104 protein-coding genes and 1 tRNA gene (1 of these 105 cut by a window edge) are annotated in these 115,343 nt (G+C 62.0%); 49 read left to right on the top strand and 56 right to left on the bottom strand.

What is annotated here, in order from left to right:
- From BLW08_RS14225 to BLW08_RS14215, 3 genes are all read left to right on the top strand, one after another.
- Positions 1-2,326 carry the 3' portion of a DUF7927 domain-containing protein gene (locus BLW08_RS14225; protein WP_091325860.1) on the top strand. It extends 398 nt beyond the left edge of the window, so only the last 2,326 of its 2,724 coding nucleotides appear in the window; its start codon lies off the left edge, out of view; it ends in the stop codon at positions 2,324-2,326.
- Between the two features lie 91 nt (positions 2,327-2,417).
- Positions 2,418-3,905 (top strand): SpaH/EbpB family LPXTG-anchored major pilin, encoded by a 1,488-nt coding sequence (locus BLW08_RS14220; protein WP_175538709.1) that lies wholly within the window; start codon positions 2,418-2,420, stop codon positions 3,903-3,905.
- 105 nt (positions 3,906-4,010) lie between these two features.
- Positions 4,011-4,919, top strand: a complete 909-nt coding sequence (locus BLW08_RS14215) for a class C sortase (protein ID WP_091325858.1) — start codon at positions 4,011-4,013, stop codon at positions 4,917-4,919.
- 56 nt (positions 4,920-4,975) lie between these two features.
- On the opposite strand, the gene BLW08_RS14210 is transcribed toward BLW08_RS14215, so the two are convergent.
- The 3 genes from BLW08_RS14210 to BLW08_RS14200 all read right to left on the bottom strand — a co-directional run bounded on the left by BLW08_RS14210 (position 4,976) and on the right by BLW08_RS14200 (position 7,326).
- Positions 4,976-5,323 carry a hypothetical protein gene (locus tag BLW08_RS14210; protein WP_091325856.1) on the bottom strand — a complete coding sequence of 116 codons (348 nt, stop codon included), beginning with the start codon at positions 5,321-5,323 and terminating at the stop codon, positions 4,976-4,978.
- A 68-nt stretch (positions 5,324-5,391) separates the two neighbouring features.
- Positions 5,392-5,976, bottom strand: a complete 585-nt coding sequence (locus tag BLW08_RS14205; protein ID WP_254779870.1) for a hypothetical protein — start codon at positions 5,974-5,976, stop codon at positions 5,392-5,394.
- A gap of 9 nt (positions 5,977-5,985) precedes the next feature.
- Positions 5,986-7,326 (bottom strand): MATE family efflux transporter, encoded by a 1,341-nt coding sequence (locus BLW08_RS14200; protein WP_091325853.1) that lies wholly within the window; start codon positions 7,324-7,326, stop codon positions 5,986-5,988.
- 42 nt (positions 7,327-7,368) lie between these two features.
- Between BLW08_RS14200 and BLW08_RS14195 the strand changes: the two genes are divergently transcribed.
- Complete coding sequence (locus tag BLW08_RS14195) at positions 7,369-7,935, top strand: antibiotic biosynthesis monooxygenase (RefSeq protein WP_090821973.1); 567 nt, start codon at positions 7,369-7,371, stop codon at positions 7,933-7,935.
- A gap of 68 nt (positions 7,936-8,003) precedes the next feature.
- Complete coding sequence (locus tag BLW08_RS14190; RefSeq protein WP_090821975.1) at positions 8,004-8,438, top strand: DoxX family protein; 435 nt, start codon at positions 8,004-8,006, stop codon at positions 8,436-8,438.
- Positions 8,439-8,537: 99 nt separating this feature from the next.
- On the opposite strand, the gene aztD is transcribed toward BLW08_RS14190, so the two are convergent.
- Positions 8,538-9,851 (bottom strand): zinc metallochaperone AztD, encoded by a 1,314-nt coding sequence (aztD, locus tag BLW08_RS14185; RefSeq protein WP_254779869.1) that lies wholly within the window; start codon positions 9,849-9,851, stop codon positions 8,538-8,540.
- A 296-nt stretch (positions 9,852-10,147) separates the two neighbouring features.
- On the opposite strand from aztD, the gene BLW08_RS24280 reads away from it, so the two are divergent.
- The 5 genes from BLW08_RS24280 to BLW08_RS14160 all read left to right on the top strand — a co-directional run bounded on the left by BLW08_RS24280 (position 10,148) and on the right by BLW08_RS14160 (position 16,982).
- Positions 10,148-14,509 carry a rhamnogalacturonan lyase family protein gene (locus tag BLW08_RS24280; protein ID WP_302846908.1) on the top strand — a complete coding sequence of 1,454 codons (4,362 nt, stop codon included), beginning with the start codon at positions 10,148-10,150 and terminating at the stop codon, positions 14,507-14,509.
- Positions 14,510-14,638: 129 nt separating this feature from the next.
- Positions 14,639-15,037 carry a hypothetical protein gene (locus BLW08_RS14175; RefSeq protein WP_254779868.1) on the top strand — a complete coding sequence of 133 codons (399 nt, stop codon included), beginning with the start codon at positions 14,639-14,641 and terminating at the stop codon, positions 15,035-15,037.
- Positions 15,038-15,039: 2 nt separating this feature from the next.
- A complete protein-coding gene (locus BLW08_RS14170) occupies positions 15,040-15,372 on the top strand; it encodes a PEP-utilizing enzyme (protein WP_091325849.1) in 333 nt (110 codons plus the stop codon).
- Positions 15,369-15,935, top strand: a complete 567-nt coding sequence (locus tag BLW08_RS14165; RefSeq protein WP_091325847.1) for a hypothetical protein — start codon at positions 15,369-15,371, stop codon at positions 15,933-15,935. The genes BLW08_RS14170 and BLW08_RS14165 overlap by 4 nt, the downstream gene beginning before the upstream one ends.
- 72 nt (positions 15,936-16,007) lie before the next feature.
- Complete coding sequence (locus tag BLW08_RS14160; protein WP_091325846.1) at positions 16,008-16,982, top strand: acyl-CoA thioesterase; 975 nt, start codon at positions 16,008-16,010, stop codon at positions 16,980-16,982.
- A gap of 9 nt (positions 16,983-16,991) precedes the next feature.
- Here BLW08_RS14160 and BLW08_RS14155 read toward each other — a convergent pair whose 3' ends face one another.
- Positions 16,992-17,600, bottom strand: a complete 609-nt coding sequence (locus BLW08_RS14155) for an arsenate reductase/protein-tyrosine-phosphatase family protein (RefSeq protein WP_254779867.1) — start codon at positions 17,598-17,600, stop codon at positions 16,992-16,994.
- Between the two features lie 387 nt (positions 17,601-17,987).
- Between BLW08_RS14155 and BLW08_RS14150 the strand changes: the two genes are divergently transcribed.
- Positions 17,988-20,555, top strand: a complete 2,568-nt coding sequence (locus BLW08_RS14150; protein WP_254779866.1) for a LuxR C-terminal-related transcriptional regulator — start codon at positions 17,988-17,990, stop codon at positions 20,553-20,555.
- Between the two features lie 97 nt (positions 20,556-20,652).
- The gene (locus BLW08_RS14145; protein WP_139244905.1) at positions 20,653-21,207 is read left to right on the top strand and encodes a helix-turn-helix domain-containing protein; all 555 of its coding nucleotides are present in this window, start codon (positions 20,653-20,655) and stop codon (positions 21,205-21,207) included.
- Here BLW08_RS14145 and BLW08_RS14140 read toward each other — a convergent pair.
- From BLW08_RS14140 to BLW08_RS14120, 5 genes are all read right to left on the bottom strand, one after another.
- On the bottom strand, positions 21,204-22,589 hold the full coding sequence (locus BLW08_RS14140; RefSeq protein ID WP_090821988.1) for a UDP-glucose dehydrogenase family protein: 1,386 nt from the start codon (positions 22,587-22,589) through the stop codon (positions 21,204-21,206). The genes BLW08_RS14145 and BLW08_RS14140 overlap by 4 nt on opposite strands.
- Before the next feature lie 69 nt (positions 22,590-22,658).
- Positions 22,659-23,579, bottom strand: coding sequence for a nucleotidyltransferase family protein (locus BLW08_RS14135; protein ID WP_090821990.1), 921 nt, complete (start codon positions 23,577-23,579; stop codon positions 22,659-22,661).
- Positions 23,580-23,671: 92 nt separating this feature from the next.
- A complete protein-coding gene (locus tag BLW08_RS14130; protein ID WP_090821992.1) occupies positions 23,672-24,637 on the bottom strand; it encodes a GDP-L-fucose synthase family protein in 966 nt (321 codons plus the stop codon).
- Positions 24,634-25,671: a GDP-mannose 4,6-dehydratase gene (gene gmd / locus BLW08_RS14125; RefSeq protein ID WP_217639246.1), complete on the bottom strand. Its 1,038-nt coding sequence runs from the start codon at positions 25,669-25,671 to the stop codon at positions 24,634-24,636. Before gmd ends, BLW08_RS14130 begins: the two co-directional genes overlap by 4 nt.
- Positions 25,672-25,716: 45 nt before the next feature.
- The gene (locus BLW08_RS14120) at positions 25,717-26,943 is read right to left on the bottom strand and encodes a glycosyltransferase family 4 protein (RefSeq protein WP_091325839.1); all 1,227 of its coding nucleotides are present in this window, start codon (positions 26,941-26,943) and stop codon (positions 25,717-25,719) included.
- A gap of 124 nt (positions 26,944-27,067) precedes the next feature.
- Here BLW08_RS14120 and BLW08_RS23895 point away from each other — a divergent pair, with 124 nt between their 5' ends.
- The 10 genes from BLW08_RS23895 to BLW08_RS14070 all read left to right on the top strand — a co-directional run bounded on the left by BLW08_RS23895 (position 27,068) and on the right by BLW08_RS14070 (position 37,911).
- On the top strand, positions 27,068-27,220 hold the full coding sequence (locus BLW08_RS23895) for a hypothetical protein (protein ID WP_175538708.1): 153 nt from the start codon (positions 27,068-27,070) through the stop codon (positions 27,218-27,220).
- A gap of 643 nt (positions 27,221-27,863) precedes the next feature.
- The gene (locus BLW08_RS14110) at positions 27,864-28,436 is read left to right on the top strand and encodes a DapH/DapD/GlmU-related protein (protein ID WP_091325835.1); all 573 of its coding nucleotides are present in this window, start codon (positions 27,864-27,866) and stop codon (positions 28,434-28,436) included.
- Positions 28,433-29,761 carry an O-antigen ligase family protein gene (locus BLW08_RS14105; protein WP_091325833.1) on the top strand — a complete coding sequence of 443 codons (1,329 nt, stop codon included), beginning with the start codon at positions 28,433-28,435 and terminating at the stop codon, positions 29,759-29,761. The genes BLW08_RS14110 and BLW08_RS14105 overlap by 4 nt, the downstream gene beginning before the upstream one ends.
- Positions 29,758-31,104: a lipopolysaccharide biosynthesis protein gene (locus BLW08_RS14100; protein WP_091325832.1), complete on the top strand. Its 1,347-nt coding sequence runs from the start codon at positions 29,758-29,760 to the stop codon at positions 31,102-31,104. The genes BLW08_RS14105 and BLW08_RS14100 overlap by 4 nt, the downstream gene beginning before the upstream one ends.
- Before the next feature lie 240 nt (positions 31,105-31,344).
- A complete protein-coding gene (locus BLW08_RS14095) occupies positions 31,345-32,019 on the top strand; it encodes a hypothetical protein (RefSeq protein ID WP_139244904.1) in 675 nt (224 codons plus the stop codon).
- Positions 32,016-33,299, top strand: coding sequence for a glycosyltransferase family 4 protein (locus BLW08_RS14090; protein ID WP_091325829.1), 1,284 nt, complete (start codon positions 32,016-32,018; stop codon positions 33,297-33,299). The genes BLW08_RS14095 and BLW08_RS14090 overlap by 4 nt, the downstream gene beginning before the upstream one ends.
- Positions 33,289-34,377: a glycosyltransferase family 4 protein gene (locus BLW08_RS14085; RefSeq protein ID WP_139244903.1), complete on the top strand. Its 1,089-nt coding sequence runs from the start codon at positions 33,289-33,291 to the stop codon at positions 34,375-34,377. Before BLW08_RS14090 ends, BLW08_RS14085 begins: the two co-directional genes overlap by 11 nt.
- Complete coding sequence (locus BLW08_RS14080) at positions 34,361-35,578, top strand: glycosyltransferase (RefSeq protein WP_175538706.1); 1,218 nt, start codon at positions 34,361-34,363, stop codon at positions 35,576-35,578. The genes BLW08_RS14085 and BLW08_RS14080 overlap by 17 nt, the downstream gene beginning before the upstream one ends.
- A 187-nt stretch (positions 35,579-35,765) precedes the next feature.
- Positions 35,766-36,104 (top strand): PqqD family protein, encoded by a 339-nt coding sequence (locus BLW08_RS14075; protein ID WP_091325824.1) that lies wholly within the window; start codon positions 35,766-35,768, stop codon positions 36,102-36,104.
- A 130-nt stretch (positions 36,105-36,234) separates the two neighbouring features.
- Positions 36,235-37,911: a tyrosine-protein kinase domain-containing protein gene (locus tag BLW08_RS14070; protein WP_091325823.1), complete on the top strand. Its 1,677-nt coding sequence runs from the start codon at positions 36,235-36,237 to the stop codon at positions 37,909-37,911.
- Between the two features lie 332 nt (positions 37,912-38,243).
- Here the strand turns inward: BLW08_RS14070 and BLW08_RS14065 are convergent, their stop codons facing one another.
- The gene (locus BLW08_RS14065; RefSeq protein WP_254779864.1) at positions 38,244-39,701 is read right to left on the bottom strand and encodes a sugar transferase; all 1,458 of its coding nucleotides are present in this window, start codon (positions 39,699-39,701) and stop codon (positions 38,244-38,246) included.
- A gap of 387 nt (positions 39,702-40,088) precedes the next feature.
- On the opposite strand from BLW08_RS14065, the gene BLW08_RS14060 reads away from it, so the two are divergent.
- Positions 40,089-40,817, top strand: coding sequence for a helix-turn-helix domain-containing protein (locus BLW08_RS14060; protein WP_090822019.1), 729 nt, complete (start codon positions 40,089-40,091; stop codon positions 40,815-40,817).
- A 228-nt stretch (positions 40,818-41,045) separates the two neighbouring features.
- On the opposite strand, the gene BLW08_RS14055 is transcribed toward BLW08_RS14060, so the two are convergent.
- From BLW08_RS14055 to BLW08_RS14030, 6 genes are all read right to left on the bottom strand, one after another.
- Positions 41,046-41,597: a transcriptional initiation protein Tat gene (locus BLW08_RS14055; protein ID WP_091325819.1), complete on the bottom strand. Its 552-nt coding sequence runs from the start codon at positions 41,595-41,597 to the stop codon at positions 41,046-41,048.
- A 170-nt stretch (positions 41,598-41,767) separates the two neighbouring features.
- On the bottom strand, positions 41,768-43,021 hold the full coding sequence (locus BLW08_RS14050) for a hypothetical protein (protein WP_091325818.1): 1,254 nt from the start codon (positions 43,019-43,021) through the stop codon (positions 41,768-41,770).
- A 312-nt stretch (positions 43,022-43,333) separates the two neighbouring features.
- Entirely contained in the window at positions 43,334-43,990 is a 657-nt protein-coding gene (locus BLW08_RS14045; protein WP_090822025.1) for a GntR family transcriptional regulator, read from the bottom strand.
- Between the two features lie 112 nt (positions 43,991-44,102).
- Entirely contained in the window at positions 44,103-45,140 is a 1,038-nt protein-coding gene (locus tag BLW08_RS14040) for a transketolase family protein (RefSeq protein WP_090822027.1), read from the bottom strand.
- Positions 45,137-46,030: a transketolase gene (locus BLW08_RS14035; protein WP_091325816.1), complete on the bottom strand. Its 894-nt coding sequence runs from the start codon at positions 46,028-46,030 to the stop codon at positions 45,137-45,139. Before BLW08_RS14035 ends, BLW08_RS14040 begins: the two co-directional genes overlap by 4 nt.
- Before the next feature lie 64 nt (positions 46,031-46,094).
- A complete protein-coding gene (locus tag BLW08_RS14030; RefSeq protein ID WP_091325814.1) occupies positions 46,095-47,432 on the bottom strand; it encodes an MFS transporter in 1,338 nt (445 codons plus the stop codon).
- Between the two features lie 204 nt (positions 47,433-47,636).
- Here BLW08_RS14030 and BLW08_RS14025 point away from each other — a divergent pair, with 204 nt between their 5' ends.
- The 5 genes from BLW08_RS14025 (at position 47,637) to BLW08_RS14005 (ending at position 52,066) form a co-directional block, all read left to right on the top strand.
- A complete protein-coding gene (locus BLW08_RS14025) occupies positions 47,637-48,479 on the top strand; it encodes a sugar phosphate isomerase/epimerase family protein (protein ID WP_091325813.1) in 843 nt (280 codons plus the stop codon).
- A 30-nt stretch (positions 48,480-48,509) separates the two neighbouring features.
- Positions 48,510-49,283 (top strand): SDR family NAD(P)-dependent oxidoreductase, encoded by a 774-nt coding sequence (locus BLW08_RS14020; RefSeq protein WP_091325811.1) that lies wholly within the window; start codon positions 48,510-48,512, stop codon positions 49,281-49,283.
- Positions 49,284-49,323: 40 nt separating this feature from the next.
- The gene (locus BLW08_RS14015) at positions 49,324-51,063 is read left to right on the top strand and encodes a dihydroxyacetone kinase family protein (protein ID WP_091325809.1); all 1,740 of its coding nucleotides are present in this window, start codon (positions 49,324-49,326) and stop codon (positions 51,061-51,063) included.
- Between the two features lie 10 nt (positions 51,064-51,073).
- Entirely contained in the window at positions 51,074-51,532 is a 459-nt protein-coding gene (locus BLW08_RS14010) for a ribose-5-phosphate isomerase (RefSeq protein ID WP_090822039.1), read from the top strand.
- A gap of 72 nt (positions 51,533-51,604) precedes the next feature.
- Entirely contained in the window at positions 51,605-52,066 is a 462-nt protein-coding gene (locus BLW08_RS14005; protein ID WP_090822041.1) for a phage tail protein, read from the top strand.
- 4 nt (positions 52,067-52,070) lie between these two features.
- Here BLW08_RS14005 and dnaB read toward each other — a convergent pair whose 3' ends face one another.
- On the bottom strand, positions 52,071-53,459 hold the full coding sequence (gene dnaB / locus BLW08_RS14000; RefSeq protein ID WP_089597011.1) for a replicative DNA helicase: 1,389 nt from the start codon (positions 53,457-53,459) through the stop codon (positions 52,071-52,073).
- A gap of 596 nt (positions 53,460-54,055) precedes the next feature.
- Between dnaB and BLW08_RS13995 the strand changes: the two genes are divergently transcribed.
- On the top strand, positions 54,056-54,529 hold the full coding sequence (locus BLW08_RS13995) for a hypothetical protein (protein WP_090822043.1): 474 nt from the start codon (positions 54,056-54,058) through the stop codon (positions 54,527-54,529).
- A 7-nt stretch (positions 54,530-54,536) separates the two neighbouring features.
- Entirely contained in the window at positions 54,537-55,112 is a 576-nt protein-coding gene (locus tag BLW08_RS13990) for a hypothetical protein (RefSeq protein WP_090822045.1), read from the top strand.
- Between the two features lie 6 nt (positions 55,113-55,118).
- Here BLW08_RS13990 and BLW08_RS13985 read toward each other — a convergent pair whose 3' ends face one another.
- Positions 55,119-55,502, bottom strand: a complete 384-nt coding sequence (locus BLW08_RS13985) for a TFIIB-type zinc ribbon-containing protein (protein WP_091325806.1) — start codon at positions 55,500-55,502, stop codon at positions 55,119-55,121.
- A gap of 90 nt (positions 55,503-55,592) precedes the next feature.
- Between BLW08_RS13985 and BLW08_RS13980 the strand changes: the two genes are divergently transcribed.
- Positions 55,593-56,075, top strand: coding sequence for a MepB family protein (locus tag BLW08_RS13980; protein ID WP_090822050.1), 483 nt, complete (start codon positions 55,593-55,595; stop codon positions 56,073-56,075).
- Here the strand turns inward: BLW08_RS13980 and BLW08_RS13975 are convergent.
- The 4 genes from BLW08_RS13975 to BLW08_RS13960 all read right to left on the bottom strand — a co-directional run bounded on the left by BLW08_RS13975 (position 56,061) and on the right by BLW08_RS13960 (position 59,491).
- Entirely contained in the window at positions 56,061-56,687 is a 627-nt protein-coding gene (locus BLW08_RS13975) for an FMN reductase (protein WP_090822605.1), read from the bottom strand. The two genes, BLW08_RS13980 and BLW08_RS13975, sit on opposite strands and share 15 nt — an antisense overlap.
- A 91-nt stretch (positions 56,688-56,778) precedes the next feature.
- Entirely contained in the window at positions 56,779-57,738 is a 960-nt protein-coding gene (locus tag BLW08_RS13970; RefSeq protein WP_091325803.1) for an alpha/beta hydrolase, read from the bottom strand.
- A gap of 72 nt (positions 57,739-57,810) precedes the next feature.
- Positions 57,811-58,764, bottom strand: coding sequence for an alpha/beta hydrolase (locus BLW08_RS13965; protein WP_254779883.1), 954 nt, complete (start codon positions 58,762-58,764; stop codon positions 57,811-57,813).
- A gap of 199 nt (positions 58,765-58,963) precedes the next feature.
- Positions 58,964-59,491, bottom strand: coding sequence for a GNAT family N-acetyltransferase (locus BLW08_RS13960; RefSeq protein ID WP_091325799.1), 528 nt, complete (start codon positions 59,489-59,491; stop codon positions 58,964-58,966).
- 157 nt (positions 59,492-59,648) lie between these two features.
- Here BLW08_RS13960 and BLW08_RS13955 point away from each other — a divergent pair, with 157 nt between their 5' ends.
- Together BLW08_RS13955 and BLW08_RS13950 are read left to right on the top strand one after the other, a co-directional pair.
- Positions 59,649-60,899, top strand: coding sequence for a CaiB/BaiF CoA transferase family protein (locus BLW08_RS13955; RefSeq protein ID WP_091325797.1), 1,251 nt, complete (start codon positions 59,649-59,651; stop codon positions 60,897-60,899).
- A complete protein-coding gene (locus BLW08_RS13950; RefSeq protein WP_090822059.1) occupies positions 60,896-61,873 on the top strand; it encodes a beta/alpha barrel domain-containing protein in 978 nt (325 codons plus the stop codon). The genes BLW08_RS13955 and BLW08_RS13950 overlap by 4 nt, the downstream gene beginning before the upstream one ends.
- Before the next feature lie 21 nt (positions 61,874-61,894).
- On the opposite strand, the gene BLW08_RS13945 is transcribed toward BLW08_RS13950, so the two are convergent.
- Positions 61,895-62,344 (bottom strand): SRPBCC family protein, encoded by a 450-nt coding sequence (locus BLW08_RS13945; RefSeq protein WP_091325795.1) that lies wholly within the window; start codon positions 62,342-62,344, stop codon positions 61,895-61,897.
- An 81-nt stretch (positions 62,345-62,425) separates the two neighbouring features.
- The gene (locus BLW08_RS13940; protein ID WP_090822063.1) at positions 62,426-62,719 is read right to left on the bottom strand and encodes a DUF4287 domain-containing protein; all 294 of its coding nucleotides are present in this window, start codon (positions 62,717-62,719) and stop codon (positions 62,426-62,428) included.
- A 105-nt stretch (positions 62,720-62,824) separates the two neighbouring features.
- Here BLW08_RS13940 and BLW08_RS13935 point away from each other — a divergent pair, with 105 nt between their 5' ends.
- Complete coding sequence (locus BLW08_RS13935) at positions 62,825-63,730, top strand: hypothetical protein (RefSeq protein WP_091326008.1); 906 nt, start codon at positions 62,825-62,827, stop codon at positions 63,728-63,730.
- A gap of 4 nt (positions 63,731-63,734) precedes the next feature.
- Here BLW08_RS13935 and BLW08_RS13930 read toward each other — a convergent pair whose 3' ends face one another.
- The 4 genes from BLW08_RS13930 to BLW08_RS13915 form a co-directional block, all read right to left on the bottom strand.
- A complete protein-coding gene (locus tag BLW08_RS13930) occupies positions 63,735-64,472 on the bottom strand; it encodes a GAF and ANTAR domain-containing protein (protein WP_091325793.1) in 738 nt (245 codons plus the stop codon).
- Positions 64,473-64,508: 36 nt separating this feature from the next.
- Positions 64,509-65,408 carry a diacylglycerol/lipid kinase family protein gene (locus BLW08_RS13925; protein WP_091325791.1) on the bottom strand — a complete coding sequence of 300 codons (900 nt, stop codon included), beginning with the start codon at positions 65,406-65,408 and terminating at the stop codon, positions 64,509-64,511.
- A gap of 119 nt (positions 65,409-65,527) precedes the next feature.
- Positions 65,528-66,274 carry a class I SAM-dependent methyltransferase gene (locus BLW08_RS13920; RefSeq protein ID WP_091326006.1) on the bottom strand — a complete coding sequence of 249 codons (747 nt, stop codon included), beginning with the start codon at positions 66,272-66,274 and terminating at the stop codon, positions 65,528-65,530.
- A 16-nt stretch (positions 66,275-66,290) separates the two neighbouring features.
- A complete protein-coding gene (locus BLW08_RS13915) occupies positions 66,291-66,692 on the bottom strand; it encodes an IclR family transcriptional regulator (RefSeq protein WP_254779863.1) in 402 nt (133 codons plus the stop codon).
- 58 nt (positions 66,693-66,750) lie between these two features.
- Between BLW08_RS13915 and BLW08_RS13910 the strand changes: the two genes are divergently transcribed.
- Entirely contained in the window at positions 66,751-67,428 is a 678-nt protein-coding gene (locus tag BLW08_RS13910; RefSeq protein WP_091325789.1) for an ABC transporter ATP-binding protein, read from the top strand.
- 1 nt (position 67,429) lies between these two features.
- Positions 67,430-68,962 (top strand): DUF6297 family protein, encoded by a 1,533-nt coding sequence (locus BLW08_RS13905; protein ID WP_091326004.1) that lies wholly within the window; start codon positions 67,430-67,432, stop codon positions 68,960-68,962.
- A 16-nt stretch (positions 68,963-68,978) separates the two neighbouring features.
- Here BLW08_RS13905 and BLW08_RS13900 read toward each other — a convergent pair whose 3' ends face one another.
- Positions 68,979-69,830 (bottom strand): PhzF family phenazine biosynthesis protein, encoded by an 852-nt coding sequence (locus tag BLW08_RS13900; protein WP_091325787.1) that lies wholly within the window; start codon positions 69,828-69,830, stop codon positions 68,979-68,981.
- Positions 69,831-69,888: 58 nt separating this feature from the next.
- Here BLW08_RS13900 and BLW08_RS13895 point away from each other — a divergent pair, with 58 nt between their 5' ends.
- Positions 69,889-70,311, top strand: coding sequence for a DUF1801 domain-containing protein (locus BLW08_RS13895; RefSeq protein WP_091325785.1), 423 nt, complete (start codon positions 69,889-69,891; stop codon positions 70,309-70,311).
- An 83-nt stretch (positions 70,312-70,394) separates the two neighbouring features.
- On the opposite strand, the gene rplI is transcribed toward BLW08_RS13895, so the two are convergent.
- The 4 genes from rplI to rpsF form a co-directional block, all read right to left on the bottom strand.
- Complete coding sequence (rplI, locus tag BLW08_RS13890) at positions 70,395-70,847, bottom strand: 50S ribosomal protein L9 (RefSeq protein WP_090822075.1); 453 nt, start codon at positions 70,845-70,847, stop codon at positions 70,395-70,397.
- An 18-nt stretch (positions 70,848-70,865) separates the two neighbouring features.
- Positions 70,866-71,105, bottom strand: coding sequence for a 30S ribosomal protein S18 (gene rpsR / locus BLW08_RS13885; RefSeq protein WP_003800144.1), 240 nt, complete (start codon positions 71,103-71,105; stop codon positions 70,866-70,868).
- 128 nt (positions 71,106-71,233) lie between these two features.
- Positions 71,234-71,815 (bottom strand): single-stranded DNA-binding protein, encoded by a 582-nt coding sequence (locus tag BLW08_RS13880; protein WP_011776754.1) that lies wholly within the window; start codon positions 71,813-71,815, stop codon positions 71,234-71,236.
- Between the two features lie 50 nt (positions 71,816-71,865).
- Positions 71,866-72,171 (bottom strand): 30S ribosomal protein S6, encoded by a 306-nt coding sequence (gene rpsF, locus BLW08_RS13875; RefSeq protein WP_011776755.1) that lies wholly within the window; start codon positions 72,169-72,171, stop codon positions 71,866-71,868.
- A 231-nt stretch (positions 72,172-72,402) separates the two neighbouring features.
- Between rpsF and BLW08_RS13870 the strand changes: the two genes are divergently transcribed.
- A complete protein-coding gene (locus BLW08_RS13870; RefSeq protein ID WP_090822079.1) occupies positions 72,403-72,741 on the top strand; it encodes a YnfA family protein in 339 nt (112 codons plus the stop codon).
- Positions 72,742-72,822: 81 nt separating this feature from the next.
- Here BLW08_RS13870 and BLW08_RS13865 read toward each other — a convergent pair.
- Positions 72,823-72,905, bottom strand: a tRNA-Leu gene (locus BLW08_RS13865).
- A gap of 119 nt (positions 72,906-73,024) precedes the next feature.
- Here BLW08_RS13865 and BLW08_RS23890 point away from each other — a divergent pair.
- A complete protein-coding gene (locus BLW08_RS23890) occupies positions 73,025-73,189 on the top strand; it encodes a hypothetical protein (protein WP_175538704.1) in 165 nt (54 codons plus the stop codon).
- Between the two features lie 9 nt (positions 73,190-73,198).
- The gene (locus BLW08_RS13860) at positions 73,199-73,858 is read left to right on the top strand and encodes a DUF1345 domain-containing protein (protein ID WP_254779862.1); all 660 of its coding nucleotides are present in this window, start codon (positions 73,199-73,201) and stop codon (positions 73,856-73,858) included.
- An 82-nt stretch (positions 73,859-73,940) separates the two neighbouring features.
- On the opposite strand, the gene BLW08_RS13855 is transcribed toward BLW08_RS13860, so the two are convergent.
- From BLW08_RS13855 to BLW08_RS13820, 8 genes are all read right to left on the bottom strand, one after another.
- Positions 73,941-75,356 (bottom strand): amino acid permease, encoded by a 1,416-nt coding sequence (locus BLW08_RS13855; RefSeq protein WP_091325783.1) that lies wholly within the window; start codon positions 75,354-75,356, stop codon positions 73,941-73,943.
- Between the two features lie 222 nt (positions 75,357-75,578).
- Positions 75,579-76,886, bottom strand: a complete 1,308-nt coding sequence (locus tag BLW08_RS13850; RefSeq protein ID WP_091325782.1) for a M18 family aminopeptidase — start codon at positions 76,884-76,886, stop codon at positions 75,579-75,581.
- Positions 76,887-76,923: 37 nt separating this feature from the next.
- Entirely contained in the window at positions 76,924-77,853 is a 930-nt protein-coding gene (locus tag BLW08_RS13845; protein ID WP_091325780.1) for an intradiol ring-cleavage dioxygenase, read from the bottom strand.
- 88 nt (positions 77,854-77,941) lie between these two features.
- Positions 77,942-78,634, bottom strand: coding sequence for a response regulator (locus BLW08_RS13840; RefSeq protein ID WP_090822087.1), 693 nt, complete (start codon positions 78,632-78,634; stop codon positions 77,942-77,944).
- Positions 78,631-79,920, bottom strand: coding sequence for a sensor histidine kinase (locus tag BLW08_RS13835; protein ID WP_091325778.1), 1,290 nt, complete (start codon positions 79,918-79,920; stop codon positions 78,631-78,633). Before BLW08_RS13835 ends, BLW08_RS13840 begins: the two co-directional genes overlap by 4 nt.
- Positions 79,921-79,946: 26 nt before the next feature.
- On the bottom strand, positions 79,947-80,846 hold the full coding sequence (locus BLW08_RS13830) for an ABC transporter permease (protein WP_090822091.1): 900 nt from the start codon (positions 80,844-80,846) through the stop codon (positions 79,947-79,949).
- Between the two features lie 5 nt (positions 80,847-80,851).
- Complete coding sequence (locus BLW08_RS13825; RefSeq protein ID WP_091325776.1) at positions 80,852-81,793, bottom strand: ABC transporter ATP-binding protein; 942 nt, start codon at positions 81,791-81,793, stop codon at positions 80,852-80,854.
- A gap of 159 nt (positions 81,794-81,952) precedes the next feature.
- Positions 81,953-83,455 (bottom strand): bifunctional phosphatase PAP2/diacylglycerol kinase family protein, encoded by a 1,503-nt coding sequence (locus BLW08_RS13820; protein ID WP_091325775.1) that lies wholly within the window; start codon positions 83,453-83,455, stop codon positions 81,953-81,955.
- Positions 83,456-83,549: 94 nt separating this feature from the next.
- Here BLW08_RS13820 and BLW08_RS13815 point away from each other — a divergent pair, with 94 nt between their 5' ends.
- Positions 83,550-84,248, top strand: coding sequence for a phosphatase PAP2 family protein (locus BLW08_RS13815; RefSeq protein WP_091325773.1), 699 nt, complete (start codon positions 83,550-83,552; stop codon positions 84,246-84,248).
- On the opposite strand, the gene BLW08_RS13810 is transcribed toward BLW08_RS13815, so the two are convergent.
- The 7 genes from BLW08_RS13810 to BLW08_RS13780 form a co-directional block, all read right to left on the bottom strand.
- Positions 84,169-85,380, bottom strand: a complete 1,212-nt coding sequence (locus tag BLW08_RS13810) for an MFS transporter (RefSeq protein WP_091325771.1) — start codon at positions 85,378-85,380, stop codon at positions 84,169-84,171. The two genes, BLW08_RS13815 and BLW08_RS13810, sit on opposite strands and share 80 nt — an antisense overlap.
- Positions 85,377-86,144: a DeoR/GlpR family DNA-binding transcription regulator gene (locus BLW08_RS13805; RefSeq protein ID WP_091325770.1), complete on the bottom strand. Its 768-nt coding sequence runs from the start codon at positions 86,142-86,144 to the stop codon at positions 85,377-85,379. Before BLW08_RS13805 ends, BLW08_RS13810 begins: the two co-directional genes overlap by 4 nt.
- A gap of 253 nt (positions 86,145-86,397) precedes the next feature.
- Positions 86,398-88,080: an ABC-F family ATP-binding cassette domain-containing protein gene (locus BLW08_RS13800; RefSeq protein WP_062072182.1), complete on the bottom strand. Its 1,683-nt coding sequence runs from the start codon at positions 88,078-88,080 to the stop codon at positions 86,398-86,400.
- A gap of 67 nt (positions 88,081-88,147) precedes the next feature.
- The gene (locus BLW08_RS13795; protein WP_175538703.1) at positions 88,148-90,127 is read right to left on the bottom strand and encodes a penicillin-binding transpeptidase domain-containing protein; all 1,980 of its coding nucleotides are present in this window, start codon (positions 90,125-90,127) and stop codon (positions 88,148-88,150) included.
- Between the two features lie 114 nt (positions 90,128-90,241).
- The gene (locus BLW08_RS13790; RefSeq protein WP_254779861.1) at positions 90,242-94,117 is read right to left on the bottom strand and encodes an NPCBM/NEW2 domain-containing protein; all 3,876 of its coding nucleotides are present in this window, start codon (positions 94,115-94,117) and stop codon (positions 90,242-90,244) included.
- Between the two features lie 156 nt (positions 94,118-94,273).
- Positions 94,274-94,930, bottom strand: a complete 657-nt coding sequence (locus BLW08_RS13785; protein WP_090822101.1) for a response regulator — start codon at positions 94,928-94,930, stop codon at positions 94,274-94,276.
- Entirely contained in the window at positions 94,927-96,207 is a 1,281-nt protein-coding gene (locus BLW08_RS13780; protein ID WP_091325768.1) for a sensor histidine kinase, read from the bottom strand. Before BLW08_RS13780 ends, BLW08_RS13785 begins: the two co-directional genes overlap by 4 nt.
- A 195-nt stretch (positions 96,208-96,402) precedes the next feature.
- On the opposite strand from BLW08_RS13780, the gene BLW08_RS13775 reads away from it, so the two are divergent.
- Positions 96,403-97,482, top strand: coding sequence for an ABC transporter permease (locus BLW08_RS13775; protein ID WP_091325767.1), 1,080 nt, complete (start codon positions 96,403-96,405; stop codon positions 97,480-97,482).
- A gap of 31 nt (positions 97,483-97,513) precedes the next feature.
- Positions 97,514-98,212 carry an ABC transporter ATP-binding protein gene (locus BLW08_RS13770; protein WP_091325996.1) on the top strand — a complete coding sequence of 233 codons (699 nt, stop codon included), beginning with the start codon at positions 97,514-97,516 and terminating at the stop codon, positions 98,210-98,212.
- Between the two features lie 79 nt (positions 98,213-98,291).
- Here the strand turns inward: BLW08_RS13770 and BLW08_RS13765 are convergent, their stop codons facing one another.
- Positions 98,292-98,690, bottom strand: coding sequence for a winged helix-turn-helix transcriptional regulator (locus tag BLW08_RS13765; protein ID WP_091325765.1), 399 nt, complete (start codon positions 98,688-98,690; stop codon positions 98,292-98,294).
- Between the two features lie 83 nt (positions 98,691-98,773).
- Here BLW08_RS13765 and BLW08_RS13760 point away from each other — a divergent pair, with 83 nt between their 5' ends.
- Positions 98,774-99,379 (top strand): NAD(P)-dependent oxidoreductase, encoded by a 606-nt coding sequence (locus BLW08_RS13760; protein ID WP_091325764.1) that lies wholly within the window; start codon positions 98,774-98,776, stop codon positions 99,377-99,379.
- A gap of 7 nt (positions 99,380-99,386) precedes the next feature.
- On the opposite strand, the gene BLW08_RS13755 is transcribed toward BLW08_RS13760, so the two are convergent.
- The 5 genes from BLW08_RS13755 to BLW08_RS13740 form a co-directional block, all read right to left on the bottom strand.
- Complete coding sequence (locus BLW08_RS13755) at positions 99,387-100,832, bottom strand: phytoene desaturase family protein (RefSeq protein ID WP_091325762.1); 1,446 nt, start codon at positions 100,830-100,832, stop codon at positions 99,387-99,389.
- Positions 100,825-102,342: a glycosyltransferase family 87 protein gene (locus BLW08_RS13750; RefSeq protein ID WP_175538702.1), complete on the bottom strand. Its 1,518-nt coding sequence runs from the start codon at positions 102,340-102,342 to the stop codon at positions 100,825-100,827. The genes BLW08_RS13755 and BLW08_RS13750 overlap by 8 nt, the downstream gene beginning before the upstream one ends.
- A gap of 173 nt (positions 102,343-102,515) precedes the next feature.
- Entirely contained in the window at positions 102,516-102,656 is a 141-nt protein-coding gene (locus BLW08_RS23885; RefSeq protein WP_167510425.1) for a hypothetical protein, read from the bottom strand.
- 609 nt (positions 102,657-103,265) lie between these two features.
- On the bottom strand, positions 103,266-103,847 hold the full coding sequence (locus tag BLW08_RS13745) for a histidine phosphatase family protein (RefSeq protein WP_090822115.1): 582 nt from the start codon (positions 103,845-103,847) through the stop codon (positions 103,266-103,268).
- On the bottom strand, positions 103,844-105,313 hold the full coding sequence (locus tag BLW08_RS13740) for a CCA tRNA nucleotidyltransferase (protein ID WP_091325760.1): 1,470 nt from the start codon (positions 105,311-105,313) through the stop codon (positions 103,844-103,846). Before BLW08_RS13740 ends, BLW08_RS13745 begins: the two co-directional genes overlap by 4 nt.
- A 196-nt stretch (positions 105,314-105,509) precedes the next feature.
- Here BLW08_RS13740 and BLW08_RS13735 point away from each other — a divergent pair, with 196 nt between their 5' ends.
- The 5 genes from BLW08_RS13735 to trxA all read left to right on the top strand — a co-directional run bounded on the left by BLW08_RS13735 (position 105,510) and on the right by trxA (position 111,370).
- Positions 105,510-106,013: an NUDIX hydrolase gene (locus BLW08_RS13735; RefSeq protein ID WP_090822121.1), complete on the top strand. Its 504-nt coding sequence runs from the start codon at positions 105,510-105,512 to the stop codon at positions 106,011-106,013.
- A gap of 26 nt (positions 106,014-106,039) precedes the next feature.
- Positions 106,040-108,046, top strand: a complete 2,007-nt coding sequence (gene murJ, locus BLW08_RS13730) for a murein biosynthesis integral membrane protein MurJ (RefSeq protein WP_091325759.1) — start codon at positions 106,040-106,042, stop codon at positions 108,044-108,046.
- Between the two features lie 140 nt (positions 108,047-108,186).
- On the top strand, positions 108,187-109,848 hold the full coding sequence (locus tag BLW08_RS13725; RefSeq protein ID WP_091325757.1) for an ABC transporter substrate-binding protein: 1,662 nt from the start codon (positions 108,187-108,189) through the stop codon (positions 109,846-109,848).
- A 204-nt stretch (positions 109,849-110,052) separates the two neighbouring features.
- Positions 110,053-111,009: a thioredoxin-disulfide reductase gene (gene trxB / locus BLW08_RS13720; RefSeq protein ID WP_091325755.1), complete on the top strand. Its 957-nt coding sequence runs from the start codon at positions 110,053-110,055 to the stop codon at positions 111,007-111,009.
- A 34-nt stretch (positions 111,010-111,043) separates the two neighbouring features.
- Positions 111,044-111,370 (top strand): thioredoxin, encoded by a 327-nt coding sequence (gene trxA / locus BLW08_RS13715; RefSeq protein WP_014923339.1) that lies wholly within the window; start codon positions 111,044-111,046, stop codon positions 111,368-111,370.
- Positions 111,371-115,343: the final 3,973 nt, after the last annotated feature.

Here is a 115,343-nt window from a genome sequence, read left to right as displayed (position 1 = left end):
CAACGGAGCCATCGGGTTCCTGGGTGACATGGCGTACGTGATGGGCAAATACCAAGGCATGTCCGATGCTCAGGCAGCCCAGAACCAGATCCTCAGCGAGTACACCAACACCACCAACGGAACCCAAGCCGCAGGACTGCAGCTGCAGACCACCAAAAACAGCATTCCCACCATCGCCGGCCACTATTACGCCATCTCGGGAATCTTCGCGGAGACGAACTGCTTCTCCAACCACGCCAGCCAGGAATTCTCCATTCTGATCAACGGGGTACCCACAGTAGTGGGTTCAAGCCTGGACCCCTGCTCCGATCCCAGCAGGCAAGTCATTTCGTATAACAACGTCAACTACAGCGTGGCAAAACTGCAGTCCGGCGCCATCCAGGTCCCCCTCACCGGCACGGCACCCACATTGGGTGTCAGGGTACGGAACCTGCAGGCGACAGGCACGGGCAACGACGTCGGCTTTGACCTCCCCCAGCTGGTGGACGTAACTCCGCAACTGGATAAGGCCTTCTCTCCTACCAGCATGTACCAAGGCCAAAACACGGTCCTGAGCTACACGGTGACCAACACCAGCGACCTGATGGCCAAGAATGGATGGCGCTTCGTTGACACGCTGCCCGCTGGGCTAACCGCCGTGGGCCCCCTCGGTGGCACGTGCGTCCGAACTGCCGGCACGGTCTCCGGTGGAACCGTGGATGTTACCGGCAACCTGGCCCAGGGCACTGCCTCGTGCACCATCACGGTCACCGTTACCAGCAACACCCCGGGTGTTTACAACAACTCCGGCTGCGTGGCCAATAACGCTACGACGATCACCAACTGCACCAACAACTTCCCCACGATTACCGGCCTCTACCCGCCCGGCACGGCCCCGCTGACCGTTCGTCCGTTGACGGATCTATCCATCACAAAGAAGGCCAATATCACGGCCTACATCCCGGGGCAGCCCATCACTTACACGGTGATTGCGCACAACAACGGTCCCAGCGACGCCATCAATGCCATCTTTACCGACCCACTGCCGGGTAGCCTCGCAGGCTCTGCCTGGACCTGCGTTGTCACGGCGGCAGGTACATCCAACCTGCCCCCTGCCGGGCCAACGTCCTGCAATGCCCCGAGTGGATCAGGCAGCATTTCCGGCACAGTCCGGATCAACACTGGCGGAACACTGACCTACACGGTCACCGGAACAGTGGCGGCGGGTACTACTGGAGACATCGTCAACACAGCCACCATCGTGCCCGCTGCTCAAACGGCTGTTCCCAACATGCCTGGCGGCGGCCCCAACCCAGTGCCAGGTTCCACCACCCAGGTCCCCACCGTGGACCCAGCCTGCCCGCCGCTCCCCGGAGTCGGATGTTCGGCAACTGTGACAACCCCCGAGGATCCGCAGTGGACCATCGCCAAGAGTGCAAAAGTAAACGGCACACCTGGCACCACATCGGTCAAACCCGGCGACACGATCACCTACACCGTGACCGCCACCAGCACCAGGGGCCAGATCAACAACGTCGTCCTCACCGACAACCTGTCCGATGTCCTGGATCAGGCAACCTTCGCGCCAGGGTCCGCCACCCTCACCATTGGCACCGCAGCCCCCGTAGCTGTGGCGAATCCCGTGGCACCGTCCACCATCCTGACAACGCAGCCCTTCACTCTGCCTGCCGGCCAGACCGCAACACTCAGCTACAACGTGACGGTCAAGCAGGATGCTTGGAGTTCCCAGTTGGTCAACGTCGCAACCGGCACGGGCAGCGTCATACCCGTCCGGTGCGCCACGGGAAGCACGCCATTGGCACCCGAGTGCTCCACCATGCACCACACGCCGGCCAAGATCCTCATCGAAAAGGTTGGGGAGTCCTCCGCTGAGGTGTGGGTTCCCATGGCGGGTTCCACATGGGCCATCCATAACGACGCCGCAGGAACTCCGGGGCCGGTCAACACGAGCTACACCGTGGTGCCCATGGCTTCCCACACCGGGCAGTTCCAGCTCGAAGGCATCGAACCAGGCGTTTACTGGCTCGAAGAAACCCGGGCTCCGGAAGGGTTCAACCTGCTGGCCGAGGCTGTGCAGTTCACGGTTGCTTCCAATGGTGCCGTAACACTCGGCCAAGGCAGCGGCTCCGGCGTGGTCACAGCCAGCGACAGTGACGCCAACGGCATTTTCCTGGTCACCGTTCGCGACGTCCCGGCTCTGAAGCTGCCGGAGTCAGGCGGTGCCGGCTGGTGGCCCTTGACGGCAGGTGGGGCATCACTGCTCCTGGTCGCCTTGGTCCTTGCCTCCAATAACTTCAGGCGCACGCGCATCCGCGCATCTGCCTGACCCACAAGTGGTCCCACCGCCCGGTAGGGCCACGTCTCCCCAACAATGTTCGCTCCGAGCATCGCTACACAACATTAGAAAGAGGATAGAAGTGAGTATTTCAAGCTCCCGGGGTCTCTGGAAGACCGCCGCCGCCACTATTGCCGGGGCGGTGCTGGCTGTGTCGTTCTCCGTAGCTCCGGCATCGGCCGCTCCCCTGGTTGATGGCGACCAGACCGGTTCCATCACCGTCCACAAGTTCGAACGCCCCACCACCCCCACGGGGCTGCCCAACAACGGCACCGAGGTGGACACAAGTACCTTAACGGCCTTGGCGGGCATCGAGTTCACCGTCCAGCAGGTCAATGCCATCGATTTGTCCACCAACGCAGGGTGGGACGCAGCGCATAACCTGAGCAGCGTCTTCACCCCGGCGAACCCGGAAGGTTCCATCGCGGGTGCCGGGTTCACCCTGGGTACCGGTCAGGCTCAGACCACCGATGCAGCGGGGACCGCCGCCTTCGCCAATCTCCCGGTCGGCCTCTACCTGGTGAGTGAAACGGGCTACCCGGCCGGGGTAACCCCATCGGCTCCGTTCCTGGTTTCCGTACCGTTGACGGACCCGGACAACAAGGACAACTGGATCTACGACGTCCACGTCTACCCCAAGAACTCCATCACGGGTGCGGAGAAGACCGTCACTGATGCTCCCGACGTCAAGCTCGGCGACCAGATCGACTTCACCATCACGGGTGACATTCCGAACGAAGCCGTCATTGACGGCTACAAGATCGTGGATGCTTTGGACACCAAACTGACCTACCTGGATGCCTCCGCCACCCTAGTTGATGGCACGGTTATCACCGAAGGTACGCACTACACGGTTGAATTCGATGCCAACACCAACACAGTCACTATCATCTTTACCCCGGCCGGCCGAGCAGTGCTCGCCGCACACAACGGCACCCGCGTTCAGGTTGTGGTGAATACAAGCGTCAACACCATCGGCGAGATCGAGAACGAAGCGCTGGTCTACCCGAACCTCGGCAGCTTCACCGGCACCCCGGGCCAGCCCGGCGGTCCGATTGTTACTCCCCCGGTTGTTACCAAGTGGGGCGAAATGACTCTTCAGAAGGTCAACGAGAACGGCGCGGCACTGGCCGGTGCTTCCTTCTCCGTCTACGCCAACCAGGCTGACGCACAGGCCGGCACCAACCCGATCGCGCTCAATGGCCAGACCATCTTCACCGTGGCCGCTGATGGAACCCTCACCATCTCCGGTTTGCGCTACTCTGACTGGGCCAACGGCGCTGCTGTAGCACCCGGCTCCGCGGATTACCGCACCTACTACCTGGTGGAGACCACCGCTCCGGCAGGCTACGAGCTCCTTGCTGAGCCGGTCTCCTTCCTGATCAACTCCACAAGCACCACGGTGGGCGTCGACGTGCAGGTCAAGAACATTCCTTCCAACGGCGGCTTCGAACTGCCGCTGACCGGTGGCGCCGGAACCGGCCTGCTCTACGCAGCCGGAGCACTCCTAGTGGTTGGCGCCGGGCTACTGCTGGTTCGCTCACGCCGGAGCACCACCAACAACCAGTAACTGAGGGCCCACCCAAGGTCCGCAGCTTGAACACCGGAGTGGGGAAGAACGCCCTAAGGCGCGCTTCCCCACTCCGCTTGCCGCAAGCACACTTCCAGGATTCTGATGACACAGCCTCGAGCTTCATTGCAGAAAAGACTCCGCGCCGCATGGAACCTGCAGCGCATTCTCATCGTCGTGGCCGCAGCCATGGGCGTGGGTGTTTTGCTGTATCCCACTGCTGCCGCATGGTTCTCCGACCGGGTCCACGCCACTGAGATCAGCGGTTATGCGGACACTGTGGAGAATCTGGCCCCCTCCACCCAGGAGGCGCTTCTGGATGAAGCGCGGCGATTCAACCAAGCACTGCCTTCGGGCCCTCTCCGTGACCCTTACTCCCTAAACGAAAAGGGCGAGCAGACCGTGGTGGGAGCCGGTTCCGAGGCTTACAGGAAACTGCTGGACGTGGGTCCGGGCGGCATGATGGGACGCATCAGTATCCCCTCCATCCACGCTGACCTGCCCATCTTCCATGACACCGACGAAGAGACTCTTTCCAAGGGCGCCGGACACCTCTTTGGCTCGGGACTTCCGGTTGGTGGGAAGGACACGCACAGCGTTATCACGGCACATTCAGGCTTCGTCAATGCCACTCTCTTCGACAACCTGGACAAGGTGGTCACCGGGGACGTCTTCTCAGTCGCCGTGCTCGGAGAGACGCTCTATTACAAGGTGGATCAGGTCCTTACGGTGCCACCCGAAGATACCGACGATCTCCGAAAGGTTCCGGGTGCAGACCTCATCACCCTGGTCACCTGCACCCCCAAGGGCATCAACAGCCACAGGCTTCTGGTCCGCGGAGAACGAACCGTTCCACCGTCCGGAGAGTCAGCACAGTCGTTTCCCAGCCAGGCACTGGACCCCGGGTTCCCTTGGTGGGCCTTGGCACTGATCGGCACCACGGTCCTGATCGTCCTGGCTACCCGCCCCCGCAAGCGCGGGCGTCGGGAAGCAGTTGCCAAAGCGGATTCGTGAGGCCCTGGCGCCCACAAAAAAGCGCTCCCCCACCGAGGTGAGGAAGCGCTTGAAGGTTAGCGGCCGGCGTCGGGCGTTTCCGTCTCGTCCGGTGAGTCCGGGGTACCGGGACCGCCGTGGCCGCGCTTGGAACTGAGGTTGACGCCTGAACCCTTGCCGAGGTGGTCGGCGTTTTCTTTGTGGCTCATGGAAAGCATTGCAGCCACCACCAAGCTCACAATGAATGCGATGCCCGCGCCTGTGAAGGCGAGGTCGAACCGCGGTGCTTTTGCGCTGCCACCGGACGCGAAGATCAGCACGGCAACGAAGGCCAGCACTGCAAAGAACGCGGAGAACATGAGGGGTCCCTTGACCGAGGTCCGCATCTTGCGCGGTTCTCCTGGTGTCTGGTCTGCCACGGTCATTCCTCCAATGATGGCGGTTGGTCTCCGCCGGTCAGCAAAAGTTCTACAACGAGTAGAACGTCCAGCTACTAGTTTACGGCCTCGGGCGAAGCACCCGGCGCAGCAGCCTCAGCAGCAAGGCCGGAAGCAATCCGGGCGTCGTGCCGCAGTGTCAGGCCGGAGAGTATCCACAGCACGCCTGAAATGATCGCTCCACCGCCTGCAACACCCAACAGCGCGTGGGCCCCAAGCGAGGTGAAGAACGGCAGCGCCCCAGCTGTGCCCACGGCAATGACGCCCGAAATAAGCCAGTCGCGCGCCAACGCATCCCGCTTGCGGAGGCCATGGACGAACTCAAGGAGGCCCAGCACCAGCAGCGCAAACATGGCCGAGAGCGCAACGCCCTCATCAGATTGCGTGACCAACGCAGCGATACCTCCGAGCGCAACAACCGCCGGAACGGCTACTGGCAATGCGCGGGACATCCACACAGCCGCTGCGGTTGCGAGCAGATACAGGCCCACGGCCCACGCCAGGACGTGCACTGACGGGGACGCCCAAAAAATAGTGACCGCACCAAACACCAGCGCAACCGTGGCGCGGATGAGCACGGGTTTCCAGAGCACGTCCGCGGAGGCAGGAGGGGTCTGGGCAGGAGTCGCTGGGAGAGTCACCCGTCCAGTTTAGTGCGAACCCAGCACCATCCACCGATCGGTCCGTGCTCGCAGCCCCAAAGTCACCCCGCGGGCCAGCATGTAGCCCAGCGCAAACGCGGCCCACAACCACATTAGCCCCGCCACGCCGTCGGGCCTTACTTGGTAGATAACCACCAGCAGCGGCAAATAGACCGCTAAATTCACGACGCCGGCAATCGCCAGATAGCGCGCGTCACCGGCGCCTATGAGGACACCGTCCAGGACGAAGACGTACCCGGCCAGGGGCTGTCCCACGGCAAGGACCCAAAGCGCCACGGTCAAAGCGGAGCGGACGCCCTCGTCCGGGGTGAAGATGTAGCCCGCCCACGGGGCAGCTATGGCCAGCAGCGCGCCGGTGATCACGCCGAACCCCAGGCCCCAGCGGACCATGGTGCGGGTCAGCTCACGGACCCGGTGGGCGTTTCTGGCGCCGAGTTCCTTGCCGATCAGGGCCTGCGCGGCGATGGCCAGGGCATCCAAGGCGAACGCGAGGAAGGAGAAAATGGTCATGGCCAACTGGTGCGCCGCCAGGTTTACGGCACTCTGAGCGGTCACCACCAGGACAGTGGCCAGGATGGCCAGACGAAGGCTGAGGGTGCGGAGCATGAGCCACGAACCAACCTTGGTCATGGCCCGGATGCCATGCCAATCGGGCCGCAGGGACACTCCGTGTTGCCGCGCGTTTCGGCTGACCATCACCAGATAGACGGCGGCCATGGCCCACTGGGCGATGCTGGTGCCGATTGCCGAGCCCGCGACGGAGAGATTCAGGCCGTACACCAGGAACCAGTTCAGCGCGATGTTCAGGGCGAAGCCGGCCGTGGCCACGAGCAGCGGCGTCCGGGTGTCTTGCAGCCCGCGAAGAATACCGGTGCCGGCAAAGATGAGGAGCATTGCGGCCAGGCCGGGCATGGACCATCGCAGGTAATCGACGGCGAACTCGCGTACGTCCCCCGTTGCGCCCATGAACCCAACCAGGGGCTCGGCCGCCACGAAGCCCAAAACCGCGAGCGCCAGCCCCAGCAGCAAAGCCAGCCAGACGCCGTCGCGCCCTGCCGCCAAGGCCTTCCCCAATTTTCCGTCGCCGATCGCACGGGCCACTGCCGGCGTCGTGGAGTACGCCAGGAAGACCATGAGTCCTACCGCGGTGTGCAGGACGGTGGACGCGAGGCCAACTCCAGCCAGTTGGTCCACGCCCAAGTGGCCCACAATTGCGGAGTCGGCCAGCAGGAAAAGCGGCTCGGCGATCAGTGCACCGAAAGCGGGGACGGCCAGGCGCAGGATCTCGCGGGCGTTGGAGCGGGGTGTGGTGGTTGTGGTTTGAGGCACTAAACAAGCCTAGTCCGCCACGGGCCGGGTACATTTGGGGCCGTGTCACACGAGCATCCCGTCACCGTTTCCGTCGCCCGCACCATCCTGCCCGGCTACACCCGGCAGGCGAATGCGTGGGCCCATGCCGGCCAGGAGCTGGCCCGCGAATGGCCCGGCTATCTCGGCTCCGGGTGGGTGCGCAATGGCGTGGATTCCAGTGAATGGCACATGCTTTACCGCTTCGCCGACGCCGATTCGCTGCAGGAGTGGGAGAACTCCGAGGAGCGTCGCTGGTGGATAGATAGTGCCAGGGACATGATGGAGACCACCCGCGTTGAGCGGCACACTGGAATTGAGGGATGGTTCTCGCGGCCCGGCGACGTGTCCGTCGTAGTCCCAGAGACGGTGGTACCGCCGCGCTGGAAGCAGGCCATCAGCATCTTCCTCCCGTTCTTCCCCCTCAGCCTGCTGGCGAATTTCCTGTTGCACCCTCTGACGCAAAGCTGGCCTCTGGTGTTCCAGGTGCTCCTCAACATCGTGATTCTGACGCCGCTGATGACGTACATCTTCCTTCCGGTGACTACCCGGCTCCTGCAGCCTTGGCTTCAGGCAAAGCCCCGCAGGTAGCTGCGGTTTTGGTCATAAAGAGCCACGATTAGTTGACACTTCAACTTATGTCCGCAAGGGTTGAAGATATGAACAAGTCCAGCTTGACCACCACAGCCCTGACCATCCTGCGCGTCATTGCAGGATTTCTCTTCGCCGCGCACGGTTGGCAGAAGTTCAACGAATTCACCATCGCCGGAACGCAGGCGTCCTTCGCCCAGATGGGCGTTCCCGGCGCTTCCGCAGTAGCACCGATCGTCGCAACACTGGAACTCGTGGGCGGCATCGCCCTGATCATCGGCCTTCTGACCCGGGTCTTTGCAGCACTCCTCGCCGTCAACATGCTCGGCGCCCTGTTCCTGGTGCACGCCCCGGCCGGAGTCTTTGTGGGCAATGGCGGGTACGAGCTGGTGCTCCTCTTCGCGGGCGCCGCCCTGGCTCTCGCGCTGGCCGGTGCTGGCAGGATCTCCGCCGACGCCGCACTGTTCGGCCGTTCGGGATCCAAGCTGCGCGTCCTCGCGTAACCCCCACCCCCCCGGACGCTCTCTCACCTAATTGCCCTTTCACCCGGACGCTCTCTCACTTTCTTCAGGAAGGTGAGAGAGCGTCCGGCGTTAGGGGGACTAGCCCGTCACGCCCGTGAGCTCGTTCGGGACATGCTCGAGCTGAGCCGACTTGGAAACCTTGCCGGCCTTCAGGTCCACCGCGTGAATGGTGCTGGTGGCTGGCTCGGTGACGAACGCCGTCGAGCCTTGAACGAACAGCGTGGGGCGCGGGTCCTGCCACGTGGCGGACTCTTCCCACGCCGCAACTACGGGAATGGTGGACGTGATAGCGCCGGAGAGCGGGTCTATGACGCGGAGGCTGCCATCAGTGCCCAACACCAGCGCCTCACCCGAAGGCCCACGGCCCAGGGAACGGAAGGAATAGCTGGTGCCGATGTCCACCAACTGCATGGTGGCGGTCTGGGTATTGACCAGCGAAATGCGTGTAGGGCGCTCCGGCTTGGCGGCCTTGTCCACTTTGTAGTCGCCCAGGATGACAGGCGACTTTTCCGAGCCGGCCTGATTGCCCAAGCGACCATAAGCATCGGGGCTGGCCACCTTGGTGATGGCGCCGTCCTTGTAAATCAGCATCCCATTCTCGCACCCAACCACCACGGCTTCACCCGCAGCAACAGCCTCGCCATGAACGCCAGGGCAGTCTTCGTTGCGCACAACTTCCGTGCGGTCCTGCCCCTTGCCGGCCGAAAGGACCGCAATCCCGGAACGGCTTTCCTCGTTGCCGAGGGTCACCAGCAGCTTGCCGTCCGCCAACTCGACGGCCACGCCGTGGTGCGCTTCCGGTGTCACATACGTGTCCGTGGCGGGCAGTTTGCCGTCCTCGACGGCAGCGGGCAGCGCGGACGTCTTGAAGCTCTCCACCTTGCCCGAACCATCGTTGAACAGCACGGTCTTGTCCGCGTGCAGCACCACATGGCCGGCCTTGCTTGCCTCGAACGCCAACCCAGTCATCTTGGGATCTGTCACGTAGTGATGGCTGTGATCGCCGTGGGGTTCGGTCCAGGCGCCGGCATCGAAGAGACGGAATGCATCGCCGGTGGAAACGAAAACGTGCCTGCCGTCGCCTGCCGGATTCAGGCGGTTGAAACCGGACATTTCCACACTTCCCACGCTCTCGAGAGAAGCGGCATCGAGAACCGCGATGCCGGCGTCGTGCGTGTAAACGAGGCGCGGAGTCGGCGCGCCGGCCTCTGTGGGGCTCGGGTCGGAACTGGCGGAAGGCGACACCTCGGCCGCACTCCCAGCCGGGCCGCCAGGGGCGCCGCACGCCGTCAACAGCAGGGTTGAAAGCACGACGGCGGCAAGTGGCGCGGCGCGCAAGCGGCCTCCGAGCGTGGTCGGGGCAGGGGTCATGGGGGTTGAGTGATGAGGCATGGGTTAAATGATATTGATTCTCATTTAGACTGCAAATCCCGCCAAGATACCCATGTCATATTGCACGGTTACGAACACAAAGAAACAAATTCTCCCGTCAATTCCTTGACGAGTCATTTCACAGACTGGTAAACATATCCCCACCGGGCAAGCGTTTTCCGAGCCCTCCACCCGCATCCCTCAGTCAACGGCCTCCCGCCAAGCAGCAGCGGACGCGTCTTGCCGGTTAATGAAACGATACAAAGTCCGACAGTGTGGTTGGGAAATACCCCCACGCGTCATCAAAGGAGATGTTCGTGAAACACCCCCCTCAACGCGCGGTCAGGACGGGCACTGCGGCCCTGACTGCCGCCGTCGCCTCAGTCGCCCTGGCCTTTACGGGTATGCCCGCAGTGCACGCTGACACATCCCTTCCCGCCGCTGGAAGCGGCTATAAGTTCGATTTCGGCCCGGGTGCCGTGGCCGACGGATACATCCGGGTCAACGCCGACACTGCGTACACAACCACCACCAAGTTTGGTTTCACTGACACTGCCGTCACATCCGGGAGCGACCGCGGAACGGCCGATGCGCTCCGCAGCGACTTCGTCCAAGCCCAGGGCAGCTCTTTCACTGTGGACCTTCCCAATGGCGACTACACCGTCAAGCTCATCGCCGGCGACGCCACTGAGTCCACGAACATCGCCATCACGGCAGAGAAGATGGCCAAGGTCCAAGCCACAGACAAACCCGCCGGCCAGTTCCTTGAGATGGAATTCCCCATCTCCTTGGTGGACGGCCAGCTCAACCTGGACATCACCGGCACCGCTGCCAAGATCAACTCCCTGGTCATCGCAGCCCGCGCTCCACGGTCTGCCACCACGGATCCCGGCGTCTATCTGGCCGGCGACTCCACCGTGCAGACCTACGATCCCGGCTACGCACCCCAAGCGGGCTGGGGACAAATGATCGACCGTTATCTGGATGACAAGGTTGCCGTCTACAACCACGCGATCGGCGGCCGCAGCTCCAAAAACTTCATCAGCCAAGGACGGCTGGACGAGATCCTCCGTGTGATCAACCCCGGCGACTACCTCATGGTCCAGTTTGGCCACAACGATGCAACCATCGGCGTGGACGACCGCTACGCGTCACCTGCCGACTACAAGGAGTACCTCCGTACCTACGTCAACGGTGCCCGCCAACGCGGAGCCACCCCCATCCTGGTCACGCCGGTGGGACGCAGGGACTTCGATGCAGCCACCGGCACGTTCCGCGTCAGCTTTCCCGAGTACGTGGACAAGATGAAGGAGCTTGCCGCTGAGGAGTCCGTTGCGCTGGTGGATCTTTCGGCCCTGAGCCGCGGCTATTACGACGCAATTGGCCTGGAAGAGACCAAATCGGTCTTCCTCCATGTCGACGCGGGCGTGTACCCGGGGCGTCCAAGCGGCACGGCTGATGACACCCATTTTCAGGAGTACGGCGCCATCCAGATCGCCCGCCTCTTGGCTGGCGGCATGAAGCAGCTCAGCGTTCCGCTGGCGTCGCGCGTCCAGGAGGTCACGCCGCCGTCGAACGTTCCTGCCAAGCCGGAGGGCTTGGTGGCAGGCAGCGTCTCCAACGCCGGCGCTCTGCTCAAGTGGCAGCAGGTTGAAGGCGCGGACGTATACAAGATCTACCGGAAACTGGCCACCGAACCGGATTCCGCCTACAAACTGGCCACCACCTCCACGGTTCCCACCACCACCCTGAACGGCCTCGAGGAAGGCACCGCTTATGCGGTGCGTGTGGCCGCCATGAACGGCAAGGGCCTCTCCGAGTACAGCGATGCTTTGGCGCTGACCACCAAACAGGCCACCTACAAGTTCGACTTCGGACCGGTCGGCGCACCTGTTGAACCCGGCTACACGGAGGTCAACCGCACCATGGCTTACTCCGCTGAGCGTGGCTACGGTTTCAAGGACACCACCGTGCTCAGCGACCGCGACCGTGGCGCAACCACCACCAATCTCCTCCGCGACTTCGTGCTGAGCGGCGCCAGCTTCGAGTTCCAGCTGGACGTCCCCAACGGCACCTACGCCCTCAAGACGTACCACAGCGACTGGATCGGCTCCACGCGAACGGACATCGCGGTGGAAGGCAAGGGCTTCGGCACTGTCACCTCGGGCAAAGCTGCTTCCGCCACCAAGGTCATCAATGAGGTCCTGGTGACCGACGGTCAGCTCAATCTCAGCATCAGCGGTTCAGGCCAGCGCCTCAACGGGCTCGAGGTCACCCCGCTCCTGGTGGGCCCCACCAATCTCAAGACCACGTCAGTTGAAGCGTCCGCCCAGCCACCCGCCGTCGGACTCGCCTGGGATGCCGTGGGCGATGCCGCCACTTATCGAGTGTTCCGCCAGGCACCGTTTGAGTCCTCTCCCCAGCGGATTGCCGAAAACGTTTCCGGGCCTTCCTACTCGGACACCACCGCAATCGCCGGCCTCTCTTATAAGTACTACGTCACTGCCGTGGACCGAACCGGCCTGGAGTCCGTTCCATCCAACACCCTGGACGTTCCGCTGATCGATCCCGCCACCGCTGCACCCGTTGCACCGGAAAAGCTGAAAACCAAGAAAGTGGAAAAGACCAGCGTTTCGCTTCAGTGGGGCGAGGTTGCGGGCTCGACGGCGTACCTCGTCTACCGCTCGACGGCACCTGACGGGGCCTTCTCCTACGTTGGCAAGACCGACGATAAGAAGTTCACCGACACCACCGTCCTGACCACCATCAAGTACTACTACCGGGTTACCGCGTTGAATCCGGGCGGCGAATCCGTGCCGTCAGCCACCGTTGGTACCGAAGATGTGGTTGTCCTGGACCGTCAGATGGAAAAGCTTGACCGGGCACCCGTCGCCGTTCCCACGGCAGAGGGCATCCGGATCGGCTGGCGCATGCTGGGCCTGGATGAGGACAAGATCGGCTTCAACGTCTTCCGCGACGGAAAGAAGATCACGGCCCAACCCGTTACCAACAGCACCAGTTACCTGGACGCTACGGGCACTGCCACCTCCAAGTACGTGATCAAGGTAGCCGGAGGTGGAAGCAGCGGCGAGAAGGAGACCAAGGAATTCAGCCCGCTGGCCCAGGATTACCTCGCTATCAAACTGGACAAACCGGCGGACGACTACACCAAGGACGGGCAGCCCTACAGCTACTCGGCCGGTGACGCCACCGTAGCCGACCTGGACGGCGACGGGCGTTACGAGATCATCCAGATGTGGTCGCCGTCCAACTCCAAGGACAACTCGCAGGCCGGCTACACAGGTACGGTCTACGTGGACGCCTACACCATGGAAGGCACCAAGCTCTGGCGCATCAACCTTGGCCCGAACATCCGCGCCGGCGCCCACTACACGCAAGTCCTCGCCTATGACTTCGACGGTGACGGCAAGGCCGAAGTGGCCATGAAAACCGCCGATGGGACCCGGGATGCTGCCGGTACGGTGATCGGCAATGCCAATGCCGACTACCGGAACAGCAGCGGCTACGTCCTCACTGGCGACGAGTTCCTGACCGTCTTCCACGGACAGACCGGCACCATCATGGACACGGTCGCTTACGACCCGCCGCGCGGGGATGTCGGAGCCTGGGGCGATACGTACGGAAATCGCGTGGACCGTTTCCTGGGCGCCGTTGCTTACCTGGACGGCGAGCATCCCTCGATGATGTTCAGCCGCGGCTATTACACGCGTGCCGTGCTGGCTACCTATGACTTGGTGGGCGGCAAGATCGTGAAGCGTTGGGTCTTCGATTCCAACGTTTCCGGTGACCAGTACCGGGGCATGGGCAACCACAACCTGTCAGTTGCTGACGTCGACGCCGATGGCAAGGATGAATTCATCTTCGGTTCGATGACCATCGACGACAATGGGCAGCCGCTCTACACCACTGGCCTGGGCCACGGCGACGCCATCCACACCAGTGACCTGGATCCGTCGCGTCCTGGCTTGGAGACCTTCGCGGTCCACGAGGACATGGGCTCCAGCGGAAACCTCGGTGCAACCTTCCGCGACTCCGCCACCGGCGAAGTCCTCTGGAGCATCCCTGCAGTCAAGGACACGGGGCGCGGCGCTGCCGGCGACATCGATCCCCGCTACCTGGGCGCTGAAGCGTGGGCCATCGGCGGCGACGCTGCGTGGAACTCGCCAGTCGGCGAACTCCGCTCGGCCAAGGGTGAGTTGCTGTCCACCAACATCCCGGCTGCCAATTTCCTGGCATGGTGGGATGGCGACCTGCTCCGGGAGATCGTGGACCACGACTGGGATGCTGCCGCAAACAGCGGCACCCCGAGCATCAGCAAGTGGAACTGGAACACCCAAACCAGTGATCGCCTGCTGACTGCCACCGGTGCAAAGACCAACAACAGCACCAAGGGAACCCCTGCGATCCAGGCCGATCTGCTGGGTGACTGGCGCGAGGAGATCGCGTGGCGCTCAGCTGACAGCACCGAGCTGCGGATCTACACCACCACGTCCGGGACCGATGTTCGTCTCCGCACGTTGATGCACGATCCTGTGTACCGGACATCGGTTGCCCGCGAGAACATCGCGTACAACCAACCACCACATCCGGGCTTCTATATCGGCGTAGGCATGGAAGCCCCATCTATGCCGAAAATTGCATATACGGGAGGAAAGTAGCTTTCGGGATTGACGTTGCGCGCTGCCCCGGGACCTGTTGGTGCCGGGGCAGCGCTTTTCCCTCAGCAACCCTTTAGCCCTAATCAACACTCTGTTGACAACAAACTGTTGATACCCAAAGATATGCGAATGATCGAAACCACAGACGCCCACGATGCCAAGCTGGCCGAACTCCATTCACAGGCAACCCAGCTGCTCCTCGAAAGGGGCGCTTCGGAACTTCCCGCCCGACCCTGGCTTCACGGGAAGCAGCCACCGTCCGCGATGGACCTGATCCAGCACGTTCTATGGCGTTCACGGGGCCAGGACAGGGTTCCCGATGCCTCGGATCTCCGGGCCGCCCTCGCGCTGGTGGCTGCCGCCCGAGACGAGATGGACGCGGTCGAGACCGCACTTTTGTTCCTTGCCCGGGCCGAGGGACTGACCTGGCCGCAGATTGCGGAGAGCTTGGGGCTGCGCTCAGCGCAGGCTGCCCAGCAACGGCTGGACCGACTCGCAGATCGTCCACATTCACCGGCCAGGGGCTGACCATGACTCTGGTGCTGACCGGAACAGCTGCGAGCGCGGGCACAACCCACGGCCCTGCCCGGCCCATTCACGGACCCGACGATTTTGGCCGCTTCCAATCGGGCGACGTCCTTGTATGCCGCACCACGGACCCCGCGTGGACTCCCCTGTTCGGCATGGCATCGGCGGTAATCACGGAGACTGGTGGAACGTTGTCGCACGCCGCAATCGTCGCCCGGGAATTCGGAATCCCTGCCGTGCTGGGCGTTCGTGACGCCCTGGTGCTGCTCGCCGATGGACAGCCCGTGGCCGTGGACGGAGCGCGGGGAACAGTCACCCTGATGGACGCCCCGTGAATCTCCTTACCTTGCATGCTGTTCGTCTTCTTGGGTTCGCTGACACAGCGGCGGTTGCCGAGCGCTTCGCCCAGGACCCCGGTGAGGTGGAGTCCCAACTCATCGACGCCGGGGTGAACGGCCTGGTTCTGCGCAGTACCTTCGCCGGGGAAGGCGGCTGGTCGTTGTCGAGTCTGGGACGGGTTGAGAATGAGCGGCTGCTGGCTGATGAACTGGACCACGCGGGTGCGTGGAGCACGGTGCTGGCCGTGCATGACGATTTCGCGGAGTTCAACACAGGCGTCGTCGGTGCCTGCAGCGCCATCCAGTTGCAGCCTTCCGCCCACAGTGACGCCGTGGATGTTTTGATAGGCGCCTTGGCGGCATGGCGTCCTTTGGAAACCCGGCTGGCCGAACTGTTGCCCAGGTTCGCCGGCTACTCTGAGCGGCTGCTCCGCGCCATCAAACTGGCTGTAGAGGATCCGGCCTGGTTTACCGCCACCGATCGCGATTCCTTCCACCGCGTCTGGTTCGAAGTGCACGAGGACCTTATTGCCACCCTCGGGATCCAGCGAGGACCGTGAGTGTCTGCCGGGGTGGACAGCCGGGACCGACTTACTGGCGTAACAGAAACCCGCCGACAGTAAACTTCCAGCATGAGCGACGCTGCCGGCAATTCCGTGACCCTCCGCTTCCTTGCGGCCCCCACCGACGTCGGGCACAGCGGCTCTGTGGATGCCGGCACCGTCCTTGAATGGGTGGACAAGGCTGCCTATGCGGCTGCGGTGGGTTGGGCCAAGAGCTATTGCGTCACGGCCTATGTGGGCAACATCCACTTCACAGATCCGGTGAACAGCGGGGACATGGTGGAGGTGGCCTCCACCATCGTGTACACGGGACGCTCCTCCATGCACATCCACACCGTGGTCAACTCCCGGGATCCAAAAGGTGGCCCGGAGACCATGCACAGTCAGTGCATGGTGATCTTCGTCGCCGTGGGTCCGGACGGCAAGCCAATTCCGGTTCCCCAATTTGAGCCGTCCACGCCCGCGGAGATCGAGCAGCGTGACCACGCTCTGGCTCGCATCGAAGTTCGTGAACAGATCGTCAACGCGATGAACGCGCAGGAATATACCGACGCCGGGACCGCCGAGCGCGTCGTCCTGCGGTTCATGGCGTCCCCCACTGATGTGAACTGGGGCGGTAAGGTCCACGGCGGCATTGTGATGAAGTGGATCGACGAAGCTGCGTACGTCTGCGCCTCCCGTTACTGCGGCAAGGATACCGTTGCGGTGTTCTCCGGCGGTGTCCGTTTCTACAGGCCCCTGTTGATCGGGCACATCGTCGAGGTGGAGGCTCGCCTGGTCTACACGGGCGCCAAGGGCATGCACATCGCGGTGCATGTCCGCTCGGGGGATCCCAAGACCGGAGAGTTGAACCTGACCACGTACTGCCTCACGGTGATGGTGGCGCGTGACGAAACAGGGACTGCGGTGCCCATCCCTGCGTGGGTACCGGTGTCCGACGAGGATGTGAAGCTGCACGCACACGCCCGCGAACTGCTGGAAATCCGCGGACGGGCTCCAGGGAACAGGCTGCCGGATCATCTGACGAAGCTCGCTGGAAGCTAGGGAACCCACCTACTTGGCGCGCAGGGCCACGGCAGCTTCAATGATGGTGCTGAGGCTAGGCAACATTTCCCGCGTCATCTGATCATAGGCACCGGGGCCGAGCCTGTAAGGATCGGTCACGTCATCATGTTCTGCCACGCTGGCTGCCGCGTGCTGGCGTCCACGGTAGGCCTCGGCCACCAATCCGGGCCAGGTTCCTTCCCGTTGCGGGCGCAATGGCATGTGGTCCAGAATCCGGGCGAATTCCCGCAAGGTGAACGTGCGTTTCAAGGCCGAGGGGGAAAGGGCCAACACCTCTGGCCTATGAGACCGGGCAAGCACCAGCACAAGGTCGGCTCTGGCAATGTGTTCTTCCTCGAGCTGGCGCGCCCGAAAGTCCTCCAGGCCAACTCCCAGCTGTGCTGCGATGGTGAGCGATCCGGGTTGGGCCGGATTGCCTGAATGCGCAAAAGTGCCGGCGCTGGATACCTCGAACGCTCCCGGCGATGCCTCGTCCAGTCCTGCCTGGAGGAGACGTTCAGCCAAGGGCGAGCGGCAGATATTGCCGGTACAAACCACTAATATCCCGAAGGCATCCGTGCGCCCCCGTGCTTCGGGCTGCTGATGGATGTGACTCAAGCGCCCCCCAATGGTGATGGAACAGTCCGGACATGCTGGGGCGATTTCCAGAGTGAAACCGTTCCAAGACGAAAGTGTTCACGAAAGAGTGAGTCGATGCCAAATCGGCTGCTGCATTTCCGTCTTCGCCCGCATTCATCCGGCCGGGTTGGACCAAATCCCTGCGCACGGCACCGCTCCCTCCAGGAAAGAACCCCGGCTATTCCACAACACGAATCGGGGCGACTGGACACTTGAAGTTTGAACAAATACGGCAATGGGGGTGGGCTTCCTCATCTTCGATGCCTCTCGGACGAATCAGGCATCGAACAGCAGCAAGGCTTTTTGGCAACATCACGTGGTCGAACAGCCGCTTCCATAAGGGGTCAGCAGTTGTATAAGCAGAAGATGAACAGTGTCCTGGACTACGTTGCCAAGGGGCTGGGCGTAAGAATCGTCGGTGCGCCCGGGAGTGGCCGTTCCACTCTGCTCAAGAACGTCGTGGCAAAGCTGGAAGAGGACGGGGCCACGGTCTACACCATGTTCGCCGCGCCTGCTCTGGCCGCTGTGCCTTTTGCCGGCATTCTTTCCCTGGGCCTGGACCTCCGTTCCAGGACAATCGGAATCCTCGGCATCGTGGACCTTCTGTCGGTGCAGATGGCCAGGACCGGCGTGCATTTGATAGCGATCGACGATCTCGAGAATCTGGACCGGGAGTCATCGGCAGTGGTTGATGTCCTGCGCAGCAGGAGCAATGTCCCTCTGATCACCACCATGAATGACAGGCCGTTCCAGGCCAAGAGTTCCGGCCACTTGGTGAGCATTCCTGAAGCGACAGTGTCGCTCACGCCGCTGGGATACGAACAGATCAGCAAACTCATCATGAACACCCTGGGTCACCCCGCAGACGTGAACGTGGTGGCGGGCATTCTCAACAAGTCGGGAGGCAATCTGCGGCTGGCCGTCCGAATCATCGAAACGTCCGTCCTCAGTGAACGCCTTATTCTCAAGGATGGCCGTTGGTGCATGAACGGCACCAAACTGATGAACGAACACCTCCACGGCACAGTGGAAGCCCTGCTTCAGGGGTTGCGGCCGGAGGAAGTCCGGGCCCTCAATAAAATGTCGCTCCTTGGTCCCAGTCCCGTTGACCGCCTTGTTGCTGCCGTGGGTGAGGAGGTGCTGGACACTCTCGAATACAACGGGTTGATTTCAGTCATAGAAGGTCCGGACCACAATCTCCTGGCAGCTGTTTTCCCACCGATAGTCGACGATTACCTTCGCGCCCACACGCTGAGCTCGCGCAGGATTCTCCAGAGCGCGGTGACAGATCACGTCGTTGAAGAACCGGGTGATCATCATGTGCAGGCGGCCGATGATTTGCTGTCCGCTTCCATGGTGGTGCTACGCGCTGAAATGGGCAGCAACCACGCGGCGGCCACCCGGTATTTCCAGCAGAGGCTCCACTCTCTTGAAGAACAGCATTATCAGGCGTGGGAACGGGATCGGAGCCTTTCCAACGCTGTCGCGGTCCTGAGTGTCTACTGGGGGGCGCCAACCAACCCCCACAGGATCCAGGAGGTTCTCCGCCGGACTGACTCCGATCGCGGTGAAACAACGGACCTGTTTTTCTTCACCATGTCCTTGGCCTGGTGGCAGTTCTCACGTGAAAAGAACCTCCCCGGCGCGATAGCCACCATGCACGCGCTATCTTCCAGTCAACCGGGATTACGGCACGAGGCGGAAGCGTTCCTGATGTTCCTTGCCACGTCCAACGGCAGGATCTCCAGCCACCAGGACCAGCAACTCCCCGATCCAACAGTGCAGGGTCCGGACGGCAGCATCATCCCAGCCGTCAGGGGACTGCTGGAGCTTTACCGCCTGAACCCCCAAGGAGCACTTGGCGCACTGGATTCAGCGGTAGGTACCGGCAACTGCCGGCGCTTCGACTCTTTCATTCGCGGAATGGCAATGCTCTCCAGCGGACGTGAGGAGGAAGCTCTCGTCATGGCACTCGACTGCCGGGAAAAGGCCCTGCAGGACGTCGATCAGTTCGCCTTTGTAAGCCAAAGTTACATAGCTGCATTGTCCCTGCTCCATCACGGTTTGTTTGACGAGGCGGAATACCTCATGGGCCGCGCCTTCTCGTTGGGAAAACCGGGATTCCTTGTGGACTCGTTGCACAGTGCCATGCTGCGATTGTCATCGTTGCGCGATGCGGTGCCAAGGAGCGCCCTCGGAGCCACGTCAGAGGCACACGGGCGGGATATCGGCCCCGTCCCTGGTATCGGAACGGGTTTGCACGATCTCGCCGCCAGCCGGCCAGCCAGCGCCAAAGCCTTCGATGAGCGCGCCAGCAGGAGCATCGAGAGGTCCCTTCAGCACGGTTTTATCTTCGAAGCCATGCATACGGGGCTCTTCGCCCTGGGACTTCTCCCTGGCCCCCGCATCCGGGGTCTCGTCGGGAAGATCCTGGAAGATCGTGGGATCACAGTCCACCATCAGCTCCTCACCATCGCTGACGCGGCCATCGAGATGGACCTTCCCCGGCTCCGGCACCTGCTGGACACGTACGTGCTGGACGGCGACACGTTCCAGGTGTCCATGGTGCTTAGGGGTGCGGAGCAGCGGTGCCAGCTCAGCGGAGAGCCCGGTGCCGCGGCCGAAATCAGGCGGGCAGCCAAGGACTTCACAGCCCGCTTCCGTATGGCGGGGACCTTATTGAACTTCCGGTCAGAACCACCCGGTTCGTCCCTGACCCTGAGGGAGATTGAAGTTGCCCTCGTCGCCGGGCAGCAGAGCAACCAGGACATCGCCGAGCAATTCGGCATCAGTATCCGGACTGTGGAAAGCCACATATCCAATGCGCTGCGGAAGACGGACACCACCACTCGAAAGCAGCTCGCCGATCTCATTCGAAATGCGCCGAAGCCCATGGCATCGGGTTCCCCGGGGGTCTCCCCAACTTCCGCCTAAGGCGCCTCGACCATGTGCCGGGGCCTTACACATTCCGGACCCTGTTCACAGCCTGCGGGCCCTGAGCAGTAGATCCACCAAGACAGGAGTTACAGAGTTGCCCCAAATACTAGTCGTCAGCCAGCAGCGGCAATTCACTGCACTCATCCAATGGGTCACCAGCTCGTTGCACCCCGCGTCCTCAAGGAACTTGTCCGTGGTGGATGGGACATTGCCCGGGCTTGAAGAGAACGTGGTTGACCTGGTCCGTGACGGCTACCGCGTTCTTGTATACGGTGGCGTTCTCCACAGCTCCCACGTCTTACGTCTGATGGACCTCGGCGTACGGGGCTACGTACCTGAGACGGCTACGCTTCCCAACCTGCTGGCAGCAGTCAGGAGCGTTGCCGACGGCGGTACGCATCTGCCGTTTGATCCTGCCTCCGGCCGGGACTATGTACCCCTGACCACTGCCGAGGAGGTCGCAGCCAACGCCTATTTCCTGGGGGACGAGGAACTCCCCCGGATCGAAGTGGCCAAGCGTTTGGGAATTGCCGACTCAACGCTCCGGAACCAACTGGCATCGGTACGGCGAAAGCTTGGAATCCCCCCGCAGGCCAGCCGAACAGCGGTGAGCCGGCGTTACCGCGCTACCGTGAGGCAATCGGTTTAGCCTCCTGCGGCAGGACCCAAACTCAGCTGGAGTGCCGTACTGGCTGGCCTCCCGGTCTCCTCGCTCACCGGAAAGCGTCGTCCAAGCGATCCAACAGACCATCCAGCGTCTTCCCACCTTGCGGCATCCAGTATGTTCCGCCCGTCGATAATCCTGCGGGTTTCCGTATGTGCTGAAAGAACTTCCGGCGTCAGGGCTTTAAACTCGTCCCACTCGGTGAGAAGAAGGACCAGGTCCGCATTCTTTACGGCGTCCACCATCGATGTCACGTAAGTAAGCTGTGGCGACCGTCTGGAGGCGTTGGCGTTGCCCGCGGGGTCGTACACCAACACCTCCGCCCCTTCGTCGAAGAGCTTGCCGGCAACATCCAGGGCTGGAGAGTCGCGGACATCGTCGCTGTTGGGTTTGAACGCTACGCCAAGGATGGCGATCCTGCTTTGCGATAGTGAACCAAGCATCAATCGGGCCAGATGGACTGCCCGTTCCCGCCGCCTCAAATTGATCTCATCCATCTCATCTAGGAAGCGCATGCTGCGTTCCAAGCCGAGTTCCACAGTGCGGGCTTGAAGGGCCCGGATGTCCTTGGGCAGGCATCCACCACCGAACCCGATGCCAGCGTTCAGGAAGCGGCGGCCAATCCGCGCGTCGAGGCCGATGGCGTCCGCAAGCGTCCGAATGTCGCCACCGATCACCTCCGTGACCTCGGAAAAAGCATTGATGAACGAGATTTTCGTTGCGAGAAACGCGTTTGCAGCCACCTTAACGAGCTCCGCGGTCTCAAAGTCCGTAGCGATCAGCGGTACGCCGGACGCTATGGCGGTCGCATAAACCTCTCGCAGAATTTCCTCGTCCTCACGCGACTCCACACCAATGACCAGCCGGTCAGGGGTCAACGTGTCCACAACGGCAAAGCCCTCCCGGAGGAACTCGGGATTCCAGGCGAGGCTCACCGAAACCCCGGGGCGTTTGTTATCACGGACAAGGGTTTTCAGGCGCCGGGTGGTTCCCACCGGCACCGTCGACTTCCCGACGATGAGGGAATCCTTGGTGATATTCCGGGCGAGAGAAATCGTGGCAGCGTCAACAAACTGCATATCGGCAGCACCCTCGCCGGTGCGCTGGGGCGTTCCAACACCTATGAAGTGCACATCCCCCCAGGCGCCCACCTCCTCGTAGGAAGTAGTAAAGCGAAGACGTCCGCTGTTCACATGCTTTCGGAGAAGTTCGGGCAGGCCTGGCTCATGGAAAGGCAGCAGTCCTTCTGAGAGAGATGCCACCCTCGACGGGTCGATATCGAGTCCGAGCACCTCATAGCCGAGTTCGGCCATACAGGCGGCGTGGGTGGCACCAAGGTAGCCGGTGCCGATGACGGTAATGCGCATGAATCCTCGCTTTTCGGAATGAAAACTTTGATCAGATCTAAGGGGCCGCAGTGCACCCTGCTTATCCGGCTATTTCCGGATTCGGGCACGGATTTCGCGTACTTCCTTCAGGGTTTGGATCCCCTCGGTGAAGCTCCGCCACAGTCGACGGAATCTAAAGGACGATTGCTGCCAGTAACTGGTGTTGCGAAGTTCAAGGTCATGCCAGCTGAGGGAGTCCCGGGACGGGAACAGCGCCTGCCACAGCGCAGCCGGCTTCTTGGTCCACGGGATCTGGATGAGATGAAAGAGACGTAACGTGGCGGACCTTTGCGCCGTCGTCCGCAGAACCCAATCAAGAGGTGGCTCTCCAAGGTCAAGGGCCCGGGTCTCCGGCAAGGCGGCAAACACCGGGCCCAGTGGACCCGATGCGCCCAGCTCCACAGCCCTGTCGTAGTGTTCTCGGGACGATGCTGATATGTGTCCTACGCAAAAGGCGACGTCGCCATGGAGGACTCCCTTGGCTGGACTTCGCAATGCGTGCAGCAGCGTGACCAGAAGTGCGTCGTTGCGGGACAGAGTCCATGCCGGACGGCCGCCTAGCTCAATGCGTTGCCTCGCAAGCCACAGACGTTCGAAAACCACGGACTCATCCTCGTAAAACCCCGGGAACCTCCAGTGAACGTCTATGTCGGAGGGCCACCCTGCGTTGAAAAGAGTGGTCGAATGGTCAGGGAACGCGTCAGAGACTTCCCGAATCCTGGCCTCCCACCCACCTTGCTCAAGCGCGGTCAGCAGGGTCTCCAGATCAGAGCGCAGGAGAAGGACGTCCAGATCGAGCGATTGCCTTTCCGGCCGGGCATCGACCATCGTGGCTGCTGGGCCTTTGATGAGAAGAACCCGGATGTTGCTTTTCTCTGCCACGTGGGACACCAGCGCCGCCGATAGCCTGATGGACTCGTCCATCCTGAGAATTTCTGCCGGAGATGCTGCCTGAACCTGCGATCTCATACCCAGTCGCCGCCCAATGCGGTCATGAACGTCCAAGCAGGGACGTGGCACCGGCCGGCCACCGCCTGTAAAAAGTGAAGCGGTGCCACCGCCTAATCCCTGAAACCGTTCCGGTTCTCCTTGAACCAGGCGTAGGTGGCCTCGATCCCTTCCTGCAGGGAAATGCTGGCTGTCCACCCCAGAGACTCAAGCTTTCCCACATCCATGAGCTTCCGGGGCGTACCATCCGGCTTCGTCTCGTCCCACTCAATGGCGCCTTCATAGCCGACAGTCCGGGCGACCATTCCGGCTAGCTCTTTGATGGTCATGTCAACGCCAACGCCAACGTTCACATGTTCCGCGCCGTCGTAGTTTTCCAGCAGGTGCAAGCAGGCAGCAGCCAAATCGTCCACGTGAAGAAATTCGCGCCGTGGTGCGCCCGTTCCCCAGTTGGTTACCGTGGTTTCTTCGCGAACCCGGGCCTCGTCAAATCGGCGGATAAGGGCCGGCAGCACATGGGATCCGCGTGCAGAGAAGTTGTCCCCAGGGCCGTAGAGATTGGTGGGCATAGCGGAAATCCACGGCAGGCCATACTGCTGCCTGACGGCCTGCACCTGCATGATTCCCGAAATCTTGGCAATCGCGTATGCCTCGTTGGTCTCTTCCAACGGACCCGTCAGGAGATACTCCTCCTTGAGGGGTTGGGGAGCCATCCTGGGGTAAATGCAGGATGAACCCAAAAACAGCAGACGTTCCACTCCATATTTTTGGGCTGCATCCATGACATTCACTTGGATTTGCATATTTTCACTGAGGAAATCCACCGGGTACGTCTTATTGGCGAGAATGCCGCCAACCTTCGCGGCGGCCAGCGCCACGTAGCGGGGCCTCTCCTTCTCGAAGAAATCAAAGACAGCGGTACGATTCCTCAGATCCAGCTCTTTGGATGATTTCCCGATCGTGTTCGTGAAACCTTCGGCATTGAGCTTCCGCCACAGCGCGGAACCAACCAATCCTCCATGCCCGCCGACATAGAAGGGGGCCGCCCGATCAAGCTGTCCTGGCGTGAACATTGTCATCGGGCGAGGGCCTTCCAGGACTTCAGATCAACGGCATCGATCCAGGGATTTCCGCCGTGCTTCAGGGCTTCAATATCGGCATCCACCATGAGGCGGGCCAGCTCCGGCGTCTTCACCGTAGGTTCCCAGCCCAGCTTTGCCTTGGCCTTTGAATAGTCGCCAATGAGGGCCTCCACCTCGGTGGGACGCAGGTAACGCTCATCGAAGCGGACGTAGTCTTCCCAGTTCATGTCAGCGTGTTCAAACGAGTACTGAAGGAAGTCCTTGACGGTGAAGCCCTCGTTGGTGGCAAGCACATAGTCATCAGGCTCATCCACCTGGAGCATGCGCCACATGCCCTCGACGTACTCCGCTGCGTAACCCCAGTCGCGGACCGCTTGCAGGTTCCCCATGTACAGCTCCGACTGCTTGCCGGCCTTTATCGCTGCGACAGCGCGTGTGATCTTGCGGGTCACGAAGGTTTCACCACGTCGCGGCGATTCGTGGTTGAACAAGATGCCGTTAACGGCAAACATGCCGTAGGCCTCCCGATAGTTCTTGGTCATCCAGTAGCTGTAAACCTTGGCGGCCCCGTACGGAGAGCGGGGATAGAAGGGGGTTTCCTCATCCTGCGGCGGTGGAGTGGCGCCGAACATCTCTGACGAGGATGCCTGGTAGAAGCGTGTCTCGATACCAGCCATGCGCACGGCTTCCAGGAGCCTGATGGTGCCAATTCCAGTCGTGTTGCCGGTGTGCTCCGGTTCGTCGAACGAAACCCTGACGTGGGACTGGGCGGCCAGGTTGTAGACCTCATCCGGACGAATTTCTGCCAGCAGCGTCACCAGGCGGGCGCCGTCGGAAAGGTCCCCGTAGTGCAGGAAGATGCGCGCGTCACTGTTGTGCGGGTCCACATAAAGGTGATCGATTCGTGCCGTGTTAAAGGTCGAGGAGCGACGGATCAGGCCATGCACCTCATAGCCTTTTGAGAGCAGTAGTTCGGCGAGGTACGAGCCGTCCTGGCCCGTTATTCCTGTGATAAGCGCTTTCTTGACCAAAGTTCTTTCCTTCTTGTCGTACATCTGAATGTGGCAAATCTCGTATCAGTGAGAGCGTTTCCGCGACGCGAGGTCGCTCAACCAGGCGGCGTAGTTGTCCACGGCCACCTTTTCGGAAAGGACCTTCTCGCTGTACTGTTGGCCCGCGGCGCCGAACTCCCTGGCCGAACCGGGATCCTCGCGGAGGAGTTCAATCGCGGCCACCAAGTCCTCCGGAGTGCCGGGCTCGGCACGGACACCGGCGCCTGCTGCCGACAACTCGTGCGAGGTTGCGCTGCCTGCTTCGGTGGCGGCAACTACCGGCAGACCTGTCACGAAGTAACTAGTCAGCTTGCTCGGCACCGACATTTCCCGGACCCCCGGACGCTCGTTGACTATCAGTACGTCGGCCGAACGCAGCGCCTCCGAGTAGGCGCGGTCCGGAAGAGGCTCGAGGAACTGGAGCCTGTCGACGCCATGTCCCTCGGATTCGAGGAAGCGCCGTTGGTTGCCATTGCCCAGCAGCACAAACCGGACATCGCTTCCGCCCCGCTCTGCTACACCTGCGGCGGCGACGAGATTCTCCAGCCCTTGCTTCACGCCCATATTTCCCGCATGCAGGGCAACAAAGTCCGTTGGCGCCCAGCCCAGCCGGTCCCGGGCCGCCGACCTGTCGAACGAATGGTGGTGGCGGACGTGGGTCCAATTTCGAATCACCCGGACGCGGTCCGCGGGCACTCCCAACTCATCCACAAGGTGGTCACGAAAACGTTCGTGAATTACGCTGACTCCGTCTGCAGCCTTGAGGATCGCGGATTCGATGCGCTTCATGACTGAAGCCAGCGGCGATGGCACACCGCTGGTTTCCTCCATTCCCTTGCTGTACAGATCCTGAACCCAGATGCCAACGGGGACGCGGAAGATCCGTGCTCGAAGAATGGCGAACGCCGCAGAGAACAGGGCGGGACTGACAACCAGGACCACGTCGGGGCGATGCCAGCGCTCAAGCACAGTGCGGGCCCCAAAGGTAACTTCCATGATGAAGCGCCCAATTCCGTTGGGCCGTCGCGGGACCGTTGAACGGAGCCGCTTGACGGGCACGGCTTCCAGATTCTCCTCCATGGAGAGGCCTTTGTATCCGTCGACGATCTTCCATTGCGGATAGTGGGGGTATCCAGTCAGCACGTTGACCGTGACCCCGCGCGCGGCCAGTCCCTGAGCGAGTTTGGTGGTGTAGGGGGCATTACCGCTGGGTTCCGGGGCGTAATTCAGTCCCACGATCAGCGTCTTCATGAGTCCTTGCCGATGCAATGGACGCTCAATGGAGGGTTGGACGCTGGATGCGGTACGGACTCACACGTCACAGGGGGCCTACAGGCCAACGGCCAAGCAACAGCGGCCCAAACAGAGTGACAACATGACCCAGTACGATGCCCGCAATGAGTACGATCCGCCTGCCCTTTTCATGAGACCGCAACTTGGTCTGGTCAGGAATCTCCAGTCCCTCGTAAAGAACTGGGCTTTGAGCCACGATCTGGGGTTCCAGGGCACGGGCATGGCCCGGAATTGATGGTGAACAAGCCACCACCCTCGTCTTGGTGTCCATTTTTCCTCAGCATTCTGTGATTCGGATACCACTAGATTGTTGTTGGAGATCAATGCCCCCTAGACCGGAAATACCCGACTTTCTACGTGGTCGGGTAGGACCCCAAATAGCCCACGCTCCGCCACCTGGGCCTGATGACACTCCTTATCGCCGCACGGGAAGCAGTGGATGCGGCCAGCGCTGAAGTCCATCGGTGTTCCGCCTGCACCTCGGCGGCTCCGTGGCGCTACATCGGGTATTACGTATGGCCGCCAGGGACATCTGCGTGTGGGTGGTGGGTGATGCGAAAACCACGCGGGCAATACGTGGTTTGCGGGGCGGCAGGACCACTCCGGGGCTAGAGCTTGCCCCTCCACGCAGGTGGCCATGGCATCCATACGTAATGCGTGGCGAGCCTCCACGGAGGCATCTGAAAGGGCCTGTCCGGCGGTCAACCCCACCACCTAGAAAGGGAGGCCCATTGGGTCTAGGGGGAGCCAACCCCCAACCACAATCTAGTGGTATCCGAATCACAGAATGCTGAGGACAAAATGGACACCACGACGAGGGCGGTGGCGTGTTCACCACCGATCACAGACGACGCCCAGGCCCTGGAACACCACCGAGGATGAGTCGGTTGGATCTTTCCGGGTTCACCGGCGCCGGCTACCACAAAGGCCGTGGACTACTCTGGCAAGCATCCTGGTTCGCCATTCAACATCTGATCTTCCGCACGTGGTGGTGCCCGGCGTCCCTTCGAGTGCGCCTTCTCAGGGCCTTCGGTGCCTCCATCGGGCAGGGCGTGAAAATCCGCCACGGAGTTACTGTTCATTGGCCGTGGAAACTAACCATCGGCGACAACGTGTGGATCGGCGTCGATGCCTGGATCCTCAACCTGGAGCCCGTCACCATTGGTTCCGATTGCTGCATTTCCCAAGGGGCCCTCCTTTGCACCGGCAGCCACTCCTTCGATTCCCCCACCTTTGAGTTCGACAACGCGCCAATTGTCATTGGTGACGGGAGCTGGATTGGCGCCCGTGCCACGGTGCTGCGTGGCGTGAACATCGGCGACGCGTGCCTGGTAGGGGCCTCGGCTTTGGTGGTCAAGGACTTGCCCAGCGGGACACGACTGCTCGCTTCAACCGGCCACACGCGGAGCGGTGCCGCAAAAACTGCCGGCACGGGTGGAGAGCCGCTGTGAGCACGCTGATCATCTGGATCGGACTCTGCCTGGTCTTCAGCGTCGTCTTTGTTCGCCGTATGCACTTTGTTCTGGCCGCCGTTATTGTGGTGCGAATTCTGGTTCCCGGGGTGGTTCAGAACGAAGTAATGCCCGGGTTGCACCCGTCGATGTACCTGTTTCTCTGCTTTGTCCTGGTCCAGCTGGCATTCGCGCCAAGCATTTTCGGACGCGTCATCCGTTCTGCAGGAGTATGGCCTCAAGCAATTCTCGGTGGCATCGCGGCAGTCATGATGACCGACGTCGGAAATCCGGGCAGCGCAGGACTGCTGGATACAACCATGTTTGTGCTGGGCATCGTATGGGCACCGTACTACGTCTTCGTTTTCATGCGATATTCAATCCGCTCGGCACCAGCAGCAGGAAAAGTCTTCCTGGTGACGTTTGTCCTTTTGGGCCTTGCGGAAGCCGTGCTGTCTCAGATCCAGGTGGCCACAGGACGGCCCCTGGTGTGGGAAAGCGACTTCTCACGAATCTGGCTGAATGGCACTCAATCCGAGCTTGGTGCTGCCATTGGAACGTTTGGTCACGGTATCCAAGTTGGTGTCTTCTTTGCGGCCCTCATGCCTCTTCTCGCCCTGATCCGGTCCATGTTCCTTCGCTTCGCGCTGGCAGCAGTCCTCCTGGTCACGGTGCCGCTTGCCTACGGTCGTATGGGCCTCATCCTCACGATCGTCGGATTCGTTTTTCTGGTGATCATCGGGGGCCGCAGAATTCTTCGGAGCGTCCTTCTTGCAACGGTGGTCGCCGTCGCGCTTTTAGTAAGCATCCAGGGCGTCGCCGGTGAGAAGCTCTTGCATAAATTCGAAGATGACAACGGCTCCGCGGCCCTGAGAGTAGCCGCCTTCGACTGGTTCTGGGAGCACACTTCGGAGTTCTTCACGGGCGGGTATCCGGGCAGCCGGGATCTCAAGGGCATGGGCACTCTGGGCTCCAGTCTTGAGAACGGCTACTTCATGATGGCCCTCATGTTCGGAATTCTGGTTGTGGTGGCGTTCTTCGTCTTCATGGCTTGCCTCCTTTTGGGCCACTTCAAGATCAAGGAACGGGACAGCTGGCCGGGCGTCGCTGCGGCGGCGCTGATCATCGTTTCGATCAACGGCTATAGTTCCATCGGCGGCAACTCCATCGACATCCACCTCTTCTGGTTCGTGCTGGCCATGGCGAGCTACCGTTCCTCCCGGAATCCCCGCTTGGTGGAGAGCGCCCAGAGAGTGTCGTCACGTCGCTTGCCCGGTCAGGGCGGTTCATCGTCTTTTCCTGCGGGGCGGGTACCCGCTTCATGAGACAGCGTTTGGACCGCAGCACTGGCACGGACATCGCTCAAAAAGAAAGCCATGGAAGCCGGATCTTCTATGCCGTAGCCGGATCGGCAATGACTCCGCTCATGTCACTTGCCACCGCTCCAATCCTGGCTCAATCGCTAGGTGTTGTGGGACGCGGGGAGCTAGCTGCCGGCATGGCTCCCATGCTCTTCGCAGTGGCTGTGGGAGCACTTGGCATCCCCGAGGCACTCACGTATTTCATTGCCAGGCAGGCGCGAGGCGCCCGCAGGGCCGTAAGACGGGCTTTTTGGATTCTCACACTGTTGGGGATCGCCGCTGCAGCGCTCGTGACGCTGAGCGCCTCGCTCCTCGCGGATGGAAACGCGGAAATCCGGCAACTCATTCTTGTTACCGCGGCCCTGACCGTTCCGACTTTTTGGGCCTCCGTGCCTAACAGCGTATTGGCCGGAAACCATGCGTGGAAGCAGTCAGCGTTGATTGACTTTGGCCTGTCCGCCCTGCGCCTTCTTGTTCTGGCCGTGATGGCCGCGGCCAATACTCTGACCCCCTTGGCGGCAACTATTGCGATGCTCGGCTTCCCCCTTCTGAAGGGGCTGGTGACGCTGCCGTACCTCATCAGGTACCGACGCGGATCAAGAAACGCCACCGCTGCAAGAGTCAGGTTGTTCAACTACGGAAGCCGCTTGTGGGTGGGTTCCCTGGCGGGAGTTGTCCTCTTGCGTCTCGACCAGCTTCTGATGGTTCCGTTCGCAAACGCGGCACAGCTCGGACTCTACTCTGTTGCCGTCAGCCTGGGAGAGATTCCCGCTTTGCTTTCAAGCGCCGTCCGCAATGTTGTGTTTTCCTCTGACGCGGAGAGCTCCCATCAGCACGAGCACCAACAACGACTCCAACAGACCGCCCGTTTAACCTCGGCTGCGTCAGCCTTGGCGAGCCTTGGAATCGGAGTGTCCCTTCCGTGGGCCATCCCATTGTTTTTCGGTGAGACGTTCGGAGCAGCTGTAGCAGTGTGCTGGGTGATTCTTGCAGGTGTGGCCCTCGGGAGTGCCGGTTCTGTAGCCGGTGCAGGGCTCAGCGCACGTGGCCGTCCGGGGCTCCGCAGCTGCGGCATGGTCATTGGAGCATTGCTCAACACCGCCATCCTCATGGTGACCGTACCAACCATGGGTGCAATGGGGGCGGCTCTGGCCACCCTGGTGGGAAGTGCGGTCGCCGGCACTATGAACATCGTGTGGCTGCGCACGCACTTTGGAATGACAATGCGGGGCTTCTATGGCCTCAGGCGCCACGATCTCCAGCTCGTCCACACAACGATTTCAAAGATGACAGACAGGAAGAAGTAGATGCCCGTTCCAATTAATCCGAGGCGTCAGCTCGCCTTGGACAGTTTACTGCCGAAGATTCCACGGCTTGCGTACAAGATCGGGCTCATCAGCAGCCTAAGAGTTCGTAACTTTTTAAGCCGGCAGAAAGTAACGGGGGCAGCGGACGTCGTAGTGAGCATGACCTCCTACGGGCGTCGATTGGGAATCGTGGCCCATGCCTTGGAGTCTATTGCCGGAGGTTCAGTAAGGCCGGCCCGCATGATCCTTTGGGTCGATGAGCCTGACTTCCAGCCCGAGGCCTACCCTATGCTTCAGCGCCTTCAACGGCGGGGCTTGGAGATCCGCTTTTGTGATGACTTTGGACCACACAAGAAGTACTTCCCCTATTGCCGTGACTTCGCCCGGGATGGACTGGACCTCGCGCTTGCCGACGATGACCTTATGTACCCGCGACGTTGGCTGGAGATCCTCATCCGCGCCTCAGGGCATGTTCATGAGATCCCGGCCTACAGGGCTCATCGCATGAAGACTAATGCCGGAGACGCAACTCTTGCCGATTACAACTCGTGGACACCGGCTCCAGTTGGTTCAAACAGCCACGCCAATTTCCTGACGGGAGGAGCGGGGGTGCTTCTACCTCCCCGGCTGCAGTCCGCGATAAAGGACGCAGGAACGCAATTCCTCGACGTGGCTCCCCGCGCGGACGACATCTGGCTGAATGCGTTGGCGATCCGCAGCGGTTATCGACGCCGGGTGGTCGACGCTGCCGGGCAACACCTCACGATTTACCCCCGATCACAGGAGCAAGCCCTGCACTACGAGAACGTGAGCGAAGGCAAGAACGATACGCAATTGGCTGCGGTCTTCAGTCTTGCCGATGTCACCTCCATAGCCTCCGACAATGCGGCAAACGACATCACCACCAAACCATGACCGGATCCACGCCAAATGCCTCCGCGGGTTCCATGGAAACGGTGCTTGTGCACCCCTTCGGGAACGAAAACGTCCGTCAGACCCTGACCGCGCTGAGTGAACACCGCCAACTGTCCGCCTTTGTCACCTCGATCGGATGGACAGATTCTGAGGCACTGTCCTGGCTCCGGCCCGCAAGGTCACTGGTTGAACGCCGGATGTTTCCCATGATCGGAGACCATCAGCTGCACGTCACGCCGGCGAGTGAACTCGTCCGCAACCTTCTGCTGCGTGCGCAGCCGGCGGGGCTACGACGACTCGGCTCAGCTTCGGGTCCACTCTCGGCCCACTGGGTTGCCAACCAAGTGGAGACGAAGGCCATTAAGACGCTCCATCGGCTACCTCAACCGGGTGCTGTCTACGGATACTCAACCTTCGCCTCAAAGGTGTTCAGGGCGGCCCGGGAACGCGACATGGAAACGATTTTGGAAGTTCCCCACGTTCACTGGGCTACTACCAGGCACTGGGCCGAGCATCTTGAGGGCCTCGCACCTGGATGGGCAGTCACGGCACGCCAGGATTTGTCCCCAAGCCTGGTCCATTCCAAGGAAGACCTTGAGCTCCAACTGGCAACCCGGCTGATCTCGCCGTCGGCTCAGGTCACTGAGAGCCTGCGTGCGGCCGGTGTCGAGAGCCACATCGCAGAGATTCCCTACGGCTGCCCCCACGTCCACCCTGGGCAGGCTCCGCTGAGCTGGGACGGACGCGGCCCGCTCAGGGTGTTGTTCGTAGGCCGCATAGTAGGCATGAAGGGTATTGCCGACGTTGTGTCCGCTGCAAAAGCGCTCTCTTCCGCCGTGCACGTTACGGTTATCGGCCAATTGCCGGGCGAGACGTTTCCTGCCCTCGAGGACATGCTCGGAACTGTCGACTACCGCGGGACCATGCCACGGAGTGACATTCTCCTGGAAATGCGAAAGCATCACGTGCTGTTGCTGCCGAGCCTCGTGGAGGGCCGTTCCCTCGCGGCCTTGGAAGGGCTGAGCCAGGGGCTACCCGCGGTGGTGACGCTGGGAAGTGGAGTCGATGATCTGGTGGTCCAGGGCGCGGGAGCAGTAGTGGATCGTTTTGCGCCCGAACAAATTGTCGCCGAGCTGCAACGATTCCTGGATAATCCTGGACTGGTTGAAGAGCGGAGCGCCAAGGCGTTGGAGATCGCCCGAGCATCAGGCTGGGGTCCCTTTCGTGAAGGAATTGCCCGGTTCCTCCAAGAAATTGGAAGTGGTGCGCGTGGCAAATAGCCCAACACCCGAGCAACGACCGCTGAGGATCGCTGTGGTGGCGCATGTCTTCTATCCGGGCGTTGGCGGTGTGGAAATCACTTCCGACATCCTCGCGCGCGGATTCATGAGGCACGGCGCTGAAGTATCGGTCATCACAAACACCGCAGAACCCGACCAGACAAGAGATTTCCCTTATGAAGTCATCAGGCGACCGTCGCCACGGCGCCTGTTCGCTTTGGTGCGCAGGGCCGACGTCGTCTTCCACAACAACCCGGCAATCTCGCTGTGGTGGCCATTGGCGCTGCTTCGCAAGCCGTGGATGGTCTCCCTCAGGATGTGGGTGACCATGCCGGGGCAGAAGCTCACCCGAATCCAGCGGCTCAAATACGCCGTCAAATACCGCATCATCCAGCGGGCGGACGTCATTGTGGCCAACAGCAAAGTTCTGGCAGATCATGTTGAGGGCGACGTCGAAGTCATTCCGAACAGTTACCGTGATGAATACTTTTCAGTGCTCGACGACGAGGTCCGCGCTCCGCTGGGAATCGCCTATTTGGGGCGCCTCAGCGAGGATAAAGGCGTTGACCTCCTGATCCAGGCAGCAGCGGAACTAGTGGGGGACATAGAAGGCTTCTCACTGACAATTGTGGGTGACGGCCCGGAACGTGAGCGCCTCGAAAATCTTGCTGGGAAAAGCGGTTTGGGCACGGCAGTGACGTTCCTGGGCTCTCAGGGTCCGGAAGAGGCCAACCGGATTCTGAACAGGAATTCCATTGTTGTTATCCCCAGCCGAATGCCAGAGCCGTTTGGCACTGTCGCTCTTGAAGCTGCGGCTGCGGGGTGCGTCGTCATTTACGCAAACCACGGCGGGCTGCCAGACGCCGCCGGCAGTCAGGCAGTGGGTTTCAGCCCACTGGATTCGACGTCGTTGCACAGCCGCCTTCGTGCACTGCTCAGCAATCCGGACGACGTCTTTGCCCGGCGGAGAGACGCCCTGACTCATGCGAACCGGCACAAAGAGAACATCATGGTGGACCGCTACTACGCGGCGATCGAACGCACGCTCAAGGAGGCCGGCCGTGGAAGAAATCGGTAGCGACGCATTGAGGATAGTCCAGGTGGTAACCCTGGTCAGCCCGGACGGCGCCTACGGCGGGCCCGTGCGGGTTGCGCAAAACCAGTCGATGGAACTTGCCAGGCACGGACACCAGGTTCAAGTATTCGCCGGGGTGCGCGGGGAAGTGGACCAACCGTACTTTGGCGACGGTGTGCGGTCGCGCCTCTTCAGGGCGATCCGCATCATCCCCGGCACCGGGTTTGCCGGGCTGGCAGCTCCAGCAATGTTGCCGGCGCTGTGGCAGGCGCTCAAGGGTGCAGATATTGTTCACCTCCACCTTGCGCGGGACTTGGTGATGCTTCCGGCCGCCCTCCTTTGCCTCATGCGGGGCATTCCTTTTGTGGTCCAAACCCACGGGATGATCGACGAATCCGATAAGAAGCTCGCCAGGATTCTGGACACCCTGGTGACACTTCGCGTGCTGCGGGCCAGCAAGCGATGCTTTTGGCTGACGCCCGAAGAACAGAGATCACTCGGAGGGCTTCTGGGTGCCCGTCACGGAACCCTGGAACGGCTGGTTAATGGAGTGCCCCGGGCTGACGCCGCCGAAGACAAAGAGACAACGTCCTTCGAATTCCTCTACCTGGCACGACTGCATAAACGCAAAAGGCCTTCGGTGCTTGTCCAGGCAGCCACTCTTCTCTCCACGACCACCGACAAGCCGATGGAAGTGGCTCTGGTGGGACCGGACGAAGGCGAGGAGCCGGAGGTTCGACGTCAGATTCAGGCCTTGGGATCGTCCGGTTGGATCCGGCTTGAGGGGCCATTGCAACCCAGCAAAACTCTGGACCGAATGAGAAGGGCATCGGTGTATGTGTTGCCGTCAGTTGACGAACCATTTCCCATGAGCGTCCTGGAGGCAATGTCCGTGGGCGTTCCGGTCATTGTGACTGACAGTTGCGGACTTGCCCCTTTCATTGCAGAGTCCGGAGCGGGCATCGTCTGCGACTCATCCGTCCACAGCCTTTCTGCCGCCCTGCGTCGTTTCTTGGAGGAGCCGGGCCTGTTGGCATCTTCGTCGGCTGCCGCCATCAAACTGACCAGGGAACGCTTCTCCATAGACAGTGTTACCAAGCAGCTTGAAGACGTTTACCGCGATCTGACCAAAGCCGGTTCGGACGCCTCGCCTCCCCCAGCGATCAACGAGTCGAGGAATGTGGCGACCCACCATAAGTACTGACAAATCAAGGCGTAAATACGGAGAACCGGCCGATCACGGATACGGAGCTGGACGCGCTGAGGCGCCTTGAAAGCAACCTTTCAAAGCGGGGTCACAAGGCACTCCGCGCAGATTGACCATAAGTGCGGGCCCGGCAGTTGTTAAGACTGCCTCCAAGGGTGCGCCCCGGATTCCAGGAAACAGGTACATGCACGTGACGCAGTTCTGGCATAAGGCAAAAGCCGTCGCTGAAGTCCCCACTCACGGTGAAGAGCGCTGGGCTCTCCTGAATCTGAATCAAGGTTCCCCCCTTGTTCTGCTGGGCTCGGCGGCCGCCATCTGGGAACTCATTGATGGAACGCGGACTGAAGGCGACATTCTCCAGGAGTTGAACAGGGCTTTCCTGGACGTGAACGGAACTTCCATGGCGGAGCAGGTTCGGAGCTTTTTGACCGAACTGTCCGTTCACGGCCTCGCCGAGAGCATCGAGCGTTCATCAGCTGCGCAACCCGATGGGCCATCCAAGGGGGCTGAGCCTAGGTACTGAGGCCAGACGTATATGAGGTTCTCAGTGCCTCATGACAGTACCGAGACTGACATAACAGTCTTGGAATAGTACGCACCTGGCATGCATGGAGAGGACCACACAATTGCTGCAGGACGATAAACCTCAAGGGATGTCAGGCAATGACCTCCTTTCCGTAGTCCGCTCACATTGGCTCGGGATCCTGGTCATCACGGTGTTAATGACGGGAGGATCCCTTGGCTGGTATGCCCTGCAGCCCAAGGTCTACGCAGCTGAATCCAGCGGCATAGTGGTCGCCGCCGGGGCCGAGAACCTCGGTTTGTCCCTCGCTGGGGACAGCCTGGCCAAATCCAAAGCCAAGGGTTATCAATCAGTTGGCGAGTCCATCCTGGTCGCTGAAAGCGTCATCAGGACCTTGGGTTTGAAGGAATCGGCACCGGACATCACAAGATCCATCAGCGTGAGTGTTCCCCTCGATTCGGTTGAGATTCGAATCACCGCACGATCCTCAGATGCCCAGACAGCCCAAAATGTGGCTGATGCGTGGGTTGCCGCTCTGGCGTCACAGGTCTACGAATTGGACAAGGGGAATGCCAGCCCGGGCACAGAGCCTGTCACCAAGATCGTCCCGTTGGCGAAAGCAACCCTGCCCTCGGCACCTGTTTCCCCCCTGCTGACCGCGACCATTGGAATTGGCTTGGCCGGTGGTTTGCTGGTTGGCCTTGGCTATGCCCTGGCCCGCAACCACTTTGACCGCAGGATCCGCGCAGCAAGCGAAATCGAACGGTTGTTCGGCCTCGCGGTTGTTGGAACCTTGCCGTTGGACAAACGGCTCAGTGAAAAATCAAGCGTCCTTGAAAGTACATCGGTGGTTCACCGCGTTCCTGGCGGCCATGCCATGGCTGAGGCCTTGCGGGAACTTCGGACCAACCTGAACTTTATTGACGTGGACAACCCACCCCGTATTCTTCTGATTACCAGTTCTCTGCCTTCCGAGGGCAAGAGCACTGTAACCAGCAATCTTGCTGCGACGATCGCCGCTGCCGGAAGAGACGTCATCGTTGTTGATGCCGACCTTCGCCGGCCCACGGTTCATCAGGTTTTCGATGTCCTGCCGGATGTAGGCGTGACCGATATTCTCTCAGGCCGGGCATCCATCGACGACGTACTTCAGGAATGGGGCCCGAATCCGCGGCTCAGAATCCTCACCGCGGGTCGAATACCACCAAATCCCTCTGAGCTCCTTGGGTCACGGGCGATGGAACACCTGCTGAAAGACCTGGCGCAGCGGGCTATTGTCCTCATTGATGCGCCGCCTCTGCTCCCTGTCACGGACGCAGCTGTCCTTTCCCGCGTCGCAGACGGCACCCTGGTGGTTGCACGCGCCCGTAAGACCACCCGGGACACCCTGTACAGGGCCCTCAGCAACCTGACGCGCGTTCAAGGGCGGGTGCTGGGCGTCATCCTCAACTGCGTGGCTACCAAGGGACAGGGCGATCTCAACTATGGCTATTACGGCGCGTACGTCAGCGCCGACGAGTCACGGGACACCATTCCACCGCGTTCAGGGATGAACCCCACCTCCCAACCCGGACATGCTGGGGTTTCGGTGGACGGCAATGGTTTCGAGGCACATTCACCGTGGCAGGAACCTGCCAAGGCTGCAGAGATCACTTCCCAAGCGATGCTGTCAGGCCTGGGCCATGCCATAGCCGGACCCTCAAATTCCCTGACAAACAGCTCTGACACCCCGTCATTTTTGGCCCCCGAAAGCCAATGGCGTTCCCCCTCTGACGGGAGGGGCCGGCGCTCGGCCCCACCGAGCTAGGGTCTGACAGTCCCCCGCTTACCTCATCTACCCGGTTTCACCCGAAGTGCCGCGACTTGCCCCAAGGGGCAGACGCGGCACTTTCTTGTGCCCGGCTCCCGCGCCGCCAGCCTCAGCGGGCGGGCTGGCCCCCTTGTCGGCGAGGCTTCCCCCCATCGCCTATGCCGGACGCATCGCTGCCGTGGGCGTCGGGGACGGCAGACGCATCCCTCGACTGGCTTCACATTGAAGGTACGAGGATCTCACTCATGGCAAGCAGGCAGAGCAGCACTGTTATCCCACAGCCCGCCTCTGCCCTCAACTGGCAGTCGTTGAGGGCAGGCGCGGGTGTTTCAGTATGCGCCGTCTTTGCCGAATACGGCTCTGACCGTGCGCAGTAGGTAAATCATGTCCTGGAACATGGACCAGTTCTCCACGTAATAGAGATCCAGTCGAATTGAGTCATCCCACGACAGGTCGCTTCGTCCGCTCACCTGCCATGGGCCAGTGAGGCCTGGTTTAACGAGGAGACGACGATGGGCAAAGTCGTCATAGGTTTCCACTTCCACCGGTAGTGGGGGCCGAGGACCTACAAGGCTCATGTCGCCCCAGAGGACATTGAAAAGTTGTGGCAGCTCATCGATGGAGTAACGGCGGATGAAGCGGCCAACCCGGGTGACGCGAGGATCATCCTTTAATTTGAAGAGAACGCCGTTTCCCTGGTTCTTTGCGGCGAGCTGAGCCAATTGCTGCTCGGCATCGACAACCATTGACCGGAACTTCAGCATGCTGAAAACTTCGCCGGATCGGCCTATACGCGTCTGGCGGAACATCGCGGCGCCAGGGCTGTCGAGTTTGACCAGCAGTGCGACGACGCACATAGGAACGGCCAGGATAATGAGGAGGGCCAAGGACGCCAGGATGTCGAATCCGCGCTTGGCCAGCGCCTTGGGGCCCTCGAGGTTGGGCGTGGTGACGTGGATCAGGGGCAGCCCCGCCAACGGCTGCATGTGAATGCGTGGGCCGGCGACGTCGGTCAGAGCTGGTGCCATGAACATGCCGATGTCCCGGGCCGTCAGCGTCCAACCGAGTTGCCTCAGTGTTGGGGGGTCGACGTCGGCGCCGGAGATGGCCACAGAGTCCGCAGCGGTGGCGTCCACAGCCGCCAGTATTCCGGCCAGGTCCCTGCCCTTACCAATGACGGGCAATTCAAGACCTTCCGGCCAGGGCTCCTTTGCGTCCGGAGCGGTCAGGTACGCTGCCACCGGTTGATAGCCCGCCGCTGGATGGGCCACCAGCTGCCGAACAAGGTGGGCGGCACTCTGGGCCCCTCCGATGACCAGAACCCGGCGCAGGTGCTGGCCGGACTTTCGTCGAAGGATCAAGCCTTTTCGCAGGGCCCAACGGCCTATGAGCAGCGTTACGATGCCTAACGGCAAGGCCACTGCCACGTAGCCTCGGGCGGTATCGAGCTGGAACACGTAGGAGAAAATGGCTATCCCCCCGAACAACCAGAGTGAAGCTGTGGTCACTCGTCTGTACTCATCAGTGCCGAAACCCTGTATTCGTGGTTCCCTGGTACCTAATGCGCCCAAGGTAATCCACCACAAAATATCAAGGACCACACTGACCAGGGGATAGGGCGTCTGCACGGACCAAACATCCAAAGAATGGCGTTCCAGGCCGAAGCGAAGGAGCTCGGCGATAGCAACGGCCCAGGTGATGCAGAGAAAATCAACCAGCAGCACCCTGACCCGCCCATCACGCTCAAGCACGTCCAGCTTGTCATTTGCCTGCCGTGAGCTGCTCACACGTTGAGCGGGGTTTCTAATCAAAGTCGACACCACAAATTCCATTTAGGCTAGCTGAAGGTTCCGGTGGAACTGTGGTCGCAGTTCCCGCTTGAAGTGACCGCTGCCGAAGCCTGCCCTGCGGATGCGCACGCCCTAAGCTGCGGCTCTAAGAGGGGCCCGCTGCGGCTTCTCGGGTGCGGTCATTCTTCATTCCTGACAAAACGGAGTTGCTCCGTCTGTCTGATTATGGAAGAGCCCTGCACAGGCAGCGATCTGCCTGCTCTCGAAGTACTAGGGTGGCCCACAAGCAGCGTCTGGCAACGGCGTGATCCCTGGGCGGCGCACCACTGAGCCCGGGCCCGCGACAGCCACTGATGGAGCTGGGGAGCGGGCTAGTTTACTCATGTGTCAGATCACCAACACCTAAGAGCTGGCGCCGAAGAAGCCCGGGCTTATCCATCGATCGGGGGCAAAATGGGAGCAGTTGCCTACACCTTCGATGTCGATTTCATTCACAGGAATCCGGTCCTCTCCAGCGCGATAATGTCCGAGTGGCAAAGCAGTACGGAAGCCACAACGCTGGGGAAGGTCTATACATCGTGGTCTTCATTTTCGCGTGATCATCCACGGGCAGCCCACTGGATAGTGCTGGACGCGTTCTTTGACGATGAAGTGCCCCTTCCGCTGAAGGTGCGCACCATTGCGGCAACCGGCCGGCGCTGCATTGTATTGGGCAGGGTCAGCCAGGCTCAACGGTCCGCCCTGGCTGCGGAGGGCGCCGTGGCAATTCTGGATGACGACTCCACAGCTGCCGAAATTCCTCGTCAGATCGAAGCGGTTGTGGTTGGCTCAGTAGCCCCACTCCCTACGGAGTCGAGCATCGGAACCAGGCTTACAGACCGTGAAATACAAGTCCTGGAGCTCTTCGCGCAACGCCGGGCGTTGACCGCCTCCACAATGGCCGCAGCACTTGGACTCCGCACGACCACGGTGCGCGGCCATCTCTTCCGGGGCCGCAGGAAACTCACGGCCGCTGGCCTCAGGTGTGCCACACGCGGAGAACTGGCAAATGCACTTCAGGAGATTGGGTACAGCCACACGGACGCTCAGTGGCAGGCCGCTGGAAGATGGTGAACAAGAGGGCAGGCAGGCCGCAGGCCGCAGTCCGTTCGGCCCGAGGCCAGTGTCTTGCCCACAGCTGACAAACGCTTGAACCCGTAGGCCCATGATGCGGCCTACGGGTTCAACGAATGGGACGGGGCCTTGAGGGGCACCGTCCCATGTCCAGGGTTAGCTCACTCGCCACCCCGTTACGGCTGGCCGAAAATGAGACCACAACCGCAACAGGGGCGTTTCGACTTTTTAGTCGGATTCCGTCAGAACCACATTGATGACAGAGACGGTGGTGACGCCGTTGCTGGTCACAGTCACGGTCATAGTGGCCGTTGACGGCCTCTCCGAACTGCTCAGGTTCTGTGTGCTCACCGCAAAGAGTGCAACACCATCGGCCCCGGTGGTAACGGTAACGCTGCGGCTTTGGTCCGACTCGGGGCCGCCGTTGTCCGGCGCTGGGTAGGCGTAGATACCAAGCACGTCACCGTCGTCGTTCTGTCCCGCTACGGTGACCGTGACAGTGGCGCCTACAACGGGGTTGCCGTTCGCGTCTTTAACCGTGACGGGGAAGTCGTAGGCCCTTTGGTCCAGGTCCTCTTCGAAGCTTCCGTAGTGGTGGTCGCCCTTCCAGTTGCTGATGACGGTTCCGGTTCCGGGCGTCACAACTACGGGAGGGACTGAGGCGGCGATCGCCGGAGTTGCGGCAGCGACTGCAATGACCGGAATGCTCCACGCAGTGCCGATCATCACTTTACGTCGATCTATTTCCGGATTTTTTATTTTGCCTTTATCCAAGGTCATCGTTTGCTCCTTCAAGCCAGTCAGTGCGCCAGCAGACTGAAGTAAATCTGTAATAGGAAAATTCGGTGCAATCGGAACTTATCACTGCGCTGTTTTGGCGACATTTTCCCGCTTGGAATGTACTACGCGGAACTTCTCCACACTGGATTAGCCGGCATCTGTTTCAGGGGCTATGCCGCCAGCAAAACCCCGTGGGCCTGAAGTTCTTCCACGCTGCTGAGCAAATGGGATTTGTACCCGACCGGAAGTCCTATGTCAGGGGCGATCCGCTCGGCGATGCCGTTGATGTCGCAGGGAGTTGCCAGTGCATGCCAGATCGCCGGACCCACTCCGCTAAGCCGGACCACGCCACGGTCAGTCATGACCAGGAGCTCCGTCCCTTCCCCATTCGGCAGGGGAATCTCAACGGCATCTACCAACTCGGATCTCCTGAGCAGCCCAGCGCGAACGGCATCCCGGGACAGAGGCCCTTCGGGGGACTGCAACCCGTCACCAAGGACTGCCGCCCATGTCTTGGAGATGGCCGGCCGCTCAAGCAGGGCAGGCAAGACGGCGGCCAGATCTCCTGCCTCGCGGTATGTCACACGGACGGCGCCACCGGTGGCGTCCAGAATCTCGCAAAGACGCCGCATTGGCTGGTGGACCTCACCAAGGGACGAGGTGTGGGGTGCAAGTTCGATGATCGCTTCCGCGTGTCCCAGCGGGGTGACCGTGGGAACGGCAGCGTCGGGATCCCGGTCCAGCAGTACAACCGACGCCAGGGCTGGCGCGGCCGGCGCCACGAGCAGGCCGAGGTCGTCGGGGCTGATCTGATGCTTGGGAGAGGCCGGATCCTGGATAATCACGGAGAGTGGCTTCGCGTAGGGAACCATCACGCCCAAGCCATCCACGGCAACGGTCTCATCGGTGACGTAGCCAAGGGCCGCCCCAAGGCGCCTGGTGGCGGTGGTCTTCCCCATGCCCGAACGGCCTACGAGTGCCACCGCGCGGCCGTTTGTCACATCTGCCAGTGCCGCGGCATGCAACATCACCAGGCTTCCCCTGCCCGCGGCGATGCCCGCCAAGGTTATGGCGCTCGTCAGCTCCGACGCGAAGTCCCTGAAGGTGCGGCCGGTAACCACGGCCGTGCCAACAACTGATGAGACTGTCGCCCGGAACGGGCGTTCTTCTGAGTGCTCCGGGCCCGCGACGGAGTGCGTTCCGGGAGTCGGAACCGAGCCGCCGGAATGATCGAGGCACCGTGACCAGGCCCGCCGCAACTCCGCTCGAAGCTCCGCGGTCACTCCTGCAAGCAGCACCACTGAGACAGGGGACCCCAGAACACGGAGTTTCAGTTCGCTATGTTCGGCAATCCTGGCTTGTTCTCCTGCCAGCTCGACCTCTCTGGCTCTTCCTTGATTGCTCGCCGCCGACCCTGTCGTCATGGTGGTGCTCCTGTTCCGTAAATGGTCTCTGCTGAAGGTGCATCAGCGGCAATGGTCGTGACCACGCAGGCGTCAAAGGACCCGTCCACTGATGATTGCCCCGGACCACATATAGTCAGCTTCTAGATTCAACCACACGAACACCAATTCAATAATCCTTTTCCAGGAAAGAAAATTTGCCTGCCGGAATGCCGGGAAGGGTTTTATTGACGACCCCATTGGACGCGCCCTTGAAGGCAAAAGAAAAGCACGCCTTCCAGCGTGCTATCCCTCTGATGATGAGCAGGATTCAATCAAGCAGGTGCCGCAAATCTATCCCACCAAATTCTCGGCCGCGCCATCCATGTGCGCGATGATGGTTTCCCGCGCCTTCGCAGCATTCCCGGTCTCAATGGCGGCCACAATGTCGTGATGCCGGCCAACGCTCATGTTCCGGGTGGCGCGTTCCAGCCCCGCGAACATGATGGACATCCGGATGGAACCCTCCAGGGATTCCCACGAATGCAGCAGGGTTTCGTTTCCCGACAGGCGGCAGAGCGTGCGGTGGAACTCAAGGTCGGATTCGATCCGCTCCTCCAGTGATGACTTCGAAGCCTTTTCCATGGTGTCGACGGCGGCACGCAGCTCCGCGAGTGCAGCTTCCTTGTCCGGCATATCACTGAGCGTCCGGGCCGCCAATGATTCAAGGACACCGCGGACGGAGAAGATGTCGCGGATTTCCTTGACGTCCAGGTGCCGCACGGACATCCGGCCGCGGGCTCCGGCGGAGATCAGCCCTTCCTGTTCCAGCTGACGCAGCGCTTCCCGGAGGGTGCCGCGGCTGATCTGGAGCATCTCGGAGAGCTCGGTTTCAACCAGGTGACGGCCAGGCTCAAGCTCTCCACTGGTGATCGCGGTCCGCAAAGCGGCCAGCGCCTGTTCGCGAAGGCTCTTCTTCTCAAGTCCCAGCAGTGATGCGGTGACGGCCATGGTCTGTCCTCGGTTCTATGGGCGACTGCTAACAGTCCGGTGTTAACAGTCGATACTACGGGCAGGAGTGCGGGACGGGCAGTCATGTCCGTCCCGCACTCCCAAAGAAAACTCAGCCGAGTTCCGCCAGCACCTTCGCCACGATCCGGTCCACGGACAGGCCGTACCGTTCGTGCAGAGTTGGCAGCGCACCGGCGTCGAGGAATTGGTCCGGAAGCGCGATGGGAACCACCCGCTTGCCGAGACCCGCGGTGACGACGGCGGACGCAACAGTCTCGAACAGACCGCCAACAACAGTGTGGTTCTCCAGCGTCACGGCAAGACGATCCGTGCTCAGTTCCGCCAGTACAGTGGCCGAGTCGAAGGGCTTGATGGTGGGCGTGTGCACCACGGCCACGTCCACGTTGTGCTTCGCCAAGGCTTCGGCGGCCTGTAGGGCGCGCATGGTCATCAAGCCGGAGGACACGAACACAACGTCGTTGCCTCCACGCAGGACCTTTGCCTTGCCGAGCTCAAACGTATAGTCGTACTCATCCAAAACCGTGGGTACGTTGCCGCGCAGCAAGCGCAGGTACGTGGGTCCGTCCGACGCCGCGAGCTGGGGAACAGCTTGCTCGATGTCAATGGAGTCGCAGGGATCCACGATGGTCAGGTTGGGCATGCCGCGGAAGATCGCCATGTCCTCGGTGGCCTGATGGCTGGGCCCGTACCCGGTGGTCAGGCCGGGAAGCCCACCCACAATGTTGACGTTCAGGTTCGGCTCGGCGATGTCCAGGCACAGGAAGTCGTAGGCACGCCGTGCCGCGAACACGGAGTAGGTGGACGCGAACGGAATAAGGCCGGTCTCAGCCATGCCCGCTGCAGCGCCGAACAGGAGTTGTTCGGCCATGCCCATCTGGAAGAACCGCTCCGGGAAGGCTTTGGCGAAGATGTGCATGTCCGTGTACTTGCCGAGGTCTGCCGTGAGGCCAACAATCCGGGTATCGGCCTCGGCGGCCTTGACCAACGCGTGGCCAAACGGAGCCGGCGTGGTCTTCTGTCCCGGATCAGCGAACGACGCGATCATGGCGGAGGTTTTCAACTTCGGCTTGGCCGCCTGAACGGGGGCGGAAGAACCAGCGGCGCCGGCCGCCGTCGTAAGTGTGCTCATGCTGAAGCCGTCCCTTCGTATCCAGCGGTCAGCTGTTCGCGGCAGATCTGCCATTCGTGTTCTTCGATGCGCATGAAGTGCGCCTTTTCGCGGGTTTCCAACAGTGGCACGCCGCGCCCAACCTTGGTGTCGCAGAGGATCACGGAAGGCTGACCGGTAGCAGCGGAGCGCGTGGCGATGTTGTCGAACGCCGCCAGCAACGCACCGACGTCGTTCCCGTCCACGCGCTGGGTGTACCAGCCGAACGATTCCCACTTTTCAGTGACCGGTTCGGTGCGGAGCACGGTGTCCGTGGCTCCGTCGGCCTGGAGGGCGTTGATGTCCACCATGGCCGTCAGGTTCCCCAACTGGTGGTGGTGCGCGCCCATGGCGGCCTCCCAGGTGGAGCCTTCGTCCAGTTCGCCGTCGGAGAGGAAGTTGATCACGCGGGATGCGGAGCCCTGAAGTCGCAGGCCAAGAGCCATGCCGACGGCGATGGTCAGGCCGTGGCCCAGGGAACCGCCGGAGATCTCCATTCCCGGGGTGTAGGTGGACATACCGGACATCGGCAGGCGGGAATCGTCCGAACCGTAGGTTTCGAGTTCGGCCACGGGCACTATCCCGGCTTCGGCCAACGCTGCGTAGTGCCCGATTGCGTAGTGGCCCGTGGAGAGGAGGAACCGGTCGCGCCCCTCCCAATGCGGGTCCTCGGCGCGGTACGTCAGCTGGTCCGCATAGACGGAGGCGAGCATGTCCGCGGCGCCGAGGGCCTGGCCAACGTACCCCTGGCCCTGGACCTCGCCCATGGTGAGGGCGTGATGACGGATTCGGTAGGCGGCTGCGCGGATGCGGTCAACGCGCCCGGGTTCAGGGGCTGCCGTGGGCGCCGCTTCAACTGATGAGAGAGTCACTGGTTTCCTTCCGTGCATCGGGCGCGCACCGATGGGGAGAACGCGCCCGACGTCGAGGGGTTGCTTAGGCGTTTACCGTCTGGGGAGTTTTGCTGGCGGCTTCTTCAGCGAGCTGACGCTCACGCTTGCCCCAGGTTTCCCGCGTGATCAGTGCTGCCCACAGGCCGATGGCTGCGTAGACGCTGAACAGGAGGGCCGGGCCCATCCAACCCATGCTGACGAACAGGAGGGTGGTGATGAAGGGGGTGAAGCCGGAGACCATGGCCGAGATCTGGTAGGACAACGATGCGCCGGAGGAGCGGGTCTTGGGCTGGAAGAGCTCCGGGAACCATGCACCTTGGGCGCCGGCGAGGGAGTTCTGGCAGACAGCGTAGGCGATGACGATGGTCGCGATGATCAAGAAGAACAATCCGGTGTTGACCAGCATGAACATCGGGATGCCGAAGAGGACAGCAAAGGCCGTGGACCAGATGTAGACGGGCCGGCGACCAACGCGGTCCGTCAGTTTGCCCCAGAAGTACGTGGCGAAGATGCCAATACCGGCAGCGATGCAGAGAGCCACCAGGGTCTCGGTCTTGTCCGCCAGCTTGTTGGTGTGCAGGTAGGAAATCATGTAGGTCACGGACACGGCGTAGCCGGCAGTTTCAGCGATGCGGAGGCCGATGCCGCGCACAATGTTGCGCCAGTCGGTCTTGATGACCTCAACGATGGGGGACTTCACAATGTCGCCCTTGGCCTTCACGTCCTCAAACACGGGGGACTCGGGAACCTTGGAGCGGATGATCAAGCCAACAGCCACAAGGACGATGCTGGCCAGGAACGGCACACGCCAGGCCCATTCACTTCCGAGGCCCACGCTGCCGAGGAAGACGAGGTTGGCGAGCAGGAGGCCCACGGGGAAGCCGGCCTGCACGATGCCCGTGAACTGACCCTTCTTCCGCCAGGGAGCGTGCTCGTAGCTCATCAGGATGGCGCCACCCCATTCGGCGCCAAAGGCCAGGCCTTGGATGATGCGGACCAGAACCAGGAGCGCGGGAGCCAGAAGCCCCACCTGCGAGTACGTGGGGAGAAGGCCGATTGCGAAGGTTGCCAGGCCCATCAGGATGAGCGATGCAACGAGCACCGGTTTACGGCCTAGCTTGTCGCCGAGGTGGCCACCAATGATGCCGCCCAACGGACGGGCAGCGAAGCCGACGCCGAGGGTCGCGAAGGAGGCGAGGGTGCCAGTCACCGGGTCGGCGCCCGGGAAGAACGCTGTACCGAAGTACAGGGCTGCGGCGGTGCCGAAACCGATGAAGTCGTAGGTTTCGATGACTGCGCCAACGCCGGAACCGACGGCGACGCGCTTTGCTTCCTTGGTTCCATGAACCGGACCACGCATGGTCAGAGCTTCATTGCTCATGTGTGTCTTTCCCTTTCAAAAGTGCGGCGCTTCTTCGGCAACCCCACTGTCGACAGTCAACATAATACGTCAACTGTGACCGAGGACACCAGCAATGTCAACAGTCAACTTTGAAGGTTGACTGTTGACAGTTAACGCAGCTAACGTGGTGTCCATCACTAAGGTCCCTCTCTGGCGAGGGCCCCAACTTGAGGATCAACGACGATGTTTCATCAACGACTCGGCTGCTCGTCCATCAGCTTCCGACACCAGGATCTGGCCACAGCCCTTCACACCATGCGCGGCCTGGGCTTCGAGGAAATCGACCTCGGCGCGCTCCCCGGCGTCTGCGACCATGTGCCGTACACACTGGACGCCGAGGCAGTGGAGGCGGTTGCCGCCGTCGTCAATAACTCGGGACTGCGCGTCCGCTCGGTCAACGGCGACGTCGGCGATCTGAACGCAACGCTCGACGCCGCAGCCCACGTGGCGCGTGAGAGGCACCTTGAGATGCTGCTCGCCCTGGCGTCAAAGACCGGCGCCAAAGCGCTCGTCCTGCCCTGCGGCGCGATCGACCACGAACCCGTGAGCACGCTCGAATGCGACATCGACGCCGTAGCAGCCCAACTAATCCACGCCTCTGTCCGCGCGGCTGAGTTCGGCGTCGAGCTGTGGACCGAATCCCTGCACTACTACCGGCTGTGCTGGAACACCGAACGAGCGCAACTGCTCACCGACCGGCTCGCAGGGTCCGACGTCGGAATCGTCATGGACTTCAGCCACATCGTCGCTTCCGGAGGCGACCCCCTGGACTTCGTGGACCGCTTCGCCGCGCGGGTAAAACACGTCCATCTGCGGGACGCCGTGCCGGCCACGGACAACCAACCGGGGAACATCAACCTCAGCATCGGCAACGGCAAAGCGGACTTCGCTGCCGGACTGGCAGCACTCAGGGACGTTGGCTACACCGGCCATTTCTCCCTGGAACTCGAAACCCGGGACGTCACCCACGACGAACGCCCGGCGGCAGCCACCAAGGCAGCCAGCTTCATCACAGACCTCATCTAAACCGCGTCACCTCATATTCAAGGAGCACCCATGACCACCATCCAGCGCACCGCCGTCCTCACCGGAGCTACCTCCGATCGCGGCATCGGCCTGACCACCGCCCGTCGTTACGCCAGCCAGGGCTGGGGCATCGTCATTCTGGACCTCGACGGCGAGAAGTCAGCCAAGGTCGCCGCAGAGATCGCCAACGACTTCAATGTCCCGGCGTTCGGCTACGAAATCGACGTCGCCAACGAAACGTCCGTCACCGCCGCCCAGGCCGCCGTTGCCGCAGAAGTTGGTGCCGGAAATCTCCCACCCATCGGCGCCCTGGCCAACATCGCCGGTATCACCTCCCCCGTACCTTTCCTGGAAACCTCCCTTGAGCTGTGGCACAAGGTCATGGACGTGAACGCCACCGGCACCTACCTGGTCACCAAAGCCTTCCTGCCGGACATGATCGCCAACGGCTGGGGCCGCATCGTCAACATGTCCTCCGTCTCAGCGCAGCGCGGCGGCGGCGTGTTCGGCAAGGTTCCCTACTCTGCCGCCAAGGCCGCCATCCTCGGCTTCACCAAGGCACTTGCCCGGGAAATCGGCGAGACCGGTGTGACCGTCAACGCCATCACTCCCGGCGCCGTAGACACCAACATCCGCGTCGGCAGCACCGATGAGCAGGAAGCAGCGATCAACGCAGGCATCCCCCTCGGCCGCAACGCCACCACCGAGGAAGTGGCCGCCGTCATCACGTTCCTCTCCTCCGAGGAATCCGCTTACCTCACCGGAACCACCATCGACATCAACGGCGGCAGCCACATCCACTAAGTCCCTCCCGCCGTCCGAAAATCCAGAACCAGGACCCACCATGACCAGAATCTTCAACGATCCCGCCGACTTCGCTGACGAAGCCCTCGCCGGTTTCTGTGACGCCCACTCGGACCTCGTCCGCCAGGTGGAAGGCGGCGCAGTCCGCCGCAACCGCCCGGCCACGCCGAAAGTCGCCGTCATCACCGGTGGCGGCTCGGGGCACTACCCGGCCTTCGCCGGCATCATCGGGCCGGGCTTCGCTGACGGTGCAGTGGTGGGCAATATCTTCACCTCACCCTCGTCACAGCAGGCGTACTCCGTGGCAAAGGCCGCCAACTCCGGAGCCGGCGTCGTCTTCACCTACGGCAACTACGCCGGAGACGTCATGAACTTCGGCATGGCCAGTGAGCGCTTGAAAGCCGAAGGGATCCCGACGGAGAACGTGCTGGTCACGGACGACATCGCCAGCGCCTCGATCGAGGAAGCGGAGAAACGCCGCGGTATTGCCGGCGACTTCGTGGTTTTCAAAGTCATGGGCGCTGCCGCCGAGGCTGGCGTGGATCTGGACTCCGTGGTTCGTTTGGGCCGCAAGGCCAATGAGTTGACGCGAACCATTGGCACGGCATTCAGCGGCTGCACCTTCCCGGGCGCAGACCAGCCCTTGTTCAGCCTTCCCGAGGGACAGATGGGCCTGGGCCTGGGTATCCACGGCGAGCCTGGATTGTTCGACACCGAGCTGCCGTCCGCCGTCGAGCTTGGGCAGGAACTGGTGCGGCGCGTGCTGGCCGAGACGCCTTCCTCGGATTCGAAGCGGCTGGCCGTGATCCTCAACGGCCTGGGTTCCACCAAGCACGAGGAACTGTTTGTTCTGTGGCGGACCGTGGCTCCACTGCTGCGGGAAGCCGGTTACACACTGGTTATGCCGGAAGTGGGCGAGCTGGTGACCAGCCTGGATATGGCCGGTGCTTCGCTGACGCTGACGTGGCTGGATGACGAGCTGGAGCAGTACTGGACCGCTCCGGCGCTGACTCCTGCCTACCGTCGCGGCGCTGTGGGGTTTGACGTTGCTCCAGTTGGGGCGGATGAAGCTGAGGTGGATGCTACGGCCGCCGCAGACTACTCCTCCACAGCCGGGTCCCGTGCCTACGCCGCCCAGTGTCTTCAAGCCCTGGGCACAACGGCAGCATTGCTTCGCGATTCGGAATCAGTCTTGGGCGATATGGACGCCATTGCAGGCGACGGCGACCACGGACGTGGCATGGTCCGTGGATCCGCGGCAGCACTCAAGGCTGCGGCTGTTGCTTTTGAACGCGGCGCGGGAGCCGGTTCACTGCTGGCCGCCGCCGGCGATGCCTGGGCAGACAAAGCCGGCGGAACGTCAGGCGTTCTCTGGGGTGCTGGGCTGCGCGCCCTGGGTGAGCGGTTGGGTGACGAGGAAACCCCGACGCCGGACGTACTCGCCCGGTCTGTTCGCGCCTTCGCGGACCGCATCGCGGGCCTGGGCAAAGCCGAAATCGGGGACAAGACCATGATGGATGCGCTGCTTCCGTTCGCCGCATCGCTGGAGGACCGGATTTCTTCCGGTATCGGTGCGGAGCAGGCCTGGGCAGCTGCCGCAGCCGACGCTACCTCGGCAGCAGCATCCACAGCGGAACTTCGCCCGCTCAAAGGCCGGGCCCGGCCACTGGCCGAGAAGAGCCTTGGTACGCCTGATCCCGGGGCGACGTCCCTCGCCATGGTCTTCACCGCCGTCGGGCCACACTTCACAGCAGCTCCCGTTCCCGCTGCAGCCAACTAGGAGTCTTTTCATGCGCATTATTGTTGGAGCCGACGAAGCCGGCGTTGACTACAAAGACCGGATCCTGGCCGACCTTGAGGCCGACTCCCGGATCACTGAGGTGATCGACATCGGAGTGAACCGCGCGGACGAGGACTTCGCCAGGCCGTACCCGTACGTGGGCATCGCCGCCGGAGAGATGATCCGCGACGGCAAGGCCGACCGGGCCATCCTGTTCTGCGGCACGGGAATCGGCGTGGCCATCGCGGCCAACAAGGTCCCGGGAATCAGGGCGACTGCAGCCCACGATTCCTTCTCCGTAGAACGCTCCATCCTGTCCAACGACTGCCAGGTCCTCACCATGGGCCAGCGCGTAGTGGGAGTGGAACTGGCCCGCCGCCTGGCCAGGGAGTGGATCGGCTACGTGTTCGATCCTTCGTCCGGATCCGCCGCGAAGGTGAAGGTCCTGAGCGACTTCGAGGGCTGCTAGGACGCATTAAAGACTGCCGGGGTTAGGGGTCAGTAGCATTGGTCCAAACAGGCCCGCGGACCAGGAGAGCCAATGCCCTACATCGTTGATTTCAAGGACGTTTCGACAGTCGGATTGGAGTCGTCACCCGTGGCGGACGCTGCCGCTGGGTTGCGCGCCAACGAGGCCCGCTACTACAAGAACAAGTACGACCATGAGTTCGCGGTGAGCCCGGCCAGCGAGGTTCCCGACGTCGTTGAGAGGGTTAGCCGGATCCTCAAGGAAGAGCGTGACATCGTGATCCAGTCACGCCCCCTCGAAGCCACGGCCTTCCAAGTGGAAGACCTGCAGATGGCCTACGTTTTCTACGAGTCAGGGCTGGCCATCAACGTCATGTACAGCACCGGCGACGGGAAGCGGGCGGTGGGCTTCAAGCTATCGGACGGCATGGAGGTGCCGGAAGAACTGGCGTCCACCTTCAAATTCGCACGCCAGAAGTCGAAGTTGGCCGGCACCATTCGCGGATCCTACTTCGTGATTAAGGGCGAGTACTGACCCCTTAGAACCCGCCTCCACCGGCTCCTGCGTCGCCTGCCATGTTGGCGAAGCGTGAGTAGTGGCCCTGGAAGGCAACCACAATGTCCTTGGTGGGACCGTTACGGTGCTTGGCGATGAGGATGTCAGCTTCGCCGGCACGCGGCGATTCTTTGTCGTACACGTCTTCGCGGTGCAACAGGATAACCATGTCGGCGTCCTGCTCGATCGAGCCCGATTCACGAAGGTCAGACACCATGGGGCGTTTGTCCTGGCGCTGCTCAGAACCACGGTTCAGCTGTGACAGCGCGATGACGGGAACCTGCAACTCCTTGGCAAGCAGCTTGAGGGCACGCGAGAACTCGGAAACTTCCTGCTGGCGGGATTCCACCTTCTTGCCGGAGCTCATGAGCTGAAGGTAGTCAAGGATCACAAGTTTGAGGTCGTGCTGCTGCTTCAGGCGGCGGCATTTGGCCCGGATTTCCATGAGGGACATGTTGGGGCTGTCATCGATGAACAGCGGAGCGTCGTTCATGCGGCCCATGGTGGTGGCGATTTTGGACCACTGCTCGTCCTTGATGGTGCCCTTACGGAGATCCTGCAGGCCAATGGTGGCTTCTGCGGAGAGAAGGCGCATGGCGATCTCGTTCCGGCCCATTTCCAGGGAGAACATCACGGTGGCCAGGTTGTTCTTGATGGCTGCGGAGCGGGCAAAGTCCAGCGCGAACGTGGACTTACCAACAGCGGGACGGGCCGCGATGACAATCATCTGGCCCGGGTGCAGGCCGTGCGTCAGTTCGTCCAGCTCGTAAAAGCCCGTGGGAACACCGGTCATGCCTTCGCCGCGGTGACCGGAGGCCTCGATTTCGTCCACGGTGGATTCCATGACGTCCTTCAACGCCACGTAGTCCTCTGCAGTGCGCTTCTCAGCGACCGCGTACACCTCGGCTTGGGCCTGGTTGACCAGGTCTTCCACCTCGCCGTCCTGGCCGTAGCCCATCTGGACGATCTTGGTGCCGGCGTTCACGAGGCGGCGGAGCACAGCGCGCTCAGCAACGATCTCGGCGTAGTAGCCGGCGTTGGCTGCAGTGGGGACGGTCTGGATCAGCTCGTGCAGGTAAGCCGGGCCGCCGATTCTGTTGATCTCGCCGCGCTTGGTCAGCTCATCGGAGACGGTGACGGCGTCGGCGGGCTCGCCACGACCATAGAGGTCAATAATGGATTCGTAGATGGTCTCGTGTGCCGGCCGATAGAAATCATGGCCACGAACGATCTCCACGACGTCGGCAATCGCGTCCTTGGACAGCATCATGCCGCCCAGCACCGACTGTTCAGCGGGGATGTCCTGTGGAGGTTTCCGGCTCGAGTCCGAAGCGCGTGTGCCCTCGATTGAGTCCAAGTGCGTAACTGACAAAGCCGTCCTCCATTTGTGTACCGCTGCAGGGATTGTGCTCCCCGACGGTCCGTAAAGCGCAGTATGTGGTTACAGAATCCGTCTGGTGCCACTGACCATCTCAGGCAGGGCCGACAATATAGCGTTCCGTATCCACAAGTTATCCACAGTCGATTTCCTCAGCTCGTCGCGAGCTGTGTCATTCGCGATGCCCAAGACACCGCACTGGGGATATTCGTGCCCGAAATGGACACTTCAGACACGTTACAGGAGCCGCCTGACACCCCTTGTGGATAACCTGTGGAATACCACCCCCACGTTGTGCACAGACTGTGCGTTACTCTGTGGATAGAGAATTTCTTTTTGGAGAAACTAGCGCCTGACCTGCGGAAACGTTCCTCACACGCTGTGGACTAAAGAAAGATTTCGCCGGAAATCATCCACAGACCCACGATCGCAGGAGGCCCGGCGGACGGGTAAAACCGAAGTAAACATGCCGCAAATGTGATGCATCTTACAAAGTGCCTCCCAATTTGACAGCGGCCTCTCAGAAGCCTATGCCAAATATGGAATGTGCTGTGGATAACCAACTTCTGGCATAAGCTCTAAGCATGGGGATGAACTTTGGTGACGTGTTGACGATTGCCCTTCCGCTTCTTGTCCTCGTGGGCCTCCTGTGGGCCCTTACTGCGGCCTTCAAACCGCGCGATACCGGCATCTCGGACGCGGAGAGATACCAACGCGAACTGGCAGCCCGCTCAGCTGCCCACCAGGCATCGCAGGTTCAGGCCGCCTTGGCACTGCGCGCCCGAATCGAAGCCACTACCAAGCCGAGCCAGAACGAAGCGCAGCACAGCCAGCAAACGGAACAGAACCGAACTGCTGTCCAGGCCCAGGCTGCACGGTCGCAGGCCGCCGGCCAAGCTGGTCACCAGCCTGCCGTTCTTCCCAATGGCCAGCTGAACCCGCAGCTCGCTTTCGAGTTGCAGAACCTGGTCCGCAGCGGGAAAAAGATCGAGGCCATCAAGGTTCTGCGCCAGGCTACCCACTCAGACTTACTGACCGCCAAGAACTACGTAGATCGGCTCTGACAACGCCATGGACTCCATCCTCATCCCGCTCCTGATCCTCATTGCGGTCATAGCGGGCGTGCTCCTGCTTATTCGCTCGTTCACCAAGCGCACGGCTGAAACCAAGGCCGGCTTCGCGGCGGCGAATGCTCCCAAGGATCCCGTAGAACTGGCCAGGGAATCCGCGGCCAAGCTCAATCAGGAACAGCACCGCCAGCTCTACTCGCTGATCGCCAGGGGGCAGGGAATGGCTGCCATCAAGCTCTATTTGCAGGCCACAGGCGAAGGACTGCGCGCGTCACGTGACGCCGTGGGTGCACTCGCCGCGCACCCTCAGCCGTTCATGCCGGAAGCGCCTTCCAAAGATCTGTTGGCGGACGATGACGACGAACCCGAACGCTTCCCCTACCGGTACCGGGCGATTGTCAGCAAGGGCGACGTGACGCGGGAAGTGAGCAGCAACATGCTCAATGATGAGATTTACGGACGGATCCGGACACTGGCAAAGAGTGGCGATGTTGAGGGCGCGGCCGCGGCGTTGACGCGCCACTCTGACATCACCATCAAGCAAGCCCGCGAGTTCATTGAACTACTGGACGACTAAAGCGTCCTAGAAGTCGAACAGGTCACCCAGGAAGCCTTCCTTCTTCTTGCGCTTCCGGCCGTACTCGTCGCGGCGATCATAGTCACCCCTGCGGTCGTAATCCCTACGGTCATAGTCACCGCGGCCATCGCGCCGGTCCCGGTCGTCATAACGCGGTTGCTGCGGACGGGACTCGAAAGGGTTGTAGAGCGGCGGTGGGGCGATTGGCGGCTGTGCTGGTGCAGCGGCAGGCCGGACAGGGGCTGGCACAGATTCGGCCGCTACGCGGTCAATGATCTTGTCCAACTCACCGCGATCCAGCCACACCCCCCTGCATTGCGGGCAATAATCGATCTCCACGCCGCTACGTTCGCTCATCACCAGGTCAATGGAATCCACAGGACACTTCATGCTTGCCCCAACGATCGAACCCGTGAATAAGTTCGAGCCGGCCGCGCACTCATTCGAAGCAATCACACGGGGCGCGGGCATACTGAACGGATGATCCACCCGGATGTAGCCGAGGCCCACCGACTCATGGAACTGCTGAGCATGGGGTACTGTCCACCCTGCCCGGAAGCAGAGAACGCCGAATATGGTGCCGCCGTGTCCACCTGCGGAGAGGCACTGGTCCGTTTCCGCGTCGGCAAGCTTACGCCCAACAAGGTGGGCCTCTTCGTTGCGGTGTGGCAGCGTTCAATCGACGGCGGTACAGAACCCTTCCCGGCCGACCACCCGTCCGCCAATGACGCTGACGCACTGGTGGTTTCGGTCAGGGAGGGCGGAAACTCCGGTCACTTTGCCTTCCCCAAGGCGGCTTTGCTTAAGCACGGGATCGTCTCCGTCCAGGGCAAAGGCGGGAAGCGCGGATTCCGCGTTTATCCCCCATGGTCCGCCACGTCGAATCGACAGGCCCGGGCTACTCAGGAGTGGCAGAGCGGGTTCTTCCGGAACTGGACCGGGAAGGATCTACCTGCCGGCTGAGATTCCGGCCAGCAGCTGCTCGAAGGGCAGCGATTCCAGTGCGTCGCTCTTGCGGTTCGGCTGGGTACCACTCAACAACTGCACGAGTTCACCCGCAGCCCGGTCCACGCGCGCCGAGAGCGGCGAGCCGCCGTCGTCGGTGTTTCCCCAATCCTGGGGCCCCGCGAAGACGCCCGTAGCGGCAATCCGGGTGCGGAGGTAGCTGAACAGGGGCCGCATGGCGTAGTCCAGCACCATCTGGTGGCGGTCAGTACCGCCGGTGGCCCCCAGCAGAACTGCCTTGCCGTCCAGTGACTTGGGGTCCAGGACGTCAATAAATGACTTGAAGAGGCCGCTGTAGGACGCACTGAAGACGGGGCTGACCGCGATGATGGCGTCGGAATCCTCTACGCCGGCAATCACTTCTGCGAGGCGCGGCGCGGCGTAGCCGGTGACAAAATTATTCGCGATATCCACGGCAAGGTCGCGCAATTCGACAACGTCGATCTTCGCTTCATAGCCTGCCGCGTGCAGTTGCCGCCTCGCGGAAGCGGCCAGCTGGTCGGCCAGCAGGCGGCTCGACGACGGGACACCGAGTCCGGCGGAAAGTACGGTGATGCGGCGGGTTTCCATGGCATTCTCCTGTTGCTCGTTCATCCAGCCTACATGCATTTGCATCTAAATCAGTGAACAGGAAGGGCGATGGAAGTATTCCCGACGAGCCTCAGCGCGCTTGGACTTGCCTCAGGAACTCCACCGTCGCCGTTGAAATCTGCGCCTGCGCTGCCTGGCGGGTGACCGTCGGCTCGTGGTCGCCAGGCTGCGGACCATAGCTTCCAAAGAAGGCGTGGTTGCCACCCTGAACAGCGAAGAAGGTAGCGTCGGCGGGGAGTAACTCCTTGGAGGCGTCAATCTTCGCTGGCGTACTGAGGCCATCCTCGGTGCCGGAGATGGACAGAACCTGTAGTCCGGCGCGTTCCCGCAGGGAGTCCAATGGGTATGAGGCATAGAGCAGCAAGCCACTCACCTCCAGATTGCTCAACGCAAAGGAACTGGCACTGACGCCGCCCAGCGAGTGGCCACCCACGGTCCACGTTGTGACGCCAGGATGCTCTTCCATGGCGGCGCGGGCCTGGTTTCCGTCCAGCAGGCTGAGATTCAGAGGCGTCTTCAGGATGACCACCAGGAATCCCGCATCGACCGCCGGCTTGAGAATGTCCGCATACGCCCGGGCTTCAACGCGGGCGCCCGGATAGAAAACCAGGCCCTGGGTAACGGCAGAGCCCGCCGGAGACATGGTGATGGCAGTTGCGGACTCCGTCACGGACACCTCCGGTGCCGTTGCCACCGCAGCGCTGCCGGCTTGGTATGCGAACGGATTCAGCCACGCCAGCATGGCCACCAGCGCAAGGACGGCCACCCTGCCAACCCACGCCCCTACAGCACGCACAGTGGACCGCCTCCGGAGTTCGCGCCGGCCTCGCCAGAGCATGAAACCCCACAAGATTCCTACGACGGCGGCCACCGCCAGGAGCGCTGGCAGCAGCGGATGCCCACGCAGGACGGCCGGGTTGCCGATCAGCATCCACGCCGGCACGACGATCAAGGCCGCAGCGGTCACGGCGGAGGCCCAGTAGAGAACCGGCCTGCGGGTGCCGGGTTGTGCTTTGGGGGATGACGACATGACTCAAGAATAGTTCCATCATGGAGATATATTGAACTCAGCACGATCGGGGAAGCCTCCAATCATACGGATTTACTGACTTCTCGCCGCGTGGGCTGACAGGAAGTCAAAAGTCTTGTCCCGGGTGTCCCGTGCCTCAGCGAAGTTGAGGTGGAACTGGTATTCATGCGGCAGCTCAGGCTGATGATCTGCCGCCCAGAACAGCTCGGTCACTGGAACGCCGGCTGCCTTCAAACGGTTGCTGTACGGCACGGACTGAAGCCAGGTGAGGCCGTCACCGTTGCCCCCGCTGATCAATGTGGGCGGAAAGTCGCCGGTCACAAAGTCAATGGTGGACATGGTGGCACCGGCATACGTGGCGGACCAGTCCTTGGTGCCCGTATACGCCCACAGTGAGGTCTTGAAGCCCCAAGCAACAATGCCATTGAGGTCCGCCATGGCTTTGAGGTCATAAACACCGCAATGCAGAATAGTGGCCGCCAGATCAGACTTCTGAAGCGCGGGTTCGATTCCCATCAGCTTGGCGTACTCGGGATTCACCGTCAGCGTGGTCATCTGGCTTGCCAGCTGCGCTCCAGCAGAGTCGCCAGCCAGGACAATCCGGCCGGCGTCCACGTTCAACTCAGCCGCATGCGACGTGATGTACGCGAGGGCTTCATTGATGTCCTTTACGGCAGTGGGGTACGTGGCCTCGGGGGCGATCGGATAGCTCAGGCCAATGGTGGTGTAGCCCTCGGCAGCGAGAATCCGAAGGTACGGGTCCACGTCGCGCTGAGCACCTGAGATCCACGCGCCACCATGGATCCACACCACAGTGGGAAGCGGCGTGGTGGTTCCTTCCGGGCTGAAGACGTCAAACGTCGATCCAGGCTTGTAGACCACCCCCGGCCTGGAATCCAGCGGCGTATCGGGGATATACGGCGTCATCTCATCGATGGTGGACTGCGCGCCACGCTCAAAAACGCTGCGAATGAGCATCGCCGAAGGCCATGGAGTCGCGGACAGTGCAAGGAGGATGATCAGCACCAGCAAGATCGCCAGTTCAAGCTTTCTCAGCCGCCACGTCCGTTTCCGCGGAACCCTGGGGCGTGTTGCGGTCCCCGTTAATTCACTGTGCCTCGCGCTGGCTTGGATCGATTCCAACGGCCCCATCACACACTCCCCCAGTCGGTGTACCTGTGGAACATGCTAAGGCGGATCGGCCGCCCAACGAAGAACCGCCCCGTCACGTCACCCGGCGCCCCCGCAGCGGCCGTGCCGCCGAAAGCAGGACCCCTTCACCGCCGTCGAACGTTACTGTGTGAAAACCGGGACCGCGCCCAACTTCCCGGAACCCCCACTTCCGGTGCAAGGCGAGCGACGCCTGGTTCCGAGCGTTAACCACGTACCAAGCGTCATCCGCCCGCTCCCAGATCCATTGCAGTCGCGCCTCGGTCAGCTCGCTCGCCAACCCGCGGCGCCTGAAGGCCGGCAGTACGGTGATGCCAGCCAGATAGTGACCGGCCGGAGCTGCGCCATCGGCAAAATCCCACCAATGCGTTTTGGCCCATGCCACGACGGCGTGCGCGCCGTCCGCCGTCGTGCCCGGTGGCATCTCTGCCACCAGGAGGAGACACGCTGCGTCGGCCACCGCAGCTTTCATGCTCGCGGCAAGGCCGCGCGTGTTTCCGACGTCAGCCCTGCCAGCAGCGATGTCAACGGCCACGATTGCGGGCACGTCGGATTCCTTGGCCGGCCTGATCATTGGGGTCATGTTGTCAGTCTAGATTTGGGATCGGCCCGCATCAGCGCAAAAAAACTCTGGCTCCGGCGGTCGTTTTTGGACCAGAGTGTGAGTGATGGACTTACATAAGCCACAGTGGGAGTGTTCGCCAAAAACCCCACCGCAGAAGCACGCACGGAAGAAGGCCATGACACACCAAAGAATTGCCCCGCTGGACGGCGTTCGGGTTCTGGAGCTAGGCAACTACATCGCAGCGCCTACCGCCGGCCGGCTTCTGGCGGACTTCGGCGCAGAGGTCATCAAGGTGGAGCGGCCAGGAACCGGCGACGAAGTGCGGAACTGGCGGCTGCACAAGGGCACCACGTCCATGCTCTACCGCACGCTCAACCGGAACAAGAAGTCCGTGGTCCTGGATCTCCGCACGGATGCCGGGAAGAAGGCGGTACTGGAACTCGTGGGCAAGTGCGACATCCTGTTGGAAAACTTCCGCCCCGGCACCCTGGAAAAGTGGGGCCTCGGCCCCGAAGTCCTCAACGAAGCGAACCCCGATCTCATCGTCACACGCATCTCAGCCTTCGGGCAGACGGGCCCGCTGGCCGAGCGGCCGGGCTTCGCCGCCGTGGCCGAAGCGTACGGAGGGTTCCGCAACCTGGTGGGCGACCCGGACCGCGCACCTGTGCGGGTGGGCGTCTCCATCGGAGACTCGATTGCGGGCCTGTACGCCGCTTTCGGTTCCATGATGAGCCTGTATCAGCGTGAAGCACGACGCCGGGACTCGGCCGGCGCTGTTCCGCTCACCGAGCGCATCATCGACGTCGCGCTGAACGAGGCCATGTTCTCCATGATGGAATCGCTGATCCCGGACTACCAGGCCTACGGAGTGGACCGCCAACGGGTTGGCGGCCGGATGGAAGGGATAGCTCCGTCCAATGCCTACGTGTGCAAGGACGGCGCGAGCATTGTGGTGGCCGGCAACGGCGACTCCATCTTCCAGCGCTACATGCAGACCGTTGGGCGCCCAGACCTTGCAGAGGACCCCGGGTTGCAGTCCAACGCAGGACGTTGGGCCAAACGCGAAGAGCTCGACCGCGCCATCGGCGAGTGGACTGCGACGTTGAATGCTCCTGAAGCCTTGGCCGTCCTGGAGGCCGCCGGCGTACCCGCAGGACCCATCTACACCGCTGCGGACATCAGCGTGGACGCCCAGTACGCCGCCCGCAACATGATCCAGAAATTCGACGTTTCCACCGGCGAGGACGTCATCCCCGGAGTGGGATTCCCGGGCATCGTCCCGGTCATCGGCGGCCAGTCCCTGCCCATCCGAAACCTCGGACCGGACTTGGGTGAAGACACCCAGGAAGTACTAGGCGGCCTCCTGAACATGGACGCCGCCCAGATCAGTGCGGCCTCCGGTCGCGAGGAGGCTGACCGATCATGAACCGCTACGAAAGTCCCCTTGCCGAGAACCTGGGCAGCGTCCTCCTTCGGGACGTCACCCTGCGAGACGGTCTCCAGCTCACGGGCAAGCTGCTGCCCACGGAACAGAAGATCGAAACCGTGCGGGAGCTGCTTCGCCTGGGGGTGCCCGCAATCGAGCTAGGCTCCATGGCGCGCGCCGATCTGGTTCCCACCATGGCCAACACGCTCGACGTTGTTCGGGCCCTCACTCCCGAGGAACTGGAAAAGTGCTGGATTTGGGTGGCAACACCCGGACACGTTGCCAAGGCGTCCGCCGTCGGAGCGCGGAATTTTCAGTACTGCTTGTCGGCCTCGGATTCCCATAATAAGGCGAATATCGGCCGGACCACGGACGAAAGCCTGGCCGCGTTGCCCGAGGCCGTGGAGTATGCACGGGCAGTTGATGGCCAGATCCAGTTGTGCATCGCAACGTCCTTCACCTGCCCGTTTGAAGGCTATGTGCCTGAAGAGCGCATACTCGCCATCGCCAACGACCCCCGCGCCAACGGCACCACGGACATCGTCATCTGCGACACCTTGGGACAGGCCGTTCCGGCACAGGTGGCCCGCCTGATAACACGTGTGCGGGACGAGTCCCCAGCCCGGCGGATCGTCTACCACGGCCATGACACCTGGGGTTTGGGCGTTGCCAACACCCTTGCGGCGATCCAAGCGGGCGCGGCCATGGTGGACGGGGCACTCGGTGGCCTGGGTGGTTGCCCCTTCGCTCCCGGCGCCAGCGGCAACACCTCCAGCGAGGACATCCTGTTTGCCACGCGCCCGGAATGGCTGACGCCGGACACGTTCGGGGAACTGGTGGTGCTGTCAGAAAAGTTGATCGCCGAGCTCGGCGAACCCAACCGCTCCAAGGCCGCCCAAGGTGCCCGCTCCAAGGCAGAAGCCTTTGATTGGGTTATTCCATCCGCTCAGCCTTCCGGCACAGGAGGCAATTAGGCACGGGAAATCACGGCCTGGTCACCCTGCCCGCCCAGCTCCACCGGCTGCCATCAGTTCCAAGCGCTTCAGGGTCTCCCGGTTTCGGACACCGATCACGGGATCCCGCAGCGCTTTTGGCACCAGCTTGCCGGGGCCCTTGACGGCGTCCTCGCCGATACTCACGCGGCATCGGGTGCTTCCAAGGTCTTCCAGTGTGATCAGCACCTTGGCCTCGCCCATGGGCCAGCCTCTGGCGAGGAGTTCCAGCTTCCGGCCGGTTTCCATGGCTGTCACGCTGGTGCTGTCATTGATCAACAGCGGCCAGGCTCCCACGGAGTGGTGCAACGTGGAACCGATGTGTGGCCAGTGATCATCCACCGCGCGGATCCTGGAGGCGCCCACCACCCAACCGGAGTACAGCCAACCGTCAGCGATCACTTTCCAAACGTGGGCCGCCGGAGCGTCGAATACCTGGGTCACTGTGGACATGTGGTCCCTTTCTGACGCGGATGGCCGCGGCGATGACCCTAAGCTAAGCATGCTTATTGTTCACTCGCCATAGGCTTCACCTCAGGGGTTGGGCTTACTGGCCTTGCCGTCCAACCAGAGAGTGTCCGACTCGTCCCGGTGTGTTCCGTCCGACCCCACGTGCTTGCTGTCGATCTGTGGCCCCTTCTTGATGACGTGTACCAAAGCCATCCCATGACCGCGGCCAAGATCGTAATCCGTCTTGAGCCACTCCAGGATGGCTCCGGCCTTGACGGCAGGGTCCTTGAAACCCTTGCTTTCGGCGATCTCCACGAGTTGCCGCGGAGTGAGTCCGGTCTTGTCTTCAATGGCGTCGAGGTAGGCCTGGAACGACATCATCTCGCCTTTCGTCTTTGACTGCTTGCCGGAGGGAATCCCAGCTATCCGTGACTTTACGTGATGGTGCCGACATCCAAAACGGTTGCCACCTACACTGATCGCATGATGGGCCGGAAGGTGACGACGGGACGGTGGCGCTCCATTCCGGCGTGCACGACGGTCCTGGCGGCAACGCTGCTCACGGCCGCCTGTGATCGGTCAGGTGCCGGCGCAGCCACAACCAGTGCGGAACCGCCGCCCATCACCATCGAGGTCAACCAGTCCCGGGACCAATACGGCAAACAAGCCATCCTGATACAACTCACCAACACCACCGATGCAGAACTGACCGTCACCGGAGCCCGGCTGACCTCACCACTGTTCAGCGGCGACATTTCGTGGGAGCAGACGGAAGCTCTGAAACTCCCACCCCGCCAGCCCAAGAGCCTCCCGGCCCGCTTGCCGGCCCCAGCGTGTCATGCATCAACCGATGCCGCAGAAGGGCCCAGTGCCACAGTCCGCTTCACCGAGCCGGGCAAGGAGTCCACTGAGGCGACCACCGGCGCTGATGATCCCTTCGGGGTCCTGGCCAGAAACTCTGGCGAGCTGTGCCTCTCGGCAGACGTTGCCGCCGTCGCCACCATGGCCCTAGACCCCACTCTTGAGGTGGCACCCGACGCCCGCACCGCCGTCGTGCGTCTGGTCATTTCGCCGTCTCCGACCGGTGCGACGACGACGGCGGGCTTCAGTGTTGAGTCGATCGACCAAACAACGCTCCTGGCGGAGACCCCCACCGATCCCTGGCCAAGGGACATTGAGGTTACATCGGGCGGAAGCGGACGCGAGCTGGCTCTGCGGATCCGTCCCGCGCGGTGTGATCCGCACGCCGTGGCCGAGGACAAGGTGGGAACGCTTCTGCCTTTACGAATAAAGATGGGCGAACGGCAGGGTTTGGTAAAGATCCCCGCCCCGAACCAACTACGGGGACTTATTTACGACTTCGTCACTGCGGCGTGCGCCAAGCAGTAACCGTTCAGTCGTCAAAGTGGGCAGCCGGTTGCTGCTGTCCGGAAACTCGCGAAACCATCTCCAAAGCCACTGCGTAGAGCTTCTGGTTCCTGTCACTGGAGGCCCGGCGAAGGACGTCGAACGCTTCGGCTTGGCTGCAACGGTTCTGGGCCATGATCATGCCGCAGGCCAGATCAATCACAGTCCTGCTCTCCATTGCCGCCTTGAGGTCATCGCCGCGTTGGTCCGACGCTGCCAGCCTGATGGCAAGGCGCATGGCTTTGCTCGCCATTTCAACAAACAGCACGGCATCGCCAACCACGCCTTCGGTGAACAGGCCTGGCTGCGGCGCGAAGAAATTCAGAACTGCCGCAGAATCGTCCGGCAAGGTCATGGGAACACCCAAGGCACTGTAGATACCCTCGGCAATAAGCGCCTTGGAATACCGCGGCCAGCGCGGGTCCGAATGGACGTCGCCAAGCAACACCGGCACGCCACTGTCCAGGGCCTGCACGCAGGGACCTTCACCCAACGCCTGCTCAATCCGGTCCCACACCACGGCCCGTTCGCTGCTGCCCCCGATCGTGGCGGTGCGCTTGCGTCGACGCAAAGTCACCGCACACTCGATGTGAGCCTTGGTGGCCCGGCTGACCGTGCCCGCAGCGAAATGCGTCAAGCCATCCAAGAAGGCCTTGACGTCCTCCGTACCACCTATGAGGTCAACGAGCTGCTCAAAGTCTTCCGCCCATTCTTCGGCCACCATGACGACCAATCTAGAAGAACCAGCAGCGGGCCACAACTACCCCAGGATTGCCAGTGCCGATGGGGCGCTTTCCACCCTGACCTTGACGTCGGCTTCGACGCTCTTTACCTCACCATCGATCTGGTACGGCAGCGGCTTGAGGGTAGTAAATTCGTAGCTCTCCACACTGGGCTGGTCCCCCAAGCCCTGGGTGGTTGCCCGCAAGGCAGTGAGCAGTACACGCCACTTGGGCATGTGCGGGAAGACGATGACCTCGAACTTACCGTCCGAGGGAATGGTGTCTGCTTCACTCAAGGTGGCGTACTTGGCCATCTCATTAATGTTGGCGAACACAAGGCTGTCGAACTTGCGCCGCTTCCCATCGGACTGGCGGATGGCAAATGGCTTGAACTCGGAGAAAGTCTTGATCACCGTGACCATCTCCTTCAAGGCACCCTTGCTGCCTTTTTCGAGTTCCGTGGCCACCACCGGAGTGAGCCCAAACCCGATGTAGGAGTGGGCATACTCGTGGGGGTCGCCTTCCTTCTGGCCGGTGTGGATGCGCAGAAGGTCAATGTTGTGGACGCGGCCATCGGCGATTGCCTGTTCCAGCGGTTTGGTACCAATGATCCTGCTGTGGTCATTGGCATTACCCGCGGCCAGGACTGCACAGACGGCCTGTGGGTTGCCAGCCTGCATGACCCCGTTGACCACCTCGTTGTAACCACCGTCGCCGCTCACGGACACCACCAGGACATCCCCGCCCTTTGCCGCTGCTTCACGCGCCAGGTCAACGGCATGGCCCGCGTGCTCAGTGGGCTGCAGGGTGATCCGGGGCTGGTAAGTGAGAAGACCCTTCAGGTCATCATGCAGCTGCTGCGCCAGCTCAGGCGCATCACCGGTGCTGTTGGGATTAAAGATGATGACGATCGACTCAAAGGTCCGGGCAGAATCCATAACAAGCTCCTGGTCATTGCGAGGTCCCTTACAGGCGGTTGTTACCCCTCGGAAGTTCCCATACTATTCGCAAAGCCGTGGAGCCACGGATGGACCCGGGATGAGCCCCCGGGAAGGTCCTACCGCCGGGCTTCGATCAAATGCCGGGTTGAGTGAGCAACAAAAGGCCGGCCCGCCCTCATCTGCGCATCCAGTTCCCTGAGCTTGCCCCCATAGCGCTCGGCGGTGAAATCGGGTACCCACCACACGCATTTGCGCAAAATCCACACCACTGCACCGACGTCGAAAAATTCCATGCGGCACCGGGCGATCCGGAGATCCACTACGGTCAGGCCGGCTGCCTCCGCTGCGGCGGCCTCGGCTCGGGCGTCCCTGCCCTTGCGCTGTTCGGGCAGCGGGCCCAGGAAGTATTCAATGAGTTCAAAGGCGGAAGCCGCCCCAACGTGCTGGGCGAAGTAGTGGCCACCAGGAGCAAGGACCCGGTGGATCTCGTTCCAATCCGGACGGACGGGGTGCCGTGCTGTCACCAGCTCAAACGAGCCATCGGGAAACGGCAGGGCAGGTCCCTCGGTTTCAACGATGTCCACCCCTCGCGGGCCCAGTAAGTCCCGTGCGCGCCGGGCGTTTGGCGGCCATCCCTCCGTGGCAACCATGCGCCCGGGGAATGCGGTGGCTTCGGACAAAACTTCTCCGCCACCCGTATCAAGGTCCAGGGCGCTCCCGACTGTGGTGAGGCGGCTGGCCAACAACGTGGCGAACCCCCACGGAGGCCGCTCTTCCGCCGCCCGCCCCTCCAGCCAGTCGAATCCCCAACCGTTGACGTCGGCCTCCACAGCCTCGGCTACCAACGTCTCAAAATCACGCATCTGTCCGTCTTCCCTTCTAGCTTTCGCCGTGAACCGGCCACCGATCAATCTGGTCATGTGTTCCGCAGTGGCCAGCAAAGGCTCCACCCAAGACTCGCAGGTCTCCAGCGGCATGCGCAGGGTTGGGCCGCTGATGGTGACTGCTCCTACCAGGCCGGCTCCCCGCCGAGCCTGCGTGGAGTGGAACGATCTTTCCCAAATGCATTTCGCGGCGCAGTGCGTGGTGGGTATCTGCCATGGCCACGCACACCCGGTAATGCTGTTCGGCCTTGAAGAAGCACGCCGTCTCCCCCGTGGTGTCCCGCAGGGTCTTCAGCAGTGGGCCCATGATGTCCACAACCTCCATTCCACGCGTCGCAGGAGCGGCCCAGTACGCCATTCGCATGCCGATGTACTCGCGGATATCGCATGCTGACATAGGACTCACGCTAAACGCTGCGGCGGGGTGGCGCCAATCCCGCCGGTAGGGTTGCACCATGGGGACAGTTTTGGAGGCCGAAGGCCTGCTGGTGGGCTATGCCGGGGCTCCAGTGTGCGGCGAAGTTTCCGCGTCGGTGGAGGCCGGTGAAGTCCTGGGAATCGTCGGCGTCAACGGCGCAGGGAAATCCACGGTGGCCAGGACCATCGCGGGAAGGCAGGCCTCGCTGGCCGGAGACGTGAAAGTCCATGGCCTTCTGATCGATCCAGATGCCGTGCCGTGCCGCCGCCAGGTTTCTGCGGTGTTTGATGACGACCTCTTCTTCCCATCGCTCACGGTCAGGGAACATCTGCTCCTGATAGCCCGAGGGCACTCCCTCGATGATCCAGAGTCGCGCGTTGAAGAAGAGCTCGAATTCTTTGGACTGATGGGCAGGTCCCATGCAATCCCCGATGCTCTCTCTTCCGGACAGCGGCGCAGGCTGTTGCTCGCTGCGGGACTCATCCGGCCGTCGTCGTTACTGATCCTGGACGAGCCCGAACAGCGGCTCGATCCGCAGATGCGCGTTGCCCTCGGAGCTCGCATCGCTGAGCATGCCAAAAGCGGGGGTGCGGTGCTGCTGGTGACCCACGATCCGCAGCTGCTGCTCGCCACGGCGTCGTCGTGTTTGGTTATTGACGAAGAAGTGCAGGAGTTCGATCCCGGACAGGGGGCCTCGATCATTGCCGGCTCCTGACGTGCCAGTACTCGAAAACGCCCGCCAAGGCCGCCAACTGGCCACTGACATTGTTCGCTTCACCCGCCGATCTGCCCGGCGCTACCAGCGCAGCCGGATTTCGTGGGGTACGCGATTCGTCGATGCCTACAGCTGGGGGCTGGGCATCGCCGTGTCTCTGACCATCGCAGCCTCATTCGTGCTGGCTCTCCGCAACGAGATTGCCCTCCGGGCGTCGTCAGCCGGGAGCATCATCCAGGAACAATGGCTTGTGCTCCCGGAGCCCGTCCTGTGGACCAGCGTGACGTTCGCGGTCCTCCTGGTGATCAGCAACCTTGCCAGGAAGCTCGGCCCCATGACCGTGAATGGAGCCGAGGCCACCTGGTGGTTGACCCTTCCCGTCGATCGACGCCCCATGGTCCTGCCCACCTTCCTCCGAAAGCTGGCGATCACCACAGCTGGTGCGGCGGTCTTCTACCTCCCTTTCAGCTTGGTGACCGCCGTTGGGCGCGCTCCCGTGGAACATGTGCCCGCCGCCCTCACCTTCGGCGCCGGCGCCGCTTTGGCCGTAGTCCTGGCTGCCGTGCAGCAGTTGGGACTACTGGAGTCACGCCTGGGGAAGGCAATCACGACGGCGATTCTCCTCGGATGCTCACTCCTCACCGCGTTATGGCCGTCGCCGCTCCCGACAGCGGTGGCGATCGCTGCCGCCGTCGGACTCGTGGCGCTGGTGGTGCCTCGCGTCGGGATGGTACGTGGCGACGAACTGGTTAGAGGCGGCGCAGTGGCAGGGCACGCGGGTGCCTCCTTGTTCATGATGGACACCAATGAGGTGCTTCGCGCCCTCGGTGGCAGCCAGAAAAGGCTCGACGGCGGCAAGGCAGCCAGGTTCTACGCCCGGCCTGCGCACGGCCCGCTCACGGCGCTGATCCGTGCGGACGTGGTTGCCTTCCTCAGACTCAATCCGCCAATCCTGCCGCCGGTCCTGTGGATTGCAGCGTGCATCGCCATCCTCCTGGTGGACGGTGGCCTGCCCGAGTTCGCCCAGTTGGCGGTCATCATGATCGCCGGGTGCGCCACGTCTTCAGGCATGGGAACGGTCAGCCGAAAGACCGCCTTGGTTCCTGAACTCGACGCCCTGCTGCCGATTCACCCGGCGCTGGTACGCGGCAGCCGGACGCTCATGCCCTGTGCTGCGATGGCATTGTGGATGACCCTGCTCAGCGGACTTTTGGTCCTGCTCGGCGCCGCGAATCCAGCCCTGATGGGAGTCGGTGCGCTTGCTGGTGTGGGCATGGGCGCCGGTACCCTCCGGGCGGCCACAAGGACCGCGCCTGATTGGTCGGCGCCGCCGGTGGAAACACCGTTCGGTCCTGTCCCCCGGGCTCAACTGGGTTCACTGATGCGCGGACTGGACGTGACCATCCTGGCCATGGTTCCGCTGATGGTTGCCCTCTACCTTGGATACGTTCCGTGGTCAGTGGTGGCGGTGCAGGCGGTGTTCAGCGCCGGAATTTTCCTGGTGGTTGTGCTGACGCGGCCAAAGCGCGGCTGACGGCCCGGTTGGCCGATTAGAGCAGCACCGTGCCTTGGATGCACGTGGCGGATGCTCCGCCCACCCAGATCTCGCCATCCGCAGCCTGGACATGAATCCGCCCCGCTCGGCCCAGCACAGTGCCCTGCGCAGCGACGTACTCCTCAGGTGCCCTCCCGCTGCCGATCAGCCATTGAGCCGCACCCGCATTGAAACTGCCTGTCACCGGATCCTCCACCATGGCATCGCCAGGGATGAACGTGCGGACTTCAAAATCAACGCCGGCACCTGGCTGGTGCGGGCCGATCACGCCAACCTTGAGGTCACCCATCGCGACGATGTCCGGCTCTATGGCCAGCACTTCCTCCGCCGAGCTGAGCAGCACCCCGATCCATTCCGGACCATTAACCAACCACGAGGCGTCCCGCAGCGCATCCAATGGAAGCCCCAAACCGGCCGCGAGCTGTGCACGAACGTCGTCCCCTACGGGACCAAACCGGGTCAGTGGCGGTGCAGCGAAGGCCAAGCGACCGGCGTCGTGCTTCACCTTCACCAAACCCGCGCCGCACTCCTGAACCAGGACGCCTTCAGTCTTGGGCACTCCCCCTGCCTGGAGCCAGGTATGCGCAGAACCCAGTGTGGGGTGGCCCGCGAAGGGAAATTCCTCGCTGCCCGTGAAGATCCGCACTTTGTAGTCCGCCTCAGGATGCGTAGGAGGCAGGAGGAAGGTGGTCTCCGACAGGTTGGTCCAGTTGGCGAAGTGCTGCATACCCTCCGTACCGAGGCCTTCGGCATCGACGACGACGGCGAGCGGGTTGCCGAGATACGGCACCTCGGAGAAGACGTCGACCTGGTGGAACGGGCGGATGCGGAGCGCTACTGAAGTCACCGCTGCAGGCTATCACCGGACGCTGGCAGGGCCGCCCCGCGTCTGCGAAACTACCATCATGGCAGAGAACAAGACCCAACCTACACACGTCTCCGTGGAGGAGTTCCTGGCAGCTGTGGAGCATCCCGTGCGACGGGCGGACGGCTTTGAACTGCTGGACATGATGCGTGAACTCACGGGCCAGGAGGCGGTGATGTGGGGTCCAACCATCGTTGGATTCGGCAGCTATCACTACAAGTACGACAGTGGCCGCGAAGGTGACTCCGCTGCTATCGGCTTCTCACCGCGCAAAGCGAACCTGGTCCTGTACGGCGTGACGGAAGGCCCTGATGCCGACCGCCTGCTTCCCGAACTCGGCAAATACAAAACCAGCACCGCGTGCCTCTACATCAACAAGCTCGACGACGTGGACCGGGGTGTGCTCGCCGAGATGATCCGCAGTGGATACCACCACACCATGACGGAGATCCACACTCCCTGAAACCCTTGCCGATACGGCATTGTGGGAACAGAAAAGCCCCCACCACCGGAAACCGGCAGTGGGGGCCTTCTTGCAGTCAGAGACTACTTGCCAGCAACAACCTCGAGGTCGATGACAGCAGAAACATCCTCGTGCAGGCGAACGTTGGCCGTGTACGAACCGACAGACTTGATGTGGTTCGGCAGTTCAACGTTGCGCTTGTCGATGGCGCCGAGGCCAGCGGCCTCAACAGCAGCAGCGACGTCAGCAGGCTTGACGGTGCCGAAGAGACGACCGGACTCGCCGGCCTTCACCTCGAGCTTGACCTTCTTGGAGGACAGAGCCTGGGCCTGTGCCTGTGCAGCTTCAACAGAAGCGTGCGCACGAGCGGCGCGGGCAGCCTTGATGGACTCAACCTGCTTCTCGCCACCCTTGCTCCAGGTCAGAGCGAAGCCGCGGGGGAGCAGGAAGTTACGTGCGTAACCGTCCTTGACCTCCACAACGTCGCCAGCAGCACCGAGACCGGTTACTTCGTGGGTCAGAATGAGCTTTGCCATGTTAGTTAATCCCTTCCCTTAGCCGCGGCCAGCGCCGGAGTAAGGCAGCAGAGCAACTTCGCGGGCGTTCTTGATTGCCTGGGCGATCTTGCGCTGTTCCTGAACGGTAACGCCAGTAACGCGACGAGCGCGGATCTTTCCGCGGTCGGAGATGAACTTGCGCAGCAGTGCTACGTCCTTGTAGTCGATGACAGTGATGTCAGCGGCCTTCAAGGGGTTGGACTTTGGTTTGGGCTTACGGAGTTCAGCCTTAGCCATCGTGGAGCTCCTTTTCTATGGAGCCCGTGGATATTGATCCACGGGATGGTGGTGTTCGACGGCGGTTGTCACCACGGTGCCTTTCGGCAGTTTCGGTGAGCGTCCGGCGTCGGACTTTTATTTTTTGTTTAGAAGGGAGGTTCGGAATCCGGGCCGTTGCCCCAGCCGCCAGCATTGCTGACACCGGGAGTTGCCCAGGGGTCATCCTGCTGCTGTGCGGGCTGGTTGCCGCCCCAGGTTCCACCGGAGTTGCCGCCGCCCTGGTTTCCACCAGGAGCGCCACCTCCAAAGCCACCGGAATTACCGGCGTTACCGCCACCGAAGCCACCCTGGCCACCGCCGGAGCGCTGGGTACGGTTGACCTTGGCGTTTGCGTAACGCAGGCTGGGGCCGATTTCATCGACCTCAAGCTCGATTACGGTGCGCTTTTCGCCTTCTTTGGTTTCGTAAGAACGGCTCTTCAAACGGCCGGAGACGATGACGCGCATGCCCTTTGTGAGGGACTCGGCCACATTCTCGGCTGCTTCGCGCCATACCGATGCGCGGAGGAACAGGGTTTCCCCGTCCTTCCACTCATTGGACTGGCGGTCAAAGGTCCGGGGAGTAGAAGCGATGGTGAAGTTCGCTACTGCTGAGCCAGACGGGGTGAACCGCAGCTCGGGGTCATTGGTGAGATTACCGATGACCGTAATAGTGGTTTCGCCTGCCATCTACTGCCTCCTTGTTCGTTCCTGCGGGTTAAAGATCTGGAAGGGGCTGATTACTCAGCAACGACCTTCTGGTCTTCAGGGCGGATGATCTTGGTGCGCATGATCGTCTCGTTGAGAGACAGCTGGCGATCAAGTTCCTTGGCGGTAGCCGGTGCTGCGGTGAAGTTCACCACTGCGTAGATACCTTCGGACTTCTTCTTGATGTCGTATGCCAGACGGCGACGGCCCCAGATGTCAACCTTTTCGATGGTTCCACCATCGGTGGTGATGACATTGAGGAACTTCTGAAGCGACGACTCTACGGTACGCTCTTCGACCTCGGGGTCGATGATTACCATCAATTCGTAAGGACGCATATGTGAACCCACCTCCTTTGGGCTAAGCGGTTACGGTATTTCCGTAACAGGAGGTTCATTTGCGATGCTGTGGCTCGCTCCCCCGCCGAAGACTCGGAAGGAGGGCGCAACACAGACTTCAATATCTTAGTGCATCTCCTGCACCCAAAGCTATTCGAGGGTACCGATGGCTGGAACCGGCCAGGTTGGCTATGTGGATAACCCGGCGCAGGAGCACGGAATACTGGACTCATGACCGTCCTGAAGTCCATCGTTCTCTTCGTGTTGGCCGCCGTCGCAGAGATCGGTGGAGCCTGGTTGATCTGGCAGGCCGTCCGCGAGGGCAAGGCGTGGTGGTGGGCCGGGCTGGGAATCGTGGCGCTGGGGATTTACGGATTCTTTGCGGCCTTCCAGCCGGATGCGCACTTCGGGCGCGTACTCGCCGCCTACGGCGGGGTGTTCATCGCCGGTTCGCTGGCTTGGGGAATGCTGGTTGACGGCTTCCGCCCGGACCGCTGGGACGTGATCGGTGCTGCGATCTGCATCATTGGGGTGGGAGTCATCATGTTTGCGCCCAGGCCCGGCGCGTAGACCCGCACCCGGCACATGCGCCCGCGGCCCGACCGTGGATACGACGAAACCCCCGGAAGATGACCTTCCGGGGGTTCATTGTGCGCGGAGGGGGACTTGAACCCCCACCCCCTTTCGAGGACTAGCACCTCAAGCTAGCGCGTCTGCCATTCCGCCACCCGCGCAAGGTGATCAGGAGAAACAGTGTTTCGTTTTTCTCCTCGACAGCGACAAAGACACTAACACGAGGAACGGCATTCCGTGGATTCCTGTCAGATTGATGGCATCCCGTTAGGGTGGGGCCATGGATGCCACACCCCTGAATACCCTGGTTCTGACCGTCGTCTTCGCTGCGATTGCGCTCTATGCGCTGTATTTCGTGATCCGCGCCGGCGTTCGGGACGGGGTGCTCCAGGCCAAGGAACGCGAGGCCGCGAATGCGTCCTCAACTGAAGGCCCCAATGGCTAGGGTGGGCAGATGAAAGAGGTCAGAGTGAGGCGCTCCCGGCTGCGCTTCATCGTCATGGTGGTGGCAGCCGCTTCGGCAGTCATCGCCACGGGCTCCACCGGCAGTTGGGTGGACGCGCCAGCGGTCGGCTGGGCCACCGCTGCATTCATCTACGTCACCTGGGTTTGGCTGGTGATAGCCCGGATGGATCCCGGCCAAACCCAGCAGCACGCAACCTCGGAGGACCCATCCCGGGGAGTCACGGACCTTCTGATCCTGATCGCGAACCTTGCCAGCATCGCCGCCGCTGCCGCCGTGATCGTCAATTCGCACACCGAGGGGACGGACGCCCGCCTGTACTCCGCGGCCCTGGCCCTCGCCTGCGTGGCGTTGTCCTGGATGCTGGTTCAGACACTCTTCACCCTGCGGTACGCGGAGCTTTACTACAGTCCTGAGGCCGACGCCGGTGGTGAGGTGGGTGGCATCGGTTTCAACCAGGACCGCCCGCCCCAGTACACGGATTTTGCCTACCTCGCTACGAGCCTTGGCATGACCTATCAGGTATCGGACACCAACCTCGGCAATCATCGGATCCGAGCCGAGGCCCTGAAGCACAGTCTGCTGTCCTACTTGTTCGGCACTGTCATCCTTGCGGTCACCATCAACCTGGTCATCGGCCTCGCACAGTAAGCGCTGCGGAGCTGCGGTTAAAGCGAAACGGGACAGCCGCCGTCGAACTTTGACGGCAGCTGCCCCGCTACGTTGAGTGCGCTTACGACGCCGGACCGGAACCGATGGTGGCGCCTTCGGCTTCCGCAGTGGTTGCCTCGGGCGGGGTGGCACCACGTTTGCGGTAGCGGAACACGCCAATGGCCACCACGACAGCTGCCAAAGCAAGGGACAGGAACAGCGATTCACGAGTGGATTCGATGATGACCATCCCGATAATCAGCGCCACGATTGCACCGATCGCGATCCACGTGAGGTATGGGAAGAACCACATCTTGAGGTCGAGATCCTTGGCCGCAGCACCCATGCGTTGACGCAGGATCAGCTGGGACGTCGCAATGACCAGCCACACGAACAGTGCGATGGCGCCCGAGGTGTTCACAAGGAAAAGGAACACAGTGTCCGGGGCGATGTAGTTCAGGCCCACCGTGACGAAGCCAACCACGGTGGATGCGAGGACTGCTGCAGCCGGAACGCCGCGCTTGGAGATCTTCATCCACGACCTGGGAGCATCGCCGCGCTGCGAGAGCGAGAACAGCATGCGGCTGGCCGTGTAGAGCCCGGAGTTCAGGCAGGAGAGTACCGAGGTGAGGACAACGATGTCCATGATGGTGCCGGCGCCCGGAATTCCATAGAGCTCAATCACGGCAACATACGGGCTCTTGGCAACTGAGGCGTCGTTCCACGGCAGGAGCGTCACGACGATCGCGATGGATCCGATGTAGAAGATCAGGATGCGCCACACAGTGGACTTCACAGCCTTCTTGACGGCGTCCACGGGATTCTCCGATTCGCCGGCAGCGATGGTGGCGATTTCGGCGCCGAAGAAGGAGAAGACCACCACGAGGATGCCTGCCAGCACAGCACCGGGGCCGTTGGGCATGAAACCGCCCTGGTCCAGGAGATTGGCGACGCCTGGCGCGGAAACGCCCGGCATAAGGCCCAGGATCGCGGCGATGCCGGCCAGGAGGAAGATGACGATAGCAGCTACCTTGATGGACGCGAACCAGAACTCAAACTCGCCGTAGGACTTCACGGAGCCAAGGTTGGTCAGGGTCAGCAGGACCATGAGCACCAATGCCCAGATCCATTGATCGACGCCGGGAACCCAGCGGTGCATGATGGCGGCACCCGCCGTTGCCTCGATGCCGAGGACGATGATCCAGAACCAGGCATAGAGCCAGCCAATGCTGAACCCTGCCCAGCGGCCAAGGGCCTTGTCTGCGTAGGTGGAGAACGAGCCCGTCTCCGGGTTGGCGGCAGCCATCTCGCCAAGCATGCGCATGACGAGGATGACCACGAGGCCTGCAGCCAGGTAGGCCACGAGGATGCCCGGGCCGGCCTGCTGAATGGCAGCACCGGAGCCAACGAACAGGCCTGCTCCAATGACGCCCGCGATGGCGATCATGGAGAGGTGTCGTGGCTTCAGTGACTTTGAAAGCTGTTGGTCAGCGTGCATGAATCGGCGCCGTCCTTTAGGTTTGGGGTTGGCCACAGTGGTGTGCCACGGGCCACATGACTAATTCACGCTAACCTGCTACCCCGACGCCGATCCTGTGCAAGCAAACATTTTGACGGCCCTGAAACAGGAACTGTGCACAAAATGTAACCCAAGAAGCATCCAATGTTTCCTATAGGAAACATTTGAAATACCCCTGAAATGACTGCTTGAGGCTTTCGATCAGACGGTGGTCCGGAAGAACAGCTCCGCCACGCGGGCCAAACTCCTGGGATCTTCCACTCCGCACAGTTCACGCGCAGAATGCATGGACAGCAAAGGGATGCCTACATCCACCGTCCGGATACCCAGGCGGGTTGCGGTCAAGGGGCCGATGGTGGAGCCGCACGGAAGATCGTTGTTGGAAACGTACTCCTGATACGGCACATCAGCGTCATCGCACAGGCGGGCCCACAGAGCAGCTCCCGTGGCGTCCGTGGCGTAGCGCTGGTTGGCGTTGATCTTCAGCAGCGGACCGCCGTTCAGCACGGGCTTGTTTGCGGGGTCGTGCTTCTCCGCGTAATTCGGGTGGACGGCGTGACCGGCGTCCGCAGAAACACAGAACGACGCCGCCAGGGCCTGCCGCCGCTGGCTCGGCGACGCGCCCAGGCCATCCGAGATGCGCACAAGGATGTCCTCCAGAATGGGGCCGCAAGCGCCCGAACGCGAGTTGGAGCCAATCTCCTCATGGTCAAAGGCCGCGAGGACTGCGATCGGTCCATCAGCAGGTGTGGATGAAGCGTGCGCAATCAATGCCACCAAGCCGGCATGCGTGGAGGACAGGTTGTCCATGCGGCCGGAGGCGAAGAACTCTCCCTTGGCCCCGAAAACCGCAGGTGCCTGCGTGTCTGCCACCACGACGTCGTACCCTCCGATGTCAGCAGCATCAACACTGGCGCCTTCAACACGATCGGCCAGCAGCGCCAGGAGATCCTCCCCGGCGGGATCGCCCTGGCCGAAAATGGGATTCATGTGCTGCTGCTTGGACAGGTGCAGGCCATTGTCATTGACCCCGCGGTCCAGGTGAATCGCAAGCTGCGGGAAGCGAAGGAGCGGACCAGTGGCAGTCAGGTGCTGGGTGCCATCGCGCAGCACCAACCGGCCGGCCAACTGCAATTCCCGGTCCAGCCAGGAGTTCAGGAGCGGTCCGCCATATACCTCGACGCCGGCTTGCAACCAACCGAACTTTCCCGTGGTTGGTTTTGGCTTGAGCTTGAAGGACGGCGAATCAGTGTGGGCACCCAGGATGTTGAATCCGGTGGTGGGCCCTGCGTTCCCCGGAGTCACCCAGGCGATCAGCGCGCCATCGCGGATCACATAGAACTTGCCTGCACCGCCATCCCACGGCTGCATTTCATCAAGGCCGGTAAAACCTACCGAATCCAAACGACGCGCGGCTTCGTGGACCGCGTGGAAGCTTGAAGGCGACGCCGAAACGTAAGCGCCGAGATCCGTGATGTGGTCAACTGCTGCGGAGGCATTCGAAGGCATGCCCCCGAGTCTAGTCCCGCTTTCCCGGCCGATCGGCCTATACGGTGACGTTCAGCGCGGCCGTGTAGCCGCCCGCCACGGAACCAGACATAGTCGCCAATTGGTATATGCCGCCGTCGTCACCAAAGACGTTGTCCGAGGTCAGGGTGGTATTGGGGAAATTCCGGGCACTGGATTCGTAGCCGGCAGTGGCATATACCTCCTTGCAGGCCTTATCAGTCAGTGCGATCTGCGAAACCGTCAGCACTTGCCCCGCAGCTGAAGTGTTGCTCATCGATTCGAATACCTCAAAGTGAATATGTGGCCAGCGGCCGTTGTACGCACCTGGATAAATCGTGCTGAAGGTGAGCTGCCCGTTGGCGTCGGTTTCCTGTACCCCACGCAAGTAGTTCTCGTTCTCAAGGCCCGGATCATAGAGCGAGTACTTGCCGTTTTGGTCGCAGTGCCAGGCGTACACGGCAGCCCCAGCCAGCGGGGAGCAACCGTTCGCGTTGTCCAGCAGCGTCAGGGTTACCGTCAGGGGCACGCCCTCGGCCTTGGTGGTGGACGCGCCAAAACTGGACCTGATGTCGCGGCGGACCACCCCTGATGCTTCGAGGACGTTCGGCCCGTTGGAACCGTCTCCGGGATAGGGCCCGAGCGTCTCTTCAGGGATCTCCACACCGCACTCGGCGAGGGCACGGGTGACCGTACTCGACGCCGAAGGCGACGCGGCCGCCGTCGTACTTTCCGTCGCGGTGACGGTAGCGCTGGAAGTGCTCGACGGCGTCGCGCTGCTGCCGTTGCTGCCTCCCGTTCCCGGGGTGCAGGCCGCCAAGGCCGCTGCCGTCCCCGCTCCGAAGAGAACCCCCAGGGTGCGGCGCCGGCTCAACAGGGTGGAGAGGTCGAACTCAAGGCCGCGGTCATGGTTGGGATGCGGCTGGTCCTTGCCGGCAGGTTCCGTGGAGGGCTGTTGAGGAGAAGTCATGCATCCATGAAACGCGCGTCGGCTACGAGTTGTACATGGGAAGACTATGGAGGCGCTGTGAATCCGTGCGACTTCGCACGGGACGGCGTCAGTAATCCGGGTTGCTCGGCACCACGAGCCCGGTTTCGTAGGCGTACACCACAACCTGCACACGGTCCCGGAGCTGCAGCTTGCTGAGGATCCGGCGGACGTGCGTCTTCACGGTAGCCTCCGAGAGGAAGAACTTGTGGGCAATCTCCGCGTTGGACAATCCCTCGGCGATGGTAGTGAGGATCTCGGTTTCCCGCGGAGTGAGTTCATCCAGGAGCGGATCCCTGTGCGGACTTGGCGAGTGGCCGGGGACCACGCCCCCGCGGACGTACGTCTCCAGGAGCCGTTGGGTCACCCGCGGAGCCACCACTGCATCGCCGCTGGCAACGAGCCGTACCGCGTGGACCAGTTCGGACGGGGCAACATCTTTCAGCAGGAATGCCGACGCTCCCGCCTGCAAACCAGTGAAGGCGTATTCATCCAGGTCAAAGGTGGTGAGGATGATGACGCGGGACTCGGAACCGGAATCGGAAATGCGACGCGTCGCCTCAATCCCATCCATGGTGGGCATGCGAACGTCCATCAGCACCACATCCGGTTGGAGGGCGGCAACCTGGCGGACTGCCTCAATCCCATCCGACGCCTCGCCCACCACGTGGAAATCTTCTTCGCCTTCAAGAATGAGCCGGAAGCCCATTCGCAGCAGCGGCTGATCGTCCACGAGCAGCACTTTGATGATCTCGCCTGTCATGATTCCCCCTTGTCACCGTTCCAGCGGAGCTCGGCGTGGACCGCCCAGCCTCCCCGTTTACCTGGACCGGCAGTAACGATTCCAGCATAGATTCCGGCGCGTTCATTCATCCCGGCGATGCCTTGGCCCGTGCCGAGGCTGCCCACGAAGTCGCTGCCACCCTCCCGGGTTCCGCGGCCGTCGTCGAGCACCTCAATGGTGACCCGATCGCCGTCGCGAGCCACCTGTACGTCTACCCGGCCCAGCGAGCGGCCGTACCGCAGCACGTTGGTCAGCGACTCCTGCACAATCCTGTAGACGGTGAGTTCAAAAGCCGGATCTGCGGGCAGGGCAGGCCCGGAATGCGCATAATGCAGCGGCAGGCCCGCCGTCCTGAAGCCCTCAAGTAGTTTGGTGAGATTGTGCCCTGACTCCAGCGGCGTGAGTGGCGCCGGACGCCCGGAATCATCGCGCAGGACACCAAGGACGCGGCGCATGTCTGCCAAGGCAGCACGGCCGGTCCGCGACAGTTCGCTGAGGACTTCCCCGGCACGTTCCGGATCCTTTTTGACCACCACGGCCGCGCCATCGGAGAGGCTGATCATCACCGTCAAAGAGTGCGCCACAACATCGTGCATTTCCCGTGCGATCCGGTTGCGCTCCGTGACCTTGCCCAACTGCGTGGTCCGGGCCGCCCATGCGGCGATCTCGGCCTCGTGCTCTCTGCGCTGGCGAACGGAAATGCCAATTCCCGTGGCCAGGAGGTTGGACAGCATGATGGTGATCGCGGTGGCGATGTTGTTGATCAGGTGGAAGTTCTCCGGAACATCCTGCAGCGTGCCCATCTGACTGGGCGACGTCCACATGAATAAGTACAGGAGGCTCAGCGGCAGGCTTGCAGCAGCAAAAACCACCAAGGCGATCCCGCGCTTCTTGATGGAAGCAAACGCATAGAGCGCGAACCACAGCCCGGCGGAGACGTTTGAGCCCCAGGGGTTCAGGATGGTGGCGGCAACTTCCAACAGGCCGACGGCGGCAACCACCTGTAGGGGGAACCGTCGCCTGAACATCAGCGCAGCTGCGATCAACGCAAGCAGCACCGCCACGGGCCACTTGCCATCAACGATGGAGCTGACGATGGTGGGCAGGGCCAACAGCACGTAGCAAAGAACCACCACAGCATCCATCGCACGAGGCCGCTTGTAGAAGTAGCGGCGGATCCTGCCCCTGCGACGCTGGGCAATTTCAGCGAAGGACGCATCGGCCGCGGGGGCCGATGCGTCCTTCACCTGTGAAGCTTCAGTCATGGATTGAGCCTAGACGGCAGCCCGTCCTAGACGTCCCGCTTTTTGATGACGAACATGGCGGGAATGAAGAAGAGCAGTACGTAACCCAGGAAGATCAGGCCACCCTGCCAGGGGTCAATGATGCCATCAATGTGGCCGATGGAGAGGAATCGGCCGCCGGCCTCACTGGGGATGTACTGGGGAACGTACTTCCAGAAGTCACCGGGTACCAAGGACAGGAAGCCCGATGCAATCGACAGCACGAAGAACAAAGCGACCAGCACGGTCACCCCGCCGGCCGAGTTGCGGAGCAAAGTACCCAGCGAAAGGCCGATCAGGGCCACGCCGGCAACGTAGAGACCGCCGGTGAAGATGCTGTACATCACGCCGTCAGTGGACCAATCAAGGTCAATGTCCAGGCCCTGGAACACCGGCATGGCGATCAGGAACGTGAGCACGGCAGCGATGGTGGTGATGACGTAGGAAATGACCACCAGAATCAGTGCCTTGGCGGCGAAAGCCGGAATGCGCTTGGGAACGGCGTTCATGGTTGAACGGATCATGCCGGTGGCGTACTCGGAAGAGATGAACAAGACCGCAAGGGAGCCAAGAACCAGGGTGCCGATCTGGATGCCGGCGTTGGGCAGGTTGTAAAGGTCAAACCCTGAGCCCGGGGGGAACGACTGCGTCAACATCTCAGGGGTAACCGGCTGACCCGCGTCCTTTGCCTGCTGGATCATCTGATCCAGGAAGGTAAAGCGGATGAGCACGGCAAGGGCGCCGACACCGACCGTGGCAATCAGGGTCACGGCAAGAAGAATGACGGTGGACGTGAGGGAGCGGAGCTTGATCCACTCGGACTTCACAACTCCGCCGAAGGTGACTCCGCGGACGCCTGCGGATGCGTGGGCGGGCGCGTTGGTGCGGTTTTCAGTCAATGTGCTCATCGTCCTTACTTTCCTTCCGGGGCAGCAGCGACCGGCTCGCCGGACATGTGCGAGTGGTACTCCACCTCATCCTTGGTCAGGTTGAAGTAGGCGTCTTCGAGGGACGAAACCTGCGGGGTCAGTTCGTAGACCAACACGTTGTTGTCCAGGGCTACCTGGGCAATGTCACGCGGCTGCAGGCCTGTTACCTCAAGGGTTTCAGTCTGGCTCTGATCAACGCGGACCCCATCTCCCACGAGCAGGGCGGACAGTTGGCTCGCGGCGGCAGTCCGCACCAGGGTTTTGGCTTGCTGGGCGCCTTCAATGATGTCCTGCACAGGAGCGTCGGCGATGATCCGTCCCCGACCAATCACAATCAGGTGGTCGGCAGTCTGCGACATTTCGCTCATCAGGTGGGAGGAGAGGAAGACGGTCTTACCTTGGCTCGCAAGGTACCGGACAAGGTTACGGACCCAGAGGACGCCTTCGGGGTCCAGTCCGTTGACCGGCTCGTCCAGGATCAGGGTTTGCGGATCACCCAGCAGCGCAGCCGCGATTCCCAGCCGCTGCCCCATGCCCAGCGAGAACCCGCCGGCCTTCTTCTTGGCCACGGCACCAAGGCCCGTCATTTCAATGACTTCGTGGACCCGAGAGGTGGGAATGCTGTGTGTTGCGGCCATGGCCAGCAGGTGATTGTAGGCACTGCGGCTCGTGTGGACGGCCTTGGCATCCAGGAGCGCCCCCACCTGGTGGAGAGGCGCCTTGTGCTGCGCATAGTGGAGGCCGTTGACCGTGACGTCTCCGGACGTGGGACGGTCAAGCCCCATGATCATGCGCATGGTGGTGGACTTGCCGGCACCGTTCGGGCCCAGGAAGCCCGTCACGCGGCCGGCCTGGACAGTGAAACTGACACCGCCAACGGCGGTCTTCTCGCCGTAGACCTTTGTCAGGCCTTTTGCTTCGATCATGGAAGCGTTCCCTCCTCGGAGCACACATGCGTGTGCAGGTGAGTTTTGAATGTACTCACCACGGTACTCACGGAGGGGAAGTAAATCGCCTGTCTCAGGGATGATTCAGGGTCAAGTCAGGGTAGTCCTCGCGGATGACGCGCGGGGCGTCACAGCACATCAGTCGGCAGGCAATGGCGAGTACACGCGTAGTTCGCGCGGTTTCACCGCAAACGTTGCACGGCGGACTCCGGGCTTCGGTTCGCCATCCACCGCCAGAACCAAGGGTTCCCCCACAGCTTCAACCGCGATGGTGGTGGCTTCGGTCAGATGGGTGACCTTGGACGCTGCGACGGTGCCTGTCACCACCGCCCAGAGCAAGCGAAGACGGGCAAAGGGCTCGTCCGCTGTAATCATGCGAACGTCCAGGACACCGTCGTCGAGCACAGGCCTGCGAAGCGGCGCATGGTCACGGGGGTAATAGCGGCCCCGGCCCAGGTACAGGATCCACAGTTTGTGCTTCACCCCATCCACGGTAAGGGTGGTGGGCGAGTTCACGCCGAATGTGCGGAGCGATGCCGCCAGCCCAGCCAGCGGCTTGCCGAGCGCTGGCTGCAGGCGCTCACGCCTGCGGACCAGATTCGGATACACGCCAACACTGGCAGTATTCAACATGGCCAGCTCGGTTGTCTCCGGCACATCAGGCAGCCCCCGCTGCATCACAACGTGCCCCAGATCAACGGTGGCTGCGTGCCCTTTGGTCACAGCCTCCACAGCGTCGTCGATCGAGCTGGTGCCCAGATCGCGGGCGAAGTGGTTGAGGGTTCCGCCCGGGAGAACCAGGAGCGGGAGTGAATGCCCGACGGCGGCAGCGGCGGCTGTGCCAACCGTCCCGTCACCGCCCCATACGCCCAGCGCAACGGTGCCTGGACGGGTTGCTGCGGCGTCCATTTCGGCAGCGATGTCTTCGCCTTCGGCAATTTCGTGAATATGCGCCTTTGGGAATATACCCCTCAGTAATTCGCCAGTCTCAGGGGTGTAGGAACCACCCATGACGTTGACAGCAATGCTCAGGCCCTCGCCGTCGTGAATTGCGGGCGCCTCCACCGGAGTGCGGCGAGGCGTTGGCTCCGGCGGCCTGGCAGGCCACCACTTCCGGGTTACCAGCGCTGCGCCTGCCCCGAGAGCGGAGCCCAGCACCACATCCGAGGGCCAATGAGCGCCTGTGTGCACGCGGGAGTAAGCCACCCCCGCTGCGATAGGGGCAAGGGCAATTCCGAGGGCGGGGGACACTATTCCGGTGCCCACAGCGAAGGCAACTGCGGATGCGGAATGGCCGGAAGGCATGGAGGAACTGGTTGGCTGGGGATTCACGAAGCGGAACAGGGGCAGATGCTCGGGACGGGGCCTGGTCCGGGGGAGAGCCCGCTTGAAGATGACGTTGGTGACGCCTGAGGCGACACCCAACGCGAGGAGACCATGAACGGCTGCCCTGCGTGGCTTGCCAGGGAACGCGGCCATGATCCCGGCTATGCCAAACCAGAGTTTCCCCTTGGTGGCAGCGGCAGAGAGCCTGCGGAAGAAGACATCGTGATCGCCTTGGGGTTGCCGGGACACGGCCCGAACCAGGAAATGGTCCAACCGTGCAACCCGTTTGGGACCCTTGCCCACGAAGCCTCGCATCCCAACACAGTAACCCTTGCTGCCTGCTCCAGCCGCGTGCCACCGCCGGAGCAGGCAAGGTTTTAGGCCGGGCTGCCATGGCTACGATGTAGTGATGGTTCGCAACATCCTTCGGACTCAACGGCCCGACTGGCAGTTGATAACCCCTGGCCTGCTCCTGCTGTGCGCCTTCGCGGTTCCGGCCGCCATGCTGCTGGGAGGGCAAGGCGAGCCGGCCTTCAACGGTGTGGACACCATATGGCAGGCATACTCATTTACCTTGCACTCGCCATTCTGGGATGACGTGAACGCGGTCCTCAATTGGGCCGGTTATGTGGGAGTACTGATCTTCCACGCGCTGCTCGCGGTCTTCTTGCTGGTGTTTCAACGCCCCATGACAGCCGTCTTCGCTGCGGCTTCGGGCATCTCAGTTTTGGCCGTCACTCAGCTTGCCAAGGCAGTGGTCGGCCGGAGCCGCCCCGAAGGCGCCGAAGTCTTGACCGACACAGGCTCATACCCATCGGGGCATGTATCTGCCACGACGGCTTTCCTGATGGTCCTGGTGTTCCTGATCGGACGTTGGTGGATCAACGTGCTGGCGGTGCTGGGTGTGGTCGTCATGATGATCAACCGCACTTACCTGTCGGCCCATTGGCTCAGCGATGTCCTAGGCGGGGCGTACCTGGCAGCTGGAGTGGTACTGCTGATGTGGTGGCGATTCCGGAAGATATGCCTTATGGAGAATGCTGCTCGGAAGCCTCTTCGGAGGGCAAAGGCTTCGCGACGCCTGCAAGCAGGAGAGCGAGCAGAATAGGCGCCCCGATGGCCAGCAAGGCCAGGTGGATTCCTGTGTGGTCGCCGAGGTAGCCCAAGAGCGGCGGTCCAGCAAGGAACGCGATGTAGCCGATGGTGGAAACCACGGAAACGCGGGCCGCGGCATGCTTGGGGTCGTCCGCCGCGGCTGACATGCCCATGGGGAATGCCAGGGCAGCACCGATACCCCACAGTGCGGCGCCGACACCGGCCAGGATCACATTGCCGGCGAACACGAACAGCGCCAAGCCCACTGCGGCTGCTGCCATGCTGGCCCGGAGGACGCTGACCCGGCCAAACTTGTCGATTGCCTTCCCGCCCAGGAACCTCATGATGGTCATCGCAAGAACAAAGAGTGCAAACAGCAGCGCGCCCGTGGACTCGGATGCGCCGAGACCATCCACGGCAGCCTTGGCGATCCAGTCATTGCCCGCACCCTCAGTGAGGGTGGCACCCAGAACCACGACGCCGATGAGCAGCGTCCTGGCATCCCGCCAAGCCGTGGGGCCCTTCTCAGCCGGCACGCCGGCGTCGTTGGTTTCCGCAACCTGGTGCGGCAGGAAGTACTTGGGGACGGTCAGTGCAAGGGTGACGGCAATGGCAGCGATAACCAGCAGGTGTTCAGGGAGCCCAACGCCAAGCTGGGAAAGGCCGGCGCCGATCAACGCACCCAGAAAGGCGCCACCTGAGAATGCTGCGTGGAATTGCGGCATGATGGTGCGCTTGAGACGGTGCTCGACATCCGCGCCTTCAATATTCTGGGCCACATCCCACAGGCCGATACCGATGCCGAAGAAGAACAACGCAACGGCCGTTGCTGGAACCGACGCGGCCATCAGCGAGAAAGCAATGGCCGCACCCGCGGCCCCCGCCACGATTCCCGCTACCCGGACCGTATTCGCGGTGCCGATCCTGCCTACCACCCAGCCTGCCGACGGCAGAGCCAGCAAGGACCCGACCGCGGTGCAGAGCAGCAGGGTGCCCATCTGGCCGGATGTCAGGCTGAGAGCTTCAGTGACGGCCGGGATGCGCGCAGCCCAACTGGCGAAGACCAAACCATTCATGCCGAAGATCAGGAAGGTCGCCACCGCCGCGGCGTTGACGCTTTTGGTGCTTTTGATGCTGGTGGTCATGCAATCACAACTTCCACGGAGAGTTTGGTGAGCCGGGCAAGATCTTCGGGGGATGGCTTGAGGTCTGTCACGATCACGTCCACGGTATCCATGGCTGCCACCAAGGCCACCGCGCTGGCATTCCATTTGCTGCCTGACGAGGCCACGATGACCCGGGCCGCGGATTCCAGGCCCGCGCGCTTCACTGCAGCATCGTCAAGATCGTGGGCCAGCAGGCCGTCTTTGAGGTTCAGTGCGCAAGGGGTCACGACGGCGGTGTCGAACCTCAGCGAGCGGATGTTGGCTTCGGTCATGGGTCCCCGGAAGGATTGCTCGCCCGGCACAAGGCTGCCTCCGGGGAGGATGAGCTCAGGTGTCCGACCGGACGCGTTGGCCGTCAAGGCCTCCACACCGTGCAAAGACATGGGCATTACCGTGAGCTCGCGATGACTGAACCGGCGCGCAATTTCCGTGGCCGTCGATCCGCTATCCAGCCACACATGGGCCCTGTCCTTGACGAGCTGGTCAACAACGCCGGCGATGCGCGTCTTGGCTTGGTGGTCTTCCAGCTCGCGCTGACCGTAGCCGGGGTTGTCTCCGCGTGCCAGCAAGCTGCGGGCACCACCATGGACGCGCTTCAGGACTCCATGTGCCGCGAGGACTTCCAAGTCCCTGCGGATGGTGGCCCCCGAGGCTCCCGTAACGTCCACGAGTTCTTCAACGGTGGCTTCTTCGCGTGTGCGCAGCAGCTCGCCTATGAGCCGGTGGCGGTCAGCAGTTCCCATGATTCAACCGTAACAAGGAATGCTCACTTAATCATCATGAATGATCATTTACGCACCGACGCTCCCTCACCGTTGGTGGCCTAAAGCCCGACGCTCTCTCACCGTTAGTGGCTAAAGGGCCCGACGCTCTCTCACCGTTAGTGGCTAAAGGGCCCGACGCTCTCTCACCGTTGGTGGCTTAAAGCGGAACGCTCTCGCAGCCAGTGCGAGAGCGTTCGCGGAAAAGTACCGAAAGGTGAGAGAGGGTCCGTGGTTAGCGGGCGCGCTCCACGCGCTTCTCGTCCCAGACTGGTTCCTCGGATTCATAGACCTTGCCGTCAGAACCAAAGATGAGGAAGCGGTCAAAGGACTTGGCGAACCAGCGGTCGTGCGTGACCGCCAGGACGGTGCCTTCGAAGGAGTCGATGGCACGCTCCAATGCCTCACCCGAGTGCAGGTCCAGGTTGTCGGTCGGCTCGTCCAGCAACAGAAGAGTCGCACCGGACAGCTGCAGGAGCAGGATTTGGAAACGTGCCTGTTGGCCACCGGACAGGGACTCGTACTTCTGCTCGGACTGACCGGCCAGGCCATAAGAATCAAGGGCGCCGGCTGCGGCCTCACGGGCGAGCCCGGACCGGTGTTCGTCGCCTCGATGCAGGATCTCCAGCAGGGTTCGGCCCAGGAGGTCGGGACGGACGTGGGTCTGCGCGAAGAACCCGGGCCGGATGCGGGCGCCCAGTTTCACAGTCCCTTCGTGCGGTACTTCCGCGATCACGACGTCGGACACCGGCAGGTGCTCCCGCTCGGGATCGGTGCCACCGGTGGCGAGCAGGCGCAGGAAGTGGCTCTTCCCTGAACCGTTGGAACCCAGCACGCCAACGCGGTCGCCAAACCAGATCTCCGTAGAGAAAGGCTTCATAAGCCCTGTCAGTTCAAGCTTCTGGGCCACGACAGCCCGCTTGGCGGTACGTCCACCCTTGAGCCGCATCTTGACGTTCTGCTCGATCGGCAGTGCCTCAGGCGGACCAGCCTCCAGGAACTTGGCAAGGCGGGTCTGCGCTGCCTGGTACCTGTTGGCCATGTCGGAGCGGAACGCGGCCTTGTTCTTGTACATATTGACGAGTTCCTTGAGCTTGATGTGCTCCTCGTCCCAGCGTTTCCGGAGTTCCTCAAAACGGGCGTTGCGATCGGCACGAGCCTCGACGTAGGTCCCGAAGCCGCCACCGTGGATCCATGCTGATGCGCCATTGATACCGGGCTCCAGCGTGACGATGCGGCTGGCCGCGTTGTTGAGCAGCTCGCGGTCGTGGCTGATGAACAGCACGGTCTTCTTGGACTCGTTGAGCTTGCTTTCCAGCCAGCGTTTGCCGGGAACGTCCAGGTAGTTGTCCGGTTCGTCGAGGAGGAGAAGCTCATCCGGGCCAGCGAACAGGGCTTCCAGGACCAGGCGCTTCTGCTCTCCACCGGACAGGGTGGAGGCGCGGCGGAACTGCGCTTTATCGAACGAGATCCCCAAGGCTGCCATGCAGACCTCGTCCCAGACGGTCTCAAGGTCGTAGCCGCCGGCATCTCCCCAGTCCACGATCGCCTGCGCGTACTTCATCTGGGTGGGTTCGTCATCGTGCTCCATCATGGCGAGCTCGGTTTCCTCCACCGCCTTGGCAGCTGCTGCGAGGCCTGCCTGGGCAGTGGACACCAGAAGATCCCGGACCGTGGATTCGTCGCGGACCTGACCCACAAACTGCCGCATGATGCCCATGTTCCCCGAGCGTCCAACAACACCCTCATCCGGCGTGAGGTCACCGGAGATGATCTTGAACAGCGTGGTTTTGCCCGTTCCGTTGGGCCCGATCAGCGCCGTCTTGGTGCCGTCGGGGACCTTGAAGGTCACGCCGTTGAGCAGTTGGGTGCCGTCGGAGAGAAAGTAGTCGATGCCGGAAACGTCAATATGGGCCACGTTTCAATCCTCCCACGGCGCGGTATCAGTGCTCGACGGCGGTGCTTGGTGCCGCCGTCAGGCCCTGTCAGCCTGCGGCAGTAAGGAACGACTTCAACAGAGGTCCACTGGTTGTTGCGCCCAGTCCGCCGTCTTCAACGAACACTGCAACCGCCAAATCCCCGTGCGTGGCCACAATCCAGGCGTGCGTCTTGGGCGGGTTCTCATTGCCGAATTCGGCCGTGCCCGTCTTGGCCCCCACAGGGGTGCCCGGAACCTGCGCGAGGAAGCCGGCGTGACCGGATGTCACCACCGCACGCATCATGTCGGCCAGCGCAGCGGCTTCTTCTTTGGTGATTGGTTTGGTGGATGCCGGGGCAACGCTTGCCGGATCCGACGCGGACGACGGCGATGCGGTGCCACTCTCCGTGGGGGTTGCAGCAGCGCTGGGGTTCTGTGCTGCATCAGCGTTGAGGACCAACTGTGGAGAAACAGGAGCGCCGTTGGCAACTGAGGCGGCCATGACCGCCGCTGAGAGTGGCGAGAAGAGCACCTTGCCCTGGCCGATCATGGAAGCGGCGTGCTCGGTGCCTTCGGCGGCGCCTGGGACGGAGCCCAGGAAAGCGTCGGCGCCAAGCTGGGGAGCCTCCACAGCCACACCCAGAGCTTGGGCGGCTGCCTCAAGTTGATCCTGGCTGACTGTCTCGCGGGCATTGATGAAAGCCGTGTTGCAGGAATGCGCGAACGCGTCACGCAAGGCGACGGAACCAAGCGAGGATTCAGGGTAGCCCTCGGCATTCTTGAACGTGCGGCCGTCGACAGTCAGCGTGGACGGGCACTCCACCTTGGAATCCGGGGTGGCACCGTTGCGGAACATCGCCAGGGAATCAACAATTTTGAAGGTTGATCCTGGAGCGTACTGGCCCAAGAGTGCAGTGTTGTAACCGTTGCTGCCCGGACCGGAGGCGGCCGCCAGAACCGCACCGGTGGATGGCTTGAGGGCCACGATAGCTGAAGCGGGTCCTACACCAGCCAGCGTCTCTTCAGCGAGCTGCTGCAGTTTCAGGTCCAAGGTAGTTTTAAGCGTTGTTCCGGGTGCGGGAAGGGAGGAGAAGAACACCTTCGTGCCGGGAGTCTCCCCCTCAGCCTTCGCCTGGGTACTGGCAATGACCTCCACGCCGTCCTTGCCGCGCAGCAAGGAGTCGTACTTCTGCTGCAGACCGCCCGTTCCCGTGGTGTCACCGGCCCGCAAAGCTCCGTTGGACTTCTCTATCTGCTCTGCACTGGCCTGGCCAACGCTGCCCAACAAGGCACGCGCAAAGGTCCTGGTGGGAGCAAGCGCCATGGAATCCAGGATGCTCACGCCGCCGGGGATGGCATTGATCTTTGCTTCTGTGATGTCCGCGGTGTAGGCGCGGAGAACAAGGCCTTCCACAAAGGCTTGCGGCCCGGAGGCAGCAACCTGCTTGGCGTACTCCTCTGCTTCCAGTCCTAGGAGCGCCGCCATGGCACGAGCGGAAGCATCCGCCTGGTCGGCAGGAACCTTGGTCTTGTCGATGCCAACCCGGAAAACCGGCCGGTCCTCCACAATCGGGGCGTCACCGGCGCCCAGGATCTGGCCGCGCTGGGCAGGGACAGTCTTGACGGAGAGAGTCTCGCCATCGGAGAGCTGCGGCGCCAGCAGGCCCGGATTCCATTGAACGGCCCACTTGTCTCCGGACTTCTTGAGGGTGGCGTCGGAGGTGTACTCCCACTTGCCCGAGCCAATGTTCCAGCTGTAGTTCAAGGGGAAAGTGGCGGTGTCGCCGTCGAGCTTTACACCGCCCGACTGCACCGATGGCTTGGCATCAAGCCCTCCGAAGACGGCCTTCAGTTCGTCGTTGGCCGCGGCAGCGTCCTTGCCGGCAACGGCGAGCGAACCGACGTCGAGCGCCGACAGCGAGGAGGCGAGCTGCTTGGCTGCTCCCTCCGCACCGGCGCGGCCGTCATCACAGGCGGTGAGAGAGCCAGCCATCACGAGTGTTACCAGACCAAGGACCAAACCCTGCTGCATTTTCATTTTCCCCATTTGCGACATTATGCCCCGTTCCCCTGACAGTTTCTTGTTGTGCCCGGCAAACGGACAGCCGCCGCTTGCCACCTGGGGAACAGGCAGCAAACGACGGCTGTCAGGACAAGCTGCTTACGGTGCGCAGGTGAACTTGGCATCACCCCACACCCCGTGCGCGCCGTTGATGGAACCCGATGGATCCACTACCAGCTCCACGTACGCTGCACCGGTCAGATCCACGGACACGGATTCCGGAGCGAACCCGGGCGTGTAGGTGCGCGACTGGTATTTATTCACACCATCGGCGTTGACCTTGAAGATGATATTGCCGCCGAACCCACTTTCAAGCCCCACCTGGGACGTGAAGGACGTGCATTTGCCGCCCAGGTAATAGGTGATCCTGGAGGCAGCGTGAACGCCAAGTCCCTTGGTGAAGACGGGCTGCTGACCGGTGGCCGGGTCGGTGTAGTTGATGGACAACGCCTTGTCCGGAGACGACGCCGAGTCCTTGTTCGCCACGTTCTTGCCGATCACACCGTAACCGTTAAGCGCCTGGACCCAAGGGGTTTCTGAGGCGTACACCGAGCCGTGCGGAACGTCCGGAAGAGGCTGCGAAGTCACCTTCCAATCAAAGAACTTCACCCGCGTCTCGGTGGGCAAGGTGACGGAGGCCAGTTCTTTGGTGGGGTTGAGCCGGACAGTGTTGGAGAACGCCTGGTACTTGTACTGCGTGTACTCCGGCGACGGACCGTTGGCGTTGTTCCGGCCCTGCTCCGAGACCGCAAGCACGGCCCCGTTCAGTACCGAAGGCTGCAACCAGTTGGGGAAGAAAATGGGTTGTTTTTCCATGCTTCCATCGGCATATGTCAGGGTGAGTATGGGACTCGTACCGTTGCCCACGGCGGCTGATCCGAGGACAGCCAGGTGCGTGCCCTTGCCTTTGACGGCGATGGTCTGCGCGGAGAGCGCCACCGAGTTGGGGACGTCAGGGCCCACCGCCGGCCATGTGTAGTCAACCTGCGTTGGCTTACCGGCGTCCACCGTAACCGTGCTGCCGGGCCGGACACCGCCTGCCGGAACCGTGGCAGCAGCCAGCTGCTCGGCGGCGAAGGTGGCGCCTCCGCCGTCGAAGTTTCCGGTGGCCTTGCCGGCCACGGTGGTGACGGACACGGTGTTGTATGCGGCTGCCAAGGAACCGTAGGCGACATAGATCTGGTTGCCGCCGGTTACGGACTGACTGGATCCGGATGCAGCGTACGACGCCGATACCCGCACGGTCTGTTGGCCCGCCTTCGCGCTGGTCCCCGGCTTGATAACGAACGTGGCGGTTGCAGTAGCGCCGCCTTCCACCTTGGCGGCGGTTGCGCCGGAGGAAGACACCACAGTCCAGCCCTCAGGGAGCACCGGAGTCAGCACCACGTTGCTCTTTGCCTTGGTTCCAGTGTTCACGAAAGCCGCGGTGACGGTTGTTTCCTGGTCCTGGAAGACCTGCTGACCGGTGGTTACACGAACCTCGGCTGCGGTGTCCTCCTGGCTCTTGCCGCCCAGCGGACCAGCCTGCTGGAGCTGGACTGTGGCGGACTGGTTGGAAGCGATGGACCCTGTCTTCACCCAGATGGTGCCGTTGTTGGCCTCATCGAAGTACCAGCCGGTTGCTGCTGCGGCGTAGGCGGCCTGGGTGGAGTGCTGGGCCAGCTTGGTGCCGCCGATCTTGACGTCCTTGGGTGCTGCGCCGGCGTGGACTTTCAGCTCGTAGGGACGGGCTGCAGCCTTACCGGTGTATTCGCCCTTCCGTTCGCCGATGGAGACCTTGACGCTGCTGTTGCCCTTGCCCGGGGCGTCCACTGCGAACACCTGGCTGGACGATTTTCCGTCTTTGAATTCGCGGGTGACCTTGTCATCCTCGTAGAGCGTGAAGCTGTCCTGGCCTTGAGCGTAAACGTCCAAAGTGATCATGGAATCTTCCGGAACCAAAGATGCGTTGCGCGCCACGATGCCTTGCGGGATCACCGCTCCAGCACGGACGAACACCGGCAGCTTATCCAGCGGCGCGTTGTAGCCGTTCAGGATCTGGCCGCCCTGGTAGAGCTTGCCGGTCCAGTAATCCACCCACTGCTGGCCCGCCGGGAGGAATATCCCGTTGCGGACATCGGTCTGGGTAAAGACCGGTGCCACCAGGAAATCGGAGCCCAGCATGAACTGGTTGTTTGCCTCGGCACCGTAGGACCACTCTTGCTCGGGGAACTCGAGGGCCATGGACCGCATCATCGAGACACCACTGGTGGACGACTCCTGGGCCAATGTGTAGATGAACGGCATGAGTTGCTGGCGGAGCTGCAGGTACTGGCGGTTGATGGCCGTAGCTTCGTCACCGTAGAGCCAGGGACGCTTGTCAGTGGCTGCCCAGCCGGACATGGAGTACAGCGCCGGAGCAAAGGCCTTCCACTGGAGGTCGCGGACGTAGGACTCGGGGGAGCCGCCGAAGATGCCGTCGACGTCGCCCGTGGTGAATGCCAAACCCGAGTTCCCGGCGCCGGTGAGGGCCGAGACCTGCCAGCGGACGGCGTCGAGGTTTCCGGAATGGTCTCCCGTCCACTGCATGCCGCAGCGCTGGGAGCCGGCCCATCCCTCCACCATCAGCGAGGTGCCGCGGGCGTTCGAGTACTGTTCGATTCCACCGTGGGCGGCTTCGCAACCGGTGAGAGCCTGGCGGTAGCCCTGGCCAACCCACGCAACGTCCAGCTTGCGGAGCCGTACGCCGGCCTCGCCCACTTCGTATTCCTGGTTGGTCAGGGAGCGCTGCGTCCAGAGACCAACCTTGAGGTCGGTTTCTTCCTCGATGTTGCTCACTGTTTCCGGAAGTTGCTGGTATTCGCAGCCGTAGCCATCGTTGACCAGCATCCAACCCGCGGGCATGTCGTTCTCAACGAACTTCCGCGCCGTCTTGATGGCGTCAGGGGTTTTCTGCTTGGCGCCATCGGGATCGCCGTAACCGGAGGACGAATAGCCCGGGTTGGAGCGGTTGTAGCAGTCCGCGTCGCCGTATTCGAGGGCATACACCGGGGGCATCATGGGCTTGCCGGTCAACGTGGTGTAGGCGCCGAGGGACTGCTTGTAATCGCCCACGAAGTAGTAGGCGTCGAAGCGCTTTTCCTCGTGCGTGGTGGTGGGTTGGCCGGCAAAGTCATAGGAGCCGCGGGCAAACGTGTCGCGCAGGACGCCGTAGCCCTTGGAGGACATGTAGTACGGCACTGCATTGGGGTAGCCGTCGTCGTCCCAGTCGAAGTTCTTGGCGATGTTGATCAGTGCACCGGTGTGGACGGAGCGGCCATTCTGCATGCCGCCGCCGATGAACTGTTCGCCGTCCTGCTGGACGAGGTGCTGTGTTGCCGAGTTCGCGCCGAACGTGATGGGCGCTGACTCTTCCAGGACCAGGGACCCGTCTGCCCGCACAACGCGGAGCTGGGTGGTGGCCTTGTTGATCTCAACGCTGATCTTGGCAGTCTTCAGGACCAGCCAGTCGCCGTCAGTGACCGTCGGAGCGACACCGGGGAACTTGTCTTTGCCCACCACAATGTTGGCTGTCCGGGCGGGGTCGCCTTGGTCCGTATTGGCTGGATCCGTGAACTTTCCGCTGGGATCGGCTTCCAATCGGAAGTTGCCGTCGTCCAGGAACGTCACCCGAATGGCGCCCTTATCAGTGGAGAGGTCGACGACGTTTCCGGACTGGGAGAAGCTCGTCACCGCTCCCAGGGGTGCTCCGGCGGCATCAACAGGTACTTCGGGGGTGACGGCTTTGACGGTCGCGGGATCACCCGGAGCGGCATTCGCGGCCGCTGTGAAGGTCAGTGCGGGAATGGCTCCCGCGAGAAGGAGGGAGGCAAGGCCGAGTGACGCGGCCTTCCTGGCCAAGGAACCTTTTTTGGTGCGTCCGGAGCTGATGGGGGCAGCTCCGGACAGACCCAAGGAGGGTGCGGACATGTGGGGCCAACTTTCGACGAGTGACATTTTGTGATCTAACTCATAGCGAAACGTGCACTAATCGTCACTGCTTACGGTCAAAAGGTCAACCGTTTAACCAAAATTGCTTACCCCAGTGAGTCGCAACCAAGGCCGTTTTGGCCGCTCAAAACGGCACTAATGCCACCTGGGTTGGGTCGGGAGTCAGCGCCCGCGGATGATCCTGCGTTGGGTGGCGACGGCGATGGCCGCCGTCCTGTTGTCAACGCCGAGCTTCGAATAGATATGCACCAAATGCGTCTTCACCGTGGCCTCGGAGATGAAGAGTTGCTTGGCCATGGCCCGGTTACTCATCCCGGTGGCCAGAAGTTCCAGCAGTTGCACTTCCCTTCCGCTCAAAGCCGGCGAGGGGTTGCGGATCCGCCCCATGAGCCGGGCCGCAACCTCCGGGGCCAGCGCCGTTTGCCCGGCGGCCGCGGATAGGACAGCCTGCCGGATCTGCTCCGGAGGCGCGTCCTTCAACATGTAGCCACTCGCGCCGGCCTCCACTGCAGCAAGAATGTCGGCGTCGGTGTCGTAGGTGGTCAGAATCAGGACAGGCGGCGGGGGAGTCCCGGCCTCGCCCGCCTTGATCTTCTGCGTGGCTGTGACACCATCCATGCCGGCACCCATCTGCAGGTCCATGAGGACCAGATCCACAGGTTCACCCAGCGTGTGCAACTTGCCCAGCTCAAGCAACGCTGCATCACCGTCCTCAGCTTCGGCCACAACCGTGACGCCCGGGAAGTCGGCCAGCATCGCCCGGAGTCCTGCCCGGACCACCGGATGATCGTCCACCAAGAGGACGCGGATGTCACTCACGGCGCACCGTCCTCCGCAGGTAAGGGCACCCGAATGGCCACCACAGTCCCCTCGCCCGGCGCGGACTCGATTTCGAGACCGCCGTCCAGCGTAGCCAGCCGCTCGCGCAAACTCAGCAGCCCGACGCCGGTGCCGTCACCACGCGCTGTACCTGCCGCCGTCGACGGTTCGAAGCCTATGCCGTCGTCGAAAACATCCAGCGTCGCCTCCGCACCGAGGAAGGACAAAGTTACGACGACGGCCCGCGCCTTGGCGTGCGCCCACACGTTCGCGAGGGAGGCCTGGGCGGCCCGGAGCAGGGTGGTCTGGTACGTGTTGGGCAACTCCACAGGCGTACCAACCAGTTCGAAGCGGCAACGCAGCGTGGTCCCCCGGGCAGCGGCCTCGGTCTCGGTCTTTTCGCAGAGCCTCCGCAGCGTGTCCACCAGTCCAGACTGTTCAAGGTCCGGAGAGCGAAGGCCGCGGACAAAGCTGCGGGCTTCCGCCAGGTTTGCTGAAGCAGTGTCCTGGACAATCCTCAGGCGCTCCTTGGCGGCCTCAACATCACCGCTTTCCAACGCATTCTCGGCAGACCTGCCCATCAGGACAATGCTGGAGAATCCTTGCGCCAGGGTGTCGTGGATCTCGCGGGCCAGCCGTTCGCGCTCTGCCAGCACACCGGCGTCGTGCTGGGTTTGCGCAAGTTCCGCGCGCGTCCGGCGAAGGTCGTCGGCCACCACCCGTTGGTTCTCCGCCTCCAGAAACAGTGCCCGGTACGCCAGACCGGTGACCACGGCGAACCCGGCTCCGAACACCGGGCCCAGGACCATAGCGAGTTGCAGTCCACCGTCGGCCGAGCCGCGGCTGTGGAACCACAAGGCGCCGATCAGAAGAGCGGTGCTCAGCGCAATCGCCGGCAAGGCTAAACGCCGGGGGAGCAGGTGGAGTTGCAGGAAGAACAACGGGAAGGCCACCCAGGCGAAGTCGCCGCTGACCAGCAGAAGCAGCAGCCACAGCAGCATGACGGCGCCCAGCCACCAGCCGGCATAATGCGTCGGGTTGAACCGCGCGGGATCACCGGCGTGGCGCTTCTCAAGGATGGTCCCGGCGAGATAGACCAGTGCCAGCAAGGCGGACAATCCCAACCCGGCCACGACGGCCACAGTTGAAGGACTCCCAGCTGCGCCCACTCCCGCCAGCAACCGAGTAACGGCCACCAGCAACAACGCCGCAAAACCAACGTGCAGGCACACTCGGAGCACGCGGAGGATGGTGGCGGCGCCGGTGGGGGACTGCATGCCTCCCAGCGTATCGCCGGCACGCTCCCGGACCCCTCACATTCACTGCCTCGACGCCTGAATCAACCATTTGGATGATCAGCGGATCCATCCCATGGATTCAGGGAATCCATCCACCTCCCGATGCCTGGAAGGTCCTTCGCCGGAAGAGTTGATAGTGCCGGGATCAAGCCCGCACCCAACCGAAGGAATCCGATGTTTCTCGCCATTCGCGACATCCGTTTCGCCAAGGGCCGCTTTGCTCTCATGGGCAGCGTCGTCGCCCTGATCACTTTGCTGCTGGTGATGTTGTCAGGGCTGACGGCCGGCCTGGGCAACCAGTCGACGTCGGCCATTGAGGCATTGCCTGTTCAGCAGATCGTTTTCGGCGCACCCACCGGCGCTGATCCCAAGGCGTCCTATACCGAGTCGGAAGTTTCCACGGCGCAACTCGAAACGTGGCGGGAGCAGCCGGGCGTCAGCTCCGCCCAGGCACTGGGGATCAGCCAATCCCGGCTCCAATCCATCGGTGCCGGAGGGACTGCAAGCGGGACAACCAACGTGGCCGTTTTTGGCGGGGCTCTCTCTCCCGTCGCTGTGGAGGATGGGACCGTTGTGGTCAGCGAATCCGTGGCCAAGGACTTGTCGTTGGCAGCCGGCAGCCGTGTCCGGGTTGGCGGGACCGATCTGACCATCTCAGCGGTTGTTGAGGACCAGTGGTATTCACACACCGGCGTCGTCTGGACCACGCTGGACACCTGGCGGTCCATCGCGCATGCGACACCGGGCACTGCCACGGTTCTGGCCGTAACGCACGACGCCGGGGCCTCCTTGGACATCGACGCCGCCAACGCGGCAGCGGGCACGGTCAGCTTGGACCGGGTGGGTTCTTTCCAGGCTTTGGCTTCCTACAAGAGCGAGAACGGATCACTCATGCTCATGCAGGCATTTCTTTACGGCATCTCGGCGTTGGTGATCGTGGCCTTCCTGACGGTATGGACCGTGCAGCGAACCCGCGATATCGCGGTGCTCAAAGCGCTGGGTGCGTCCTCCGGCTATGTGTTGAAGGACGCCCTGGCCCAGGCGGCTTTGGTGTTGCTGGCCGGCGCTGCCGTTGGCGGTTCATTGGGACTTGCCGGGGGACTTTTCGCAGCCCAGGCCGCTCCATTCCTCATCACTCCCCTCACCACGCTGGTGCCAGTCGCGGGAATTCTGATCCTTGGCCTGGCTGGAGCGGTACTCGCGGTTCGCAAGGTCACCAAGGTAGATCCATTGCTGGCCCTCGGCGGCAACTAATACTGACATTCCTGGAAAGGCATATACCGTGATTACCTCACTCAAGCTCGTCAACGTCACCCTCGAATACCCGGATGGCACCTCCACCCTCAAGGCTTTGGACGCCGTGAACCTTGCCGTGCACCAGGGGGAATTCCTTTCCCTGGTGGGGCCTTCTGGATCCGGCAAATCCTCCCTGCTGGCCGTTGCGGCCACACTCCTCAAGCCCACGTCCGGACTGGTGCTTATCGATGGCCAGGATGTCTCCGCCCTGACGGAGGCTGAACGCACAGCGTTGCGTCGGGACAAGGTGGGCATCATTTTCCAGCAGCCCAACCTGCTGCCGGCACTGACCGCCGTCGAGCAGTTGGTGATCCGTGAGCACTCGCGAGGCAACTCCGTCAAGGACGCGCGCACCAAGGCCGAAGAGCTGCTGGATGTCGTGGGGCTGTCCGGCGCTACGCACAAGCGGCCACACCAATTGTCCGGCGGCCAGCGACAGCGCGTGAACATCGCGCGGGCGCTCATGGGCAGCCCCTCGGTGTTGCTGGTGGACGAGCCGACCGCTGCGCTGGATCACCAGCGAAGCGAGTCTGTTGTCCGGCTGCTGCGGCAGGTCACGGACGAGTTCCAGACGGCAACTGTCATGGTCACGCATGATACCGAGTATCTGCCCCTCACGGACGCGGTCGCATCCATGCGGGACGGCCGGATCAGCGGCGCGGCAGTCCCGGCCGCCCAACCCAACTAGACGCCCACAACAACCAGACGCCCGACCCAACCCTGGAACGGCAACGGGCGTGTGAGCCGTCCAACGCGCTCTGCTGTCCTCAATTGGGGGAGCCGAGGAGGGCCTCGTCCTGTGCGTCGTCGTACGCGTCGCGGGCTTCGAGGATGGTGGGAACGTGGCTCTCGGCCCATTCGCGAAGCATCGACAACGGCTGCAACAGGGACTCGCCCACCGCGGTCAGTTCGTAGTCCACCCGCGGCGGCACCTGCGCATGCACAGTGCGGGTAATGAGTCCGTCCCGCTCCAGGGCGCGCAGCGTCTGCGTCAGCACCTTGGGCGTCACCACGCTGACCATCTTGCGAAGCTCGGAGAAGCGAACAGGCCCGTCACCGAGGACTTGGATCACCAAGGAGGCCCACTTGTCACCGATTCGCTGAAAGATCACACGCGAAGGGCAGTTGGGGTCCAGGATGTTGGCCGGGAGGTCTTTAGTATCCATGAGGTAACTAGGTTCCTTTGAAGCTATCAGTATCCAATAGATACCTTTGTTGTATTGCAAGGATAGCAACCCTAAGGAGAGCAATGAAAATCGCAGTCTACGGCGCAACGGGCATGGTCGGCAGCCAGATCGTCAACGAATCCATCACCCGCGGCCACCAGGTCACTGCCATCTCACGTCAGGGCGCCGAGGTTCCCGGAGCCGCCGCGCAGGCCGCTGATCTGGCTGACGGCCAGGCCTTTGCCTCCATCGCAAAGGACCACGACGTCGTTGTGCTGGCTACGGGCCCCAGCCGCACCGGCGGCGACCACGGAGAATGGCTCGACGCCATGGCCACCGCCTACAGCAACGCTGAGGGAACCCGCCTGCTGATTGTCGGCGGTGCCGGCACCCTGGAGATCGATGGCGTCCGCCTGCTCGATTCCCCGGATTTCCCGGAGGCGTACAAGGCCGAGGCCACCACGGCCGCCAAGGCATTCGAAGCAGTGAAGCAGACCCCGGAGAACATCGACTGGACCGTCCTGGCCCCCGCACCGATGATCCAGCCCGGTGAGCGGACTGGCGAGTACACCGTGGCCAAGGATTCACCGGCCGGCAACAGCATTTCTACGCAGGACTACGCTGTGGCCATGCTGGATGAAATCGAAACCCCGGCATACCGCCGCGCACGCTTCACCGCCGCAAACTAGGGCCGAACTACAACTCCAGGCCCAGCCCGGGTACCCGTACGTTAAATATGTCCTTTAGCGCATATTTTGCCGCGTGGTATCCGGGCATTCCTGTCACTCCTGGCCCGGGCGGGGTTGACGACGAACACAAATAGACCCCGGGAAGGGGAGTTCGCCACGGGACGTTGGAGACCACAGGCCGTTGTACCAGTCCGCGGAGGTCCAATATCCCCGCGCTGAAGTCGCCACCTACATAGTTCTCGTTGTATTCCGCCAGTTGGGCCGCCGTCGTGGTCTGTGAAGCAACCACCACATCGCGGAACCCAGGTGCGTATCGCTCAATACGCGCCGTGACGGCCTCAGCCATATCCACGGTGGAATTGGCGGGAACGTGGCAGTAGGACCAGAGGACGTGGCGGCCTTCCGGTGCGCGTGTCGGGTCCAGCAAGGACGGTTGGGACACCAGAACGTAGGGATCGGTGGGGTGTTTGCCCATGACCACCAGATTCTCGGATTCGGCCATAGCCATCCGTGAGCCGCCCACATGCACGGTTCCTGCCATCGCCAATCCTGGGTCCAGCCATGGAACGGGCCCGGACAAGATGAAGTCCACTTTGCAGGCCGCATTACCAAACCGGAAGGCTTCCAGTGCCCGGCGGTAGTTGTCGGGTAATTCCGTCCCGCCAATTCGCGCCAGGGTTGGCGGAGCCACGTCCAGGAGAACAGCTTTCGCGGGCCGGATCTGCTCCAGCGAATCCACCCGCTCGCCAACATGGATGGTTCCGCCATGTGCTGTCAGGTCATCCGCCATGGCTCGTGCAATGGACATGGAGCCGCCCACCGGCACTGGCCAGCCATCGGCATGGGCCAGGACGCTGAGCAGGAGTCCGGCGCCGGTTGAACTGAGGGCGGGTTGCGAACCAAGCGCGTGCGACATGACGCCCGTCAGTAGTGCCGGAGCGGCTTCTTCCCGGAACCGCCTACCCCACAGTGGGGTGCCCTGATCCAAGGTGGCCAGCCCGAACCTCAGGGCAGCCAACGGATCCTTCGGGATTCGCAGCAGTTGGTTGGAGGTAAAGTCCACCACCCCGGTCACGCGTGCCAGCAGTGGCTCCATGAGCCGCCGGTACGCCGGACCATCTACGCCCAGTCCAAGCACCGTCCGTTCCAGCGACTGGTAGGCAAGCGCCGCACCGCCATCGTCCAGAGGGGTGCCGTGCTGGACTTCGGGAACCCTCAGGTCAATTCGCCGGGAAAGCTCAAAATCGCGGAAGAACGGCGACGCCAGGGCCATGGGGTGCACCGCGGAACATACGTCGTAGAGGTATCCGGGTTCCACCAGCTCGCGGGTTCGCGAACCACCGCCGATCGCATCAGCAGCCTCGTAGACGTGGACATCCAGGCCGGCGCGGGCCATGACAACTGCCGCGGCCAGCCCGTTGGGACCAGCCCCGACGACGGCGACGTCAGCCATCGCTGTCCACCTCCGCCCGCCGGGCTGCTTGGGTTTCGGCGGTCCTCACGGCAGCCGCGGGTTGCCAAGGCAGCACCGACAGCGAGGGCCGCAAGAGGTCGATCCGCAGCCAATCCCGGGCACCATCGAAGGGCCCGCCATGAGGATCGTCGTCGCCATACATACGCAGCGGGTCCTGGGCCGGATCCCAGATGTCCATGACTACGCGCGCCATAAGGTAGGCGGTGGCTGTCATATGCAACCCAACGGCCAGGACGTAGTAGGACATGTCGATGTTGTGCTGGACAGAGCCACCACTGGTCGCTTGGCCGAGGTACATCCAGACGGCAGCCCAGTGCAATCCTTCAGCGGCCTGCCAGATGAGGAAGTCACGCCAGCGTGGCCGGGCCAAGGCAAGGAGGGGAATCAGCCAGATGACGAATTGGGGCGAGTAAACCTTGTTGGTGAGGATGAACGCGGCAACAATCAGGAAGGCCAGTTGGGCGATTCGGGGGCGCCGCGGCGCACATAGCGTCAAAGCACCAATCAGGGCGCAGGCCAGGATGAACAGGTATAGCGCCAGCGAGTTGATGGTTGCGGCATTCATCTGCATCCACTGGAGGCGGTCAGCCACGAGGTTGTAGGCAAACCAAGGAGAGCTGTACCCGGCAGGGCGGTCCTGGGTGAATTCGAAGAAGTAGCGCCACCCCGAGGGATTGAGGGCGGCGATAGGCAGGTTGACGGCCAGCCAGGACGCTACGGCTGCTCCGGTAGTCGTCAGGAACGTCCGGAGTTTGCCACTACGCAGGGCCAGCACCAGCACGGCACCAAGGATCAGGACAGGATAGAGCTTGGTGGCCGTACCCAATCCGATGCACACCCCGGACAGGATCAGTTTGTCCTTCGAGAAGAAATACATCGCCAGGGCGAGCAAGCCCACTGCCCACATATCCCAGTTGATGAAACCGGCCAGAATGATTCCGGGTGCCACGGCCACCATGGCTGCGTCCCATGGTCGACGCTTGTTGATCCGCGCTGTCAGAAGGACCGTGACAATCCAGACGGCAACGATCAGGGTTGCGTTGATGTCGAAATAGCCCAGAATCCGTTCGCTGCCAAGACCCTGGCCAGGCACCATCAGCGCCGTGATGCCCGCAATGATCCCCATCAGTACGGGGTACTCGAACAGACTGCCCTGGCTGAAGAAAGGGAAGACGCCATTCCCCAGACCGCGATTTTTGAAGAGTTCGGGGAAATCGGAGTAGCAGGTGGCGTAAAACTGCCCGGGTGTCTCCCAACCGTTCACCCTGCAGTAGTCCTTCACCAGAACTGCAAGCAGCGCTGCGATGACGGTGAGGATGATGAGGACGCGTTCAACAGTGAATGGTCCAGGGGAGATCTGTCCGGGAGAGGAATGCTTCCCCAGCGGGCCGCCTACGAGCTCCGTGAAGTTGCGAAGCAGGGAGTCGCTGCGGCTGGGAACCACAAAGCGGGCACGTTTTTGCGGCCGGTGCGGCTTCGTCTCCTGCATGGATCGAGCTTACCGTCATGCTCGGAGTTACAGCATCAGGGGGTTAACGCCTGAGAGGCAGTAGGCGAAGCATCGCTGTTAAGAGCAAGGAGCCCACGCGTAGCCGCGTGGGCTCCTTGAGGTTCAGCATGAATATGTTGCACCTGAAACTCCTTCGGAATGGCTGAAGGTCATCAGCGGATGAGTCCCATTTGGTGCAGGACAACGTAGACGTCTTCACGGCGTTGGTCGAGCAGCTGGCCATTGAACAGAGTACGGTCCTTGGGAGCATCGCTGCTCTTGTAGAAGCGCATGTCTTCGGGGCGCTTTGGCATGGTTTCACCTCCTTTCGGGGGAGTAAATCACCGGTATTTGGGCACAACAATTAGAGCCAATTGAATTCATGGGAAAACAAAGGCCAAAAGGGCACAAATAGCCGAGGCTGATAAAAGGGGATTAAGCGGACCGATTCAGGGAAACCTGGATCGTCGTGCACAATTGCGCGTGCTTCCGGCAGTCCACCCAACAAGAAGCTGGTTCCGAACTTTGGGGAAACTGCGCACCCGCGGCATGCTGCGTGGGTCCGCGCCTACAACTGACTACTCAGCCATCCGAAGAAAGAATGGCTGCCATGAACACCGCCGGCAACAGGCCGGTCCGGTAGGTCAGGAGTGGTCAGCGAGTCCAAAAATGGCGCGCATCATCAGCAGAGGCCGGGGTAGCAGTGACAGTCAACTTCCGTCCGCTAGTCAAAGTAATCATTTTCCCAACCTCCTTTTCTGGCTGAAACAGCCTGCTGTGGCATTGTCCCGGCTGACTAACCGGTGAATGCACGCCTGGTTCCCGGCGGGTCGCTCTGGGAACAAGATATAAGCTACCCCATGAAGAAGGAGTTTGACCAGCGCAATTAGCTAATTTGCCAAAAGTTTTTTGAAATTCATGTTTTAAAGACCCCAGCGGACAATTGCCGGCGTCCGCTTATCCCAACCAAGAGTGCATACCTTCGCGGTTCCAAGAATGAAGTGCCGGCCTTCGCGGGCATCCATTTCCAGCCACCGCGCCGTCAGGATGCGGGAGAAATGACCGTGTGCCACCACCAGGACGTTGTCCATTCCGGACTCAAGCACACGCCCGATGATCTTGTCCGCGCGGGCAGCTACTTCATCCAGCGTTTCCCCGTTCGGCACGCCGTCGGTCCAGATGAGGTAGTCCGGGTTGTCCTTACGGATGAGGTCCGAGCTGATGCCTTCGTAGTCGCCGTAATTCCATTCGACAGCCAACGGCTCGTGCACGGCGTCCGGGTAGCCGGCCAGTTCGGCAGTGCGGCGGGCACGGCGCAGCGGCGAGGTCAGGACGAGGTCGAAGTCGATTCCTTCAAGAACCTTGCGTGCTTCAACAGCCTGCTGCTCACCTTCCACCGTCAAGGGAAGATCCGTCAGGCCCGTGTACTGCCCGCTCTTGGACCATTCCGTTTCGCCGTGGCGAAGGATCCAGAGTTGCGGACGCGGGGAAGTCGCAGCGTTCATGAGGGCTCCTCAGTTTCGGTCAAAGGCTCGACAACGGCGGACTCGGGTTGCGCTTCCCACCATGCCAAGAGTTTCTGCTCGGCTTCCTCCGGCGAAAGAGGTCCGTGTTCCATGCGTTCCTCGAGAAGGAACTTATAGGCCTTGCCAACCACGGGACCAGGCTTGAGTCCCAGGAGAGCCATGATTTGCGCTCCATCGAGGTCAGGCCGGACTGCTGCCAACGATTCCTGCTCCAAGAGCGCCGAGATGCGATGTTCAAGGTCATCGTAGGCGAAGGACAAGCGGTCTGCCTTGCGCTGGTTACGCGTGGTGACGTCGGATCGGGTCAACCGGTGCAGGCGCTCCAGCAGGGGACCGGCGTCGGTGACGTACCGGCGGACAGCGGAGTCGCTCCAGCCTGCGTCACCATAGCCATAAAACCGCATGTGCAGTTCCACCAGGCGGGACACGGCTTTGATGGAGTCGTTGTCGAACCGCAGCGCCTTCATACGTTTGGCGGTCAGTTTCGCACCCACCACATCATGGTGGCGGAAGCTCACCGCGCCGCCCTGTTCAAAACGTCGCGTAGCCGGCTTGCCGACGTCGTGCATCAATGCTGCAAAGCGCAGCACAAAATCGGGGCCGGGCACCGGACCGTCGGGGCCCGTTTCCAATGCGGCAGCCTGCTCCAGCACCTGCAGTGAGTGCTGGTACACGTCCTTATGACGGTGGTGCTCGTCTGCTTCCAATCGGAGAGCGCTGACTTCGGGGAGCACGAACTCTGCCAGGCCGGTGTCCACCAGGAGATCGATCCCCACGCGCGGGTGCGCGCCGTTAATAAGCTTGACCAGTTCCTCGCGGACGCGCTCGGCGGAAATGATCTTGATCCGGTCCGCCATTTGGGACATGGCCAGCCGGACGTCGTCGTGAACCGACACGCCGAGCTGCGACGCGAAACGGGCCGCGCGCATCATGCGCAGCGGATCGTCGGAGAAAGACGCTTCAGGTGCACCGGGCGTCGCGAGCTCGGACGCGTGGAGGTCACGGACTCCACCGAAGGGATCCACGAGTTCCAGGCTGGGCAGTCGCAGCGCCATGGCATTGATGGTGAAGTCGCGGCGCAGCAGGTCGTCGGTCAGGGAGTTGCCGAACGCCACCACGGGCTTGCGGGAATCGGGGTCGTACGCCTCGGCCCGGTACGTGGTGATTTCAATTTGGAAGCCGCTCTTCTTCATTCCGATCGTGCCGAAGGCGCGGCCGATTTCCCAGAAGTTGTCCGCCCACTTCCTGATGACGGCGATGGTCTGGTCCGGCGTTGCATCGGTGGTGAAGTCGAGGTCCGGGGATGTCCTCCCCAAGAAGAGGTCGCGCACGGGTCCACCTACCAAGGACAGCTCGAATCCGGCGTCGACAAAGCGCTGCCCAAGGTCGAGCACCACCGGATCGATGGTGAAGTTAACTGAAGAGCTGTCCAATACGTGCGCCATAGTTCCTTAAGCTTGGCAGATTTTTGCGCAGCAGTGGGCCACTGTTCCATGCGAAATCAGGCATGTGTCCGCGGACCATCTCCTGCAGTACATCTTGTGGCCATGTCCCGGTCATCACTCCGGGGCAAGAGTCGTTAGAGTGGACCTCATGGCCAACCCGATCCCGAGCGCTCCTGGCAGGAGGACAAACGCACCGTTGCCGTCGGCAATCGGTGCGCACGTCGCGCCCGCCCCGCAGCACCCGGTGCAGGCCTCGCTTCCCACTGTGGAGGAAGTGTCCGCAGGCGGCGTTGTAGTAGACACGTCCGACGGCGAACTCCGGGTTGCGATCATCGCCCGCCTTAATAGGGGTGGCCGGCTTGAGTGGTGCCTGCCGAAGGGCCATCCGGAAGGCCGCGAGAACAACGAGGAAGCTGCTGTCCGCGAGATCGCCGAGGAAACCGGCATCGAAGGCAGCATCCTGGCACCCCTGGGAAGCATCGACTATTGGTTCACGGTAAGCGGCCACCGCGTCCACAAAACCGTGCATCACTTCCTGCTCCAGGCAACCGGCGGTGAGCTGACCATCGAGAACGATCCTGATCAGGAAGCCGTGGACGCCGCGTGGGTTCCCATCCAGGAACTCGCCCGCAAATTGTCCTTCCCGAATGAACGCCGCATCGCAGATTTGGCACGGGAAGTGCTGCCCGAACACCTCTGACCCGGGTACATGGGACGATAAAGGCGATGTCTGAAGCCAAAACCACCCAGTCCGTTCAATCCGGAGAAGCACGTTCCAGCGCCATCATGGCGGCAGGAACGCTCGTTTCCCGGTTCCTTGGCTTCGCCAAAACGTGGATGCTCGGCGCAGCCCTTGGCCTTGGTTCGACGGTCAATGACACGTTCATTAACGCGAACAACCTTCCCAACCTGATCTTCCTGCTGGTGGCGGGCGGCGTGTTCAACGCCGTTCTTGTCCCACAGATCATCAAGGCCAGCAAGGCTCCGGACCGCGGCGCGGATTACATCAGCCGCCTGCTGACGTTGGCCGTGCTGGTACTGCTGGCATTGACGGCATTGGTGACGCTCGCAGCGCCCTTGGTCATCGACCTCACCACGCAGGGCTACTCAGAACAGCAAAAAGCCCTGGCAGTGACTTTCGCTTTCTGGTGCCTGCCGCAGATCTTCTTCTACGGGCTCTATGCCATGCTCACCCAGGTACTGAACGCCCACGGAGCGTTCGGCCCGGCCATGTGGGCGCCCATCCTGAACAACCTTGTGGCCATCGCCGGCTTGGGTATGTTCATCTGGATCCTGGGCGCCAACATCACCAACCCGCACACTGTGGACAATTGGGGACCCACCCAGACCTTCCTGATTGCCGGGTTCTCCACCTTTGGTGTGATCGCCCAGACGGCCATCCTGCTCGTGCCCGTCTTCCGGCTGCGCCTTGGCCTGCGTCCGCGCTTTGGTTGGCGCGGCGTTGGACTGGGTCAGGCTGCCAAACTGAGCGTGTGGACTCTGGCGACTGCCGCCGTCGGGCAGTTGGCGTTCCTTTACGTCATGAGGATCGCCACCATTCCCGGCGCTGAACGCTTGCGGTTGGACAACGCGGGGGATACTGCCGCTGCTGCCGTCCTGCCGGGCAACGCTGTCCTGGAAGTGGCCAGCCAGCTCTACCTGCTGCCGCACTCGATCATCGCTTTGTCCTTGGCCACAGTCCTCTTTAATCGCATGACACGCGCATCCCAGGAAGGCAACAAGGGCGAGCTGCGGGACGCCCTGTCACACGGCCTGCGGACCATGGCCGTCGCAACGGTTTTCGGCGCCCTGGCCCTGTTTGCGCTGGCTGGCCCGCTGGGGATGTTCTTCTCGGGTGGCAACCCGCAGGACGGCGTCATGCTGGCACAGACGCTCACCATCCTGGCCCTCAGCACCCCCTTCTTGAGCGCGAACTTCATGATGTCCCGCGTGTTCTACGCCAATGAGGATGCCCGCACGCCCTTGTACGTGCAGCTGTGGCTGGCGGTGATCTACGTCGTGGGCGCGTTCTTCATCCAGTTCCTCCCCGTCGGTCAGATCATCTACGCGATCGCCATTCTCTACACACTGGGCAACATCCTGTCCGTCGTGATCAGCGTGATGTTCCTGCGCCGGTTGCTGGGCCACCTCGACGGCCCACGCATCGCGAATTCCTATATCCGCATGGGCTACGCCGGGCTGGGTTCCGCACTGGCCGGTGCCGGTGCGCTGTGGCTTCTGGGCAGTTACCGGGCCGATGGATTCGCCTGGAGCAGCCGCCCGGCCGCACTGGTGACGGTGGTCGTCGTCGGGCCTGTCATGCTGCTCGCGTACCTGGTCCTGCTCCGCGTCTTCCACGTCACCGAACTTCGCGACCTCCTCCGCCCGCTCATGGGCCGTTTGGGACGCGGCGCTCCCGCGCCTGTTGGTGCTGCGGCAGAAACCACGACGGCGGCCCGGGCCACGGTCTCGGACGATACCGGTTTGATCCCGCGCATCTCGGGCGAGTTCGACGCCGCTTCGTTCAGGGCGGGTCCGGCTGTAGAACCTCGAAGGGCGGCTCCCGTGGCCGGCCCGGAAGCTCCCAAGACCTACCTCCCGGAAGAGGAAATGCCCAGTACTGCCCGCGCAGGCAAGTTCCGTCCGCAGGTCCCGCTGCCGGGTCGACGCACCTACCAAGGCGACGCCGGACAGAATCCGTACTTCCCATCGCGGGGAAACCGCCGGAAGTAAGCCGGTGCCGCCAACGCGGGCGGCGGGCGCCAATCGGCTAGGCTAGAAACGAATATAGGTAGTTGCAACAGCGGTTCAACCGGCTCGCCGGGCGAGCCACGTGCAGGACCCGCAGCTCCCGGACAGCCTAGGAGGAACACGTGTCCCACCCGATCGACGTCGGATCTGTACTTGGCGGCCGCTATAAGGTCACGGCCAATGTACTGACCTCGCATGACCAAGATCAGGTGCTCGACGGCGTGGACCAGGTCCTCAACCGTCCCGTGAGCATCCTTGTCGCCGGCCCCGGAAACGCCGAGCAGGTTGCTCAGAGCGCCCGTGAAGTGGCTACCGGAGAACGCCCCGGCCACGTCCAGATCCTGGATCTCGGCGTTAGCGACAACACCACGTACCTCATCACCAACCACAGCACAGCGCCTGATTTGCTGGACCTGGTGGTGGCAACCAACCCGCCATACATCGAGCCTTTCTTCACGGAGACGCTCGGCAGCGAAATCTTTGGCCAGCCCCGGACGTACGAGCCCGAAACTTACGACGGCCTCTACGAGGATGATGAGCACGACGCCGAGTACATCCAGTACGACGAGAACGGTTACCCCATTCCGTCCGAGGGAGACGCGGAGCAACCCGTCTCCGGCTCCCAAGCCGGCAATGTGCCTCCTATGCCCTCCTCCAGCCCCTCAGCACCCAAGAGCGGCATCGCAGGAAAGTTGGCTGCTGCCGCGGCCGGTGCCGGTGCCGCCGGTCTCGCCGCGTGGAAGAACTCAAGTTCGAAGAATCACGACGCCGACGCTGCCGCCGGCTCGGGTTCTGCTGCCGCCCCCGCCACGGCCGCCCCGTCCAACCAGCCGCCCACCCAGGCCGTTACGTCCCAGCCTGCGCAGCCTGCTAACAAGCCCACTGCTCCGGCCCAACCGCCCACCCAAGCAGTCAGCTCGCAACCGGCACCTGCCCGGGAGCCAGCGGAACCCAAGGTTTCATTGTGGTCCGACGAGGACTACGGCTTTGCCGGTGGCGGTGCCGCTGCAGGGGGAGCCGCTGCCGCGAGCAGTACCTCGGACCCGGGTTACGACCGCGCCCCGACCAGCTTCCCGGCGTCGGCCGCTGTACAGAACGACTACGACGATGAAGAGGTCTACGAGGACGAAGCTCCTGAGAAGGAACCCCGGTCCCTTCGCTGGCTTGTGGGCGGTTTGCTCGCCGCAGTCCTGATTGTCGGTCTGGTCCTTGCGGTCACCAACCTGGGCAGCCTCCTGCCCTCCGGTACACCTGCAGCCACACAGAACACCACCGCCCCGCAGACCACCACCCCGCCCTCCGAGGAGCCGACGCCCTCCGAGACTGCGCCCCCGGCAGCTCCTCCGGCGATCGCCGGCATTACCCGTCTGGGGGACTTCCCCTTCGCCGCAGAGTACGACAAGGACCTGACGAGGGCTTTCGACGGCAACGCTGCGAGCTACTGGTCGGACATGGAGTTTGCCACTGCTGACTGGGGCGGACTCTTCGGAGAAATGCCACTGGTGGTCAAGCTGAAGGAGCCGGCGGAGGTCAAGTCCATCGTCCTCAACCAGCTGGGTGGTTCCGGCGGAAGCATCAGCGTCTACACCAACGATCGTCCCGCCATGGACGGCGCCAAGCTCGTAGGCACCAACAGCTTCACCTCCCCGGAGCTGACCATGCCGCTGGCCGCACCCACGCAGACCCAGTACGTCATTGTGGTCATCAAGGCCCTCCCCAAGCTGGCGGCCCCTAAGACCCGATTCGGCTACGGCCTCCGTCTGGCCGAGGTCACTGTCCAGTAACCAGTTTTCAGGCACTTTCGTAAAGTGGGGACTCCCGGTCATCGGGGGTCCCCACTTCGATGTGCCGTGTCCCCAGACGGTACCCTGAATGATGGTGGCTTTTAGGGTCCCCAACTCCAACGGAATATTTGGGGCGTTACAGGGGTTGAGTCAGGTGGCTGCCCCGAAAGCCGCAGCATCGACTAAGGAAGAGGTTCACGCCACGTGAGCATTGCAGAAAACAGCGCATCGCAGGTGCGTGACGTCATCATCGTAGGTTCAGGCCCTGCCGGCTATACAGCCGCTGTTTACACCGCCCGCGCCAACATGAAGCCTCTGCTCATTGCCGGTTCCGTCACCGCTGGTGGCGAACTGATGAACACCACGGACGTGGAAAACTACCCGGGCTTCCCGGAAGGCATCATGGGCCCGGACCTGATGGAGAACTTCGAGAAGCAGGCCGCACGTTTCGGTACCGAGATCCTCTTCGAGGATGTCACCGAACTCGATCTCGACGGCGACATCAAGACCGTAACCATCGGCACGGGGGAGACCTTCCAGGCCAAGGCCATCATCCTGTCCACCGGTTCGGCATACCGCGAGCTCGGCTTGGCCAACGAAAAGCGCCTCTCCGGCCACGGCGTGAGCTGGTGTGCAACCTGCGATGGTTTCTTCTTCAAGGACCAGGAAATCGCCGTAATTGGTGGTGGCGACTCCGCCATGGAAGAAGCACTGTTCCTCACCAAGTTCGCCAAGTCCGTAACCGTGGTTCACCGCCGCGATACCCTCAAGGCTTCCAAGATCATGGGTGACCGCGCCCAGGCACACGAGAAGATCAACTTCGTCTGGAACACCGCCGTCGAAGATGTTCTCGGTGGGGACAAGGTCACTGGCCTGAAGCTGAAGAACCTGGTGGACGGTACCGAGTCCGAACTCGCTGTCACCGGCGTCTTCGTGGCCATCGGCAACGATCCCCGCACGGACCTTATCAAGGGCAAAGTTGATCTGACCCCAGAGGGAACCATCGCCGTGGAGGGCCGCAGCTCCCGGACCAACATCAAGGGTGTCTTCGCCTCGGGCGATGTCATCGACCCCACCTACCGCCAGGCCATCACGGCTTCGGGTTCCGGTTGCGTGGCCGCCCTCGATGTTGAGCACTACCTCGCAGACCTGCACTCCTAAGCTGCATCCAAGCAACCATACGAAGGGAAAAGTTATGAGCAACGCTAAAGACGTCACTGACGCAAGCTTCAGCACGGATGTCCTGGCTTCCGAGAAGCCGGTCATCGTGGACTTCTGGGCAGAGTGGTGTGGCCCTTGCCGCAAGCTCGGCCCCATCCTGGACGAGATTTCCGTTGAGTACAGCGAGAAGGTTGACGTCGTGAAACTCAACGTCGACGACAACCCGGCCATCGCAGCCGAGTACGGCATCACTTCCATCCCGGCCGTCTACCTGTTCAGCGGGGGAGAAGTGAAGAGCACAGTCATCGGCGCCAAGCCGAAGCAGTTCTTCGAGAAGGAATTCGCGGACGTCCTGTCCTAGGGTCAATTTCTGATTCTGAAACATCTAAAGCCGGCGGTTGCTGCTCCTGAAGGAGTGGGGACCGCCGGTTTTTTGTTGATGTTTTAGATAATGAACCTAAATCGTGCACTTTTTGGTGTTGTCTTCCGATGGCTGCCTTGGCTCGTCCCAGAATGCGCTGCTTCACTTCTCCCTACCTGGGGTAGGGGCAAACAGTGCCTGGTGGACACCTTGCAGCAGTTCGACAAACCCTACTCACCGAAGTGCCACACCCCTCAGCCGTCAGCCGCTCAAATCGGCTTGAGGAGGTTCAGGTTTCTCGCCCCTCAGCGTGCACCTCACTGATTGGCTTTGGCTTCATCATCACTTCGATGACTCTGCGTGGCCGGAAGCTTGGTCCCTGAATTATGGCCTTCAAGACCAGGGCGCTCTCGGTTCGCGTAGACAACCCAGGTCCACTGCAGATAGACCTGAGTCCGAGAAGCGCCTAGGGGAGAGCTTCATCTCTAGATTTCGTCCTACGCGCACTTTCGTATTCGGATTGCGTACACCCAAATATTCCATGGAGCGTGTTCTCCCCTCGCGCCCGTGACCCACCAGCACGTGGTGGATGTCCGCGCCCCACAATGTCGTTGTTCCACCACTACACCTCGGCCCGCCACATCGCCCGCAAGGCGTTTGATTCCGACTTCGCACCGTCACTGCCACCATTTACAGCCACGGTCCGTGATTCAGGTCCAATACTCCATGGTTGCTGCTTGTGCACTTTATTGAATAGCAAGCGGTTGTTTCTCGGTGACTCATGCTGTCTTCGGCTTGGCTGGATGAGGCCTTGCTCAAACCAGGAGGGACCAGAACGAAATCGGTAGGATCGGACGAAGACACTGGTCAGACGGAGGCTCTGAATCACCTCCCTTTGCAGCCGGATGCCAAGGCTGGGTTCTCGCGTTTCACGTGAAACATATACGGCAGTGCGGCCTAGGGACTTTCTCGGGCGTTCCGACGTAACGTGTGATCTTCGCGTTCACGACGTGCATCCGTACGCAGGCACCAGTGGGCAAAACAAGCCAGTTTTCATGGCATCCCATCACTTGTTTCACGTGAAACGTCATTACGACGGCAGTTCCATCCACAGCATTACCAGCGTACGGATCGAGATATTCGGCTTGACTGCCTAATTCGATCGTCAGGTCCAAGGTGCATGACGTGGTCGGAGGAACGGGATCTAAGAAATATGCGTGCGGTCCATACCAAGGTAGCGGATGTCGGTAGTCCGAAGGGATCGGTTTTAGGTGTTGGAACAACAACTCGCTCCATTAACTTCCGGCTTCCAAACATCCCGGCTATTGGAACCCCATCAGACCCAAATATGGCCCCTTACGGCCCTCACAGTCCTCCTGTTTGACAGCGGGATTACGCCGGCGAGCACACGAGAGTTGAAGCAGATGGTCGCCAAGACCTGCGATTGGTGAGTCCTCACGAGTTCTCAGCGCACTATGAGGCGCACAAAGCTCGCTGTAAGAGCAATTCTGGCGCCTACCAGCTCTATCCGAATGCTCTAGCGGCATCGCACCTGCGCGCTCTATGACCATCCCAGCAAGCTCAACCACAATCATTGTGGCAAGATTCTCAAGGCTGGGAACGGCAATCCGACTGAGGCCACACATCATCTGGGGCACCACACAGCCTATGGGGGACCGCGTCGAACCGCAGGACCCTCATGGTGCCAGGCCTAACTGGCCCTGGAACTCCATCTCATCCGCAGATCCCCATTCGCCAGGGGTCGTAACCCGTCCCTAAGCCCGCATCCCGCCCGAGAACCATATCCGCGCGGACCGTAACCATTCAGAACCGTAACCATTCAGGGCCGTAGCCGTTCACGGCGGTAACTCACACGAAGACATTATCTCCATCCATAGAAGCCGCTTTCGCCCCCTGGAGACCCTAATTGCACCCATAACGAGCCCAATGTCCGCCATTGACCAGCTACGGCCGCGTTCGCCAAGCCCCTTCCTGGCAATTCCTGCGGCGGTCCTATGGCCGAAGCTGTGTGGTCCGGCTCTGCCGGCGGGGTCAGTGCATGAAAATTCGCGATCTCCTTAGGTAGAGCAGCCTGAAAGGTAGTGGACCTCAACTCAACAACACCCACTTGCCCATAATCGGCCACTAGAGGCCTGGCGTGTTCGTTCACGGGCAACCCACCAGATAGCCGCTAAGCAGCCCACCCAGAGGGCATCTGCTGCTTCCGATGACCCGTTTCCTCTCCATCGGTTCACAGGGAGAGCATATTTGCCGGAACGAGAGCCGATGAAACGTCGAATCTTCGGACACAGGAGGGACCATTATGGGGAACCTGAGGACTGACGTCTCACTCGGGCACGAGACATTTCTCCTGCTTGCCCTCCCAGTTCCGGCTGGGCCGCCCCTTTCGGACTCCACATCCTCCGCCCCGTGCGGCCTGGGTTGTAATACCCGTTGGTCCCATTGGCTACTGTTTCACGTGAAACAGAGACTGTGAATCCGAGGCGCGATCCCGGATACCCTCATTGCCTGAACACAGCGAAGAGTGCCCGAGTCCGTCGTATGGAAGGCAACAGCATTCCTACGTCATGGCTTTGAGCAAGGAGAGGGTTCCACTGTAGTACCGCCTTGGAGGCCACGGATCGGCTCGACGGGCGGGCCTTCTCGAAACAGGTTGTAGCAGCTCCCGCCTGCGTTGGGGGATAGGCCAGCTATTGAGCCTCAGACACCCCGGGGCAGTGCAGCCTCACCTAAAGAGCCTCAGACACCCCGGGGCAGTGCAGCCTCACCTAAAGAACCTCAGACACCCCGGGGCAGTGCAGCCTCACCTAGTGAGCCTCAGATATCTGGGGGCAGTGGAACCGTGACCCCAGGCCCCAGTCTCCATTCGCACGGCATCGCCACGAGGCCCGCGACCACAGCCCGCCGCTAGCTATCCGGACGCGCTGTTGCATCGCAGCGACCCTTCCCTATGGTGTGTCTTCCATGCCACCAACTTCGGGCTGAGACTCTTACCAGCCCACCCCTCGTCGCAATATCCCCGACTGGCCCCACCCTCCACGCAATAGCCCCACCCGTCCCCGCCCTCCAGTATTGGCCCTGACGGCGCCTCAGCTGTTCTGGAGCCCGTCTGACCCCACGCCCCTAAGACCGAAATGCGACCTGCCGCATCATCAGTGCAGCGACAGGTCACAACACTCGCAATGTTTCACGTGAAACGGGAGCACGTCCGCGCTGACGCATGTGGCGGGAGAGAGCCGTACAACAAAGCCACGTGCTGGACCGCCAAGCAGATCTCTTCATTATCACTAGCCAGACGAGAGCCACCAGCCTTCGGTCCACCCGATGAGAAATGACAGAGACCAAAGAGCACTGGCTGCACCTAGGAGCAGCTGTGTGTCTGGCAACCCCCAGTTCAACGCCAGCTCGAGGTGCATGGCCTCACGCCGTCGGACCTGTTGTACACATAGTCAGAGCGTCACCCGCTGCCAAAACCTGGCGTACTACGACTCCAGACGCATTCAACTGTTCCTGCATTGCTGTTGGGGACCTTCCCATCTCTTCGTGGCAGAGGTTCGGAACTTGACGCTCCCAGGCAAAGCGGCACTAACACAGACGCAGTTGGACGCTCCGTCCCCATCGAGGCGACGGAGACATCAGATCATTGCAGACACTGCGCAGCCTCCGTAGGCGGCTCCGTCAGCAGCACCTGGCGATCCAGGGACATCAGGACAAGAACAGTGGCCGATCACTCCTCACTCATTCCTTGTGCCTGGGCGCTGGCTATCCGGACACGCGCGGCCGACCCAAGCGAGGGCCAAAGCTGACGTTCGCAAGAACGTTGAAACTGGCACCTTCCGCCAAGATCATGAGTCGTTGTCTCGATCAAGCAATCGACTTACGCACAACGTTATGCACATCGTTATCCACAGCCTTATCCACCGTCCATGAGATTGACCACAAGCTAACAATC

It is taken from the genome of Arthrobacter sp. cf158, assembly GCF_900106835.1.
In the GTDB taxonomy this organism is placed as follows: domain Bacteria; phylum Actinomycetota; class Actinomycetes; order Actinomycetales; family Micrococcaceae; genus Arthrobacter.
Note: the sequence above shows the minus strand (reverse complement) of the source record. Positions and strands in the feature narration are given on the sequence as shown.

What these genes read in the sequence shown, in the direction of transcription:
- BLW08_RS23885 (WP_167510425.1), bottom strand. Translation starts at nt 102,656, where the DNA reads ATGCCAAAGCGCCCCGAAGACATGCGCTTCTACAAGAGCAGCGATGCT.
- BLW08_RS13870 (WP_090822079.1), top strand. Translation starts at nt 72,403, where the DNA reads ATGACCGTCCTGAAGTCCATCGTTCTCTTCGTGTTGGCCGCCGTCGCA.
- BLW08_RS13940 (WP_090822063.1), bottom strand. Translation starts at nt 62,719, where the DNA reads ATGTCGTTCCAGGCCTACCTCGACGCCATTGAAGACAAGACCGGACTC.
- BLW08_RS14170 (WP_091325849.1), top strand. Translation starts at nt 15,040, where the DNA reads ATGACTCTGGTGCTGACCGGAACAGCTGCGAGCGCGGGCACAACCCAC.
- BLW08_RS13895 (WP_091325785.1), top strand. Translation starts at nt 69,889, where the DNA reads ATGGCAGAGAACAAGACCCAACCTACACACGTCTCCGTGGAGGAGTTC.
- rplI (WP_090822075.1), bottom strand. Translation starts at nt 70,847, where the DNA reads ATGGCAAAGCTCATTCTGACCCACGAAGTAACCGGTCTCGGTGCTGCT.
- BLW08_RS13980 (WP_090822050.1), top strand. Translation starts at nt 55,593, where the DNA reads ATGATCCACCCGGATGTAGCCGAGGCCCACCGACTCATGGAACTGCTG.
- BLW08_RS13910 (WP_091325789.1), top strand. Translation starts at nt 66,751, where the DNA reads ATGGGGACAGTTTTGGAGGCCGAAGGCCTGCTGGTGGGCTATGCCGGG.
- BLW08_RS14160 (WP_091325846.1), top strand. Translation starts at nt 16,008, where the DNA reads ATGAGCGACGCTGCCGGCAATTCCGTGACCCTCCGCTTCCTTGCGGCC.
- BLW08_RS13990 (WP_090822045.1), top strand. Translation starts at nt 54,537, where the DNA reads ATGGACTCCATCCTCATCCCGCTCCTGATCCTCATTGCGGTCATAGCG.
- BLW08_RS13920 (WP_091326006.1), bottom strand. Translation starts at nt 66,274, where the DNA reads ATGCGTGATTTTGAGACGTTGGTAGCCGAGGCTGTGGAGGCCGACGTC.
- BLW08_RS14010 (WP_090822039.1), top strand. Translation starts at nt 51,074, where the DNA reads ATGCGCATTATTGTTGGAGCCGACGAAGCCGGCGTTGACTACAAAGAC.
- BLW08_RS13830 (WP_090822091.1), bottom strand. Translation starts at nt 80,846, where the DNA reads ATGAGCACATTGACTGAAAACCGCACCAACGCGCCCGCCCACGCATCC.
- BLW08_RS13775 (WP_091325767.1), top strand. Translation starts at nt 96,403, where the DNA reads ATGTTTCTCGCCATTCGCGACATCCGTTTCGCCAAGGGCCGCTTTGCT.
- BLW08_RS13765 (WP_091325765.1), bottom strand. Translation starts at nt 98,690, where the DNA reads ATGGATACTAAAGACCTCCCGGCCAACATCCTGGACCCCAACTGCCCT.
- BLW08_RS14015 (WP_091325809.1), top strand. Translation starts at nt 49,324, where the DNA reads ATGACCAGAATCTTCAACGATCCCGCCGACTTCGCTGACGAAGCCCTC.
- BLW08_RS13835 (WP_091325778.1), bottom strand. Translation starts at nt 79,920, where the DNA reads ATGACTGAAGCTTCACAGGTGAAGGACGCATCGGCCCCCGCGGCCGAT.
- rpsF (WP_011776755.1), bottom strand. Translation starts at nt 72,171, where the DNA reads ATGCGTCCTTACGAATTGATGGTAATCATCGACCCCGAGGTCGAAGAG.
- BLW08_RS14045 (WP_090822025.1), bottom strand. Translation starts at nt 43,990, where the DNA reads ATGGCCGTCACCGCATCACTGCTGGGACTTGAGAAGAAGAGCCTTCGC.
- BLW08_RS14040 (WP_090822027.1), bottom strand. Translation starts at nt 45,140, where the DNA reads ATGAGCACACTTACGACGGCGGCCGGCGCCGCTGGTTCTTCCGCCCCC.
- BLW08_RS14135 (WP_090821990.1), bottom strand. Translation starts at nt 23,579, where the DNA reads ATGAGATCGCAGGTTCAGGCAGCATCTCCGGCAGAAATTCTCAGGATG.
- BLW08_RS14020 (WP_091325811.1), top strand. Translation starts at nt 48,510, where the DNA reads ATGACCACCATCCAGCGCACCGCCGTCCTCACCGGAGCTACCTCCGAT.
- BLW08_RS14005 (WP_090822041.1), top strand. Translation starts at nt 51,605, where the DNA reads ATGCCCTACATCGTTGATTTCAAGGACGTTTCGACAGTCGGATTGGAG.
- BLW08_RS14130 (WP_090821992.1), bottom strand. Translation starts at nt 24,637, where the DNA reads ATGACAATGTTCACGCCAGGACAGCTTGATCGGGCGGCCCCCTTCTAT.
- BLW08_RS13945 (WP_091325795.1), bottom strand. Translation starts at nt 62,344, where the DNA reads ATGTCCACAGTGACCCAGGTATTCGACGCTCCGGCGGCCCACGTTTGG.
- BLW08_RS13850 (WP_091325782.1), bottom strand. Translation starts at nt 76,886, where the DNA reads ATGCCTTCGAATGCCTCCGCAGCAGTTGACCACATCACGGATCTCGGC.
- BLW08_RS14095 (WP_139244904.1), top strand. Translation starts at nt 31,345, where the DNA reads ATGATCCTTTGGGTCGATGAGCCTGACTTCCAGCCCGAGGCCTACCCT.
- BLW08_RS13925 (WP_091325791.1), bottom strand. Translation starts at nt 65,408, where the DNA reads ATGGATTCTGCCCGGACCTTTGAGTCGATCGTCATCATCTTTAATCCC.
- BLW08_RS13995 (WP_090822043.1), top strand. Translation starts at nt 54,056, where the DNA reads ATGAACTTTGGTGACGTGTTGACGATTGCCCTTCCGCTTCTTGTCCTC.
- BLW08_RS13955 (WP_091325797.1), top strand. Translation starts at nt 59,649, where the DNA reads ATGACACACCAAAGAATTGCCCCGCTGGACGGCGTTCGGGTTCTGGAG.
- BLW08_RS13880 (WP_011776754.1), bottom strand. Translation starts at nt 71,815, where the DNA reads ATGGCAGGCGAAACCACTATTACGGTCATCGGTAATCTCACCAATGAC.
- BLW08_RS13845 (WP_091325780.1), bottom strand. Translation starts at nt 77,853, where the DNA reads ATGACTTCTCCTCAACAGCCCTCCACGGAACCTGCCGGCAAGGACCAG.
- BLW08_RS23895 (WP_175538708.1), top strand. Translation starts at nt 27,068, where the DNA reads ATGACCCAGTACGATGCCCGCAATGAGTACGATCCGCCTGCCCTTTTC.
- BLW08_RS14050 (WP_091325818.1), bottom strand. Translation starts at nt 43,021, where the DNA reads ATGACGACAGGGTCGGCGGCGAGCAATCAAGGAAGAGCCAGAGAGGTC.
- BLW08_RS13935 (WP_091326008.1), top strand. Translation starts at nt 62,825, where the DNA reads ATGATGGGCCGGAAGGTGACGACGGGACGGTGGCGCTCCATTCCGGCG.
- BLW08_RS14075 (WP_091325824.1), top strand. Translation starts at nt 35,766, where the DNA reads ATGCACGTGACGCAGTTCTGGCATAAGGCAAAAGCCGTCGCTGAAGTC.
- murJ (WP_091325759.1), top strand. Translation starts at nt 106,040, where the DNA reads ATGTCTGAAGCCAAAACCACCCAGTCCGTTCAATCCGGAGAAGCACGT.
- BLW08_RS14210 (WP_091325856.1), bottom strand. Translation starts at nt 5,323, where the DNA reads ATGACCGTGGCAGACCAGACACCAGGAGAACCGCGCAAGATGCGGACC.
- BLW08_RS14175 (WP_254779868.1), top strand. Translation starts at nt 14,639, where the DNA reads ATGATCGAAACCACAGACGCCCACGATGCCAAGCTGGCCGAACTCCAT.
- BLW08_RS13780 (WP_091325768.1), bottom strand. Translation starts at nt 96,207, where the DNA reads ATGCAGTCCCCCACCGGCGCCGCCACCATCCTCCGCGTGCTCCGAGTG.
- BLW08_RS13855 (WP_091325783.1), bottom strand. Translation starts at nt 75,356, where the DNA reads ATGCACGCTGACCAACAGCTTTCAAAGTCACTGAAGCCACGACACCTC.
- BLW08_RS14090 (WP_091325829.1), top strand. Translation starts at nt 32,016, where the DNA reads ATGACCGGATCCACGCCAAATGCCTCCGCGGGTTCCATGGAAACGGTG.
- BLW08_RS13740 (WP_091325760.1), bottom strand. Translation starts at nt 105,313, where the DNA reads ATGGCGCACGTATTGGACAGCTCTTCAGTTAACTTCACCATCGATCCG.
- trxA (WP_014923339.1), top strand. Translation starts at nt 111,044, where the DNA reads ATGAGCAACGCTAAAGACGTCACTGACGCAAGCTTCAGCACGGATGTC.
- BLW08_RS14055 (WP_091325819.1), bottom strand. Translation starts at nt 41,597, where the DNA reads ATGACCTTGGATAAAGGCAAAATAAAAAATCCGGAAATAGATCGACGT.
- BLW08_RS14150 (WP_254779866.1), top strand. Translation starts at nt 17,988, where the DNA reads ATGAACAGTGTCCTGGACTACGTTGCCAAGGGGCTGGGCGTAAGAATC.
- BLW08_RS13810 (WP_091325771.1), bottom strand. Translation starts at nt 85,380, where the DNA reads ATGACCACCAGCATCAAAAGCACCAAAAGCGTCAACGCCGCGGCGGTG.
- BLW08_RS13820 (WP_091325775.1), bottom strand. Translation starts at nt 83,455, where the DNA reads ATGCGAGGCTTCGTGGGCAAGGGTCCCAAACGGGTTGCACGGTTGGAC.
- BLW08_RS14070 (WP_091325823.1), top strand. Translation starts at nt 36,235, where the DNA reads ATGTCAGGCAATGACCTCCTTTCCGTAGTCCGCTCACATTGGCTCGGG.
- BLW08_RS14100 (WP_091325832.1), top strand. Translation starts at nt 29,758, where the DNA reads ATGAGACAGCGTTTGGACCGCAGCACTGGCACGGACATCGCTCAAAAA.
- BLW08_RS13795 (WP_175538703.1), bottom strand. Translation starts at nt 90,127, where the DNA reads ATGGGGAAAATGAAAATGCAGCAGGGTTTGGTCCTTGGTCTGGTAACA.
- BLW08_RS13805 (WP_091325770.1), bottom strand. Translation starts at nt 86,144, where the DNA reads ATGGGAACTGCTGACCGCCACCGGCTCATAGGCGAGCTGCTGCGCACA.
- BLW08_RS13745 (WP_090822115.1), bottom strand. Translation starts at nt 103,847, where the DNA reads ATGAACGCTGCGACTTCCCCGCGTCCGCAACTCTGGATCCTTCGCCAC.
- BLW08_RS13985 (WP_091325806.1), bottom strand. Translation starts at nt 55,502, where the DNA reads ATGAAGTGTCCTGTGGATTCCATTGACCTGGTGATGAGCGAACGTAGC.
- BLW08_RS13815 (WP_091325773.1), top strand. Translation starts at nt 83,550, where the DNA reads ATGGTTCGCAACATCCTTCGGACTCAACGGCCCGACTGGCAGTTGATA.
- BLW08_RS14190 (WP_090821975.1), top strand. Translation starts at nt 8,004, where the DNA reads ATGAACAAGTCCAGCTTGACCACCACAGCCCTGACCATCCTGCGCGTC.
- BLW08_RS14120 (WP_091325839.1), bottom strand. Translation starts at nt 26,943, where the DNA reads ATGAAGACGCTGATCGTGGGACTGAATTACGCCCCGGAACCCAGCGGT.
- BLW08_RS14110 (WP_091325835.1), top strand. Translation starts at nt 27,864, where the DNA reads ATGAGTCGGTTGGATCTTTCCGGGTTCACCGGCGCCGGCTACCACAAA.
- BLW08_RS13975 (WP_090822605.1), bottom strand. Translation starts at nt 56,687, where the DNA reads ATGGAAACCCGCCGCATCACCGTACTTTCCGCCGGACTCGGTGTCCCG.
- BLW08_RS13840 (WP_090822087.1), bottom strand. Translation starts at nt 78,634, where the DNA reads ATGACAGGCGAGATCATCAAAGTGCTGCTCGTGGACGATCAGCCGCTG.
- BLW08_RS13915 (WP_254779863.1), bottom strand. Translation starts at nt 66,692, where the DNA reads ATGTCAGCATGCGATATCCGCGAGTACATCGGCATGCGAATGGCGTAC.
- BLW08_RS13755 (WP_091325762.1), bottom strand. Translation starts at nt 100,832, where the DNA reads ATGGCTGACGTCGCCGTCGTCGGGGCTGGTCCCAACGGGCTGGCCGCG.
- BLW08_RS14140 (WP_090821988.1), bottom strand. Translation starts at nt 22,589, where the DNA reads ATGCGCATTACCGTCATCGGCACCGGCTACCTTGGTGCCACCCACGCC.
- BLW08_RS14030 (WP_091325814.1), bottom strand. Translation starts at nt 47,432, where the DNA reads ATGAGCAATGAAGCTCTGACCATGCGTGGTCCGGTTCATGGAACCAAG.
- BLW08_RS13960 (WP_091325799.1), bottom strand. Translation starts at nt 59,491, where the DNA reads ATGACCCCAATGATCAGGCCGGCCAAGGAATCCGACGTGCCCGCAATC.
- BLW08_RS14215 (WP_091325858.1), top strand. Translation starts at nt 4,011, where the DNA reads ATGACACAGCCTCGAGCTTCATTGCAGAAAAGACTCCGCGCCGCATGG.
- aztD (WP_254779869.1), bottom strand. Translation starts at nt 9,851, where the DNA reads ATGCCTCATCACTCAACCCCCATGACCCCTGCCCCGACCACGCTCGGA.
- BLW08_RS13760 (WP_091325764.1), top strand. Translation starts at nt 98,774, where the DNA reads ATGAAAATCGCAGTCTACGGCGCAACGGGCATGGTCGGCAGCCAGATC.
- BLW08_RS23890 (WP_175538704.1), top strand. Translation starts at nt 73,025, where the DNA reads ATGGATGCCACACCCCTGAATACCCTGGTTCTGACCGTCGTCTTCGCT.
- rpsR (WP_003800144.1), bottom strand. Translation starts at nt 71,105, where the DNA reads ATGGCTAAGGCTGAACTCCGTAAGCCCAAACCAAAGTCCAACCCCTTG.
- BLW08_RS13860 (WP_254779862.1), top strand. Translation starts at nt 73,199, where the DNA reads ATGAAAGAGGTCAGAGTGAGGCGCTCCCGGCTGCGCTTCATCGTCATG.
- BLW08_RS13825 (WP_091325776.1), bottom strand. Translation starts at nt 81,793, where the DNA reads ATGATCGAAGCAAAAGGCCTGACAAAGGTCTACGGCGAGAAGACCGCC.
- BLW08_RS14025 (WP_091325813.1), top strand. Translation starts at nt 47,637, where the DNA reads ATGTTTCATCAACGACTCGGCTGCTCGTCCATCAGCTTCCGACACCAG.
- BLW08_RS13750 (WP_175538702.1), bottom strand. Translation starts at nt 102,342, where the DNA reads ATGCAGGAGACGAAGCCGCACCGGCCGCAAAAACGTGCCCGCTTTGTG.
- BLW08_RS13970 (WP_091325803.1), bottom strand. Translation starts at nt 57,738, where the DNA reads ATGTCGTCATCCCCCAAAGCACAACCCGGCACCCGCAGGCCGGTTCTC.
- BLW08_RS13790 (WP_254779861.1), bottom strand. Translation starts at nt 94,117, where the DNA reads ATGTCACTCGTCGAAAGTTGGCCCCACATGTCCGCACCCTCCTTGGGT.
- BLW08_RS13930 (WP_091325793.1), bottom strand. Translation starts at nt 64,472, where the DNA reads ATGGTGGCCGAAGAATGGGCGGAAGACTTTGAGCAGCTCGTTGACCTC.
- BLW08_RS13950 (WP_090822059.1), top strand. Translation starts at nt 60,896, where the DNA reads ATGAACCGCTACGAAAGTCCCCTTGCCGAGAACCTGGGCAGCGTCCTC.